The 115,343-nt window shown below is 36.3% G+C and carries 101 protein-coding genes, 15 tRNA genes, 3 rRNA genes and 4 pseudogenes (1 of these 123 only partly in view); 96 read left to right on the forward strand and 27 right to left on the reverse strand.

Features of this window, described 5'->3' with window-relative positions:
* Positions 1–276: 276 nt before the first annotated feature.
* Complete coding sequence (locus tag NX902_RS04465) at positions 277–2,025, forward strand: ABC transporter ATP-binding protein (protein ID WP_341160571.1); 1,749 nt, start codon at positions 277–279, stop codon at positions 2,023–2,025.
* A 53-nt stretch (positions 2,026–2,078) separates the two neighbouring features.
* Here the strand turns inward: NX902_RS04465 and NX902_RS04470 are convergent, their stop codons facing one another.
* Positions 2,079–3,164 carry an FUSC family protein gene (locus tag NX902_RS04470; protein WP_095330994.1) on the reverse strand — a complete coding sequence of 362 codons (1,086 nt, stop codon included), beginning with the start codon at positions 3,162–3,164 and terminating at the stop codon, positions 2,079–2,081.
* A gap of 289 nt (positions 3,165–3,453) precedes the next feature.
* Positions 3,454–4,758 (reverse strand): glutamate-1-semialdehyde 2,1-aminomutase, encoded by a 1,305-nt coding sequence (locus tag NX902_RS04475; RefSeq protein ID WP_061800640.1) that lies wholly within the window; start codon positions 4,756–4,758, stop codon positions 3,454–3,456.
* Positions 4,759–4,973: 215 nt separating this feature from the next.
* Between NX902_RS04475 and NX902_RS04480 the strand changes: the two genes are divergently transcribed.
* From NX902_RS04480 to NX902_RS04585, 22 genes are all read left to right on the forward strand, one after another.
* Complete coding sequence (locus tag NX902_RS04480) at positions 4,974–5,378, forward strand: ion channel (RefSeq protein ID WP_095330996.1); 405 nt, start codon at positions 4,974–4,976, stop codon at positions 5,376–5,378.
* A gap of 68 nt (positions 5,379–5,446) precedes the next feature.
* Positions 5,447–5,917: a thioredoxin-dependent thiol peroxidase gene (bcp, locus tag NX902_RS04485; RefSeq protein WP_123258957.1), complete on the forward strand. Its 471-nt coding sequence runs from the start codon at positions 5,447–5,449 to the stop codon at positions 5,915–5,917.
* Positions 5,918–6,299: 382 nt separating this feature from the next.
* Positions 6,300–6,743, forward strand: a complete 444-nt coding sequence (gene perR / locus NX902_RS04490; protein WP_016202777.1) for a peroxide-responsive transcriptional repressor PerR — start codon at positions 6,300–6,302, stop codon at positions 6,741–6,743.
* A 269-nt stretch (positions 6,744–7,012) separates the two neighbouring features.
* The gene (locus tag NX902_RS04495; protein WP_123258958.1) at positions 7,013–7,885 is read left to right on the forward strand and encodes a nucleotidyltransferase-like protein; all 873 of its coding nucleotides are present in this window, start codon (positions 7,013–7,015) and stop codon (positions 7,883–7,885) included.
* Positions 7,886–8,176: 291 nt separating this feature from the next.
* A 16S ribosomal RNA gene (locus NX902_RS04500) occupies positions 8,177–9,724 on the forward strand.
* A 362-nt stretch (positions 9,725–10,086) separates the two neighbouring features.
* Positions 10,087–13,022, forward strand: a 23S ribosomal RNA gene (locus NX902_RS04505).
* A gap of 159 nt (positions 13,023–13,181) precedes the next feature.
* Positions 13,182–13,298: ribosomal RNA gene (gene rrf / locus NX902_RS04510) — 5S ribosomal RNA — on the forward strand.
* Together the 16S, 23S and 5S rRNA genes with 15 tRNA genes alongside form the textbook arrangement of a ribosomal RNA operon.
* Before the next feature lie 10 nt (positions 13,299–13,308).
* Positions 13,309–13,383: transfer RNA gene (locus NX902_RS04515), tRNA-Asn, on the forward strand.
* A 4-nt stretch (positions 13,384–13,387) separates the two neighbouring features.
* Positions 13,388–13,479 (forward strand) — tRNA-Ser (locus NX902_RS04520).
* 18 nt (positions 13,480–13,497) lie between these two features.
* Positions 13,498–13,572, forward strand: a tRNA-Glu gene (locus NX902_RS04525).
* 21 nt (positions 13,573–13,593) lie between these two features.
* Positions 13,594–13,669 (forward strand) — tRNA-Val (locus NX902_RS04530).
* Between the two features lie 10 nt (positions 13,670–13,679).
* A tRNA-Met gene (locus tag NX902_RS04535) sits at positions 13,680–13,753 on the forward strand.
* A gap of 3 nt (positions 13,754–13,756) precedes the next feature.
* Positions 13,757–13,833: transfer RNA gene (locus NX902_RS04540), tRNA-Asp, on the forward strand.
* A gap of 31 nt (positions 13,834–13,864) precedes the next feature.
* A tRNA-Phe gene (locus NX902_RS04545) sits at positions 13,865–13,937 on the forward strand.
* Between the two features lie 11 nt (positions 13,938–13,948).
* Positions 13,949–14,032 (forward strand) — tRNA-Tyr (locus NX902_RS04550).
* 7 nt (positions 14,033–14,039) lie between these two features.
* Positions 14,040–14,113 (forward strand) — tRNA-Trp (locus NX902_RS04555).
* A gap of 19 nt (positions 14,114–14,132) precedes the next feature.
* A tRNA-His gene (locus NX902_RS04560) sits at positions 14,133–14,208 on the forward strand.
* A 43-nt stretch (positions 14,209–14,251) separates the two neighbouring features.
* Positions 14,252–14,326: transfer RNA gene (locus NX902_RS04565), tRNA-Gln, on the forward strand.
* A 3-nt stretch (positions 14,327–14,329) separates the two neighbouring features.
* Positions 14,330–14,404, forward strand: a tRNA-Gly gene (locus NX902_RS04570).
* Between the two features lie 10 nt (positions 14,405–14,414).
* A tRNA-Cys gene (locus tag NX902_RS04575) sits at positions 14,415–14,488 on the forward strand.
* Between the two features lie 34 nt (positions 14,489–14,522).
* Positions 14,523–14,608 (forward strand) — tRNA-Leu (locus tag NX902_RS04580).
* A 23-nt stretch (positions 14,609–14,631) separates the two neighbouring features.
* Positions 14,632–14,713 (forward strand) — tRNA-Leu (locus NX902_RS04585).
* A 136-nt stretch (positions 14,714–14,849) separates the two neighbouring features.
* Here the strand turns inward: NX902_RS04585 and NX902_RS04590 are convergent.
* The 4 genes from NX902_RS04590 to NX902_RS04605 form a co-directional block, all read right to left on the reverse strand.
* On the reverse strand, positions 14,850–15,962 hold the full coding sequence (locus NX902_RS04590) for a tyrosine-type recombinase/integrase (RefSeq protein WP_341122639.1): 1,113 nt from the start codon (positions 15,960–15,962) through the stop codon (positions 14,850–14,852).
* Positions 15,963–16,027: 65 nt separating this feature from the next.
* A complete protein-coding gene (locus tag NX902_RS04595; RefSeq protein WP_341122640.1) occupies positions 16,028–16,366 on the reverse strand; it encodes a DUF771 domain-containing protein in 339 nt (112 codons plus the stop codon).
* Between the two features lie 55 nt (positions 16,367–16,421).
* Positions 16,422–18,152 carry a DNA primase family protein gene (locus tag NX902_RS04600; protein ID WP_341160572.1) on the reverse strand — a complete coding sequence of 577 codons (1,731 nt, stop codon included), beginning with the start codon at positions 18,150–18,152 and terminating at the stop codon, positions 16,422–16,424.
* A complete protein-coding gene (locus NX902_RS04605; protein WP_341122642.1) occupies positions 18,127–18,774 on the reverse strand; it encodes a hypothetical protein in 648 nt (215 codons plus the stop codon). Before NX902_RS04605 ends, NX902_RS04600 begins: the two co-directional genes overlap by 26 nt.
* Before the next feature lie 362 nt (positions 18,775–19,136).
* On the opposite strand from NX902_RS04605, the gene NX902_RS04610 reads away from it, so the two are divergent.
* Positions 19,137–20,417 (forward strand): hypothetical protein, encoded by a 1,281-nt coding sequence (locus NX902_RS04610; protein WP_341122643.1) that lies wholly within the window; start codon positions 19,137–19,139, stop codon positions 20,415–20,417.
* Between the two features lie 400 nt (positions 20,418–20,817).
* Here NX902_RS04610 and NX902_RS04615 read toward each other — a convergent pair whose 3' ends face one another.
* Complete coding sequence (locus NX902_RS04615) at positions 20,818–21,345, reverse strand: JAB domain-containing protein (RefSeq protein WP_341122644.1); 528 nt, start codon at positions 21,343–21,345, stop codon at positions 20,818–20,820.
* A gap of 206 nt (positions 21,346–21,551) precedes the next feature.
* On the opposite strand from NX902_RS04615, the gene NX902_RS04620 reads away from it, so the two are divergent.
* Together NX902_RS04620 and NX902_RS04625 are read left to right on the forward strand one after the other, a co-directional pair.
* On the forward strand, positions 21,552–23,255 hold the full coding sequence (locus NX902_RS04620; protein ID WP_341122645.1) for a hypothetical protein: 1,704 nt from the start codon (positions 21,552–21,554) through the stop codon (positions 23,253–23,255).
* Complete coding sequence (locus tag NX902_RS04625; protein ID WP_341122646.1) at positions 23,242–23,892, forward strand: hypothetical protein; 651 nt, start codon at positions 23,242–23,244, stop codon at positions 23,890–23,892. Before NX902_RS04620 ends, NX902_RS04625 begins: the two co-directional genes overlap by 14 nt.
* Positions 23,893–23,946: 54 nt before the next feature.
* On the opposite strand, the gene NX902_RS04630 is transcribed toward NX902_RS04625, so the two are convergent.
* The 3 genes from NX902_RS04630 to NX902_RS04640 form a co-directional block, all read right to left on the reverse strand.
* Positions 23,947–24,777: a DNA-methyltransferase gene (locus NX902_RS04630; RefSeq protein WP_341122647.1), complete on the reverse strand. Its 831-nt coding sequence runs from the start codon at positions 24,775–24,777 to the stop codon at positions 23,947–23,949.
* The gene (locus NX902_RS04635) at positions 24,777–25,841 is read right to left on the reverse strand and encodes a DNA methyltransferase (RefSeq protein ID WP_341122648.1); all 1,065 of its coding nucleotides are present in this window, start codon (positions 25,839–25,841) and stop codon (positions 24,777–24,779) included. The genes NX902_RS04630 and NX902_RS04635 overlap by 1 nt, the downstream gene beginning before the upstream one ends.
* A 982-nt stretch (positions 25,842–26,823) precedes the next feature.
* Positions 26,824–27,591: a TVP38/TMEM64 family protein gene (locus tag NX902_RS04640; RefSeq protein ID WP_341160573.1), complete on the reverse strand. Its 768-nt coding sequence runs from the start codon at positions 27,589–27,591 to the stop codon at positions 26,824–26,826.
* Positions 27,592–27,750: 159 nt separating this feature from the next.
* Between NX902_RS04640 and NX902_RS04645 the strand changes: the two genes are divergently transcribed.
* The 6 genes and pseudogenes from NX902_RS04645 to NX902_RS04665 form a co-directional block, all read left to right on the forward strand.
* Positions 27,751–28,443, forward strand: coding sequence for a response regulator transcription factor (locus tag NX902_RS04645; protein ID WP_123259204.1), 693 nt, complete (start codon positions 27,751–27,753; stop codon positions 28,441–28,443).
* A 7-nt stretch (positions 28,444–28,450) separates the two neighbouring features.
* The gene (locus NX902_RS04650) at positions 28,451–29,776 is read left to right on the forward strand and encodes a HAMP domain-containing sensor histidine kinase (RefSeq protein ID WP_341160574.1); all 1,326 of its coding nucleotides are present in this window, start codon (positions 28,451–28,453) and stop codon (positions 29,774–29,776) included.
* A 357-nt stretch (positions 29,777–30,133) separates the two neighbouring features.
* A pseudogene (locus tag NX902_RS25795) lies at positions 30,134–30,248 on the forward strand (protein rep); the annotation flags it as partial.
* A 301-nt stretch (positions 30,249–30,549) separates the two neighbouring features.
* Positions 30,550–31,071 carry a CDP-diacylglycerol--serine O-phosphatidyltransferase gene (gene pssA / locus NX902_RS04655; protein ID WP_341160575.1) on the forward strand — a complete coding sequence of 174 codons (522 nt, stop codon included), beginning with the start codon at positions 30,550–30,552 and terminating at the stop codon, positions 31,069–31,071.
* A 12-nt stretch (positions 31,072–31,083) separates the two neighbouring features.
* Positions 31,084–32,868 carry an ABC transporter ATP-binding protein gene (locus tag NX902_RS04660; RefSeq protein WP_341160576.1) on the forward strand — a complete coding sequence of 595 codons (1,785 nt, stop codon included), beginning with the start codon at positions 31,084–31,086 and terminating at the stop codon, positions 32,866–32,868.
* Positions 32,869–33,114: 246 nt separating this feature from the next.
* A pseudogene (locus NX902_RS04665) lies at positions 33,115–33,696 on the forward strand (DNA/RNA helicase domain-containing protein); the annotation flags it as partial.
* Positions 33,697–33,852: 156 nt separating this feature from the next.
* Here NX902_RS04665 and NX902_RS04670 read toward each other — a convergent pair.
* Positions 33,853–34,692 carry a nuclease-related domain-containing protein gene (locus NX902_RS04670; RefSeq protein ID WP_095333483.1) on the reverse strand — a complete coding sequence of 280 codons (840 nt, stop codon included), beginning with the start codon at positions 34,690–34,692 and terminating at the stop codon, positions 33,853–33,855.
* Between the two features lie 162 nt (positions 34,693–34,854).
* Here NX902_RS04670 and NX902_RS04675 point away from each other — a divergent pair, with 162 nt between their 5' ends.
* The 22 genes from NX902_RS04675 to fni all read left to right on the forward strand — a co-directional run bounded on the left by NX902_RS04675 (position 34,855) and on the right by fni (position 59,163).
* Positions 34,855–35,934 carry a GntR family transcriptional regulator gene (locus NX902_RS04675; RefSeq protein ID WP_123259933.1) on the forward strand — a complete coding sequence of 360 codons (1,080 nt, stop codon included), beginning with the start codon at positions 34,855–34,857 and terminating at the stop codon, positions 35,932–35,934.
* Positions 35,935–36,386: 452 nt separating this feature from the next.
* Entirely contained in the window at positions 36,387–40,457 is a 4,071-nt protein-coding gene (locus tag NX902_RS04680; protein ID WP_341160577.1) for a carbohydrate-binding protein, read from the forward strand.
* Positions 40,458–40,538: 81 nt separating this feature from the next.
* A complete protein-coding gene (locus NX902_RS04685; RefSeq protein WP_172859253.1) occupies positions 40,539–41,006 on the forward strand; it encodes a YxiG family protein in 468 nt (155 codons plus the stop codon).
* Positions 41,007–41,411: 405 nt separating this feature from the next.
* The gene (locus NX902_RS04690; RefSeq protein ID WP_095333492.1) at positions 41,412–42,062 is read left to right on the forward strand and encodes an SMI1/KNR4 family protein; all 651 of its coding nucleotides are present in this window, start codon (positions 41,412–41,414) and stop codon (positions 42,060–42,062) included.
* Between the two features lie 293 nt (positions 42,063–42,355).
* A complete protein-coding gene (locus NX902_RS04695) occupies positions 42,356–43,144 on the forward strand; it encodes a hypothetical protein (RefSeq protein WP_095333494.1) in 789 nt (262 codons plus the stop codon).
* A gap of 317 nt (positions 43,145–43,461) precedes the next feature.
* Complete coding sequence (locus tag NX902_RS04700) at positions 43,462–43,770, forward strand: PTS lactose/cellobiose transporter subunit IIA (RefSeq protein WP_047943303.1); 309 nt, start codon at positions 43,462–43,464, stop codon at positions 43,768–43,770.
* A gap of 58 nt (positions 43,771–43,828) precedes the next feature.
* On the forward strand, positions 43,829–44,149 hold the full coding sequence (locus NX902_RS04705) for a PTS cellobiose transporter subunit IIB (RefSeq protein ID WP_095333496.1): 321 nt from the start codon (positions 43,829–43,831) through the stop codon (positions 44,147–44,149).
* A gap of 163 nt (positions 44,150–44,312) precedes the next feature.
* Positions 44,313–44,816: a hypothetical protein gene (locus tag NX902_RS04710; RefSeq protein WP_095333499.1), complete on the forward strand. Its 504-nt coding sequence runs from the start codon at positions 44,313–44,315 to the stop codon at positions 44,814–44,816.
* 21 nt (positions 44,817–44,837) lie between these two features.
* Positions 44,838–46,193, forward strand: a complete 1,356-nt coding sequence (gene celB / locus NX902_RS04715) for a PTS cellobiose transporter subunit IIC (protein WP_095333501.1) — start codon at positions 44,838–44,840, stop codon at positions 46,191–46,193.
* Between the two features lie 169 nt (positions 46,194–46,362).
* Positions 46,363–47,799, forward strand: coding sequence for a 6-phospho-beta-glucosidase (locus NX902_RS04720; RefSeq protein ID WP_341122659.1), 1,437 nt, complete (start codon positions 46,363–46,365; stop codon positions 47,797–47,799).
* A gap of 186 nt (positions 47,800–47,985) precedes the next feature.
* Complete coding sequence (locus tag NX902_RS04725; RefSeq protein WP_095333505.1) at positions 47,986–49,905, forward strand: BglG family transcription antiterminator; 1,920 nt, start codon at positions 47,986–47,988, stop codon at positions 49,903–49,905.
* 169 nt (positions 49,906–50,074) lie between these two features.
* Positions 50,075–50,269 carry a YxiG family protein gene (locus NX902_RS04730; RefSeq protein WP_445668886.1) on the forward strand — a complete coding sequence of 65 codons (195 nt, stop codon included), beginning with the start codon at positions 50,075–50,077 and terminating at the stop codon, positions 50,267–50,269.
* A gap of 212 nt (positions 50,270–50,481) precedes the next feature.
* Complete coding sequence (locus tag NX902_RS04735; RefSeq protein ID WP_095333508.1) at positions 50,482–50,811, forward strand: PadR family transcriptional regulator; 330 nt, start codon at positions 50,482–50,484, stop codon at positions 50,809–50,811.
* 1 nt (position 50,812) lies between these two features.
* Complete coding sequence (locus NX902_RS04740) at positions 50,813–51,154, forward strand: DUF1048 domain-containing protein (RefSeq protein ID WP_341122661.1); 342 nt, start codon at positions 50,813–50,815, stop codon at positions 51,152–51,154.
* 278 nt (positions 51,155–51,432) lie between these two features.
* Positions 51,433–52,194, forward strand: coding sequence for an ABC transporter ATP-binding protein (locus NX902_RS04745; RefSeq protein WP_341160579.1), 762 nt, complete (start codon positions 51,433–51,435; stop codon positions 52,192–52,194).
* Positions 52,195–52,944, forward strand: coding sequence for an ABC transporter permease (locus NX902_RS04750; protein WP_123259921.1), 750 nt, complete (start codon positions 52,195–52,197; stop codon positions 52,942–52,944).
* A 344-nt stretch (positions 52,945–53,288) separates the two neighbouring features.
* Positions 53,289–53,534, forward strand: a complete 246-nt coding sequence (locus NX902_RS04755) for a hypothetical protein (RefSeq protein ID WP_095333519.1) — start codon at positions 53,289–53,291, stop codon at positions 53,532–53,534.
* Positions 53,534–54,883, forward strand: coding sequence for a tripartite tricarboxylate transporter permease (locus tag NX902_RS04760; RefSeq protein WP_171509367.1), 1,350 nt, complete (start codon positions 53,534–53,536; stop codon positions 54,881–54,883). Before NX902_RS04755 ends, NX902_RS04760 begins: the two co-directional genes overlap by 1 nt.
* Before the next feature lie 42 nt (positions 54,884–54,925).
* Positions 54,926–55,876 (forward strand): mevalonate kinase, encoded by a 951-nt coding sequence (gene mvk, locus NX902_RS04765; RefSeq protein ID WP_095333523.1) that lies wholly within the window; start codon positions 54,926–54,928, stop codon positions 55,874–55,876.
* Positions 55,877–55,898: 22 nt separating this feature from the next.
* Positions 55,899–56,888, forward strand: a complete 990-nt coding sequence (gene mvaD, locus NX902_RS04770) for a diphosphomevalonate decarboxylase (protein WP_095333525.1) — start codon at positions 55,899–55,901, stop codon at positions 56,886–56,888.
* Positions 56,889–57,051: 163 nt separating this feature from the next.
* Positions 57,052–58,140, forward strand: a complete 1,089-nt coding sequence (locus NX902_RS04775) for a phosphomevalonate kinase (RefSeq protein WP_341160580.1) — start codon at positions 57,052–57,054, stop codon at positions 58,138–58,140.
* A 3-nt stretch (positions 58,141–58,143) separates the two neighbouring features.
* Positions 58,144–59,163, forward strand: coding sequence for a type 2 isopentenyl-diphosphate Delta-isomerase (gene fni, locus NX902_RS04780; protein WP_341160581.1), 1,020 nt, complete (start codon positions 58,144–58,146; stop codon positions 59,161–59,163).
* Between the two features lie 141 nt (positions 59,164–59,304).
* Here fni and NX902_RS04785 read toward each other — a convergent pair whose 3' ends face one another.
* The gene (locus tag NX902_RS04785) at positions 59,305–59,457 is read right to left on the reverse strand and encodes a hypothetical protein (protein WP_164463770.1); all 153 of its coding nucleotides are present in this window, start codon (positions 59,455–59,457) and stop codon (positions 59,305–59,307) included.
* A 225-nt stretch (positions 59,458–59,682) separates the two neighbouring features.
* Here NX902_RS04785 and NX902_RS04790 point away from each other — a divergent pair, with 225 nt between their 5' ends.
* A complete protein-coding gene (locus NX902_RS04790; RefSeq protein WP_095333535.1) occupies positions 59,683–60,150 on the forward strand; it encodes a MarR family transcriptional regulator in 468 nt (155 codons plus the stop codon).
* A gap of 151 nt (positions 60,151–60,301) precedes the next feature.
* Here NX902_RS04790 and NX902_RS04795 read toward each other — a convergent pair whose 3' ends face one another.
* Entirely contained in the window at positions 60,302–60,676 is a 375-nt protein-coding gene (locus tag NX902_RS04795) for a DoxX family protein (RefSeq protein ID WP_095333538.1), read from the reverse strand.
* A 312-nt stretch (positions 60,677–60,988) separates the two neighbouring features.
* Between NX902_RS04795 and NX902_RS04800 the strand changes: the two genes are divergently transcribed.
* The 8 genes and pseudogenes from NX902_RS04800 (at position 60,989) to NX902_RS04835 (ending at position 69,282) form a co-directional block, all read left to right on the forward strand.
* A complete protein-coding gene (locus NX902_RS04800; protein WP_163185257.1) occupies positions 60,989–61,681 on the forward strand; it encodes a TetR/AcrR family transcriptional regulator in 693 nt (230 codons plus the stop codon).
* 241 nt (positions 61,682–61,922) lie between these two features.
* Positions 61,923–63,335 carry an MDR family MFS transporter gene (locus NX902_RS04805; RefSeq protein ID WP_341160582.1) on the forward strand — a complete coding sequence of 471 codons (1,413 nt, stop codon included), beginning with the start codon at positions 61,923–61,925 and terminating at the stop codon, positions 63,333–63,335.
* 124 nt (positions 63,336–63,459) lie between these two features.
* Entirely contained in the window at positions 63,460–64,428 is a 969-nt protein-coding gene (locus tag NX902_RS04810) for a ZinT family metal-binding protein (protein WP_095333545.1), read from the forward strand.
* A 108-nt stretch (positions 64,429–64,536) separates the two neighbouring features.
* A complete protein-coding gene (locus NX902_RS04815) occupies positions 64,537–66,159 on the forward strand; it encodes a metal ABC transporter solute-binding protein, Zn/Mn family (RefSeq protein WP_341160583.1) in 1,623 nt (540 codons plus the stop codon).
* Between the two features lie 300 nt (positions 66,160–66,459).
* A pseudogene (locus NX902_RS04820) lies at positions 66,460–66,618 on the forward strand (class I SAM-dependent methyltransferase); the annotation flags it as partial.
* A 361-nt stretch (positions 66,619–66,979) separates the two neighbouring features.
* Positions 66,980–67,327 carry a YkgJ family cysteine cluster protein gene (locus NX902_RS04825; protein ID WP_047943283.1) on the forward strand — a complete coding sequence of 116 codons (348 nt, stop codon included), beginning with the start codon at positions 66,980–66,982 and terminating at the stop codon, positions 67,325–67,327.
* A gap of 47 nt (positions 67,328–67,374) precedes the next feature.
* Entirely contained in the window at positions 67,375–67,842 is a 468-nt protein-coding gene (locus NX902_RS04830; protein ID WP_047943282.1) for a DUF6323 family protein, read from the forward strand.
* A gap of 3 nt (positions 67,843–67,845) precedes the next feature.
* A complete protein-coding gene (locus NX902_RS04835; RefSeq protein WP_095333550.1) occupies positions 67,846–69,282 on the forward strand; it encodes a DUF6179 domain-containing protein in 1,437 nt (478 codons plus the stop codon).
* 247 nt (positions 69,283–69,529) lie between these two features.
* Here the strand turns inward: NX902_RS04835 and NX902_RS04840 are convergent, their stop codons facing one another.
* Positions 69,530–70,051, reverse strand: coding sequence for a GrpB family protein (locus NX902_RS04840; protein ID WP_095333553.1), 522 nt, complete (start codon positions 70,049–70,051; stop codon positions 69,530–69,532).
* Positions 70,052–70,498: 447 nt separating this feature from the next.
* Here NX902_RS04840 and NX902_RS04845 point away from each other — a divergent pair, with 447 nt between their 5' ends.
* Both NX902_RS04845 and NX902_RS04850 read left to right on the forward strand, forming a co-directional pair.
* Positions 70,499–70,915 (forward strand): MerR family transcriptional regulator, encoded by a 417-nt coding sequence (locus NX902_RS04845; RefSeq protein ID WP_053215735.1) that lies wholly within the window; start codon positions 70,499–70,501, stop codon positions 70,913–70,915.
* Positions 70,912–71,829 carry a DMT family transporter gene (locus NX902_RS04850; protein WP_123259914.1) on the forward strand — a complete coding sequence of 306 codons (918 nt, stop codon included), beginning with the start codon at positions 70,912–70,914 and terminating at the stop codon, positions 71,827–71,829. Before NX902_RS04845 ends, NX902_RS04850 begins: the two co-directional genes overlap by 4 nt.
* Before the next feature lie 240 nt (positions 71,830–72,069).
* On the opposite strand, the gene NX902_RS04855 is transcribed toward NX902_RS04850, so the two are convergent.
* Positions 72,070–72,573 carry a MepB family protein gene (locus NX902_RS04855; RefSeq protein WP_341160585.1) on the reverse strand — a complete coding sequence of 168 codons (504 nt, stop codon included), beginning with the start codon at positions 72,571–72,573 and terminating at the stop codon, positions 72,070–72,072.
* A 479-nt stretch (positions 72,574–73,052) separates the two neighbouring features.
* The gene (locus tag NX902_RS04860; RefSeq protein WP_095333560.1) at positions 73,053–74,072 is read right to left on the reverse strand and encodes an ABC transporter substrate-binding protein; all 1,020 of its coding nucleotides are present in this window, start codon (positions 74,070–74,072) and stop codon (positions 73,053–73,055) included.
* A 166-nt stretch (positions 74,073–74,238) separates the two neighbouring features.
* On the opposite strand from NX902_RS04860, the gene NX902_RS04865 reads away from it, so the two are divergent.
* The 3 genes from NX902_RS04865 to NX902_RS04875 are packed head-to-tail and all read left to right on the forward strand — an operon-like array spanning position 74,239 to position 77,138.
* Positions 74,239–75,243 (forward strand): FecCD family ABC transporter permease, encoded by a 1,005-nt coding sequence (locus NX902_RS04865; RefSeq protein ID WP_341160586.1) that lies wholly within the window; start codon positions 74,239–74,241, stop codon positions 75,241–75,243.
* The gene (locus NX902_RS04870) at positions 75,240–76,295 is read left to right on the forward strand and encodes a FecCD family ABC transporter permease (RefSeq protein ID WP_095333565.1); all 1,056 of its coding nucleotides are present in this window, start codon (positions 75,240–75,242) and stop codon (positions 76,293–76,295) included. Before NX902_RS04865 ends, NX902_RS04870 begins: the two co-directional genes overlap by 4 nt.
* Before the next feature lie 18 nt (positions 76,296–76,313).
* Positions 76,314–77,138, forward strand: coding sequence for an ABC transporter ATP-binding protein (locus tag NX902_RS04875; RefSeq protein ID WP_123258978.1), 825 nt, complete (start codon positions 76,314–76,316; stop codon positions 77,136–77,138).
* Positions 77,139–77,429: 291 nt separating this feature from the next.
* Here the strand turns inward: NX902_RS04875 and NX902_RS04880 are convergent, their stop codons facing one another.
* The gene (locus NX902_RS04880) at positions 77,430–78,545 is read right to left on the reverse strand and encodes a glycoside hydrolase family 88/105 protein (protein WP_095333569.1); all 1,116 of its coding nucleotides are present in this window, start codon (positions 78,543–78,545) and stop codon (positions 77,430–77,432) included.
* A gap of 186 nt (positions 78,546–78,731) precedes the next feature.
* Here NX902_RS04880 and NX902_RS04885 point away from each other — a divergent pair, with 186 nt between their 5' ends.
* The 5 genes from NX902_RS04885 to NX902_RS04905 all read left to right on the forward strand — a co-directional run bounded on the left by NX902_RS04885 (position 78,732) and on the right by NX902_RS04905 (position 84,389).
* Positions 78,732–79,529 (forward strand): helix-turn-helix transcriptional regulator, encoded by a 798-nt coding sequence (locus tag NX902_RS04885; RefSeq protein ID WP_328588023.1) that lies wholly within the window; start codon positions 78,732–78,734, stop codon positions 79,527–79,529.
* 437 nt (positions 79,530–79,966) lie between these two features.
* Complete coding sequence (locus tag NX902_RS04890; protein WP_341160587.1) at positions 79,967–80,671, forward strand: response regulator transcription factor; 705 nt, start codon at positions 79,967–79,969, stop codon at positions 80,669–80,671.
* On the forward strand, positions 80,668–81,669 hold the full coding sequence (locus NX902_RS04895; protein ID WP_123258982.1) for a sensor histidine kinase: 1,002 nt from the start codon (positions 80,668–80,670) through the stop codon (positions 81,667–81,669). Before NX902_RS04890 ends, NX902_RS04895 begins: the two co-directional genes overlap by 4 nt.
* 82 nt (positions 81,670–81,751) lie before the next feature.
* Positions 81,752–82,516, forward strand: a complete 765-nt coding sequence (locus NX902_RS04900) for an ABC transporter ATP-binding protein (protein ID WP_095320993.1) — start codon at positions 81,752–81,754, stop codon at positions 82,514–82,516.
* Positions 82,491–84,389 (forward strand): FtsX-like permease family protein, encoded by a 1,899-nt coding sequence (locus NX902_RS04905; protein WP_095333589.1) that lies wholly within the window; start codon positions 82,491–82,493, stop codon positions 84,387–84,389. Before NX902_RS04900 ends, NX902_RS04905 begins: the two co-directional genes overlap by 26 nt.
* Positions 84,390–85,419: 1,030 nt before the next feature.
* Here NX902_RS04905 and NX902_RS04910 read toward each other — a convergent pair.
* Positions 85,420–86,535: an NADH-dependent flavin oxidoreductase gene (locus tag NX902_RS04910; RefSeq protein ID WP_163188464.1), complete on the reverse strand. Its 1,116-nt coding sequence runs from the start codon at positions 86,533–86,535 to the stop codon at positions 85,420–85,422.
* Between the two features lie 260 nt (positions 86,536–86,795).
* Between NX902_RS04910 and licT the strand changes: the two genes are divergently transcribed.
* From licT to NX902_RS04960, 10 genes are all read left to right on the forward strand, one after another.
* Positions 86,796–87,632: a BglG family transcription antiterminator LicT gene (gene licT, locus NX902_RS04915; RefSeq protein WP_095334160.1), complete on the forward strand. Its 837-nt coding sequence runs from the start codon at positions 86,796–86,798 to the stop codon at positions 87,630–87,632.
* Positions 87,633–87,772: 140 nt separating this feature from the next.
* Positions 87,773–89,650 carry a beta-glucoside-specific PTS transporter subunit IIABC gene (locus NX902_RS04920; RefSeq protein WP_163188462.1) on the forward strand — a complete coding sequence of 626 codons (1,878 nt, stop codon included), beginning with the start codon at positions 87,773–87,775 and terminating at the stop codon, positions 89,648–89,650.
* A 12-nt stretch (positions 89,651–89,662) separates the two neighbouring features.
* Complete coding sequence (locus NX902_RS04925) at positions 89,663–91,096, forward strand: 6-phospho-beta-glucosidase (protein WP_123258985.1); 1,434 nt, start codon at positions 89,663–89,665, stop codon at positions 91,094–91,096.
* Between the two features lie 356 nt (positions 91,097–91,452).
* A complete protein-coding gene (pxpB, locus tag NX902_RS04930) occupies positions 91,453–92,193 on the forward strand; it encodes a 5-oxoprolinase subunit PxpB (protein WP_235973172.1) in 741 nt (246 codons plus the stop codon).
* On the forward strand, positions 92,181–93,155 hold the full coding sequence (locus NX902_RS04935) for a 5-oxoprolinase subunit C family protein (RefSeq protein WP_123258986.1): 975 nt from the start codon (positions 92,181–92,183) through the stop codon (positions 93,153–93,155). Before pxpB ends, NX902_RS04935 begins: the two co-directional genes overlap by 13 nt.
* Positions 93,156–93,388: 233 nt before the next feature.
* A complete protein-coding gene (locus NX902_RS04940; RefSeq protein WP_095334152.1) occupies positions 93,389–94,612 on the forward strand; it encodes a Bcr/CflA family multidrug efflux MFS transporter in 1,224 nt (407 codons plus the stop codon).
* Between the two features lie 361 nt (positions 94,613–94,973).
* Complete coding sequence (locus NX902_RS04945; RefSeq protein WP_061799987.1) at positions 94,974–95,438, forward strand: PTS sugar transporter subunit IIA; 465 nt, start codon at positions 94,974–94,976, stop codon at positions 95,436–95,438.
* Positions 95,435–96,856: a PTS fructose transporter subunit IIC gene (locus NX902_RS04950; protein ID WP_163188460.1), complete on the forward strand. Its 1,422-nt coding sequence runs from the start codon at positions 95,435–95,437 to the stop codon at positions 96,854–96,856. Before NX902_RS04945 ends, NX902_RS04950 begins: the two co-directional genes overlap by 4 nt.
* 1 nt (position 96,857) lies before the next feature.
* A complete protein-coding gene (locus NX902_RS04955; protein WP_095334148.1) occupies positions 96,858–97,718 on the forward strand; it encodes a ketose-bisphosphate aldolase in 861 nt (286 codons plus the stop codon).
* A 96-nt stretch (positions 97,719–97,814) separates the two neighbouring features.
* Complete coding sequence (locus tag NX902_RS04960; protein ID WP_095334146.1) at positions 97,815–98,588, forward strand: DeoR/GlpR family DNA-binding transcription regulator; 774 nt, start codon at positions 97,815–97,817, stop codon at positions 98,586–98,588.
* 162 nt (positions 98,589–98,750) lie between these two features.
* On the opposite strand, the gene NX902_RS04965 is transcribed toward NX902_RS04960, so the two are convergent.
* The 4 genes from NX902_RS04965 to NX902_RS04980 form a co-directional block, all read right to left on the reverse strand.
* Positions 98,751–99,512 (reverse strand): SDR family oxidoreductase, encoded by a 762-nt coding sequence (locus NX902_RS04965; protein WP_095334144.1) that lies wholly within the window; start codon positions 99,510–99,512, stop codon positions 98,751–98,753.
* 91 nt (positions 99,513–99,603) lie between these two features.
* Positions 99,604–99,888: a MerR family transcriptional regulator gene (locus NX902_RS04970; protein ID WP_163188474.1), complete on the reverse strand. Its 285-nt coding sequence runs from the start codon at positions 99,886–99,888 to the stop codon at positions 99,604–99,606.
* A gap of 203 nt (positions 99,889–100,091) precedes the next feature.
* Positions 100,092–101,750, reverse strand: coding sequence for an ABC transporter ATP-binding protein (locus NX902_RS04975; RefSeq protein WP_163188456.1), 1,659 nt, complete (start codon positions 101,748–101,750; stop codon positions 100,092–100,094).
* A gap of 57 nt (positions 101,751–101,807) precedes the next feature.
* Entirely contained in the window at positions 101,808–102,605 is a 798-nt protein-coding gene (locus tag NX902_RS04980; RefSeq protein ID WP_341160588.1) for an SPASM domain-containing protein, read from the reverse strand.
* Positions 102,606–103,011: 406 nt separating this feature from the next.
* On the opposite strand from NX902_RS04980, the gene NX902_RS04985 reads away from it, so the two are divergent.
* The 3 genes from NX902_RS04985 to NX902_RS04995 all read left to right on the forward strand — a co-directional run bounded on the left by NX902_RS04985 (position 103,012) and on the right by NX902_RS04995 (position 106,043).
* Positions 103,012–103,767 carry a MurR/RpiR family transcriptional regulator gene (locus tag NX902_RS04985; protein WP_164463934.1) on the forward strand — a complete coding sequence of 252 codons (756 nt, stop codon included), beginning with the start codon at positions 103,012–103,014 and terminating at the stop codon, positions 103,765–103,767.
* An 80-nt stretch (positions 103,768–103,847) separates the two neighbouring features.
* Positions 103,848–105,302: a glycoside hydrolase family 1 protein gene (locus tag NX902_RS04990; protein WP_095334130.1), complete on the forward strand. Its 1,455-nt coding sequence runs from the start codon at positions 103,848–103,850 to the stop codon at positions 105,300–105,302.
* A gap of 351 nt (positions 105,303–105,653) precedes the next feature.
* Positions 105,654–106,043, forward strand: coding sequence for a hypothetical protein (locus NX902_RS04995; protein WP_341122668.1), 390 nt, complete (start codon positions 105,654–105,656; stop codon positions 106,041–106,043).
* Between the two features lie 182 nt (positions 106,044–106,225).
* Here NX902_RS04995 and NX902_RS05000 read toward each other — a convergent pair whose 3' ends face one another.
* The 4 genes from NX902_RS05000 to NX902_RS05015 all read right to left on the reverse strand — a co-directional run bounded on the left by NX902_RS05000 (position 106,226) and on the right by NX902_RS05015 (position 108,178).
* Positions 106,226–106,471, reverse strand: a complete 246-nt coding sequence (locus tag NX902_RS05000) for an indolepyruvate ferredoxin oxidoreductase subunit alpha (RefSeq protein ID WP_047943252.1) — start codon at positions 106,469–106,471, stop codon at positions 106,226–106,228.
* A gap of 31 nt (positions 106,472–106,502) precedes the next feature.
* On the reverse strand, positions 106,503–106,919 hold the full coding sequence (locus NX902_RS05005) for a hypothetical protein (protein WP_123258999.1): 417 nt from the start codon (positions 106,917–106,919) through the stop codon (positions 106,503–106,505).
* Positions 106,920–107,070: 151 nt separating this feature from the next.
* Positions 107,071–107,235, reverse strand: a complete 165-nt coding sequence (locus NX902_RS05010) for a helix-turn-helix transcriptional regulator (RefSeq protein ID WP_163188450.1) — start codon at positions 107,233–107,235, stop codon at positions 107,071–107,073.
* Between the two features lie 307 nt (positions 107,236–107,542).
* Positions 107,543–108,178, reverse strand: a complete 636-nt coding sequence (locus NX902_RS05015; protein WP_095334122.1) for a pentapeptide repeat-containing protein — start codon at positions 108,176–108,178, stop codon at positions 107,543–107,545.
* Positions 108,179–108,379: 201 nt separating this feature from the next.
* Here NX902_RS05015 and NX902_RS05020 point away from each other — a divergent pair.
* Together NX902_RS05020 and NX902_RS05025 are read left to right on the forward strand one after the other, a co-directional pair.
* A pseudogene (locus NX902_RS05020) lies at positions 108,380–108,640 on the forward strand (ATP-binding cassette domain-containing protein); the annotation flags it as partial.
* Between the two features lie 62 nt (positions 108,641–108,702).
* The gene (locus NX902_RS05025; protein WP_172859182.1) at positions 108,703–109,245 is read left to right on the forward strand and encodes a sensor histidine kinase; all 543 of its coding nucleotides are present in this window, start codon (positions 108,703–108,705) and stop codon (positions 109,243–109,245) included.
* A 139-nt stretch (positions 109,246–109,384) separates the two neighbouring features.
* Here NX902_RS05025 and NX902_RS05030 read toward each other — a convergent pair whose 3' ends face one another.
* Entirely contained in the window at positions 109,385–109,645 is a 261-nt protein-coding gene (locus tag NX902_RS05030; protein ID WP_095334118.1) for a DUF4190 domain-containing protein, read from the reverse strand.
* A 292-nt stretch (positions 109,646–109,937) separates the two neighbouring features.
* On the opposite strand from NX902_RS05030, the gene NX902_RS05035 reads away from it, so the two are divergent.
* From NX902_RS05035 to wrbA, 8 genes are all read left to right on the forward strand, one after another.
* Complete coding sequence (locus NX902_RS05035) at positions 109,938–110,069, forward strand: YuzL family protein (RefSeq protein WP_341122670.1); 132 nt, start codon at positions 109,938–109,940, stop codon at positions 110,067–110,069.
* A 152-nt stretch (positions 110,070–110,221) separates the two neighbouring features.
* Positions 110,222–110,599, forward strand: coding sequence for a DUF5412 domain-containing protein (locus tag NX902_RS05040; protein ID WP_123259006.1), 378 nt, complete (start codon positions 110,222–110,224; stop codon positions 110,597–110,599).
* Between the two features lie 265 nt (positions 110,600–110,864).
* Positions 110,865–111,320, forward strand: a complete 456-nt coding sequence (locus NX902_RS05045) for a MarR family winged helix-turn-helix transcriptional regulator (protein ID WP_047945040.1) — start codon at positions 110,865–110,867, stop codon at positions 111,318–111,320.
* Between the two features lie 147 nt (positions 111,321–111,467).
* Complete coding sequence (locus NX902_RS05050) at positions 111,468–112,406, forward strand: ring-cleaving dioxygenase (RefSeq protein WP_163188443.1); 939 nt, start codon at positions 111,468–111,470, stop codon at positions 112,404–112,406.
* An 18-nt stretch (positions 112,407–112,424) separates the two neighbouring features.
* The gene (locus NX902_RS05055) at positions 112,425–113,036 is read left to right on the forward strand and encodes a flavin reductase family protein (protein WP_341122671.1); all 612 of its coding nucleotides are present in this window, start codon (positions 112,425–112,427) and stop codon (positions 113,034–113,036) included.
* A gap of 59 nt (positions 113,037–113,095) precedes the next feature.
* Positions 113,096–114,007: a ring-cleaving dioxygenase gene (locus tag NX902_RS05060; RefSeq protein WP_341160589.1), complete on the forward strand. Its 912-nt coding sequence runs from the start codon at positions 113,096–113,098 to the stop codon at positions 114,005–114,007.
* Positions 114,004–114,615: an alpha/beta hydrolase gene (locus NX902_RS05065; RefSeq protein WP_095334107.1), complete on the forward strand. Its 612-nt coding sequence runs from the start codon at positions 114,004–114,006 to the stop codon at positions 114,613–114,615. Before NX902_RS05060 ends, NX902_RS05065 begins: the two co-directional genes overlap by 4 nt.
* A gap of 178 nt (positions 114,616–114,793) precedes the next feature.
* Positions 114,794–115,343, forward strand: partial view of an NAD(P)H:quinone oxidoreductase gene (gene wrbA / locus NX902_RS05070; protein WP_095334135.1) — the 5' portion only. It continues 62 nt past the right edge of the window; only the first 550 of its 612 coding nucleotides appear in the window; its start codon is at positions 114,794–114,796; the stop codon falls past the right edge of the window.

Consider the following 115,343-nt stretch of genomic DNA (forward strand, 5'->3'; position numbering starts at 1 on the left):
TGCTCTGTGCCCGAAATGAAAAGGAAATGTGTAAAAAGGGAAAAGAGAAGCGATCTCCATGCCCGAACCAAAAGAAAAAGTGAAAAAAGGTAACAGAGAGCTTTTCTCTGTGCCCGTTTAGCATCAGCAAAAATCAAAAGCGCACAGATCAGATCAGCCACACTCAACCGTTTACGCGCTATCTTTCACAGTATTTTTAACAGAATGGCGAAAATTAAGTTTTCCAAACACAAAAAAAGGAAAAAGAACAAATGCAACATAGAGAGGGGAGTATATGTGGACAGTATTAAGAGGTATATGACCTTTGTAAAGCCATACCGATGGCAAATCATTGGGACGATCGTTATCGGCATTGTGAAATTTGCCATTCCGCTATTAATTCCATTGTTATTAAAATATGTAATTGATGATATTATTAACAATTCAGCCTTAGATCAGGCCACTAAAATGAGCAATCTGTGGACAATCATGATCATTATGACAATTGTTTTTATCGTGGTGAGACCACCGATTGAATACTATCGTCAATATTTCGCTCAATGGACTTCTAATAAAATTCTTTATGATATTAGAGATCAGCTTTTTATGCATCTGCAAAAATTGAGCCTAAAATATTATTCCAATACCCGTGCAGGGGAAGTTATTTCCCGTGTCATAAATGACGTAGAACAAACAAAAAACTTTATTTTAACCGGCTTAATGAATTTATGGCTAGATGCCGTAACGATTTTGATTACAATCGGAATCATGTTCACGATGGATGTAAAGTTAACATTTGTCTCTATTATTTTACTGCCGTTTTACGCGCTTTCCGTTAGCTACTTTTTTGGAAATTTACGTAAATTAACAAGAGAAAGATCCCAAGCTTTAGCAGGCGTACAAAGCTTTCTCCATGAAAGAGTCCAAGGAATTTCGGTTATTAAAAGCTTTGCAACAGAAGATCATGAACAAAAGCATTTCCAAAAGTATAATAATACCTTCTTGGAAAAAGCGGTCAATCATACGAAATGGAATGCGAAAGCGTTCGCTGTCGTCAATACGATTACCGATATTTCTCCATTGATTGTAATTGCCTATTCAGGCTATCAAGTATTGAATGGCGATTTATCGCTAGGAGCGATGATGGCATTTTTTGCTTATATTGAAAGATTATATAATCCATTGAGAAGATTAGTGAATTCTTCTACGACATTAACACAGTCTATCGCATCAATGGACAGGGTGTTTGATTTAATTGATGAAAAATATGATATCCAAGATAAACCAAATGCGGTTCCTTGTACAAATGTAAAAGGAGATATTACCTTTGAAGAAGTGGACTTTGCTTATGAGACAAACGATCCGAAAGTATTAGACAATATTTCCTTACATATTAAACAAGGAGAGACAGTAGCATTTGTTGGGATGAGCGGTGGCGGTAAGTCTTCCTTGATAAGTCTTATTCCAAGATTCTTTGATGTAACAGGAGGAAGAATTCTCTTAGATGGAATAGATATCAGAGATGTGCAAGCACGTTCCTTACGAGATCAAATTGGGATGGTTCTGCAAGAAAATATTCTCTTCAGTGAATCGATTAGGGAAAATATTATGATAGGAAAGCCTAATGCAACTGAAGAGGAAGTAATTGCCGCTGCTAAAGCTGCCAATGCGCATGACTTTATCACCCAGCTTCCAGAAGGGTATGAAACAAAAGTGGGCGAAAGAGGCGTGAAATTAAGCGGCGGCCAGAAGCAAAGAGTAGCAATTGCACGTGTATTCTTGAAAAACCCGCCAATCTTAATTTTGGACGAGGCTACTTCTGCTTTAGACTTGGAAAGTGAACAGTCCATTCAAGAATCATTGGAAGAACTGGCTAAAGACAGAACGACCTTGATTGTGGCCCATCGTCTATCTACGATTACTCATGCCGATCGCATCATTTTAATAGAACATGGAAAAATTATGGAAGATGGTACACATGAGGAACTAATGAAATTGCAAGGTCATTATCACGATCTATTTCAAATTCAGCAATTGGGAAATTAGAGATGAAAAAAAGGATCCAGAAGCAAGTTTCTGGATCCTTTTATATAAAGATTTTACTCTTCAATCGTTACATCGGCTTCATGCTGATGATGAACTTGAATGGAAGTGATTAATGTATCAAGATGCTCTACATTCTCATCATATTCAATGATGGCAGAAACAATTTGCATCATATGATATTGCTTTAATTCTTCTTCATTTTCAAGTACGGATGGTTCTGTCTCTTTATAATAAAGCATTAACTCTTGGAAAAGTATGTTTCGATCAAGAGAAATGCTGCCTTCTTCAAAAACAACATTAGGCTTTACTTTTCCAATAAATTTAAGCATGACATGTTCATGATGGTGAATAAGGCAATCAAGCTGCTGTTGAATAATATTTTGAAAATCCTCCGGCAAACTTAATAACTCATTTTCATATCGATGAATCTTTTTCAAGGTTTGAAAAGATTTCTTTAATGTGGCAATCATTTGCCGGTAAATGACTAATTTTCTCGTTTTTAATAAAGTTGTTTTTTTAAAATAATTCCGCTCTTCTTTGTACAGGATATATAACTGATCAATGCGCATTAAACGTTCCGACATTTTATCGATATCGTTCTTTAACAGACTATGTTCTGATGCATGTCTAATGTTTAGGCGGATCCATTTTGTTATTTCCTCACTTAAATCGGAAATTTGATTGTACAATTTATTTTCATACTTAGGTGGTATAAAAATCAGATTGACAGTCGAAGCAGAAAGAATTCCGAGCATTACTGTCGAGAAGCGAATAATTGCAAAGGTAATGAAGTCATCTGTAGGTGATTCCATAATGGCAATCAAGGTAACCACAGATAAAGTAATTGTCTTTTCTAAGTTTAATTTTAAGTTAATTGTAATAACAATGATGGCGGCAAGTCCAATAATAAAAACGTTGTTACCAAAGCTTAATACAAAGATGACTGCGATAATAGCACCAATGATATTGCCTCGTACTTGGTCAATGATCGATAAATAAGAACGATAGACAGTTGGCTGTATAGCAAAAATGGCAGAAATTCCTGCGAAAACAGGAGTTGGTGCATTTAAAAGTTGCGCTAGAAATAAAGCTAACACGATGGCGATTCCTGTTTTCAGAACGCGCGCTCCTAATGTCATAAATAAGTGTTCCTTTCATTTAATCTTTCTAACTATTTTCTTATACCCCTTACTTTTTGCGAAAAACACGAAAAGTAAACACAATAATGTACTATACATTGATTAGATGTGAACTTCAATAGACTGATGACTAATTTTTTCTTTTTTCGAAGGATTTTAAAAAAATGGACATATTGTTGTTAAAATTGAAATGATTTTACATAGTAGGAGAGGTAAAAAACGTAGTAATAGGGTGGTAGTTTTCATTAGTAAAAAAAGGTTCAGCATTTCTCTGAACCTTTTTCTAAACTTAAAACTTATATTCTTCTTTTAATGCAGCGAATGCTTGGTCAACTGCGTGCAGGGTTGCTTCGATGTCTTCTTCTGTATGCGCGATAGTGATGAACCATGCTTCGTATTTGGATGGTGCCAGCATGATTCCTTGTTCTACTAATAGCTTGAAGAAGCGGCCAAACATTTCACTGTCAGTACTTTCTGCTTGTTTGTAGTTGTAGACTTTCTCGGTCGTAAAGAAGACAGTAAGTGCTCCTTTTAGGCGGTTAATAGTAATTGGAACATTATATTTGGCAGCTGCTTCTAAAATGCCATTTTCTAATAATGCGCCTAATTTATCGAGATGATCGTATACGCCTTCTTGCTTTAATACTTCTAGACAAGCGATTCCAGCTTGGATGGAGGCTGGATTTCCAGCATGAGTTCCTGCTTGGTATGCTGGTCCAACTGGTGCCACTTGATCCATGATTTCTTTTCTTCCGCCATAAGCGCCGATTGGAAGACCACCGCCGATTACTTTTCCTAAGGCAGTCAAGTCAGGGTAAACACCTAATAAATCCTGTGCTCCACCGTAAGTAAAGCGGAAAGCAGTAATTACCTCATCATAAATAACAAGTGCGCCTGCTGCATGTGTTAAATCATTAATTCCTTGTAAAAATCCTTCTACTGGTTCAACAATTCCGAAGTTCCCAACGATTGGCTCGACCAGAACAGCGGCTACTTGATCGCCCCATTTATCCAATGCATCTTTATACGCATCTAAATCATTGAAAGGAACCGTGATAACGTCTGCAGCAATTACTGCAGGAACACCAGCAGAATCTGGTGTGCCAAGCGTAGAAGGACCTGAGCCAGCTGCAACAAGCATTGGATCAGAGTGACCATGATAGCATCCAGCGAATTTGATGACTTTATTTCTGCCTGTATACGCGCGAGCAACACGAATGGTTGTCATTACTGCTTCTGTTCCAGAGTTCATAAACCGGATTTTTTCCATGGATGGAATGGCTTCTTGCAGCATTTTCGCGAATTTCACTTCATGCGGAGTTGGTGTTCCGAATAGAAGACCAGTTTCGGCAGCGCGTGTTACTGCCTTTGTAATATGTGGGTGAGCATGTCCTGTAACAATCGGACCGTATGCAGCTAAATAATCGATATATTGATTTCCGTCTACATCAAAGAAGTAAGCACCTTGTCCTCTTTCCATTACGATCGGTGACCCGCCGCCAACCGCCTTATAAGAGCGCGAAGGACTGTTGACACCTCCGACAATAATCTCTAAAGCTTCTTCATGCAATCGTTCTGAATTTGTATGTAACATATAAACCTCCTATAAATCGTATCATTCTATAAAAAATACCTTCCCCCATTTTAGCACTTTTTAAAAGAAGATAAAGGGAAACAGCTTTTTAACCTAAGAGTACCTTTCGTACGTTTTCAATAGGAGAAAGAGATAAACGAATAAATAAGCAAGACAAGCATAGATATTAATGATAGAGGAATTACATTTATGCAAGGAAGTAAGGAGGTAAGGAAATGTTTTATGTCTTATTAGCACTCATTCTATTTTTTATTGCAATGAGCTTAAAAACACTATTTGTTCCTTACCAGAGAAAAGAAAAATGGGTCTCATTCGAGAATTTTATGTACTTAATCTTTGTCTATATCACCATTATGATTGGCTTTGGTCTAATCTATACATTATTCCAGATGAATGGCATCCCGGTTTATAATGATGGACAGGCACCTTCTTTAAACTATGATTTCTTTCATACACTCCATACAAGTATTTATTTTAGCGGGGTGACTTTATTTTCCGTAGGGTTTGGCGACTTAATGCCAATTGGGATGGGGAGGATGGTTGTCCTTATTGAGGCGTTGATCGGATACACAATTCCCGCTGCTTTTGTAGCACGGGCAGTATTTGATCTGAACAACTAGCAAAATGCTTTTCTTGATTCATAAAAGCATTTTAGGTAGGCTTAAATAAAAAGCAAAGGCGGGATACAATGTCTGTTCATATTGGAGAAACAGTGCCAGATTTTGAGTTAGAAGCAAATAATGGAGAGAAAATAAAATTATCCGATTATCGAGGAAAGAATGTTGTCTTATATTTTTATCCGAAAGATATGACACCAGGATGTACAACAGAAGCATGTGATTTTCGCGATAATCATGAAGATTTCCAAGGATACAACGCAGTAGTACTAGGAGTCAGCCCTGATCCGATTTCAAGACATCAGAAATTTATCGAAAAGCACGAGCTGCCATTCCTGTTATTAGCGGATGAAAATCATGAAGTAGCGGAAAGCTTTGATGTTTGGAAACTAAAAAAGAATTTTGGAAAAGAGTATATGGGAATTGAAAGATCAACCTTCCTGATCGACAAAGAAGGGAAGCTTGCGATGGAATGGCGCAAAGTAAAAGTCGCTGGCCATGTAGCAGAAATCAAACAAGCTTTAGAAAAAATCGAAGCCTAATTTTTATGGTAGGGACTTTTGTCCACTCATTAAAAGCCGAAGAGCATATTGTATAGTGAGCATATACCTCCTCATATATATGTCGGTGGCCAACGAAAACGTTCGTTGGTCTTTTTTTATGGAGAGAAGGGGGAAATGGATAAAACTTCTGGTGAAAAAAATACGGTTTCATGCATATAATGTAAGTGTATTATCAATAACATCTTAGCATCGACTATTATATAATAGTATTTATTGTTAAATAATCATTATTGTGTTTTCAGATTGTTCATACATCTAGAAAACCGCGCTCTTACAGTAACTGTGTTGACAAAACCCTGCTATTATTAGTACACTATTTATAAACATTATAAAATAAGAATATCTTTTAGAAATGGGGTGCATGTCCGTGGAACATAATGAGTTGCAAGAAGCTCTTGATAAGCTGAAAGAAACAGGAGTGCGCATTACCCCGCAGCGTCATGCGATACTTGAATATTTAATAAGCTCAATGTCACATCCGACTGCCGATGAAATTTATAAAGCACTTGAAGGCAAATTTCCAAATATGAGTGTAGCCACTGTTTATAATAATTTAAGAGTTTTTCGTGAAGTGAATTTAGTAAAGGAACTGACATACGGAGATTCCTCCAGCCGGTTTGATTTTATAACTTCTCATCATTATCATATTATCTGTAAAGAGTGTGGCAAAATAGTTGATTTCCATTATCCAGGACTTGATGAGGTAGAGCAATTTGCCAGCCATGTTTCAGGATTCAAAATCAGCCACCACCGTCTGGAAATTTACGGTACTTGTCCTGATTGTGCTCAAAAAGAAGCGCACTAATGTAGAGAATAGAAGAGGCTGTCTTTTTAAGAGTTGCTTTCGTATAAACGTAGCGAGGGGAAATCTTAAAAAGATATCCTCTTTTTTCTGTTTAATCGTTGAAACGAGACTGAAATATTATATGGCAGAAATGATAGCAAAAAGTAATTCTATTTTTAAACAAGTTATAGTAAGATTTCATGTATGCCTAGATGAGGGCAGGATTTTAAGAGAAAATGTCGAAATAATACGAAACGAATAAAATTATTCATGGAGATGGAGGAATAACGATGGAAGATATTCTTCGTCCTATATATCAAGAAAGAGCTAGCCAGACAAATACATTGGGCGTATTAATCATTGATAAGAAACAAAATGAGATGACCGTGACAGATACTTTTGATACAGTCATGCTAATTATTGTGAAAGAAGCAGAACAGCCTGTTTTTATCAAGCACTATACATATGCAGATAAGAAAGCGGCTCTACATATTGTTACAGAAAAACAATTAAGAAGCTGGATTTTATTAGGGAATAACAAAAGAATTTTTGAATGGATATATAATGGGAGAGTTGTTTTTGATCGCAATGAATTTATTTATCGACTCAAAAATGAGTTAAAAGAATTTCCCGTTAACGAAAGAAAACAAAAAATGGCGCTAGAATTCGCCAAGCTTATTAAACGATATATGGATGGGAAAGCGTTCTTTGAAAATAAACATTATCTGGACGCCTATAATGATATTGTTCATTCCTTACATCATTTAGCTCGATTAGCTGTGATCGAAAATGGATTCCACCCAGAAGTAACGGTATGGAGCCAAGTAAAACAAATGGAGCCAGAAATCTATAAACTATATGTAGAATTAGTAAATAGTGATGAGCCTATTGAAAAGAGACTCGAGCTATTATTCTTAGCAAGTGAATTTTTAATTCATTCAAGAATGAGAACAAGCACAAGCTATATACTCGATATATTAAAAGAAAAAGACGCTTGGACATTTAGCGAACTGTTAGAAAAAGAAGAACTGCTTATTTACGCAGTTGATTTAGGAATGTTGATCGAATACTTAATCGATAAGCATTTAATAGAAGTAGTCAACATTTCTACGAAAAGTCCAGGTGTTTATCATCGATGTTATCGTGTTTTAGAAAAAAAATAAAAAAGTTTTAGAAAAAGTGTTGACCATTATCGTAGAATAATGTTATATTAATATCCGTCGCTGAAACAACATGAACTGTTGAAGTAAACGACGGAATAGAATTTCTAAAAAACACTATTGACAATGAATGTTGATAGATGTTATATTAGGAAAGTCGCTTCCTAAGTGACTAACTAAATTGCTCTTTGAAAACTGAACAAACAAACGTCAACAATAATCGTTTTATAACTAACATTATAGAACAAAAAAAGTAACAAAAAGCTAGAGTTTAGCAATGAGCTAATCAACTCTTTATTGGAGAGTTTGATCCTGGCTCAGGACGAACGCTGGCGGCGTGCCTAATACATGCAAGTCGAGCGGACTTTAAAAGCTTGCTTTTAAAGTTAGCGGCGGACGGGTGAGTAACACGTGGGCAACCTGCCTGTAAGACTGGGATAACTTCGGGAAACCGGAGCTAATACCGGATAATCCTTTTCCTCTCATGAGGAAAAGCTGAAAGACGGTTTACGCTGTCACTTACAGATGGGCCCGCGGCGCATTAGCTAGTTGGTGAGGTAACGGCTCACCAAGGCGACGATGCGTAGCCGACCTGAGAGGGTGATCGGCCACACTGGGACTGAGACACGGCCCAGACTCCTACGGGAGGCAGCAGTAGGGAATCTTCCGCAATGGACGAAAGTCTGACGGAGCAACGCCGCGTGAGTGATGAAGGTTTTCGGATCGTAAAACTCTGTTGTTAGGGAAGAACAAGTACAAGAGTAACTGCTTGTACCTTGACGGTACCTAACCAGAAAGCCACGGCTAACTACGTGCCAGCAGCCGCGGTAATACGTAGGTGGCAAGCGTTGTCCGGAATTATTGGGCGTAAAGCGCGCGCAGGCGGTCCTTTAAGTCTGATGTGAAAGCCCACGGCTCAACCGTGGAGGGTCATTGGAAACTGGGGGACTTGAGTGCAGAAGAGAAGAGTGGAATTCCACGTGTAGCGGTGAAATGCGTAGAGATGTGGAGGAACACCAGTGGCGAAGGCGACTCTTTGGTCTGTAACTGACGCTGAGGCGCGAAAGCGTGGGGAGCAAACAGGATTAGATACCCTGGTAGTCCACGCCGTAAACGATGAGTGCTAAGTGTTAGAGGGTTTCCGCCCTTTAGTGCTGCAGCAAACGCATTAAGCACTCCGCCTGGGGAGTACGGCCGCAAGGCTGAAACTCAAAGGAATTGACGGGGGCCCGCACAAGCGGTGGAGCATGTGGTTTAATTCGAAGCAACGCGAAGAACCTTACCAGGTCTTGACATCCTCTGACACTCCTAGAGATAGGACGTTCCCCTTCGGGGGACAGAGTGACAGGTGGTGCATGGTTGTCGTCAGCTCGTGTCGTGAGATGTTGGGTTAAGTCCCGCAACGAGCGCAACCCTTGATCTTAGTTGCCAGCATTCAGTTGGGCACTCTAAGGTGACTGCCGGTGACAAACCGGAGGAAGGTGGGGATGACGTCAAATCATCATGCCCCTTATGACCTGGGCTACACACGTGCTACAATGGATGGTACAAAGGGCAGCAAAACCGCGAGGTCGAGCAAATCCCATAAAACCATTCTCAGTTCGGATTGTAGGCTGCAACTCGCCTACATGAAGCTGGAATCGCTAGTAATCGCGGATCAGCATGCCGCGGTGAATACGTTCCCGGGCCTTGTACACACCGCCCGTCACACCACGAGAGTTTGTAACACCCGAAGTCGGTGGGGTAACCTTTTGGAGCCAGCCGCCTAAGGTGGGATAGATGATTGGGGTGAAGTCGTAACAAGGTAGCCGTATCGGAAGGTGCGGCTGGATCACCTCCTTTCTAAGGAAAATGGAATTTACATTCCATCAAAGATTGTTGATGATTTGGTTGTTCAGTTTTGAGGGAGCAATTCCTCAAAATGAAAGGCTTAATAAGCCTGATTGTTCCTTGAAAACTAGATTATGAATAGTAAGAACCAAGAAAGAAACCGAGTAATCGCCATCTTAGATTCTCTATTTTAGAGAATTACTTCTTTGAAAAGTAGTCGTATTAAACGAATACTCCTTCAAAGATTGGAGAGCAAAGAGAAGCAAGTAGATCAAGGAAGCGACCGAACGAGCACCGGAGCGTACGACAGTACGTGAGGAGCAGAGTGAAGAAGCTTGACGAAGAGATACGCCGCTTATCTTTGGTCGAAACTAAGTTAAGTTAGAAAGGGCGCACGGTGGATGCCTTGGCACTAGGAGCCGATGAAGGACGGGATTAACACCGATATGCTTTGGGGAGCTGTAAGTAAGCTTTGATCCAGAGATTTCCGAATGGGGAAACCCTCTATCCGTAATGGGATAGAATCTTTACCTGAATACATAGGGTACTGAAGGCAGACCCGGGGAACTGAAACATCTAAGTACCCGGAGGAAGAGAAAGCAAACGCGATTCCCTGAGTAGCGGCGAGCGAAACGGGATTAGCCCAAACCAAGAGGCTTGCCTCTTGGGGTTGTAGGACACTCTATATGGAGTTACAAAGGAACGGGGTAGACGAATCGATCTGGAAAGGTCAGTCGTAGAAGGTAAAAACCCTGTAGTCGAAACTTCGTTCCCTCTTGAGTGTATCCTGAGTACGGCGGGACACGAGAAATCCCGTCGGAAGCAGGGAGGACCATCTCCCAAGGCTAAATACTCCCTAGTGACCGATAGTGAACCAGTACCGTGAGGGAAAGGTGAAAAGCACCCCGGAAGGGGAGTGAAATAGATCCTGAAACCGTGTGCCTACAAGTAGTTAGAGCCCTTTTATGGGTGATAGCGTGCCTTTTGTAGAATGAACCGGCGAGTTACGATTACATGCGAGGTTAAGTTGAAGAGACGGAGCCGCAGCGAAAGCGAGTCTGAATAGGGCGAAATAGTATGTGGTTGTAGACCCGAAACCAGGTGATCTACCCATGTCCAGGGTGAAGTCCAGGTAACACTGGATGGAGGCCCGAACCCACGCACGTTGAAAAGTGCGGGGATGAGGTGTGGGTAGCGGAGAAATTCCAATCGAACTTGGAGATAGCTGGTTCTCTCCGAAATAGCTTTAGGGCTAGCCTCAAGATTTAGAGTATTGGAGGTAGAGCACTGTTTGGACTAGGGGCCCCCATCGGGTTACCGAATTCAGACAAACTCCGAATGCCAAATACTTATTCTTGGGAGTCAGACTACGAGTGATAAGATCCGTGGTCAAGAGGGAAACAGCCCAGACCACCAGCTAAGGTCCCAAAGTATACGTTAAGTGGAAAAGGATGTGGAGTTGCTTAGACAACCAGGATGTTGGCTTAGAAGCAGCCACCATTTAAAGAGTGCGTAATAGCTCACTGGTCGAGTGACTCTGCGCCGAAAATGTACCGGGGCTAAACGTATCACCGAAGCTGTGGATTGACATCTTTGATGTCAGTGGTAGGAGAGCGTTCTAAGGGCGTTGAAGCTAGACCGTAAGGACTGGTGGAGCGCTTAGAAGTGAGAATGCCGGTATGAGTAGCGAAAGATGAGTGAGAATCTCATCCACCGAATGCCTAAGGTTTCCTGAGGAAGGCTCGTCCGCTCAGGGTTAGTCGGGACCTAAGCCGAGGCTGAAAAGCGTAGGCGATGGACAACAGGTTGATATTCCTGTACCACCTTTAAATCGTTTGAGCAATGGGGGGACGCAGGAGGATAGGGTAAGCGTGCTGTTGGATTAGCACGTCCAAGCAGTTAGGCTGGTAATGAGGCAAATCCCATTACCACATAAGCGGAGCTGTGACGGCGAGGGAAATATAGTACCGAAGTTCCTGATTCCACACTGCCAAGAAAAGCCTCTAGCGAGATTTAGGGTGCCCGTACCGCAAACCGACACAGGTAGGCGAGGAGAGAATCCTAAGGTGAGCGAGAGAACTCTCGTTAAGGAACTCGGCAAAATGACCCCGTAACTTCGGGAGAAGGGGTGCTCTTGCGGGTGCAAGCCTGCGAGAGCCGCAGTGAATAGGCCCAGGCGACTGTTTAGCAAAAACACAGGTCTCTGCGAAGCCGCAAGGCGAAGTATAGGGGCTGACACCTGCCCGGTGCTGGAAGGTTAAGAGGAGGGGTTAGCACGTTAGTGCGAAGCTCTGAATTGAAGCCCCAGTAAACGGCGGCCGTAACTATAACGGTCCTAAGGTAGCGAAATTCCTTGTCGGGTAAGTTCCGACCCGCACGAAAGGTGTAACGATCTGGGCACTGTCTCAACGAGAGACTCGGTGAAATTATAGTACCTGTGAAGATGCAGGTTACCCGCGACAGGACGGAAAGACCCCGTGGAGCTTTACTGCAGCCTGATATTGAATTTTGGTACAGCTTGTACAGGATAGGTAGGAGCCTTGGAAGCCGGAGCGCTAGCTTCGGTGGAGGCATTGGTGGGATACTACCCTGGCTGTATTGACATTCTAACCCGCACCCCTGATCGGGGTGGGAGACAGTGTCAGGTGGGCAGTTTGACTGGGGCGGTCGCCTCCTAAAAAGTAACGGAGGCGCCCAAAGGTTCCCTCAGAATGGTTGGAAATCATTCGTAGAGTGTAAAGGCACAAGGGAGCTTGACTGCGAGACCTACAAGTCGAGCAGGGACGAAAGTCGGGCTTAGTGATCCGGTGGTTCCGCATGGAAGGGCCATCGCTCAACGGATAAAAGCTACCCCGGGGATAACAGGCTTATCTCCCCCAAGAGTCCACATCGACGGGGAGGTTTGGCACCTCGATGTCGGCTCATCGCATCCTGGGGCTGTAGTCGGTCCCAAGGGTTGGGCTGTTCGCCCATTAAAGCGGTACGCGAGCTGGGTTCAGAACGTCGTGAGACAGTTCGGTCCCTATCCGTCGTGGGCGTAGGAAATTTGAGAGGAGCTGTCCTTAGTACGAGAGGACCGGGATGGACGCACCGCTGGTGTACCAGTTGTCTTGCCAAAGGCATCGCTGGGTAGCTATGTGCGGAAGGGATAAGTGCTGAAAGCATCTAAGCATGAAGCCCCCCTCAAGATGAGATTTCCCATAGCGCAAGCTAGTAAGATCCCTGAAAGATGATCAGGTTGATAGGTCAGAGGTGGAAGCGTGGCGACATGTGGAGCTGACTGATACTAATAGATCGAGGACTTAACTAAAATGAAAAGCGGAAACGCCTGTTAATCGGCGATAAGCTGGACAAAATGATTACTTGTTTCTTTCTTCTTACCATAATCTAGTTTTCAGGGAATAATTTTCTAAAATTATACTTGAAAAAATCTCAAAAACATGTATAATAAAATATGTCTTGAGAAAAGTCTGGTGGCGATAGCGAGAAGGTCACACCCGTTCCCATACCGAACACGGAAGTTAAGCTTCTCAGCGCCGATGGTAGTTGGGGGTTCTCCCCCTGTGAGAGTAGGACGTCGCCAGGCATACCATTATTCCGCAGTAGCTCAGTGGTAGAGCATTCGGCTGTTAACCGAACGGTCGTAGGTTCGAGTCCTACCTGCGGAGCCATATTGGAGAGCTGTCCGAGTGGCCGAAGGAGCACGATTGGAAATCGTGTAGGCGGGTAACCCTGTCTCAAGGGTTCAAATCCCTTGCTCTCCGCCATTATAACTTTTCAAATATGGCCCATTGGTCAAGCGGTTAAGACACCGCCCTTTCACGGCGGTAACACGGGTTCGAATCCCGTATGGGTCACCAATACATACCATTATACTTTATGGAGGATTAGCTCAGCTGGGAGAGCATCTGCCTTACAAGCAGAGGGTCGGCGGTTCGATCCCGTCATCCTCCACCATTAATATTATCGCGGGGTGGAGCAGTCTGGTAGCTCGTCGGGCTCATAACCCGAAGGTCGCAGGTTCAAATCCTGTCCCCGCAATCTGGTCCGGTAGTTCAGTTGGTTAGAATGCCTGCCTGTCACGCAGGAGGTCGCGGGTTCGAGTCCCGTCCGGACCGCCATTTTTTCGAAAAATAAATAGCATTAAGTTATGGCTCAGTAGCTCAGTCGGTAGAGCAAAGGACTGAAAATCCTTGTGTCGGCGGTTCGATTCCGTCCTGAGCCACCTTTTATGTCGGAGGGGTAGCGAAGTGGCTAAACGCGGCGGACTGTAAATCCGCTCCTTCGGGTTCGGCGGTTCGAATCCGTCCCCCTCCACCATTCATCTAGGGGTATAGTTTAAAGGTAGAACGAAGGTCTCCAAAACCTTTGGTGTGGGTTCGATTCCTACTACCCCTGCCAATTTCAATTAAATATTATGGCGGATATGGCGAAGTGGTTAACGCATCGGATTGTGGCTCCGACACTCGTGGGTTCGATTCCCATTATTCGCCCCATTTATTTTGACACTTTTTTTATTTTATTGCATATATATAGTATTGGGCTATAGCCAAGCGGTAAGGCAACGGACTTTGACTCCGTCACTCGTTGGTTCGAATCCAGCTAGCCCAGCCATTCGCGGAAGTAGTTCAGTGGTAGAACACCACCTTGCCAAGGTGGGGGTCGCGGGTTCGAATCCCGTCTTCCGCTCCAATATTTTTATGGCGGCATAGCCAAGTGGTAAGGCAGAGGTCTGCAAAACCTTTACCACCGGTTCGAATCCGGTTGCCGCCTCCATAATCGTTTATAATTTAAATTTGTTACATATCATGCCGGGGTGGCGGAACTGGCAGACGCACAGGACTTAAAATCCTGCGGTAGGTGACTACCGTACCGGTTCGATTCCGGTCCTCGGCATTACCCAAACAAATTATAAACGCGCCGGTGTGGCGGAATTGGCAGACGCGCACGACTCAAAATCGTGTTCCTTCTGGAGTGTCGGTTCGACCCCGACCACCGGTATCAGTACTTTAATATGAGTTGCGTTAGAACAATTCATTGTTCTCATAAATCCTTATTTATAAGGATTTATGAGCTTTTTACTTTTCTTCATGTTCAGTAAGGATAAGGTGAGTTTTTAAAGTGTTTTACACATTTTTTACACAATCATATTTTCAAAAGTTCTTACAGTTACTTGTTCGTCTTGCATACGTAATTCTTTTAAAACATGTGTATACTCCTTCAATGTAGTTTCTATGTCGCTATGACCTAAGCGTTCACTAACAAAATGGATTGAAGTCTTTTTATATAACAATACACTCGCATGAGTGTGCCTCAAACCATGAAAGGTTATTGGCTCAATGTTTAGGTCAATTAATAACTTTTTTAATAATTTGTTTGCGTTTGTATTGCTTATAACTTTATACTTTGATTCAGGACTGTAAAATACCAATTGATGTATGTTAATTGGAGTGTTGGTAAATAACTTATAAAAATGATTCATTGTTAGACGATCCATTTTTATAACTCGATTGGATTGTTCATTCTTGGTTTTTCCAAAACCTAATGGGGAATCTTTCTTATATCCCCAGGTTTTATTTACATTAATAGTGTTGTTATCAAAGTTAAAGTCATTTCTTGTTAGCCCCACAAGTTCACCAAAGCGCATTCCTGAAGTTAAACCGAGCAGTATTAAGGAATACCCTAACCCATCATTAATCTTACTCCACAAGCTCTGTAAAAGCCGTTTGCTTTCGTAATAGTTTAAATGTTTTTCTATAGATCTTTTTGCCTCTACAGACCAAGTTGGTTGGGTCTTGCGTGTGAAGTCTATGAGAATCAACTGTTCCTCCATCGCATCTTTTACACATGATTTAATATGTCCATGAACTTTAACAACAGTTTCTTTTGCTTTACTATTACCAAAACAATTTAAAAACTTTTGGTAATCATGTCTCTTAATATCTTGAATCGGTGTATTTGAAAAATAGTTCTTTATTGCACTAAGTGAATACTCATAATGTTTCAAAGTAGTTGTACTAATTATAGGTGCTTTATATAATTCAATCCAGTTTTCAAAGTATTCATAAAAAGGTACCTTTGTATTTATTTGCTTCATGCCCTTTGCTAATTGTGCTTCTACCTCGGCTGCAGCAATTTGAGCTTCTTTTTTAGTACGGTATCCACCTTTTCTAATAGGAGATTGCTTTCCATTTACTTTGTTGCTAACTGTATATTGGTAAGTTTTTCCTCTTTTTTGTATACTTGCCATTTTTACACCTCATGTGATTAAAAATCAAGGGTATATTAATTCACCCTTGATTTTTAAATAAATTATTAAGCTACAATCTTTTTGGTAGAGAATATGCCGTTGAAATTTTCATCTAGAAACTCTGCCATCTTCAATGCATGAAATGACCATGTTTGACCTTTTGATTTGGGGTAATATACGAATCCACCTAATTCAACATCTAGAATTTTTTTGAATTTAGATTTGTATAGTATATTTTCTTTAATCCATTCGTTTTTACGATGAATTCGTAATTCAAGGTCCTTCATAGACCAATAAACACCTAACAATTGCATAGTTCTTAATTCCTCTAATTCAACCTTTGAAATCAATATTGACTCGGAAGGTATAGGTATTGTTAAATTTACAGATAATTGTTGTAGCATTATTTTACCTCCTAGTACCAACTAAAATATAATTTACATAAATAATTGCAGTTTCTTATTTACTTATTGGATTAATGCCAATATATCCAAATTTATTTTCACCATTTAATCTAAAACGGCTGTATTTCAATTTACTTATTGATTTCATATATCTATGAAAAGCTTTGTTACTTTCCTCAGTTATCCCTAAACTTCTACAATATTTCTTGTAAGCTAACTCTAATATATCATTGTGTGTCTTTACTTCAGGATCAAAGGTACAACAAGACTCAATGAAGCTAGAGATTGAATTTGTCTGTTTTGAATATTCCTCTGCAATTTCTTCAATTTCAGGACATGTAGTAAATTGGTAATTATTTTCACTCCAACGTTTTAAGCCAATTAAGGCCCAGCGAGCAATATACTGTGTTTCTTTTAAAAGTTTATCAAAAAGATGTATATCTTGTTTTTCTTTAGGAACTGCATACTTAAATGGAAAAACTACTAACCTTTGACTAAAGGCATTGGATTTATCAATACCCTTAATTGATGGTAGATGGTTCCCAGCAAATAAAAGAACTGATCTATTTATGAATTTAAAAGCTTGTCCATATAAGAAACGGGCCATAACATAATCACCTCCAGATAATTTTTTGAAATTATCTAATCTGTTAAGTGCAATTTCCGAAGTTTCCCCGCATGCATTTAACTTCTTTCCAAAAAGTTGGCATAGGAAATTGGGTTGGTTAAGTTCCTCAAAGCTTAAGTTTGTAAAGAAATCTTGTCCAACTAAATGTTCTAATAGTTTTAGTACAATAGATTTTCCTGAATCTTTTGGACCAAGTAGATATGGAATAGCTTTTACATCTCTTATTTCTGAAATGACATATCCGAAAAGTTCTTGAAGTCTTTTATAAACGTTTTTATCACCACCAGTGATTTGCTTCAAAAAGGCTTCAAAATGTTTTCCATCTGGTAAAGAATCTAAGGGATAATCAGCATTAATTACTGACGTAAAATAGTAATTTGGACTGTGACGATATATTTTAAAGTTATTTAGATTAATAATACAGTTGGAGAATGCTACTAATGATTTTCTACTTTTTAGAAACTCATCATCTACTTTAATTTCATCTCGAGATTTAATCCATTGAATTATTTCTTGGCAACTTTTAAAGGATATCAATCTCTTATATTCCTCAGGTATATTCTTTCTAATAAAAAAGTCTGCATTGTCTCCAGTAAGTCCAATGAAATACCCCAAAGAACTATTCCAATAATATAAATTGCTTTCAATTACTGCAAACTTATGACTATTAATTAAAATCTCTGCTAATTTATAGTTAGGAACAACCTTACTGGAGTCTTTATTATGCTTTACAGATGGCCTATTTAGACTAATCTCTTTATTATGCTTTACAGGTAATCTATTTGGATCAATCTCTTTATTTGTATATGATTCTTTCTGAATATCTGGAATATCATCTGGGAAAGTATTCCCCAGATGATTGAGTATATTAATTTCGTTGTTATTTATATAAAAATCTTTTTGTATTCCCTGCTCTTTACTTTCAATTGGAGAGACATAGTTAAACAATTCTTCATTGGATACTTGATTTATTGCATATAAATCTCGCTTTTGTTCCTTTTCAGTGAAATCATCTCTATAACAGCTAGTTTTATTGGTTAATAGATATTCATCTAGATTAATATAATTATTACTGAGTGGTTGGCCGAATATATTAAGAGGTTTATTTTCACTTTTCATTTCAGGAGCATTATCACCAGATATTTTGATTATCATCATATTCTACCTCCTCGTAGTATTCACTCTGTTCCTCTTCATTATTGTACTGATTCTCTAAATACTCGTTAATGTAGGATGACATGGTATCTGATTCAAATAGTTCCTCATTATTCGGTAGTACCTTTCTAACTACAGATTTTAAAAACCTTTTTAGTGGTTCATTATCTGCATATACAGTTTCTCTAACAATTTCCTCTTGAATAGGATCATATGTACATATTGTTAAACATGAATAGAAACCATATTCCCAGTAAATATACAATGTATCATCAAGCTCGAAGGAAGAATTTGAAGTTATACGTTCACAAAAATCATTAGATTGAAAGTAAACAATAGTATCCTCTTTATCTCTATTATCTACTCCTATAATAATTGGAGAAGTTTTATTTAAATACTCAATGACAGAAGAGTTATAACTTACACCATCAAAAGTTCCTTTGAGATAAGTTTTTTTATCTTTTTGTAAATATATAATTGCTGCATGCGGTTCTATATTTTCTTTTGTAACACCTACTAATGTAGTTTTTTGATCCTTTAATAATAAGCAAAAAGTTTTTCCTTTGTTTTTTACACTATGTTCAATTAAAGTATTAAGTTGCTTTTTTACTTTTGATTGTTTCATTTGAAACATCCTCCTAAAATTTTTTAAATACTATAGTTGAATTTTAATTAATTATTTAGCAATATAAAATACACCTAGACTTCAGAATATAAAATTAATTTGTAGTCTAGGTGTATATAAAATAAAGTTTATATATGATATAATATTCTGTTTATATTTAAGTTTATAAGGTTCATAGAAGGATGAATGATATTTGCGCTATTGTTTATAGATTTATAATCTGTTCAAGATGTTCACTTAATACTAGAAAGTAACCTTAAAGAAATAACAAACTTCTAATTTATATTTGTTATAAATTGAAGGTAAGTTGTTAGTTATTAGATGAACATGTTGAACATCTATACTTTTAGGAGGCTAGCAGTGTGAATTTAACAGATCTAATTGAGGAAATAATATCCAACACTGACGTTACATTAACGAGATTTGAGAAAGAGAATAAAAAGTTTCCTCTTATTGAGTGGGAGTATGATCAAACGAAAGTAAGTTCGTTAAAAGTGGTAAATGAAGATGTTTATACATTTTTTTCAATGCTTATATCACTAAATAAATTTGATAGTGTTTTTAATAGTAACAATAACCCTGAGACTTATGAGTATGAGGATTTATTAGAGTATCTATTCTCGGATATAATAATGTCAATACTAAATGATTCTCTTATAAAATTAATGGAGTTTACTAGATTAAAGAGAGAACGTAATAAATACCCTGAAATTATTAACGAATTATATTATAGTTTTGATGAATTTGAAACAAATATAAGGAAATTTATTCGTGATTATGATTTCACTGAAAAAGAAAAATTATTGGATATAATAGGTTCCTATAGGGATGTGATTCATTATAAAGTGCCTAAAATCATTTTTCCTTGGTATGCCTATGCATTAACTTATACATATAAATACCTTGGACCAAATCTAAAAATAATTAAAGAAAAACATTTACCATTATTTTGGTCAAAAAGTGAATATCCAAATGAAGAGGAACTGTTTATAAGATCACAGAGGGATCTTCAATCATTTATGAATATATTAAGAGAAAAGAATAATAATCATAATAAATCTCTAAACTTATTTTTATTTAATCAAACTACTAACTTGTATGATGTCTATAACTCTGTAGATATATTTAAGGATACTTCTTATTATATGTGGTCTGAAAAATTCAGTACCAGCATGATTGATAATATGGATAAGTCAGTAAGATATAAAGATAAACAAGAGCTTTTTGATAATATTAGTAAGGTTGTAAAACTAGATAATCTGGGTGTAAGAACATTAATGATTGATAATTACTATAATAAAACGTTGTTCGAAAGTGATAAAGTTTGGTTTTTATTCAATAGGATATTTGATTATTGCAAAGATTCCTTAGTTAAACTAATTGAAGAAAAGTTCTTAATATTATATCAAAATGATTTAAGAAATGTGCCAAGTGATATATGTATTGACTATACTATATTCAAGTTATTCTCAAAATTTGAACCTTTTGACCAATTTATTGAAGTTGCTTTTAAAGAAGGGAATCCACCAGTATATACTTTAAGTATTGATAATGATAACAGTGCTACACATTTATATGAGGCCTATGGCTATGCATATAAAAGTTTCTATAAATCTAAAAGAAATTCTAATAAAAAAGATTAGAAAAGACTAAGTTTAAGAGATTTGTAGGAAATTTTAAAACATCAGAAATAATATTAGAATGTATTCAGGATAGCGAATATTATCCTGAATACAAAACAATTACCTCAATAAAGAAAACATTGGGATTCTCTTATAAAACTTTTTAGTACTAGTATAATAAAGCGCTATCTCCAAAATAGGTTAATTAGCTCTCTTATTATACAGACTGAACAATTACTACAACAATTGTGACATGTTTTTGAATTCATTTTAATTCTCCTATCCTATATTATTTCTTAGCTGTTAGAGTTATTATCATTTCTAGACGATGCCAAAAGTACCTCAGTAGCAACTGTAATCAAGATTGGAATAACAATTTTTTTTAACATAATAATTTCACCTCCTTTCAAAGAATCTATATTTACAAATGACCAGCTTCTTTAAGAGAATAGAAAGAGTTTGAACAAATAATAAGGTGATCCAGTAATTCTATTCCAATTATTTTACTAGCTTGATTTATACGTTTTGTGACTGCAATATCTTCTGAGCTAGGATCAGATACATCACTAGGGTGGTTATGTGCAACAATTATTGAAGCTGCATTACTTAATAGAGCTGGCTTTAGAACTTCTCTAGGATGAACAATGCTAGAGTTAAGACAACCAATATGCACCACCTGTAAACATGTAGGCTGATTTTTAGTGTCAAGGCATAGAACTATAAAATGTTCTCGATCAACATCCCCTAAAAAGTCACGAATGAGTTCGTATCCGTCTCTTGGCGAACGTATTTGTCTATTTTTATAAAGCATAGTTTTTTCTCTAACAAGTTTTATTTTTACAATATTTATACGCTTTGCTGGTACTATTACCATTTCTTTCTCTTCATTATTCCTAGTTTCTAAGAGTTCTAATTGTTTAGTTTGAACTAATAATGAATCTTGCTGCATATAATTCTCTCCTTTTTCATTTATTTGTTTATAAAAGAAGGCCCTAAGATTATTTATCCTAGGACCCTTACAAACTAATAATATATATTTATACTTTTTTAAAATACGAAATGGTGTACATTTTTTTCCTTAATAAAATAAATTTGGTATAATGATAGTACAAAAGAGCTAAAAGATTATTAATAATATTAGAGAGAAGGGTCAACATGATTAGGTTCGCAAATCCAGGATCTGATATAGAGCATATAGTAGAAATATTTAAAAAAATATATGCACAACTTTCAGATTTTTCTTCATTTAATTTAGACAATATGGCAGATGTGATGACTTCGGCAAAAATGGCATCTTCCAAAGGGTATGTTGGGGAAGAAGCATTAAAAAGATCATACGCAATCAAAGATACTAGTCGTAATCCTTTGTATAATCAAGCGAAGATGTATGCAGAAGTATATAGAATGTTCGGTTGGATGAATTCCGGGGAAAGTGCCTTAGAATTCAATTTTACATTACTAGGTGCACATGTTGCACTTTCAGGTAAATCAACTAAATCAATAGTAGAGCTATGTTTATTAGGAATATATTTTCCAAATCAACTCATAAGTACTCGTTTTACTAATAAGGGAAAGCCTTATATAAGTATAATGAAATACTTTAATGCTCTAGATGATATACTCAATAGGGATGAAATGATTATTGGTGCATTAAATTTAGAAAATAGTGAGGATGAAGAAGAATTAAAAGAAAGTGTATCTCTCATTAGGAAGCTAAGAATAGACAAGAATAGTAAAGCAGCAATGTTACTAAAAATGGAAGAACTAAGTAAGGATTTAGACATAAGTTGTACCACAATGAGAAATTATACTAGAATTCTAATTGCTGCCTTGAAATATACGGGATGGGCAGAAGAAATCAAGTATAATACTTATGGTAGAAATACTAAGTTTCTTAGAATAACAGATTACGGAAAATCAGTTCAGGCTAGGGCTTCAAAATTCAAATATGTTACTTTATCTGACCTCGAAGATTTGAATGAGCTTCAGATCAATGCTATTTGTAAAATAGGATTTTTAAGTTTCTTAAAAATGGCGGATTTTGCTGTCGAGGAGGATTTGGAATCTCTAACAGAAGAGGTTGGAATAATAAAAGAGATCTTTGGCACATCTAAAATCTTTTTTAACCCATTTCAAACATTTTCAAAAGAAAATATATTAATGTATTTTCCTGAAGGAAACTTAGAATCGGATGTAGTACTTAGAAAAGAATTTACAGTTACAGAATTGCAAGAAATAGAAGAAGTTATGAAAAGGGAAGTTGGAATACGTAGTCATGATGCAAGTGGTTATAAGCATAATAAAACTGCGAAATTAATAATAGAAATGCTTAATGAGCATAATGAAAATGAAAAGCTTGTAATTGAAAAGCTACTAGATCAGATATTAATAATGAAGCAGACTAATTTCTATCCCTTAGTTGCGGAATTATTTGGTATAATCTTTCGCTTGGATGCTAGAACTCCACAAGCAGGTGTCAACAATGAGAGATTTGATGTAATAATACCAGATGAAAATAACTCAATTCCTGTTGAAGTTAAATCACCAACTGAAGAGATGCTTTTGTCTGTTAAGGCAGTAAGGCAAGCCTTAGAAAATAAAATCATATTGCTCTCAAGAAGGAATTATAATACTAGTAAAGAAATTTCATCAATAGCGGTAGGTTTTAGTATCCCAAATAAAAGATCAGATGTATATCTACTGATTGAAGATATAAAGAAAACCTATAATATAAATATTGCTATTACTAGTATTGATCAATTATTGAGTGCTGCAATAAACTGCCTGAAAAATGAAAAGAAATATAATGTAGCAGATTTTAAGGATGTTTATGGGGTGATTAAATTTGAAGATTTATAAACCAAGTGATGTACAAGAATCTACTAACTTGTATGATTTTATAGATTTATTAATAGATAATGAATTAGATTTGGAAAAGAAAATGCTAAATTTAAGCAGTGCGTATGAAAAGTTAATATTAACGCCTTTTGCAGTAAATAAGTTAATTGAAAAGTTATTTACTAAGCTAAATTTCCCTATTAATTTCTCAAGAAAAGGGGACAATAATGCACGCTATGATGCAACAATTTCCATTGGAAATGAAGGATATGAGGGGATCATAGAGGTTGAAGTGCCATCTACAGCAATGTTAGATGCTCCAAGAAATCTTTTAGACGATATAGCAGTTGTTACAAATCGGAGCAATATGAAAATGGAACAAGTTATTCCAATTGTTATATGTTGGACATTTCCGAATAACAGAACTGATTATTGGAATGTGGTTAATGATATAAACAAAGTACTTAGTATTAAGATTAAAACTATTTCTATTATGGCATTAGCAGTTTGTTATTGGACTAACAATCAACTTAAGTTAGTTGATGATTCGTTCTATGTCGATGTAGATAATAACTCTTTAAGAGAAATGATTGAATTATTATCAAATCAAAACATAGATTTATCTCACTTTGACGGCTTTTTTACTCCATATAAATAAAAAAAAAGAGAGATTCTTTTTTATAGAATCTCTCTAACTTTTATTGGAGTTTAATTATATTAATAAATTTTTTAATTTATCTAATCTCTCATTACAAACTTCAACCCATTTATCTTCAAGTTCAATTCCTATCCATTTTATATTATGTCCTTGTTTATTTAGTTTCTCGCAACATACACCTAAGGTACCCGAACCATGAAAAGGATCTAATATACTTCCTTCATATTTTCCCTCAGCATTTTTGGGACAAAACGCTTTAATGAGCTCAGTAATTAAACTTTCAGGCTTTTGTGTAGGGTGTTCAGTACGTTCATGTTCAAAGTTTTTACCAGCTAAAGTAGGAAACTTCCAGATGTCACCTCTTAATGCACCATTTGGATTAGGCCTCCACTCTTTTCTATTACCTTTAGAATCTTTGTAATATACAGGATTTTTTAATCTATCTTCACTTTTATATGGTACTCTGACATCATCTGCGTTATATGTCCACTTCTTATTATTATTTGAAAACCAAAGGAAAGGTTCATATTGGGTTGCTGGAATTTTTTTTGATCTGGAAAATCCATTTTCATAGTTCCAGATATTCATGCCCCTATAGAATAGATTATCTTCATACATCATAACTTGAAGAAAACCAATAAACTTGTGTATGCCAAACCAAATCAGGCTACCATTTTTATCTAGTAATTTATGACATAAATGTATTCTACTTTTATTTATTGATAAAAACTGTTCTAATGATAGACTGTCTGATTTATTACCAAAGTCTTTATTTAAATTGTAAGGAGGATCAGTCAATATAAGGTCAAACTTATAATTTCTATCAATTAATTCTTGTAGCATAATATCGCTATCAGCTTTATAAACTTTATTGTAATCTAACATTATTCTTTTTTACCTTTCCTTTTTGTTTTACGGAAGATTAAAATATATTGATGGTGAATATTTTCAACGTAAGCAAACGGATAACCGTATGGTAAAAGGGATTTATGGTTTTGGAGAAGTACTTTAACCCCTTGTAATGTTAATTCATAATTGTCTGCAAGCCCAATTTTATTTAGTCGTTGTATTAAATCACTATGGAAACTAATGAACTCACTCTTATGTCTAAAATCTGAAACAACAATATTCATGTATTTTTCGGGCTTAAGTACTTCAGCAGCTTCTTTAAAAATATCCTCAGTCAATATATCTAAAAAGTCATCATAGGATTCAATATTACCCAAATCTTGGTGATCATCAGAATAGTTGGTTGCTAGCTCGTTTTCTATACGTTCCTTTTTAACTTTATGATCAGCCTTTTTATTCAATATTGCCCAATATGGGGGACTTGTCACCATAAAATCAACAGAATTTCTTTCGAGAAGTTTTAGTTCGACACAACTATCTCCATTAATAATTGTGTACTTATTAGATGTACCTTCTCCTACTTCGATATCTAATCTTTTACGAGCTAATTCTGACCATTTTGGTGATAATTCAATTCCTATTCCATTTCTATCACATAATGCTGCTGCTTTAAGTGTAGAACCTACACCCAGAAATGGATCCAAGACGATATCGCCTTTCTTTGTGAAAAATTCTATTAATCGTTGAATATCTTGGAAACTAAATGGAGCAGGATGCTGTTTCTCTATTTGAGCATGAGGGTGACTGGCTCCTAATCCTTTCTGAAATAAATAAGATTTAGTTTCTGGCATCCATTGAGTTCCAGTTAAATCATTTAATTTATTTCTTGGATCATAAACACCTTTACTATCCTTTAATTCATTTAAAGTTTCTTCATCTAATGTATTAAGAAAGTTAACTAAATCAACCTTATTGTAAAACTTACTTCGTCCTTGTTTTATAGGGATTAAATCACCAGTCTTTTCAAGTTTCGTTATTGCTCTTTTAGTTAAACCAAATTCTTCTATAATTGTGGCGGTTTTAATTAAATCTAGGTCCATTATTACTTTCTCCTTTTATATAGCAACCATAACTAGAATAATATCTAATAATAATAAAAAACAGGACATAGGTTCTGTTTTTAAAGTGCTTTGATTATGTTTTAAATATAATTATAATATTTTTTTGACTTAAAGCAAAGGCTAATAGTGGAAGTTAATCATAATGTTGGATATACAAGTATTTAAAAGACTTTCTATAATGCGATCTATACTATTATAAAGATTTAGCTTTTAGAAATTTAACTAGAAGATTGTAATGGAAAGTGAGAGAATTGAATTCAATTTTTTACTCTTCGGATTCTCTTTTACACAAATTTTACACATCCCCCATACAAAACCTTATAAACTCAATAACTATTAACCTATTTCGACCCCGACCACCGGTATCATCAGATTAATTTATGTCTAGATTAATCACTAAAGAAAGCTTGCAAATGTTGTTAAATCAACATTTGTGAGCTTTCTTTGTTTTTAGAGTATACGATAGAAAACGATAAGATACGATATCTTTTCACAAGCTGTTATTCAAAATCGAGTGATCTGGCGCTTTGTAGGCTTTTTGCTTGACGCTAAATATAAAATCTATATATTTATCATTGCGCAATATACATTTCTGTACCTTCATGGACCAATAGACCCTACTAATTGTGATGGCTATAATTCCTCTAATTCAACTTTTGAAAGTAGTATGAATGGGTACAGTCATTTTACTAAAAATTGTTGCATTATATTTTTCCCTTATTTAAAGGGTTTTCTGTACTTGCAACTATTGGGATATTATTTTTTATATCAATGTACAATAAAGCCCCAAACAAGTTGGCCTAGAAATCACTTGAATAAGCATAATTAGGTATCTACATTGATTAGGGCTATCCCTTGCGTGCGTTTGTGATTCCATCGTTCTTACGCTCCACCAATAATGGCAAAATAAAAATCGGTAGGTATTCTTTCTTTGCAAAATAATTGTTTCTTTGTATTCGATTTATTCTCCTTTTTTTGTACACAAACTTTCCTTTTTGTTAATGCTCAGGTTTACCTTGGTTTTAGCAGAATGACTTGTCTCTTTTGTTTTCTTCATATTGGAGAATCGTTCCATCATTTTATCTTTATAGATATATCCGAGAATAAAACCAATAACAGCGATAACGGATATGATAATGGTTATGCTATATTGCTGCATATGAATGGTGGACCCCAAAGCAGCAGATGCAATAATCCACGGCAGACGACCAACTATAAGTATGGTGAAGAATCTTAATGAACTCATGGATGTAAGAGCGGCCACAAATACAAGCAGGTCTTTCGGCAAACCTGGAATTACGAAAAAGATAAATAAAAAGATAGAAAACTTTTTCTCATCCTGTATTAACGACATCCACTTATATTTTTTCTTCTGCAGTAGCTTTGAAATATAATCGCGCCCGATAAACCGAGTGAAATAAAAAGCAATCGCTGAGCCTATTATTAAGCCGATTGTAGTATATAAGGATCCTAATGTAACCCCGTAAATATAACCGCCTGCAACCTGTACGACTTCTCCTGGAATAGGCGCAACCACGATCTGAAGAATCTGAAATAAAATAAACATGACCGGTCCCCAATGACCTGTTGAATGAATAAACGCCCTAAAATTGTTCATGGACGACATAATCTTAATAATGGTAGGAGAATAATAGATCAAACCAATAGACAATATGAGAGTAAGACCTAATAGTATTGTTATGATTGTTTTTTTCGAAAGTTGTGACATAGATTAAAACTCCTTTATGTAATTACTTCTATCTGTTTGTAGTATAGAATGGATAAATTAAGAGTTACATACATAATTTCTGAAGAATTCTTAAGTCGACTCTATTTACTGGTAGTTGCACAAAACGCCTATTATACTGATATTAGATGGGGTGATCAGATGAACAAGCAAATCTTAATTGCTGATGATAACAGTGAAATTCGAGAAATTGTAAGGATCTTGTTAGAAAGTGAGAATTATGAAGTGGTTGAAGCGATAGATGGTCAAGATGCGATTAATAAAGTAAATGAAGAGACAGATCTCATAATTTTAGATATGATGATGCCCAATAAATCAGGGCTGAAGGCGTGTTTGGAGATTCGTGAAAAAACAAGCGCACCGATCTTGTTCCTTACTGCGAAAACGCAGGATTCGGACAAACAATTGGCCTTCTCTTCAGGCAGTGATGACTTTTTGTCCAAACCTTTTTCTTATACAGAACTCGTTTCGAGAGTGAAGGCTTTACTGCGGAGATATTATGTCTATCGTGGCAAGGAGAAGACGGAGGAAACGGAGCATATTATCATTAAGGATCTTACTATTCACCAGGATGCAAAGACTGTATTTGTTGGAGAGAAAGAAATCACTTTGACTGAAATTGAATACCAGATTTTGCTGCTGTTAGCTAAGAAACGACGTAAGGTGTTTTCGGCTGAAAACATATATGAAAGTGTTTGGGGGCAACCCTACTTTTATACCTGTAACAACACAGTTATGGTCCATATTCGTAATTTGAGAAGTAAACTTGAAGATGATCCGCAGAACCCTAAATATGTAAAGACTGTTTGGGGAAAGGGGTACAAAATTGAATAGATTACTAATGGGGAAAAAACTTAAGATCAAGCTCGTTCTGGCAGTATTAATTTCCTTAGCTATTTCTTTAAGTGTTTTCGGAATTTTACAAGTCGTTGGCGAGAAAGTGTTAAATAGTTATTTAAGCAAATCTGCGTTTATGGAAAATAGGCAGCAAGACGCGCTTGAACGATTCGAAGAGTTTGTGAATAGCCAAAACGTGTCCACCCGTGATCGAGAGAAATTGACTGAATGGATAAATAATGAGCGATATTTGAATCTGTATATTTTTGCAAAAGAGAAATTAATTTTTTCATCAAATAAAGAGGTTGATCCTGCTATTAACGAAGAGCTACTAACTCGGTTCACGCCTTCGGAAACACCTACTACCATCCATTTTGCGGATCAAGATGCCCAGATCTACTTGGTAGGCCTTTATGAGTATCAATACTATAATCTCATTTTGTTTATTGGTATTTTCATAGCAGCCATTATATTCATTATTTCCTTCTTACTGATAATTAATAAGAAAACATCCTATATCGGAGTACTTGAACAAGAGATCAAAATACTTGAAGGGGGAAATTTAGATTATTCAATTACTATATCTGGAAAGGATGAATTATCTTCTTTGGCCCAAAGTATTGATGAGATGAGGAAATCATTTGCCGAGCGACTCGGTAGTGAGGAGAGGATCAGGATAGCTAATCGCGAATTGATCACGGCAATTTCCCACGATTTACGTACTCCCCTTACAATTTTGCTGGGATATATGGATATCATCGAGCTTAACAAGTATAAGAATCATGAGGATTTGCTGCAGTACATTCATAATAGCCGGGAAAAGGCCTATCAAATCAAAGCGCTATCGGACAAACTATTTGAATATTTTACGGTATCCTCTGCCGCTGAAGAAGAGGAAGTGGAATTTGAATTATATGAGGGCAGAGCGCTTATAGATCAACTCATTGATGAGCAACTGGTGGTTATGGATAATTTAGATGTTCAAGTGCGAGCAGTTCCATATGATGAGAAATTTTTGCTGGAAATCAATTTGGTCGCTATACGCCGTGTATTCGATAATATATTTTCAAATATTCGAAAGTATGCCGATCCGATGCATCCCATTCATATTCAGATTTCTTTGAAACAACAATGGGTCGATCTTAGGTTCGAGAATAAAATTTTACATGAGACCGAAAAGGAAGATAGCAACAAAATTGGGCTCGTTAGTTGCCAGAAAATAATACAGAAGCACAACGGGACGTTGAACGTATCAGTACGAAAAGATACTTTTTTGCTACAGATAACGTTACCTGTCATTTTAAATAAAACAGTACAAACTTTTGAATGATTTTTGGGCATCCAACTTGTCACTGGAACCAAAATCAGTTGTTTCCGAGTCAAGGAGGGAATGGGGCTTCACTCTCCGCTGTTTGAAATTTGTATCTAAATAAATTAATCTCTAACAACATAAGGAGTTAAACTATTTTTTTATTGAAGCTGTGTTTATGCTCTGTGTATTTTATCTCTATGTATTGATATATTCAATGAATTCTCAGGGGATTGTTATAAAGAATAATGGTGTGTTCTTGGTGGCCTTATTCTTATTTGTTCTATACTTGTTGATAAATGTAGTGTATATAGCTTCAAAGTGGGTATATGGATCCATGATGAAAAATATACAGAAGAAAAACAATTGAGAAAATAAATCCATAAGGGACAGAACCGTGGTGAAGCAACAGGACGGCGATCTGGTTAAGATTGCAAATGGAGCGTTCGGGGTGATGGCTTATCGGCATCCTGGCATTAAGAATTATATAATCAATAAAAGCAGACCGGTTGTGATGGTCTGCTTTTATTATTTTTTTCATATCAATGCTCCTTTTCCATTTATCATTCAGTTGTACTAACAAGTTGTTAAATTAGCTACCCATAAAATGTAAATACCAAGCGACTTAAGAATTCTTAAGAATTATGAACCCCTCATCTTAAGAAATCTCCCATAATCTTATATATCATAAGCAAATAGGAGAGGGTAGATTACAGGCGAAAACAATTTAACCAGATTACCAAATATCAATAATAGGGAGTCATAATAAAATTCATTATTAGTTAGGAGAATCTATGTTTATAAAAAATATTCCCAATCTGCTTACCTTTGTAAATTTGTCATTGGGGGTGCTTTCAATTGTTGAGGTTATTAATCAAAATTACTTCGTAAGTGCCATATATATTATTATTGCAGCATTTATAGATCGATATGATGGAAGAATCGCTAGACGATTAGATGTTTGCAGTGAATTCGGTAAAGAATTAGATTCCTTGTCCGATTTGGTTTCCTTTGGGATTGCTCCAGCTTTACTTGTTTATTTTAAATTTAACTTTGATGATCTTGGCATGCTGAGACTTGTAGGTATAGTTGCTCTATTGTTATACGTCGTCAGCGGTTCATATAGATTAGCACGATTTAATGTCAAAGAGTTTGAGGGTATCTTTAGTGGAATTCCAATAACCGTGGCAGGTTTTATTCTGTCCATTTACTCGGTGCTTGCACCAAGCACGATTAATTTAACACTTATATCGGTGATTTCATTATTTGCTTTTTCCTATTTAATGGTATCAAGTATAAAATTTAAAAAAATATAGTAAGGAGTAATTATGAGCAATCAAGAGAAATTTACAAATGTTCGCGATCGTGACAACTCTTTAAATAAAACCGGTCTACGCTATTTAGCGAAGCTTTTATTTTCTACAGAAGTTCCCAAGTTGGTTCTAAGCATAGCCCTTATTTTAAGTATTATCAGTTCATTTGTGGGGTTGATTGTTCCGATAGCTACTGGAAAAATAATTGACCAATTTCGTTTGGAATTAATAAATGCCACTACGATTATACAGCTTGTCTTTATCTTTATTTTGCAAGCCGTATCAAGTGGATTCTCATACTATCTGTTAGCTTATGTCGGAAATAGAATGGTCAATCAATTGCGTAAACAGCTTTGGGAAAAGATGCTTCATTTACAGATGAGTTTTTTTGATCGCTACCGCTCTGCGGATCTTATGAGTCGCATCGCAAACGATACAAATGAGATTAAATCACTCATTACCGATCACTTCATCAACTTTATTTCCAACTTGATTACAGTTATTGGTGCAGTGGCCATGTTATTTTATTTGGATTGGCAAATGACGTTAATCATTATGTTGGTATTACCTATTAGTTTAGGTGTAATGATGCCGATGGGGAATAAGATGTATGAAAATTCCGTGCGTTTACAGGAACATTTGGCAGCACTATCCTCGACGCTGTCCCAAATCATTGGGGAAATGAGACTGGTTAAGGCTTCTAACTCGGAGAGAAAAGAATTAAAAAACGGTGAAGCTAACATGGATGATTTATTTCAATCGGAAATGAAAGAAGCTCGGGTTAATGCAGTACTGATGCCATTGATGACATTAATTATGATTGTGCTACTAGTTGTAATTATCGGTTATGGCGGAGTGCGTGTTTCTTCGGGAGCTCTTACTGCAGGGAAACTTGTAGCATATATCTTACTTTTGTTTCAAATTATGATGCCTGTTGAACAGTTTGGAGCATTTTTTTCGAATTTAAAAAAAGTAATGGGATCAACAGAGAGGCTAAGGCTTATCTTGGAACAGCCCCTCGAAGCTGACAACAAAAAGGATGTGATGCCGGACAAGCATAACATCTTAGAGTTTCGCGAGGTTTGTTTTGGGTATGAAAGAGATAAGCAAATCCTGCTAAATGCTTCTTTTACGATACCAGATCGTAAAGTAACTGCTTTTGTTGGTCCTAGCGGAAGTGGAAAAACAACCATTTTTTCGCTTATTGAGAAATTTTATGATCCGGAAACTGGAAACATATATTGGGGTGATACGCCAATCGATTCTTTTTCTCTCCATGATTGGCGCAAAAAAATTGGTTATGTGTCTCAAGAAAGCTCTCTTATATCAGGTACAATCCGAGAAAATATTATCTATGGGCGAGAAGACGAAGTGAGTGAGTTGGAGATGATGAATGTAGCCCGACTTGCATATGCCCATGATTTCATTGACGCTTTACCAAGAAAGTATGAAACAGAGGTAGGAGAAAGAGGAATTCAGCTATCAGGCGGACAACGCCAGCGTATAGCTATTGCTCGTGCTTTGTTGCGACAACCGGATATTTTGCTGTTAGATGAAGCAACCGCAAGCTTGGACAGTGATTCAGAACATGAGGTCCAAAAGGCACTGCATTATTTGATGCAAGATCGTACAACCATTGTAATCGCACATAGATTATCGACAGTTGTACATGCGGATCAAATTATTGTATTTGAGTATGGACATGTTACAGGAGTTGGAAAACATGAAGAATTACTTCAGACACACCCTTCTTATGTTGCATGGGCAAATAAGCAATTTCAAGGTATACAGAGACTATAAATTATAAGCATGTTCGCTGAAATTTTCAAAAACCTATATTTTTACTTGTTGAAATTGCTATGGAAGTCATCATTTCGTTGTTTATGGCTGAATTAATTAGATATTTCTTCACGCCTTGCTTCATCTAAACGAAAGAAAGTATTTTTTGGCATAAAATCCACCTTAATTTGACGTGTGAATCCATTCACATCAAGTAATAATGGAGTTTAGGAATTGTGTTATAGACAAATTAATTCATCCTGTTTTTTCTCTAATCTAAATGAAATGAAAGCAGAAATGGAGAAGAAAAATAAAATCAATAACAAATCTAGAATTGTTTCCGGATATTGTTGGGAATGGCCTAAGGATAATCGGATGAATTCCAACTTCCATGATATTAAAATTGAAGAGCATAATTTCGGAATCAGCTGGAACTTGGATAGCTCTACAACATGGGCTATTGATGAAAATTCTGTGCATGAAGCAGGATGTATACATACGTGTCAAGGATTAGAATTTGATTATGTTGGAGTTATAATTGGTGATGATTTACGATATGAAAATGGAGAAGTTATAACGGATTATACAAAAAGAGCAAAAACAGATCAATCACTGAAGGGGATTAAGAAAATGCTTAAAGAATCTCCTGAAGAGGCTCGAGAAATAGCAGATAAAATTATTCGTAACACGTATCGCACATTAATGACCAGAGGACAAAAAGGTTGTTATATCTTTTGTACTGACAAGAAATTAGAAGAGTATTTTAGAACTCGTTTGACGAGAGAAAGCGTATATAGTGAAAAGACATATGGAAATATCAAAATTGCTGAGGAGAAGGAAAGTTATTAAAGAATGGGTAGGAGGCATATTCAAAAATTTGTAACATCTTTGATATCTTCATTGTTGGGAAGTTGAAGTTAAGTAAAATAAAATTATTTTTGTACTTAATTATCCATTTAGATGAGAATTATGATTCTATTATCTAAATGGATATTAACTTCTGTTTTACAAACTTTTTTGATGCTCATAACAATAAATTTTTCCTTGGAACTTCTTATTAGATAAACAGAATGATTTTACTTTATCTGATACGGGTTTCTGACAGATTATACACGTGTTTTCCTTTTCTTTTTTGTCAGTGATGTTCTTCTTTTCTTCGATAATATCTATATGCTGCTTTCTAATTGCAGCGTCTGTAATATTAGCATTCACAAGGGAATTGTAGATCATCTCCATTTCACTTTTTAGAAAAAGGGGGGTTGGGTATTGTAATTTAAGAACAGCAACCTTTCTATTAATAAACTGAGTTAATTCAACATCGTAAATGACCAATTCAGTAGAACTAATCTTACGCAATTCTTCCTCTATTTTAAATGTGCATCTCTTTGTAAAGGAAACTACTGAAATAAAGTATGGATGATATTTCGCTTCTATAAAACTTTTGAGGGCTTGAATATGACCATAATTCTGCATTATAGGATTCATCATTTTGAACTTACCATTAATTAACCAAGTTTTTCTATCTTTTCCTCCATAAATGGTTCCTTGATAATTCTTTGTTTCGATGACGAATAAACCATAAGGAGCTATGATGACATGGTCAATCTGGGAATATCCCGTTGATGATTTAGGATTTTTAATGAATATATCACTTAAATACATATAATCTTTAGGTAGCTGGGATAGTTGAATATCAATTTTGTATTCGCCGAGTTCCCCTTTTCTAACAGCAGATTGATTGTTTTCTATTTTGGTTGTGGAGTTGTTTCTATTTTTTACGTTGATTGGACCTTCTTTCTTGTTTTTTTTAATATTTTTCTTTTTAAATAAAAAATCTAAAAACATAATCTGCCTCTTTCTGTTGGAAATATTTTTCTATACCTTAATATCGACTTATAGGGAGAATTTTTTAGAGACCCAAAAGAATCATCCCCCTTCATCTTTCACGCCAAACTTAGTATAGTAGATATATATTTTCCATTAGTTACACACAAAAACGGCTGGAGGATGAGTACAATTAAAAACGAACCATTATATCAGCAGATTCAAAATAAGATTATAGAGCGAATAAAGGACGGGAAATGGAGAGTCGGAGATAGAGTTCCTTCTGAGAAGGATTTAATGGATGAATTTCATGTAAGCCAGATTACTACCAAGAATGCGTTGGCTGGCTTAGCGGATCAAGGAATTGTGGAGCGGATTAAGGGGAAAGGGACGTTTGTTATTGAAAGTAGTTTTACAGGTTCAATGGCACGAAACCAAACTTCAAGTGGGTTGATTGGGTTAATTATTCCAACGATGAAGACAAAGGTGGAGCAGGATTTTGTCAATTTTCTTGAACAATATGTGACGGAGCAAGGGTATAACTTAGTCATTAAGATTTCTAGAGAATCACAACTAAAAGAAGCGGAAGCTATTGAGACTTTTCGTGTGATTGGTGTGGAAGGAATTATTATTTTTCCGGCAGAAAAGGAAATGTATAATGAGGCAGTTCTTCGACTGTCGCTAGATAAGTTTCCTCTCGTATTGATTGACCGATATATGAAAAATATTTCTACCTATAGTGTCAGTTCCGAAAATACTCAAGGAACGTTTGCGGCTATTTCTTATTTGTTGGATAAAGGATATGAACAGATTGGACTTATCTCTCCCTTAATAACAAACACGGTTACGGAAGAAAGAGCAAAAGGATTTGAACAAGCTTTTTTTAGAAAAGAAATTACAATTGATAAAAACCTTTGGCTAACACTGCCATTTGATAAAATCTCCGTTCAGGAAACGCCTGCAATAATTAAACAATTTTTATTAGAAAACCCGAAGCTAACAAGCTTATTTACGATGAATGCGGAATTGGCACAGTATGCGCATCGTGCTATTTTAGAAGTTCAAAAAGAGTCTTACCGTCAAATAGAGTTGGTTACTTTTGATTTTCCTGGAATAGAAGGTTTCACCTTTGTACAACAAGATATCCAGCAGTGCAGCAAGGAGACGGTGAAGTTATTATTGCAGCAAATGGCTGGAGAATACGATCCAAAACGAATGTTTATCCCAGTAAATGTGGTGTTTGCTGCCGGAAATGAAATATAGGTAAAGAATATGCTACCTGACTATGGTAGTTTTTTTTGTTGGAAAATTATTCTCCTAACATTTTTCTCCCATGCAGTTCTTTCCTTTTTCTGCTAATAAATAGGATTTTTTTTATCAAAAAAGTATAAAAGGTATATTATATACTAAATTTAGTATATTTTTACGAATGAGGATAATATAAGATATTTGTAAGCGTTTTTATTTAAAAAGAACAAGATTAAGTAGATAATTTTTAGATGAATCGTTTTTCTCTCTTCTATATGATTTCTAAACAATGAGAAGGTATTATCCAACAAAATTTAAGAGAGCAGTATTTTACTAGAATACAGGTATCCAGGGTGTACAAAATCAACTTATAACTGATCAGGTATACCCTTTTTATATAGATGGTAGTTTTCAACAAATATGGGGAGGGGATTATCCTGAAGAAGTTAGTAAAAGTATTACTGTGTATGAGTTTATGGCTCTCTTTACCGTATGCAGCATTTGCCTACAGTAACCCGATGGATTTACCAGAATCTTGGACATGGGATAGCGGAGAGTATTATGGAGAAGGGGACCCATATATTCTAAAGCATAATGGTATTTATTATCTCTATGTTAGTACCGTAGATGATAAAAGCGGTGTGAAGGCGTGGACATCCGAAGATTTAATGAATTGGACATATGCTGGTCTTGTTACAGAAGAACCTACTACGAAGGCTGCTTATGCCCCGGAAGTTGTTTACTGGAATGGCGATTTCTATATGTATACATCTCCAGGTGGAAATGGGCATTATGTCTATAAAAGTTCAAGCCCTCTTGGTCCTTTTAAAAAACAAACCGATAATCTTGGGATGGGGATTGATGGACATGTTTTTATTGATGATGACGGCAAATGGTATTTTTATAGTACGGGATCAAATAGAATAGATGCACGCTCCATGCCAACGCCATCTGAATTTGGCAAGGCAACGGATACAGGTGCAAAAATGAATGGCTGGACAGAAGGGGCAACCGTACTGAAAAGACATGGCAAATACTATATGACTTATACAGGAAACCATATTTGGAATAAAGCATACCGTATTGATTATGGAGTAAGTGATTCTCCTAATGTTGGTTTTACAACGAATAAAGAACAGAATCCACTTTTACTAAACACAGAAGGGGAAAATGTAGGTTTAGGTCATAACACAGTTGTGCGAGGACCAGACCTTGATTCCGACTATATCGTCTATCATAGTCATGCGAACCCAGGGCGTAACATAAACTTCGACCGCATTGCGTGGAATGGCGAGAAAATGCTCGTGTTAGGGCCGACAACTTCTAAACAGTCTGATCCTGCTTTACCGGATTTTAGTGATCGATTTAATCGAACCGAACTTGGAGCAGATTGGAAAAATGTAAATGGAGGGAAATGGAGTATCACGAAAAATACTTCTAATTGGCTGGAACAAAAGAAGTTGGGTGATGCAAAATGGTCACGACAAGTGAGTAAGGTATCTACAGATAAGGAATATACAGCAGAATTCAATCTGAAAATGGTAGAAAAAGGGGAGAGTGAAAATCCGCGACTTGGTGTAGTTTTCTCCTATAAAGATGAAAAGAACTACGGAACGGCTGTCCTAAGCTCGAAGCATAATCGATTGGAAACTAATTTTGTTGTGGATGGTGGGGAACAAGGCTGGGAGTATGCAGATCTGCCAGAAGGCTATGATTACACAAAGCTACACCAATTGAGAGTAGAAAGGTCGGGAGATACATTTAGAATCTATGTTGATGGCATGCAAAAGCAAACAAGAGAAGTTCTAAACATTGGAGCTGGCAGCATCGGCTATACTACATCAGATGTACATGGAGCTTTTAGCTATACAGCTTTTAGCAATAAAGTTGACGGCAGCAATGTCTTTGATGCGTATAAGCCTTTACCGGGGACGATTGAGGCTGTTCATTATAATGCTGGTGGTGAAGGTGTCGCCTATCATGATAAAACAAGGAAAGAAGCAGTTAATGCCTACCGCCAAGATTATGTAGATATTGCTGACGATTCTGACGGCAGTTATTACATTGAATCAAATAAAAAAGGCGAATGGCTGAAATATAATGTAAATATTGCCGAAGAAGGCTTATATAATCTGGATTTACGAGTTGGCGAATCCTCCAAAGATGCCAAGATAAGGATCTTGTTAGATGGAAAGTCGGATATAACGGGGGATGTAAGTATTCCGCCATCAACGGATTGGAGAACGTTCTCAATCGAAAAGTTGAAACTACCAAAAGGAAAGCATACGCTAACGATTGAAGTGGTAAAGGGTTCGTTTGATTTTTCAAGCTTTAAAGTACAAGGCTATAAAGCAGTTGATGTATTATATGACGACTTTAATGATGGGGATGCTGAAGGATGGGATGAAGTCGAGGGGACATGGAAAGTTGGTCCTTTTGAAGAGCAAAATATTGATTTCGATGAGTATAAACAGGTTCCTGGGGTAATAAATGCAGCCTATTACAATACTGGTGGGGAAGGAGTTGCCTATCATGATACGACACCAGAAAATATTGGTGGAGTATTTAGAAGAGATTCAGTAGATATCCGAACCAATCCAGAAGGCGGCGGCTATGCTGTTGGGTGGAATCAGACTGGTGAATGGCTGAAATACAATGTAAATGTTCAAGAAGCTGGCGCATACAATCTTAAGCTTTATGCTGCAACAACTTTTACAAGTGCAAAGGCTCGTCTATGGTTAGATGATAAAATAGATTTAACCGGCGTATTTGATGTTCCTGCTACTGGCGGCTGGAACAATTGGCAGGCTGTCATTAAAAATGGAATTAAGTTGCCGAAGGGAAATCATACTTTGAAACTAGAATTCGTAGAAGGGGAATTTGACTTTACGAAAATGGAATTGTCTTCATTTGATGTTCATCGACCACTACCTGGGCTCATTGAAGCGGAAGACTATAACAACGGTGGGCAAAATGTAGCTTATTATGATAAGTCGGAAGGAAATAGTGGGGGACAATACCGTAATGACGATGTGGACATTCGAAAAACAGCTGCAGCGGATTATGCAGTTACCTCAATTGAGACGGATGAATGGTTAACATATGATGTGAATATTTTAGAAGAAGGAAGCTATGGACTTGATTTCCTTGTTTCCTCTGTAAAGGATGGATCGAAAATAAAGCTTCTGTTAGATGACAAGCTAGATCTAACGGGAGAAATTGATCTGCCGAAAACGGGCAGCATGGACAGTTGGAAGACTGTATCACTAGAGGATATAACATTGCCAGCTGGGCAGCATACATTAAAAATAGTTGCTGTAGAAGGTGGCTTTGAGCTTTCGAAATTTATGTTCCACCAATTTGATCAGTATAAAAAGCTGCCAGGCAGAATAATGGCGGCAGATTATATTACTGGTGGTGAAGGGGTTGCCTATCACGATAATACTATCGAAAATATTGGCGGGGAGTATCGCCAGGATGCAGTCGATATCCGTGTGAATCCGGAAGGTGGCTACAATGTTGGCTGGAATCAAACAGGAGAATGGCTGAAGTATAATGTCGATATTGCAGAAGAAGGTAGCTATGATTTAGCCATAAATGTAGCTACGACGTATAAAGATAGTCAAATCCGATTATGGCTTGATGATTCGATTGATTTGACAGGTGTTATTGATGTCCCTAGCACTGGCGATTGGAATAATTGGCAAAGCGTTATTCAGAAAAAAGTTTCCTTACCAACAGGACAGCATACGATTAAAGTAGAAATAGTAAAAGGTGAATTTGACTTCTATTATTTTGAATTCCTAGAGGAAATCGAAGTACAAGAGCCACAAATAATAGGCGAGTACAATGCAAGTAGCGAAACCTTTGCAAAATCAGTTATCGGTGAAAAAGAGTGGAAGGATTACATTATCGAAGCAGATGTTAAAGTGGCTGAAGGATCCGGAGACGGAGGAGTCATCTTTCGAGTAAATAATCCCGCAAATGGAATTGAGTATAGCCAAAATAATGCTGATTTCATGCAAGGATATGTGGCCTATATAAATGAGGACGGCGTCCATCTTGGAAAGCAAAATTATAATTGGGAGTATCTTGGTGGTGCCTCGATCACAGAACCACAAGCTGCTTGGCATCATATGAAAATTGAAGTGATTGGGACAACAATTAAAGTATATGTGGATGATATGGCGACACCAAAGATTAATTTTACGGACAATAGCCGTACTGCCTTTACGCAAGGGAAAGTAGGGGTAAGATCCAATTATAATAATACCAAGTTTGATCATTTCTTAGTTAGACCGTATCAAGCAGATCATACGTCCATTCAAACATTACTGGATATGTACAAGGAATCAGGTGAATTAAAGGATAGTCTTTATAAGAGTTTAAGCAATAAATTAAAGCAATCCAAAAAACACCTAGAGAAAGGCAAAAACGATCAAGCGATTAAATTTCTCCAAGATATAATCAAGCTGCTTCATAACGATAAAAAGGAAGTATTAAAGGCGGAAATAGAAAGATTGATAGAACGATTGTAAAGTGGGTGTCAGGCACCGTAAAAAGACAATTGTCTTTTTGTGGTGCCTGACACCATTTTATAAAGAAGAGAGGGAACATAGGTGCAAGATAAAGTGAAAACTGAAAGAAAATTACAACATTTTTTTTCGGAAATAGAGTCTCTGGCTATTATTGACTTGAATATTAATTACCTGAAAGAAACTATTACCCTTAAATTAAAGGGTGATAGAAAAAACAATTTGATTAATATTACGTTTAAACAAGTGTTGTCTTATTATGTATTTCAGGAACCAGCTTATGATACTTTTAGACTAAATGAGTTTGATGAAGAGTCCCATTTATTATTAACAGAATCAAGCTATTTTCCTCAAGGCTTTGGTAAAATAATGATTGAAAGCCTTCATAGTGAATTAAAAGCAATAGAAACACTATCTTCCACTACAAATTTTTACTTTCAAGTTAATGATAAAGACTATTTCTTTATTGAAGCTAACGCATTAATTATTAATGATGAAGAGTATAAAAATTTGATTATTGATGATTCAGAATTAAATATACCAATTGATTGAAATCCTTATTCATCGAAGCTAAGAATACTAATGTATTTTGGTCACGTACGGTGTATGAAAGGTTGGTGGGAAATTGGATTGACTTTGTTGTCAATGTTGCTTTAAGTCATTAAGTCATGATTTCCGAAGACATAGGTCAAATTAAGAGAAGGTAGATATTTTGATGGAGATAAATTTATACATAAATATTATCTTTACGCACGAGCGCATTGTTACATTGGGACTTTTTGTTAGCCATCTTTGTTGAATTTTCGTCATTCCCCAATTATTTTTACGTTTTCTCCTTTTGAAGAGAAATATGATAAGACCCGGATGGGCAGAACCAAATTAGCGTGAGTATTAGAAAATAACGGAAAATTCAAAATGATTGATATGTTATATTTAAGATAAGGGTGAGATGATTAAATGGATTACGAATTAATTAGATATAGAATTGAGGCTATTACATCTAAGATTAAAGAAATTGGTGGAGAGGTTCAAGAAGTTATTATTGATGAGCCAGCTTCGCTTGAACAAATAATCAAAACAGAGGAACAACTTGGGAGAAAGTTACCTGCAAGTTTCAAGAAGGTTCTTAATGAGTTCTCAAGTAATTTCAGTTTGCGGTGGCTTTTACCTGACAATATGGAGCAACCAAAAGAATTCAGAGAAATATTCTCTGGTACTCCTCACTGGAGCTTAGAACTTCTTTCTCAGTGTGAAGAAGATCGTATGGGGTGGATTGAAAATGTTTTTTCTGATCCCGAAGATGAATATGATGTAGTTTGGCATAATAAATTAGCCTTTAGTGAAGTAGGGAATGGGGATTATTTAGCATTTGATATGAGTAACAAGGAAGATGCCCCAATCGTATATCTTAGTCACGATAATGGTGAAGGGCACGGTTATATATTGGCAAATAACTTTATTGAATTCCTCAATAATTGGTCAAGAATAGGGTTTGTAGGGTGTGAGGACTGGCAATGGCTACCTTTTACAACAAGTCCTGGCAGTGGAATAGTTGCGGATGGAGAGGAAGCAGGGCTTTTTAGAACTTGGCTAGGATTAGATATATAAATAGTAATAAGAGCATTAAAGTCTAACTCAATGCTCTTTCCTATATTAATTTAATGTTATAATATACTAAATTAATGATGAATTTAAATATTTAACTTTCCACCGTAAAAAAGTTCCCCGTAAGATTATTCAAAGGCCAAAATAACTTCTTCAATCACAAATAAATCCAGAGAAGCATATATACCAACTAAAAGGGGTTTTTTAAAGTAAAGCTTGGATAAGACGTTCATCCTATATTGTACAATAAACGTCACAAGGAATCATATAATTTAATTAAAGAAGGTTATGTATATATGAAAATACTTTTGAGGCTTCATTTAGTATTTTATATAAGTCTATTCGCATTTATGTTGGCAATTCCATATAATTCCATGGATGCTAATATATTTAAAATGATCTTATTTTTAGTAACTCTTTGTGTATTTATACTAATCCTGACTTGCTATATTGTACTTTCTTTTAATAAAGAGATTAAAGCTATTAAAAAGTATATATATGCAAATATAGTAATGATGATCATTGGAATTATTGGTTTCCTTACACTGGGACATGTGTATTACTCAGAAAATCAGGAGCAAATTTTTATGATAATTATTATTGGCGTTCTTTTTATTATATCGCACGTACTGAATCTTCAAATGAAGAGGATAGTTGAGCATTATAATATTGATGTTATTTCAGAAGTAAAATTATTCTACAAAATGGGGAAAATAATAGAAAATACACCAATTTCAAATGCGGCTACTAAGTTAGACCGGATCTCTTACGGTTTCTGTATAGTCGTTTTTATAGCAGAGAATATGGTTATCTATATTTGTGCAATAGGAATCATCTTATTGTGTTCAATAAAGTATCTTAATCAATTAAGAAGGGAGTTTCTAAAAAGTAATTTAGTATCAAAGGCAGAGACTTATTTCTCCATAGTTGCCTATGTTCTTTGCTATCTGATATCCATCTTGTGGCACTATTATTTTCAAAACATTTCTACTATTATTGTTGGACCATTAGGACTGCTTTTCTTAAAAATTTATATACAAAGAATTGCTGTCAAAATATATAGAAGTGGGTGTCAGGCACCGTAAAAAGACAATTGTCTTTTTGTGGTGCCTGACACCCGTTTTTGACACCCGTTTTTGACACCCGTTTTTATGGTAATGGTTTCCGTTGCGCAAAGGAAAGAGTTTGAATTAACTTTAAATTTAATTAAGTATAGTATGTAGATAAGCAGTTGATAACAAAAGATGAAATCGCTAACAATGGTTTTTGGTATTCTCAATTGGCCTTTCATTCTTTTAAGCTAGCAATCGAAAGAGAATTAAGTCGAACATACTGTTAGCTTTATCTTTACTGCAAATAGGAGAAATGGTGCACATACTTTTTTATGTAAGGGTGGATTAGCATGAACTTGGAGGAAATTAGTTTTCAAATTATTTTAAATGGAGGAAATGCTCGAGGTTTAGCAATGGAAGCAATAAATGATGCTAAAAGTGGCGACTTTTCTTTAGCAGAGCAAAAACTGGATGAAGCAAATGAAGCAATGCGCGTAGCTCATCGCTTTCAAACAGATTTGATTCAAGGGGAAGCTCGTGGAGAAAAATTTGAAATTCGGTTATTGCTTATCCATGCGCAAGATCATTTAATGAATGCCATGACTGTTGTTGATATGGCAAAGGAATTCATAGAACTTCATAAGAAACTACCTAACTAAGCTGGGAATTTGTTTGACCTTAATCAAAAAATCTTATTAATTATTGGAGGAATATAAAATGAAAAAAGCCCTAATTATTTGTGCAGCTGGTATGTCATCATCACTAATGGCAAAAAAGACAACGGAGTTTTTTAAATCAAAAGGTCAAGATATTGTATTAGATGCTATATCTGCAAATGAAGGCGGTAAGATGATTGAGAAGGGTGAATTTGATCTATATTTAGTAAGCCCGCAAACAAAGATGTATTTCAATAAGCTGAAAGAAACAGGGGATCGTGTAGGGAAGCCGGTTGTTAACATACCACCACAAGCGTATATTCCAATTCCGATGGGAATTGAAAAATTAGCAAACGTAATTTTACAGGAACTGCCGAACTAAGGTGCTAATGAATAGAAGAGAAGGAAGCTACTAGTTTTTCCCTTTCAACGACGGAGTCCGTTCGATCTAATTTCCACTATGAAAAATGAAAGCGGTATCTAATATTAGTTGAAATCTCAAATGAAGAAGCAAGTAGCGAAGAACAAGAGAAGGAGGGATTAATATGAATTATGAACAAAGAGCCTTGCTAGAAAAGCAAAGAAAGAAACAAAGTATAAAAACGATGTATTTTAATCGGTATTTACTTGTTCGTTATGTAACTGCACTATTCTTTTTTACCAATTTATATTGGTTTATTTCGTTGGTGCTAAGTGATTCAAAGCTGTTTTTTATTCCTTTCGTATTATTGCTCTTTATGATAGCTAGTGTTGTGGAGCAAGTGAAGATTTACAGCAGTCCTAGCCATCATCCTAAATTTACAAAATACAGTTTTACGGCATTGCTCGCTGCAAATGTAATTTGTATAGTGCCTGCTTGTTTTTCTTCTACTTTTGCTTTGCTTTATCCGTTCTTAATTAATCAAGATGAATCAAGAATGTTCATTCTAACTATTTTAATTTCGGGAATATTATTAGCTGCTTTCATGCTAAAACGATTGCACAAAATTAGTTTAAATGAAGATAAACACTATAGCCGCATTAAACTATATGAAAAAGTTATTAATTAACCATGGAAAAGAGGAGTTTATATGTCAGGAGAAAATAAAGTATTTGCTCTTTTTGAAAAATATCTCATGGGTCCAATGGGGAAAGTTGCCTCCTTCCGCTTTGTGCGGGCAGTAATGGCAGCAGGGATGGCTTCCATTCCCTTTACTATCGTTGGTTCTATGTTCCTAGTATTGAATGTATTGCCGCAGACACTTACTTTTTTAGAAGGATTTTTCAATAGTACTTTCTTTAAGATTAGTGACTTGTATATGTTAGCAAATAAATCAACAATGGGAATCCTAGCACTCTATTTTAACCTTGTCATCGGTTATGAGTATACGAAAATTATTGCTGAAGAAGACAACTTAAATTTAAATCCATTGAATGGGGCTTTACTATCTATGTTTGCCTTCTTTATGACCATTCCTATGCTCGTAATAGATGGCGGAAAAATCTCGCTTATTCATCAAATTGATGATGGAACAACCATTGTAAATGGCTGGGAGATGGTTGGTGATGGTGTGAGTCGGTTAGGTACTACAGGTATTTTTGCAGCAATTATTCTCGGGATTATCGCCGTGCAGTTATATAGATTATGTGTTAAACAAAATTGGGTAATTAAAATGCCTGAAGCAGTACCGGAGGGGGTATCTAGATCTTTTACAGCGCTAATTCCGGCCTTTTTAGTGGCTATTGTGATCTTAGTTATTAACGGTATTCTAGTAGCATTAGGTACAGATATTTTTAAAGTAGTAGCTGTTCCATTTAGCTTCGTTGTGAATTTAACAAACAGCTGGTTAGGAATCATGGTAATTTATTTCTTAATCCATGCCCTTTGGATTGTAGGAATTCATGGTGCAAATATTATCGGCGCATTCTTAACGCCTATTGTTCTATCTAATATGCAGTCAAACTTAGAGGGAAGTAATATTCCGTTTGCTGGAGAATTCTCAAACTCATTTGTCATTATGGGAGGATCTGGAGCAACTATTGGATTAGTGTTCTTCGTTGCCTTTTTAGCTAAGTCACAACAACTAAAGATATTAGGGAAAGCATCGCTTGCTCCTGGTATTTTCAATATTAATGAACCATTATTGTTCGGTCTGCCAATTGTTTATAATCCATATTTGGCAATCCCATTCTTCTTAGCACCAATGGCTTCGGCTTCGATTGGATATTGGGCCATTAAGTTAAAATTTGTTGATGCGATTATTGCACAAGTACCTTGGCCTTCGCCAATTGGTATAGGAGCATTTATTGGTACAGCGGGAGATTACATGGCTGTTATTGTAGCGATAATTTGCGGTGCTGTAGCATTTCTGGTTTGGTTCCCGTTTATTAAAATGTATGATAACAAGTTAGTAATACAAGAAAAAGGTGGAGAATCAGTATTATAGTCTAATAATTAAATTTGGAGAAACGAATACTTACACGAAGTATTTTCATTGTAGCTCTATTTATTTTAACAGGAAGAAGGCGGTTCTCCACGAAACGATAGACCGCTTTCTTTTTTTATTAACAAATTTATAACTTACAAGAAATAACATTCAATGGAGGAAGCTTATCATGACAAAAACAGCATTGTCAGAGAATTTCTTATGGGGAGGAGCAGTTGCGGCTCATCAGCTTGAAGGTGGCTGGAATAAAGGCGGAAAAGGTGTAAGTGTTGCGGATGTAATGACAGCAGCAAGACATGGTGTCGCTCGTCAGATTACAGATGGTGTGCTAGAAGGATACAATTATCCAAACCATGAAGCAATTGACTTTTATTCGCGCTACAAGGAAGATATTAAACTATTTGCAGAAATGGGATTTAAATGTTTCCGTACATCTATTGCTTGGACAAGAATTTTTCCAAATGGAGACGAGGCAGAACCAAATGAAGAAGGACTGCAATTCTATGATGATTTATTTGATGAGTTGTTAAAACATAATATTGAACCAGTTATTACACTTTCACACTTTGAATTACCTTATCATCTTGTAAAAAAATATGGTGGATTTAGAAATAGAAAGTGTATCGATTTCTTCGTTAAATATGCGGAAACGGTATTAAAACGCTACAAGGATAAAGTAAAGTATTGGATGACATTTAATGAAATCAATAACCAAGCAGATACAAGCATGGATTTCGCGAGCTTCACTAATTCAGGAATTAAATATGAGGAAGGGGAAAATCGGGAGCAAACGATGTATCAAGCCTCTCTTTATGAACTAATTGCTAGTGCAAAGGTAGTGAAGATTGGCCGGGAAATTAATCCTGATTTTAAAATTGGCTGTATGCTTGCCATTGTACCTGTTTATCCATATTCTTGTCATCCCGATGATGTTATGTATGCCGCAGAAGCAATGCATAATCGCTGGTTCTTTGGCGATGTACATGTTAGAGGAGAGATTCCTAATTATACGAAGAAATATTGGGAACGCAATGGATTTGAAATAGATATCACGAAAGAGGATGAAAAGATTCTCAAAGAAGGTACCGTAGATTATATTGGTTTTAGTTATTATATGTCTAAAGTAGTGAGTAGCCGTGAAGTAGAAGGCAGTGAATCTGATGGCGAATTTGGCCACGTTATTCGCAATCCTTATGTAGAAGCGAGCGATTGGGGCTGGCAAATAGATCCCGTAGGTCTTCGTTATTCATTAAATGCTCTATATGAAAGATATAATATTCCCTTATTTATTGTGGAAAATGGTCTAGGAGCAAGGGATACGTTGGAAGAAGATGGATCAATTAATGATGAGTATCGAATTCAATATTTCCGTGATCATATTGCCGAAATGAAAAAAGCAGTCGAATTAGATGGTGTTGACTTAATCGGCTATACACCATGGGGCTGTATTGATTTAGTTAGCGCGGGAACAGGTGAAATGGAAAAACGTTACGGCTTTATTTATGTAGATAAAGATAATGAAGGAAAAGGTTCCTTAGCGAGAAGCAAGAAGAAATCATTTGATTGGTACAAACACGTTATTGAAACAAATGGGGAAGAACTTTGATCTTTTTCTAAGGCATGCCTTCTGTTGTACCTATTAATCTAGCTGGTAGGTCAGGATTTGCTTTCATAGTCTAAATGGAGTTTGCTTTAAACTCCATTTTTTCCTATGTGCTGGACTTAAATGTATAATTTAGTAAGTTGAGTAAAAATGGTCCAATGAATGGACGATGAAGGGAGCTGATTAAAATTGGCTTTACTATCAAGCCGGCAGAAAGACATCCTAGTTCTTTTATCAGAATCAAAGGAGCCTGTTACTTCAGACTGGATGGCTAAAGAATTGGGTGTCAGTGATCGGACTATTCGTAAAGAAATAAAATTGATGCAGGACACGACAGAGTCATGTGGGACCATAATCGATTCCATTAGAGGAAAAGGCTATATACTGAATATCGTTAATCCTGCCTTATTTTCCAATACTATTCATGAACATTTTAACGATAAAAAAAAGCCAGTGGATGATTTTGCCGATAAAAATACGAGAGTCCTCTATATTTTAAAGCGTTTATTTCTAGAAAAGGATTTTATTAAACTAGAAAACTTTACAGATGAGCTGTTTATATCGATGTCTACCTTGAATAATGATTTAAAAATAGTGAAAGAGATTCTAGATAAATATAACTTGAAATTAATAAACAGACCACACTATGGCTCGAAAGTGCAGGGTGATGAATATATGAAACGGTTATGTTTATCCAATTTCTTATTAAGTCGCAATCAAGAGACATTTGTTAAAGAAGACTCTCTGCAGCTTATTGATCAAAATCTTTTAAAAAAGATTAAAGAGGTTATCATACAAAAGGTAGTTAAATATAAAATTGATATATCTGATATTTCTTTGGAAAACCTAGCCACACATATAGCGATTGCATGCAGGAGAATTCAGGAAGGCTTTGTAATAGAAGAGTTAACAGATGTTCTAGTGGAAGAGTATCCATTTGAAAAGATAGTAGCAGACGAGATTACTAGTAAAGTAGAAGAGTTTACGGGTCTAACGTTTCCTAACACAGAAATAAATTATATTATTGTTCATTTACTCGGAACAAAGCTCTTGCATAAAAGAGAGCTAGTCGAATTCAGTAAATTTGATGAGGCGGGGACAATCATAAATGAGATGATAGAAAGACTTCGCACTGAATTGAATTGGGACTTTCGCCAAGATCGAGAGTTTATCCAAGCTTTAACCTTGCATATCCGTCCTGCCATGAATCGATTGCGTAATAAAATGAGTATACGTAATCCTTTACTAAACGATATTAAGAAAAAATATCCTGCTGCCTTTGAAGGAGCTATTATAGCTAGCAAATGTATAGAGGAATACTTAGGGATGGAAGTGGTAGAAGATGAAATTGCTTATATCTCTCTTCATATAGGTGTTGCGCTCGAACGATTAGAATTAGAGAAGAAGAAAAGAAAAAAAGCAATCATTGTTTGTGCATCAGGTGTGGGGAGTGCTAAGTTACTGTATTATCGCTTGCAAAATAGATTTGAACAAGAACTGGAAATAATAGATACCATTAATTATTATAATTTATCCTCATATGACCTGACGGATATTGAGTTAATTATTAGCACCATTCCGATAAGGGAAGATTTTGGTATACCAGTCCAAGTGGTGAATACTTTCTTAGAGGACAAGGATATACGATCTATTCATGACCATCTAAAAGCTGCTTCTTATAAGGTAGGGAATTACTTAGATGCATCTAGAATTTATCTTCAATTAGACTTGCCAGATAAAGAAAGCATTATAGAATTTCTAAGTAAGGAGTTATATCAATTAAATCTTGTACCAGCAGACTATATGAATCTTGTTTTAGAAAGAGAGGCAATAGCCCCGACTAGCTATGGGAATCTCGTGGCTGTTCCCCATCCCTTGGTTCCCGTAACGCAAGAGACCTTTTGGACAGTGTGCACATTGAAAAATCCAATCCAATGGAATGAGCAGCAAATGGTTCAATTTGTTTGCCTATTGAATATTAAAGAGGGAACACATAGTGAATTGGATGGCATGTTTAAAAAGTTAATTTCTATTATCGAAAATAAGTCGATTGTGCAAAAAATCATCAAAAGTAAAGATGCAGATGAGTTAATAGAGTTACTAAATTGACGAATAAGATCATACTTTGTATTGGTTAATTAAAATTAATATGACGTTTAAACAAGTCATGTCTTATTATGTTTATCAAGAACCAGAATCATGATACGTATAGACTGAATAACTAACTTTGATGAGTCTCATTTATTATTAACAGAATTAAGCTATTTTCCTCAAGGATTTGGAAAAAATTATGATTGAAAGCCTAAATAGTGCATTAAAAGAAATGGATACACTTTCATCTACAACAAATTTCTATTTCCAAGTCAATAATAAGGACAACTTCTTTATTGAAGCAAGCTGTTTAAGTATAAATGGGAAAGAGTATAGAAACTTGATTACAGATGATAAAGAATTAAAGAAACTATTATATTGAATTTTTATCCTTCAGAGCTGAGATTTTCAAAATAATCTTAGCCTTTTCTTTTCATATGACATACCATCATAAAGAAATCTCTTTGCGTCTTGACAAACAAATCTAATATGTATTACTATATACCAGTAATAAGTAATACTTGATATCTATAACACAATGTACTGATGATGCATAGTATTGAAATATAAAATAACTGTAAGTGAGGTGGAAATGTGGAAAATATTACAGAGATGTTGAAAGGAGTGCTTGAGGGGTGTGTGCTTGAGATTATAAGCCGGGGGGAAACTTACGGGTATGAAATCACGCAGCAACTGCGAGAGCTTGGTTTCACGGATGTAGTGGAAGGGACTGTTTATACGATTACCATGCGGCTGGAGAAAAACAATTTAGTTGATATCGAGAAGAAGCCATCCAATATGGGGCCGCCAAGAAAATTTTACAAGCTGAATGCAGCTGGCCAAGAGCAGCTTAAAATGTTTTGGGAAAAATGGGAGTTTGTATCAAGCAAAATTAATGAACTTAAATCAAAGGAGATGTTGTAATATGAGTATTTTTGAAAAGATAGTTGGCAGTCTGGAAGAAAAACGGGAATGGAAGGCGATGGAGGCACGTGCAAAAGCACTTCCAGGTGAATATAGCAATGCTTATAAAGCAATTCAAAAATATATATGGAATGCTGGTGGTGGTCCCACTGATTGGGAGGGCAGCAGCCGCATTTTTAACGGTATTCTTGATCTCTTCGAGGCAGGAGCAGCTGAAGGAAAGAAAGTTACTGACCTTACAGGTGCGGATGTAGCAGCTTTTTGTGACGAGCTAGTGAAGGATGAGGAAACTTGGAATGATAAGTATCGGAAAAAATTAAATGATACTATTGGTCGTGGATAACCGCAATTGTCTATTGAGGTTTAAGCTAATGATGTAAATCTTAAATTTTAGTCGGATTGGCTTCATCCGCAGTATCATGAATAAATCAACATGAAACGATTTTAGCAAAAGTAAACAAAAAGGCTATTATGGACTGGATGGTTGTTGCCAAGGTGAATTGTTAACTATTCAGTTATTTTTTTATATCGGTAGTAAGTGATACAGAATATCAGTCAGGCTAAATAGCTGAATGCTGCCAATATAGTTTTAGGTAAGCACTTCTATAAGGAGGGAAAAGCATGAGTGAAACAGCAATTTCTGTAAAGGGATTAAAGAAATCCTTTAAAGCCAAACAAGTATTAAAGGGGATAGATTTTGAGGTGAGGCGTGGCGAAATTTTTGCATTGCTAGGTTCAAATGGAGCGGGCAAAACGACGATAGTTAACATTCTCTCCACGTTGATGAAACCTGATGATGGAAAAGGAAGTATAGATGGTTTTGACATCCATCGTCAACCAGATAATGTCCGTCAAAGCATCAGTCTGACAGGGCAGTTTGCAGCATTAGATGGCATGCTTACTGGTCGTGAAAATCTAATCATGGTTGCAAAGCTGCGGGGAGTTTCTAATCCAGTCCAGGCTGCTGACCATTTGCTTGCTAGATTCAGCCTGACTGACACAGCCAACCAGAGAGCAGATCAATATTCGGGAGGGATGAAGCGTAGACTTGACATTGCCATGAGTTTAATCGGAAAGCCGTCTGTAATTTTTCTTGATGAATCAACGACAGGACTTGATCCTGAGGCGCGGATGGAAGTTTGGGATACAGTCAAGGTGCTTGCGGGCGGTGGCACAACCATCTTGCTAACGACTCAGTATTTGGAGGAAGCGGAACAGCTAGCAGACCGTATTGCCATCTTACACGGCGGAAAAATTATCACTACTGGTACTCTGACTGAACTTCAAGAGATGTTTCCACCAAGAAAAGTGGAGTATATCGAGAAGCAGCCGACATTGGAGGAAACTTTCCTCGCAATAATTGGCAAAAAGGAGAGAATGTAAATGAAAAGTAAAACATGGGTTCTACTAGGACGTTTAATGCGCAATATTATGCGCAGCCCAGACACGATAATTACAGTGGCGATTACGCCGATTATGATGATGCTGCTGTTTGTCTATGTATTTGGTGGTGCGATAGAAACTGGTACGGATAACTACGTCAATTATTTACTGCCAGGCATTCTGCTGATGGCAATCGCATCCGGTGTTGCTTACACTTCGCTGCGGCTGTTTACGGATGTGAAAAGCGGGCTGATGGCACGCTTTGTTACAATGCCTATTAAACGTTCGTCGATATTATGGGCGCATGTGTTGACTTCAATTATTTCCAATATGCTTACTGTGGTGGTCGTTATCCTTGCTGCGCTTTTGATGGGCTTTCGTTCCAATGCGGCTATTATAGATTGGTTTGCGATAGCTGGGATACTAGGACTATTTACACTTGCACTAACATGGCTAGCCGTCATTCCTGGCTTAAGAGCAGGAACTATGGAAGGAGCTACAGCTTATTCATACCCGCTGATTTTTCTGCCGTTTATCAGTTCAGCCTTTGTTCCTACCGAAACCATGCCTAAGCTTATCCGTGTGTTCGCAGAGAATCAGCCTGTGACCTCCATTGTAAATGCCATTCGTGCTCTTTTGTATGAAGGCACCGTTAGAAATGATATCTGGATAGCTCTTGGCTGGTGTGTCGGTATCATGGCTATCGCTTATTTCTTCGCTAATAAAGCATTTAAACGCCAGTTAGGGTAACTAACCTGTAGGGTATCTAATCTGGGGAAGGGATAATGGCTGCTTGCGATTAATTAACCTTTTAAGAACGATGAATTCACATTAATGATTAAATGTGGTTCATCGTTTTTTCATATGAAAAAGAGGTTTCTTTCATATGAAAATTTAGAGGAATTGAATATCTGAATAAATAATGGTTATAGCATTTACTATTTGTGGTATAACAACCATGAATACATATTTAATTTCCGGAATTCAATTGAGAATCATTTTCAACGGTTGGAATTTAGTGTATAATCTTCGTGGGGAAGCGGAACCTAACAGTATGCTCATTAACGCTCATTAAATACAAGGAGTTTGATTGTATGGAAAATAAACATAATCAAGAGGAAAACGATAATATTGAGGTCTGGGAGGATCTCATCAATATAAAAGATTTAGTGATCGCACTAATAATTTGTAGTATAACGACTATGGGTGCCTATTTTATTGCACCAAATGAGGCACCAAAGCCTTTGTTTTTTGGACTTGGTGGTGCCATTATCGGTTTTATTATTTGTAGTTTTATCATTAAGCCAAAAAGAAACTTTGAAAGAACGGGAGAAAAATAATGGATATCGTATTAATTATTGAGATGATTGCTGCTGCCGTTTTAGCAGCTGTATTGTATACCATAATTGGTGTAGCACCGGGGACAGACGAAACGGCTGTTTTAGCACCGGTAACGCTGGCGATTGTATTTGCGGGGGTAGAGCCTATTGTGGTTTTAACCTTTTTTATGTCTGCAATTGTAGCAAATAAAGTCACCGATTCTATTCCAGTCGCACTTGCTGGAATTCCAGGGGGAGTGATGGCGACCCCGATGGTAGAGCATGCCCTCGTGTTAAAAAAACATGGCATGCCAGATATCAGTATTCGCAAAATGGCATCTGGATCTGTAATCGGGACGCTTGTATCGGTTCCTGTGAGCTTATTGATGGCGCAAGTCTTAATTCCATTCTCTGATGTCATTAAAGAATATGCAAACCCTCTCTTTTTCATTGGTGCCGTTTTACTGGCATTAATGACGAAAAATAAGCTGTTATCACTTCTAGTGATCCTGCCGTTTGCTCTCTTAATAGAAGGGTTACGCCATCTTTATTGGGGAATTGGGGTTGTGCCTGAAGGAACGAATGTCTTCATATCCTTTTTCTTAGGAATTACCATTGGCCCTGTCATTTTGACATTGTTTGAACTATTACATAAAGAAAAACGAGCTAGTATGCCAAGATATCCAAAGAAAACGATTCGTTTTGCGGAAACGAATACCTCTAAAGGTTTTCCAAATCCTTTTAAAATATTGACCAAACAGGAAACGGGAACAAGTATGCTTGCCAGCTTTATTGGCTCTATTACCTTTATTATGAGTCCTGTCGGTATGACTATTTTCCTTGGAGAAGTATTTTCAAGTCGCATCAAGGATCCTGTGAAAAAAGCGTCAGTAGCAATCGCTTCAATGGAAGGATTGACAAATGCTACGTATATTTCTGGAACATTAATTCCCTTGATTGCTCTCGGTATCCCGTTGTCTCCAATGGCAATTGGACCTGCAAATGCTCTCTTTAACGCACCGCCAGTGTTCACGCCAGAGCATAATTTGCATCATCTCTTATCAAATGCAGATTTTGTGTGGGCAACATTAATCGGGGCAACGATAGCTCTTGTAATTACTTATTTTGTCGCTGTAAAGTATGCTAATCAAATTTGTGCCTTTGTGTTTCGCTGGGTTCCCCATGAAGCAATTCTAGGACTATTTTTTGGACTTGTGTTATTATTAGCTTTTATGGACGCTGGTTGGATAAATATCATCGGTGTACTTGTTATCGGTTTATTTGCTGGTATGCTGCACCGCTGGGGCGTCAATTATGGCGTTCAGTTTATGATCCTTTATTCAGCACCGTGGATCATTAGTTGGTTTTAAAAATCCTAACAGATATATATTTATATGAAAGTGGGGATATCGATGCTTGAAACTCCACAAAAAATTGCGGTAGGCCGAGCACATAGTAAGTTAATTTTAATTGGGGAGCACTCGGTTGTTTATGGACAGCCGGCCATTGCTTTTCCGTTTAAACAAATAGAAGTAAAAGTAACCGTTAAGAATATCGGGGGAAGTTCGATACAAATCGAAAGTCCCTTTTATCAAGGACCAATAGAGCAAATTCCTGAAAAGATGGAGGGAATTGGTGATTGTATTATCCAGACATTAAAGGTTTTGGAGCAGCAGTCTTCCGGTTTAGAAATTAAGATTTCCTCCACGATTCCGATTGGACGAGGACTAGGTTCAAGTGCGGCAATTGCGATCGCGCTTGTTCGCGGTCTTTTTGCCTTTTTCAATCAAAAGCTAAGCAACAGTCAATTAATGATCTTGGTGGAGCGGGCGGAAAAATTTGCGCATGGAACACCAAGTGGGATCGATATGATGACAGCTGCTAGCGCCACTCCGATTTGGTTTCAAAAGCAGCAAGAGGTTGAACATGTGCAAATTGGCGCGCCATTTCATCTGGTTATAGCAGATAGTGGCAGGGTTGGCGATACTTTTGCAGCGGTTAAATCAATCCGAGATAAGTATGAAATTAAGCCTGAGCAAATAGAGGAATCTATCACACTACTTGGCATATTAACACAAGAGACGCGAGTAGCACTTGCTGCAGGTGATTTTCAACTGGTTGGCGACAAATTAAATCAAGCACACCAGCATTTAGGTTTGTTAGGTGTCAGTGATTCTGGATTAGATGATTTAGTAGACACTGCTCGATCTGCTGGAGCAGTTGGTGCAAAATTAACAGGCGGTGGCCGCGGTGGCTGTATTTTAGCATTAGTGGAAAATGAGCAGCTTGGAAAAAAAGTTGCCGATGCTTTGCTGGAAGCTGGTGCTGCCCAAACATGGCAATACACAATAGCTGAATGCTAGTAACAATGGAGGAGTGTGATTAATGGAAGCGATCGCTCGAGCTCATACGAATATTGCGTTAATCAAATATTGGGGAAAACGGAATACCCAATTGTTTTTACCGACAAATAGTAGTTTGTCGATAACATTAGATCATTTTTACACAGAAACCAAGGTGCAGTTTTCTGACCGGTTTGAGAAGGACAGCTTGATATTAGATGGAAGCCAAGTCTCTGATCGAGAAATTGGGAAAATAACAGCCTTTCTTGATCATGTCCGGAACATTGCTGGCACAAAAGCTTTTGCAAAGGTGACATCGGTGAACCATGTGCCGACAGCTGCTGGTTTTGCTTCCTCTGCTTCGGGATATGCAGCATTAGCTGCGGCAGCAAGTAAAGCATTACAGCTAGGTTTAACAGGGACAGAACTTTCCGCTTTAGCCCGTCAAGGATCTGGCTCTGCTTCCCGCTCTATTTTTGGAGGATTTGTAGAATGGCAAAAAGGCGAGAAGACAGACGGAACGGATTCGTTTGCAACGCAAATTTTAGACGAAAAAGCATGGGATCTGAGCGTCCTTTCTGTTGTAGTGGAAGCTGGTCCTAAATCGGTATCGAGCCGAGACGGCATGCAGCGGACAGTGGAAACTTCTCCTTTCTATGCGGGCTGGTTAGCGACAGTAGATGAGGATTTACAGCAGATGAAAGAAGCGATAAATGCACGTGATTTTACAAAGCTAGGTGAAATTGCCGAGGCAAATGCGATGAAAATGCATGCTACAACGTTAGGGGCAAAGCCGCCGTTTTTATATTGGCAAAGTGCAACGCTTGATGTTATGCAACAGGTGATGGAATTGCGTCAACAAGGGCTAGAGGCTTATTTCACCATTGATGCCGGACCGAATGTAAAAGTCCTCTGCAAACCAGAGCAAGAACATATAATCAAAGAAAAGCTGGCAGCAGTAGCTTCTGTTCGTGATGTAGTTGTATGTCATCCAGGCCCTGGAATTCAATATTTATCTGAATGGGTGGGATAATGGTAAAATAAATAGGAAGAGGGATCGTTAAAGAAAACTTATCCCTCACGGAGGAAAGTGGCATTTATCGAGTCTTTACGGACAATTTATCCACACCTGTTCTTGGAGCTTACTTCCAGTTAAGCGTGGCATAAATGAGGACTTTTAAAAGGAGTGAGTCCAGATGCATGAAATAAAAGTTCCAGGTAAACTGTTTATTGCTGGGGAATATGCAGTGCTAGAACCAGGCTATCCAGCAATCGTTGTAGCAGTTGACCGGTTTATTACAGCGAAAGTGACATTTAGTGAAAAACAGATGCTGTCCTTGCCGCAAATAGGACTTCCCAATGTTGCTTGCCGATTCGAGCATGGACAAGTCGTTTTGGAAGATACTGATGCAAGATTGGAATTTATCGAAAACACATTAGCTGTAGTTCATCAGTATTTACGAGAAAAGTCTGTTCATACGAAGCCTTTTTCACTTAGTATTACTAGCGAATTAGATGATGTTTCCACTGGTCGGAAATATGGCCTAGGATCTAGTGCAGCAGTAGTTGTTGCGGTCGTATCCTCCATTTTAATGTTGTATCAAGATCAACTAACTGTTACGAAAAAACATATTTATAAGCTCGCTGCAATCGCTCATTATCAGACACAAGGCAGTGGCTCCTGTGCAGATGTAGCAGCATCGACATATGGCGGCTGGCTCCACTATGCAGCATTTAAAGCAAGGTGGTTAAAAGGAAAGCTTGCAGACAAAGGTTCTATTTCTGAATTGGTGGAAGAGAATTGGCCCTATCTCCAGATAGAACAGCTAGAAGCGCCTGAAGAATTAGTGCTTGCTGTCGGCTGGACAGGCAGTGCTGCAAAAACGGCTTCTTTAATAAAAAAGATTGAACCATTAAAGCAGCAAGATTCCCATATCTATCAAGGATTCCTTCAGAAAAGTCGCGATGCTGTTTCCGCGATGGTGGAAGGCTTTAAACAAAACGATATAACGATGGTGATGGCGAGTTTATCCGCTAACCGTTCTGCTTTATTAGAGCTAAGTCGAGAAACTGGCGGGGCAATTGAAACGACGGAATTAGAAAAGCTAATTCAGATTGCTGATCGTTTTGGAGCTGGAAAATCATCTGGTGCTGGCGGCGGCGATTGTGGAATTGCTTTTACAAGCATGAACAAGCTGGAACGATTACATAAAGAATGGCAGGAGGCTGGTGTCGTACCTTTAGATATCCTCCCTGCAGCCAAATATAATGAGACTGGAGTTTAGAGAATGACTGATTCAATTGACAAAAGAAAAGCCCAGCATATTGAGTTGGTTTTAAATGAAAAAGTCACAGGAGATAATATTACGACTGGCCTTGAAACGTATCGTTTTTTACATAATGCCTTGCCGGAAATTAACTTTGATGACATTACATTAAACACAGAGTTTCTAGGTAAAAAGCTGAAGACTCCTTTTTTAGTCAGTTCAATGACTGGCGGGGCTGCGATGGCGGAGACGATTAACCGAAACCTCGCAATTGCGGCAGAAGAACGTGGGTGGGCCTTTGCATTAGGATCCACAAGAGCACTCATTGAAAATGAAAAATATCGGGAATCCTTTCAAATTCGAAAATATGCACCATCGATTCCAATCATCGCTAATTTAGGAGCCGTTCAGTTTAATTATGGCTTTGGAATCGACCAGTGCAAACAAATTATCGAGATGACAGATGCGGATATGCTTGTGCTCCATTTGAATAGTATCCAAGAAATTGTGCAGCATGAAGGTGATCGCAATTTTAAAGATCTGCTTGGAAAAATCGAGCAAGTTTGTACACAGCTAGAGATTCCTGTTGGCGCAAAAGAAGTAGGCTTTGGAATCGATGGCACCACTGCGAAAAAACTGACTGATGTTGGCATCTCCTTTATTGATGTCGCAGGTGCAGGCGGTACATCATGGAGCCAAGTAGAAAAACTACGCTCCAAAGAGAAAATCAAGAAAATAGCAGCCGAAGCCTTCAGCAGCTGGGGAATCCCAACGGCTGAATGTATTGTTTCCGTTAAGGAAGCAATTAATCAACCAATTATCGCCAGCGGGGGAATCAAAAATGGAATGGATGCCGCTAAAGCAATCGCACTAGGATCAGACATGGTTGGTTTTGCTCGTTCCATTTTAAAAGAAGCTACTGAATCACCAGAAGATCTAATCGAACTGTTTGAGACACGAGAACTAGAATTACAGATGACAATGTTCGGAATTGGTGCAGCAACTGTTGAGGAATTGAAGGGAACAGATCGGATTAAGTAGGGACAAGGGGACAGGCCCCTTTGTCCCTTCAGGATTGAAATTTTGGTAGTAAGGGTATATTATAATATATAAGAATCAAACTAAAAAAACCAAGGAGCTAGAACTCCTTGGACAACTACTTTCGAGTGGTATGCTAAATTGTTATTTAGAAGACCCACCCTTATGCTTCCGACGGCGCGGGGTGGGTTTTCGTTTGTTCTTCTTTTTGCTTGCAAAGCGATTTGCATAGCCCGCAGCAAGAGTAGTAAAAAAGATTTTTGCTACATCTTTGAGTAAGTCCAAAACGAAATCCATTTGTATGTCACCTCCTTTCCTTCTTAGATAGGAAAAGAGTGCATACCACCCGCACCTATGTAGTTGTACCATTATTATATCATATTGTTTTTCCATTTTGAGACAATTTAGGTAGGGAAGTAGGGACAAGGGGCCTGTCTCCCTTGTCCCTTGATGGTATTGTTGAAAGAGAAACAAAATAACAGTATAATATCATTGATGTACCAACAAGTGGGAGGGCAAACCGTGACCAAGGAAGAAGAACTCATAATGAATGTCAGGGACTTATTTAATAAAATGGTTTGGCTTAATAAAAGTAAAATGATGAAAAGTCTTGAGGGACACTCACCTTCTGAAGTGCATTGTATTGAATCCATTGAAAAATCTACAAATCCCAATGTGACAAATCTTGCGGAGTCCCTTTATATGACTAGAGGTGCTATCAGTAAATTAACGAAAAAACTTATTAAAAAAGGTCTTATCGAAAGTTATCAGAAACCGGAGAATAAAAAGGAAATCTACTTTAAGCTCACAGAACAAGGAGAAAAGATATTTAAAATACATGAAGAGCTGCATAATGAGTTTTATGAACGAGATAAAGTTATTTTTGAACAAATAACGGAGGAACAATTTGACAATATGCTTAGCCTTGTGGAAAAATACAGTAAGCATTTGAATACGGAAATAAAGAAACAAAATCTAACAATTAATTAGTTCAGATAAAAAGAATGATATCAAAGGCAGACCGACTCTAGTGAGAAAGGTCTGCCTTTTTTCATCGCTAAATAATTCCGATACAAAAATAGCGGTAGTCTAATAGACCACCACTATTTACCTCTGGTTTCTTGTGAGAATGAACTCTTTATTAGTTAAATTCAGGGAAATTTGCAAGATTCGAGGCATTGCTTAAAAATAAGATAAGGGCAAAAATAGCTATCACTATAATCATTGTCATGTTTTTAAATGGTTCTTTAACACGTATCATTGCAAAAGTGCCGACTATAGCAAAAATGACAGTCAGAAGTGAACCTGCTGCGATCCAGCTTGCATTCCAATAACCGATAATTAAAGCTGCTGCCGTTACTAATTCATAGCCACCTGTGAACACACGGAACCATTGTGGCATTCTCAATGTTTTAAATTCTTCGATAGCTGTCTTATCGCCTGTCAATTTTCTAGAACTTGCCATTAAAAACATAAATATTAAAAATGATTGCATAACAATCGTGACAATATGCATATTTAATATCTCCTTTTGATTATTAATAGATGTAAGAACGGTGTGATTTACGTATGGTTATAGCCATATCATTTAAGGTGGAATCTGTAGGTACGATACTTGCTTCAATTTGTAGCCAGTCCTTATATAAATAATAGGAATTAACGGGCAACAAAGGAAAGGATCAATTTGAAGAGACTAAACCAGAATTAAATCTAACACCGTTAGATAATATAACATTGATTTTATATGGTGTAAACATTTATTTAACAGTGTTAGACAATTACATTATATTTTTGTATGATTGATTTATTAGAAATGGAGTTGCTATTAATGAAAGGGAAAAAAACAAAAATCACAAAAGAAAATATTATCGCTGCTTCTTGGAGATTGTTGGATAAAGTAGGTATCGAGGAATTTAGTATGAGAAAGTTAGCGGTTGAATTAAATATTCAAGCCCCATCTATTTACTGGTATTTTAAAAACAAACAGAGTATTTTTCAATCACTTGCCAATGAAATTGCGAAGGAGTCTATACTTTCCACAAAATTGGACGGAGATTGGAAGGGAAAATTGACTCAGTTTGCTGTCGGGATCAAAGATACATTGAGTAAGTATCCTTGCTCAGCTCAATTAATAATGAGAACCATTCCAACTGAGCCTGATTACATGATATTAATTAATGAATTACTTCAAGTGGTCGATGACTTGCCAATGGAAGACAAAGATAAATTTTCTTCTATTATGTGTCTATTAAATTACGTCATCTTTTTTGAATTAGACAAGTATGAACAAAAGAAAACACAACTATTAATATTGGAAGAATTCGGTCCAAATGATGTTCAAACATTGTTTAAACGACCCTTTGAGCAATTTCCTGATGATGGTGTAAAAGTATTAAAGAGGCTATATAATAATGATTTGTTCGAAGAAATAGGCTCTGACCGTATGTTTGAGAATGGACTTTACATTATTATATCTGGAATTGAACAGTTGATTATTAAAAATAGCACCAATGAAGAGTAATAAAGAGAAATTATTATTTAGCCCTGTTAATGTCTAACTTGTCGAAATGTATTGCAGACATTCGATGCGGAATAAAGAAACAAAAGAAAACAACTAATTAGTCAAAAATTGCAATAATAAGTGAACAGACAGCCCAATTATATAAAAAGGGCTGTTTTTTTTTACATATTGTTGACAAAGAAACAAAAGTGATGTTATATTTTGTTGACAAGGAAACTAAAATATTTGAAAGGATAATAATATGTCAAAAGATAAAGTTAGGCAATCAGGATTACCAAAAGAAATGCTGGCGGCTGCCTGGGCTCTTGCCATAGGAGGAATTGCTCCAATGCTTGATTCCACCATGGTGAATATCGCCGTCGATACACTACTTAAAGATTTCCATACTACATTAAATATTGTTCAATGGTCCATTACAGGTTATGTTTTAGCCCTTGCAATGGCAGTTCCAGTATCTGGATGGTTGATGAACAAATATAACGGAAAGAAAATTCTCATTGGTGCAGTTATCGCCTTTGGTGTCATTTCTGTTCTTGCTGGAATTAGTTGGAGTATTTCAGTTTTTATTTTCTTCCGTTTGCTTCAAGGATTTAGCGCTAGTATTATTACCACGCTTATGTCAACACTTTTGGTTAAAACGGCAGGTCCAGAAAACTTGGGGAGAGTGATGGCAATAGTAAGTACGCCGATGATTTTAGGTCCCATTTTAGGACCCGTCATCGGAGGTTTCATTGTTCATGGTAAATCATGGCATTGGATATTCTTCATCAATGTGTTCATTGTCTTGATTGCGGTACCGCTTATGATGAAATATGTTCCAGACTATAATCCATTCAACAAAGATAGTAAACTCGATATTTTTGGGATAATTGATTTGTCTTTAATGAGTGCAGCACTAATCTACGGAATTACGCAAGCTGCGAACCATGCATCATTCAACAATAGCGAAACAATTGTGTGGATGGGAATCGGTATTGTTTTAGCAATTATTTATGTTGTATATAATCGAATCCAGAAAAATCAATGCGTGCTTCCATTAAATCTGTTTTCACGCAAAAATTTCTTAGTTTCCAGTGTTGGTTTATTTTTAGCCAACATTGCCATCATGGGACCTATGTTAATACTTCCATTGTATTTTCAAAACATCCGGCAGTTTTCGGCATTCGAAGCAGCACTTGCATTAATTCCGCAAGGAGTTGGAATGCTTGTTACAAGACCAATAATCGGAATAATGATTGATAAGATTGGTGCGAAATACGTAGTTATTGTCAGTCTTGCTCTTTCAGTTATCAGTTCTATTCCACTTATCTTTATTACAGACCAAACAAGCATGATTTGGATTTCAGCCATATTATTCATTCGTGGCACCAGCTTTGGGGGAATCATGCTTCCGTTGACGAGTGACGCTTATACAGATCTCAACAGTAATCAACTTCCAGAAGCGAGTGTCGGTATTAATATTATTGAAAATCTTGGCTCAAGCTTTGGGACAGCTATTATCGCAACCGTTGTCGCCACTGTAGCACTAGGAGTGCAGCCAACAATTATTAGTGGTTACCATGCTGGATTTTTAGTATCAGCTATTGTCCTTGCATTAATCTTTATTCCAAGTTTGTTTTTAACAGATAAAAGAATGGATACGCTTAAACATTGAGCGTAGGGACAAGGGGTCTGTCCCCTTGTCCCTAAAAAAACCCTTGACACAAAAGTGGTGTAAATGGTAGGTTATAAAACGTAATGGTTACGATTTATTAAAATACATAGAGAAGAGGGGAAGAATGAAAAAACTGCTATTTAGCATTTCATGCTTATTATTATTAAGTGTGTTCTTAGCCGCGTGTCAAGGAACTAAAGAAGAGAAAGCGAATAAAGAGGAAAAAGATGCAGCGCAGCTTGTGCATGAAGCTCCGGAAAGTATAAAAGTGGAAGGAATTGCTGATCACTATCATACTGGAGATAAGATTGAGCTAACAGCTGTATTAGATAAAGAAACAGATGCTGATCATTGGCATTGGCATTGGTATAGTCGAGAAAGTGCCAATGATGAATGGAAAGTTGTTTCTGGCCAAGAGACAGCAACATTTACAGGGGAAGCAACAGTTAATGGATTAGAAATTAAAGCAGGCTTATTCAATAGTGATGATAAGGCAGTTGCTCAATCGGTGCCAGTTCAAATCGTCATTGATGATCATCATGGACATGATGAGGCAAGTAAAAAAATATATCAAGGGTATTTTGATGATAATCAAGTAAAGGATCGAGAACTATCTGATTGGGAAGGCGATTGGCAGTCTGTTTATCCGTATCTTCTTTCTGGAGATTTAGATGAAGTGTTTGCACATAAAGCGGAAAATGGCGATATGACAAAAGAAGAGTATAAGGAGTACTATACAGTAGGCTATAAAACAGATGTAAATCGTATTACCATTAAGGATAATGTGGTGACCTTTTTCGAGAAAGATAAAGAATATTCAGGAGAGTATAAATCAGATGGATATGAAATCCTCACCTATGAAAAAGGAAATAGAGGTGTACGCTTTATTTTCAAATTAGTAGATGGATCCAAGGAAATGCCTCAATATATCCAATTTAGCGACCATAATATTTTTCCAGTTGATTCTGCCCATTACCACCTATATTGGGGAGATGACCGAGAGAAACTGTTAGAAGAAGTCACGAATTGGCCAACGTATTATCCATCTGAATTAGATGCTGATGGTTTAGTCCGGGACATGTTAGCACATTAATATTATTTAAAAATAACGACGTTTTTTTGATTTAAATAGAATGAGAAAATACTAGTTTTTAAATCGTAATCATTACGCTTTGTTTAGGAAAATGAAAGGAAGAATAAGATGAAAAAGAATTGGTTACTAGCTATTTTTCTAAGTGTACTAATGAGTGTAGTTCTTTTAGGGTGCCAAAAGGGAGAAAGTAGTTCGGATGATAAAATTTCAGTTATGACCTCCTTTTACCCAATGTATGAATTTACTCAGCAAGTGGCAGGAGATCGGGCAAATGTGTCGTTAATGGTCTCAGATGGGCAAGATGCCCATCACTATGAACCAAGTGCGAAAGATGTAGCAAAGGTTAATAAAGCAGATGTTTTCGTCTATAGTAGCGAAGAAATGGAGTACTGGGTAAACAGCTTATTAAAATCGATAGATAACGATAATCTTGTAATAGCACGCACTGCGGATGGAATAGATGTAGAGGGGACGAATGAATCAGGTCATAGTCATGAACACGGCCATGGAGATACCGATGAAGAAGCAAAACATGAAAGTGATGAAAAAATAACGATTCAAGGGAAAGCGGACCATTATCACACTGGTGACATGATTGAATTAACGGCAAAGTTAGATGAAAAAGTAGATTATGACCACTGGCATTGGTATACAAGAGAAAGTGCGGACAAGGAATGGGTAACTGTTCCGAATCAAGGCGGGCCTAAGTTTAAATATGAAGCAGCAGACGAAAGTTTCGAGGTTCGAGCAGTATTATATGATGATAATCATAATGAATTTGCCGTGTCAGCTCCGGTAGAAATAGTTGTTAATAATCATGGCCACGATCATGGGGAGGAAGCTAGTCATGATCATGCTGATGGAGAAGAAGGCCATGACCATGGTCATGAAGCTGATAAAGATCACGATCATGAAGGTGATGCAAATGCTCAAAAGATTGAAATCGTTGGATTAGCGGATCATTATCATACAGGGGATGTTGTATCACTTGTTGCCGAGCTTAAAGAAAAGACAGATTACGATCATTGGCATTGGTATACACGAAGCAGCGAAGAGGAAGATTGGGAAGTTGTATCTGGCCAAGGAAGTGACCATTTTGAATACAAAACGACTGGGAAAAGCTTTGAAGTGAAAGCCGCACTATTTGACGAGGAGCATCATACATTTGCCGAATCAGAGCCTGTGACTGTTTTTATTAATGATCATAACAATCACGATCCACATATTTGGTTAGATCCAGTGTTAGCGCAAGAGCAAGTGAAGATTATTCGTGATGCATTGATTAAGGCTGATCCAGATGGAAAAGACATCTATGATAAAAATTCAGCAGCTTTCATTAAAGAACTTCAAGCATTGGATAAAGAATATGAAACTACTTTAAAAGATGCCAAGAACCGTGCTTTTGTCGTCCAGCACCAGGCATTCGGATACCTTGCAAAGCGCTATAATTTAGAACAAATTGCCATTGGCGGCTTATCTACAGAAGTAGAACCAAGTCCATCACGTATGGCAGAGATCGGAACGCTTGTTAAGGAGCATAATGTTCCAGTTATTTATTACCAACATGGAGCAAACTCCGCAATTGCAAAAACAGTTGCTAATGAAACAGGGACAAAGACAGCTATTCTATATGATTTAGAGATTTTATCTAAGGAACTGCAAGAAAAGGACTTAGGCTATCTAGATGCAATGCGCGAAAATCTGAAAGCATTACAGTTAAGTGTTAAGTAATAGAAGTTGAGTCAAGTTAAATAGACTGCTTGTTAATCTGGAGAAAAATATAAATAGTTAAAACGTCTCAAGGAAGAGGCGTTTTTTTTATTTTTTGTTACGATAGAATATAGTTCTTGGATATCAAAAATATTGACAAAAAAATTTATTTATGCTATAATTTACTTTTATTGAATATGATTATATAATAGGATTCTCCTGGCCAGGGGAATCCTTTTTTTTGTTCTAATATGAAGTATCAGAAAGGTGAGTCAAGTTTAATCTTGTTAATATTAGCTTTTGGAAATCCTATATAGTCAATTTGAAGAAAAAGGAATCCTTAATAGAGTTGAAAATATGGTAAAAATGGCTTCAGTAAGTGACGAACCAATGAAGTTATGTTTTTCTTATGATCAAATGGAGAGAATGTTAGAAAAATCCTGTTTACTCATTTGTGAACATTTATCACCTGAAAAATTAGTTAGATGTCATTTGACGATTGAAAAAATTCCTAGCTCTTGAAACTTCATTACATTCATACGATAAAGAAACATAACACAACTTTAAATGGATGTGACTGAAAAATGACCGAATAATCTCTTGTTAGTGCTTATCCTGGTAATTGTTTTTTTAATTCCTATTGAAATTTTTATCTAATTCTTCGCAAAGCATAAATACAGTTTTTTATATATAGTGACTAAAGAAACAACTTTATTATTGCTATTGAATAATAAAACAGCATATGAATGCCGTTTTATACTCCAATTTTGTTATTAACTAAAAAATCCATATCATTGAATGGATCTAAACACCTTACCTTTTTTAGGAGATGATTAGATTAGTGGAAAGTCTACCTTGTAATGGCTGCAAAGGAATGTGTTGCGGTCCTGTTCCTATTACAAAAGATGAGTTGAAGAAAATAAAAAAGAAGATAAAATCTATGCCTAAAAAAACACGTCTAGATTTAAAACACCAACGGCGTTATTTTGGGACCTGTATTTTCTATGACGAAACAAACGATCGGTGTGGTATTCATTCAGTACGTCCATCAATTTGTCGAGCGTTTGGTTATTATAATAATCTCATTTGTTTTCGTAATCCAAAATTAGCTTCTAGAAGAAACTATACGACCAATTCGCACCCTATCGGTATCTTAAGTGTTGATTTTACATGGAGTGACTTTATTTAGGAGAAAAGTCAAAACTTTTTAGGGGGCTAGAGGAAGGGAGAGAGCTTATGAATTTAACCGAAATTTTGAATTCCATCCAATTATCACACATGTCCAAGACAGTGATGGAGCTACTTAGTTTAAATGAAAAAACGAAAGAGCGAGGTTTGGTTCTAACGCCAAATGATGTAAAAACGTTGGTGGTGTTCAGAAATAAAGTGCTGCGTGATCATGCGAGAGTTGAGCTGGACATTGGAGTGTTAAAGGAATTAATTGAGGTGTTTTCTACTTCACCCTATATGGAGCGGGAGCATTATGTTGAAACGATAAATGAACTTCAGGAGATTTTTTATTATCTTAGAAATGAAACGGAAGATAAGATTGGGGACGTAAAACTTATTCAACGGATGAATGATTTTTATAACGGACCCTGTGCAGGATCTTTAGAACTATTAAAAAGTAAAATGGAAGAACTTGCAGAGAATTTCAGAAGGGATATGATGTGTCGTGATTCTTTATTTGAAGGTGATGATTAATGCGTGGAAATAGATAAAACACAAGATCGCTCTCGCTCGATTTCTAATATTATTATCGATCGATCGCGGTTAAAACGAAGTCAATATATCCTGTCTCTTTTGCAGGAAGGTCAGAGAGTGGGGATTATTACCAGTCAGAAGTCTTACCAGATACAAGTAGAGATTATGCAAGTTCTACAGCAATTGATACGGCGGTATACCCAAGGAAAAAGTACGTCAGTGACAGCGGAAACAGCGGAAGGTATCATGGCATCCCTAATGTATGCTATGGATGCCTATGCACTTCATTTTAAGGATCCTGAAGAAGCTATTGCGCATATAAATTTTGAGAATATAAAGAATATACATGCTAAAGGTGTTGAATTACTTCGCCATTACTTTGAGGACGCCAAACAGCTGTATCAAGAAGTAAAAAAGATGAAATTAGATGTGCCTGTTGAAGCCTATAATATGACCATTGATGAATCAATACCTGTATTTATGAACCATTATAATATTATTTTTGAGGCCCAAAATACAATGGCGAGTATTGACTATCCTTTAGCCATTGATGATATGCGACTTCAAGGTGTTTTTTATATGAAACAATATTTAGAACGACTGCGAATGGAGACGAGATTCTGTCACTTTTTTAGTCATCAAGATTTAATGTATGTTTTGACAAATTTCGGGAAAATATGTCGCTTTAATTATCGAATTGAGCTATTCAACATATTTGAGCTTTTAGTAAACAATGCTGTTTTTTCACTACTATCCGGAGGAAAAGCTACTAATGTTAAAATTTCGGAAGTTCAATTTGGTCAGTTGAGCAGAATGTTAATAGGTTGTCATACTAAACAAAGAACTAAGTTGATTCATGAAGCGGTCGATCAATTGCAGGAAACCTTACAAACGGATCAAACACTTACCCGTTATATCAATTTGTATCGAGATGAATTGATTCAAAGGGTAAATAATGCAGCAGAAATCGGTAGCTTCGAAACGTTGATCATCAGAGAAGTCGAAGAGCCCGAAAAAACAATGGTCTTAATGTTAAGTGAGAATGATCGAATGAGTGATATTCAAATGCGGGATTTAGTAGATCGTATTATGGAAAGTGACAACACAGAAAAAAAAGTTCAACTAATTCGGAAGCATTTTGTATCATTACATGATTATCTAGATTTACTGAATTCGGGATGTCTTTATGGTGGCGAATATGATGCACTTTTTGATACTTTCGATGATATCGAATTAGCTATTTTAGCCAAAATTGTATTTTATGAGAAATTACGAGGGGGAATGCGAGATTTCTCAGACATTGTTGCTGACGGTGTTGAAACAGAGAATGAGTGGGAAACACATTATATAGGGTTTATGCAGCAGCTAGAAGACAAGTGTATCGGAGCTGTTGGACGCCTTATCTATGATATTGATTATGATGATATATCGTTTTATTGAGTAAAAATATATAAAATGACGATTATTGGTTGGATATATAAATTAAACCTGGTTAAGGTAAATAACTTGTGTAAGTTTAACTGTACCTTTAGTTGCCCAAGAATAAGCGATGCTTCTTTATTGAAGCATCGCGCTCTATTATGTTGATCCATTAATTATAGGAACGGAAATTTGAGCAATGCAGCCCTTTTTATTAAATAATAAAAGCTAACTATTAGTTAATAACTTGGCTTAGTTATTAGCTATTTCATTTTTGGCTTGCCTCATACCATTTCAATGATTTTCGTTCAATTTCCTTAACAAGATAATTCTTACCCTTTATGTATGACTCAATATCATAGGGGAATTGCTGAGCCAGTTTTTCTTTTAGATAAGCATATTTCTTCATATAGTCTGTATGTAAAATCAAATAATCGCGAAAAGCTAAGTGCCTTTTTATCTCATAACTTCCAGTTTGATAAATATGAACATGATGAGTGCGATTTTCCCCGCCTTTTTGAAAATATCTCCGTTTAGGTATACCGTTTTCTCCTTTCGGCTCATAGCCGATTTCTTGCATATAAATATTATAATTATCAACTGTGTTAATATCTCTAACAACAGGCATTATGTCTATTATTGGTTTTGCTTTTAACCCTGGAACAGAAGTACTGCCAATGTGATGAATATCTACAATTTCATTTCCAAAGATGGTTTGTAGCTTCGCTGCTTCTTCTTTAAACATTTGCTTCCATTTTTCATCGTATGAAAATATTTCTACCTTACGCAAGATAATTCCTCCAATCCATCCATGGTTTTCATCGTTATCAAGCTTTTTATTATCTAAATTCTTGATAACAGTTTGTGATATAAAAAAGAAATGTCCTAGACAATAAGAAGTATACGGAATAATAACACATATTGTTTCAAATACCTCTAATATTTCTTGTTATATGCTCTTTGCATATATATCTACTAAAATCTTCCTGCCGATTTTAGATTTTAGCGACACAATGGACCTCTTTAAAGAATCTCCCATTTTTTCTAACAATCTCGTATATGCTCACAAACATTAAAGCTATCCTTTTTATCCCACTTACAAACTTAGCCAATAAATTTGCATTTGCTAGTATAAGAAAAATATCTCAATTATTCCTCCTCTTTGTTTATACATTTATTTTCTTGACTTAGAGTAAACTCTAAGTTATAAACTAACTTTAAATAATAGAAAGGGATGATATTGTTGTATTCCATTAGTAAAGCTGCTGAGGAGTCTGGTATTAGCGCATATACATTAAGGTATTACGAAAACATAGGGTTACTGCCCTCACCAAAACGAAACAACGGTGGAAGACGTCTTTATACGGAAACTGATATTCAGTTCATGAAATTTCTGAAAAGTTTAAAGGATACAGGTATGTCTCTAGAAGATATTAATGAATTTGTCAAAGACGGATGTATTTTAGAAAAAATCAGTTCGAATGCGGAGCCGACACAACTTACTCCGTCTATAAATAAACGTATTGAGATTTTAACCAAGCACTTAGAAAAAATGGAAATTAAAAAGAAGGAACTCGAAGAAGTGACTTCCATAACAAAGCTAAAACTGGATACATATTATTCAATTTTGAAACAGAATGAGGGAAATAAATGAAACATTTAAATATATACCTGATGTTGCTTGGATTCTCCGTTTTTACAGGAGCTACTTTTAATCTTGCAAAGTATACTGTTGTTTATTTTTCTCCATCATCTGCTGCGGCTTGGCGTTTCGGAGTGGCTGCTGCAGTTATGCTCATTATTTTGATTTTTACTGAAGGGATAAAGAAAAGTCAATTACAACAAAATATAGTTATATATATTGTTCTTGGGCTTATAGGTATCTTTGGATTTAATGCTTTGTTTTTTATAGGTTTAAAATATACTTCACCTGTTAATGGGGCATTAATTATGGGTCTAAATCCTTTATTAACAACTATTTTTGCTCGAATTATTTTAAAGGATCATATTACAAAAAAACAAGTATTTGGCATATGCTTTGCTTTCCTCGGTGTTTTATTAGTCATTACACAGGGTTCTATAGAAACCATAACAACCCTTTCTATTTCAATTGGAGATGTAATTATCTTTGCAGGTAATGTTTGCTGGGCACTTTATGGTGTGATTGGACGTAAATTTATAAAGAATGGCACTCCTCTATCTACAACCACTTACACAATGGTTATCGGTGCCGTCAGTCTAATAGTAGTATCCCTATTCACCTCTAATCCTGTGTCTATACCGAATATTCCCATTGAAGCTTGGGGAGCAATTGCTTTCATGGCTTTATTTACAAGTGTTTTGGGATATCTATGGTGGAATCAGGGAATGAAGGAGATTGGTGCGAGTAAAACTTCCTTATTTTTTAATCTTGTTCCAGTAGTAACAATGACTATTTCATTTGCCTTTGGAACACCGATAAAGGTATTTCAGATTTTGGGAGCATTGTTAGTCATATTAGGCGTTTTAACTTCTTCAGGAGTCATAAGTTTACCTAAGTACAAAGCAGAAAAACAATCGGCAGCATAAATATAGCAAAAAAACAATTATTCATTGAAATAGTAAAGCCGTATTTTCAAAATGCGGCTTTTCTTTTGTTCCAGCTTAAGTTCATCCTCACATCATAATTTTTTTCCTAGATTCCTATTTTGTGCTCCCTTTTAGTGACATAAAAAAGGCGCTCCCGTCTAGTTATGGATAATCCCTAGAGATTAAGCGGAATTACTCATATAACATAATTTTTGTCCTTTTATTTTAAAATTCTGTCCTTTAGGAATATAATTGCAGGACATCCGGATGAGGATTATTGGGATTATTAATTTCAAAGAAATACTCTAATTGCCATTTTTGCGTATTAATAGCTTGTTTATTAGTAGGTTTATCCCATAGAGGGTAAACTCTCATGGCCATTTGTCCTTTGGAAGTAGCCGTTTTAAGAATATTATGTTTCAAGAGTACTTCCTTTGGAAAAACAAATTGTCCCAATCTATTTCCACTAGCAAATGTATTAATTACCAATAAATCAGTCGCTTTGTCACATGAAAAGGCTTGGTTTTTATTAGCATCATCTTTTTCCCAGAAGGCAACAAACTGACCTACCTTATTGGGGGTAGTTTTTGCCACTCTAAATCTAACAGATTTTGAATTCAGCTGAAATATTCCGGCCCCATAATCAGAATTTTGAGCTTCTTCTTGGATAGATTTTATAATAAAATGATTTGGTTCATAAAAATTTTCTTTTACAAAGGATAAGGCTTTATAAAATTCATTCACTATGTATTTCCCCCATATATTTATTGTTACAATCCTTTTTATTCACTTTTATTTTGAATTTGTTATCAGTAATTTTCTAATATTAGCAATTGGATTATATCATGTTGAACAACTTGATGGAACATATATTCTCTTTTGTGGAAATTAACTTACATATATTTGCAAACTGTCCCTATTATTTAAGGAAAGTTTCTGTTGCTTCAATCCCTACTGCAAATTCTAAATGGAGAAATTTAATATAAGATCAAGGTAGATTCTAATAGAGCTATTTGAGGAGTCAGGATAAATTGATTTTCTCGTAAATAGTCGAATAGAAGGAAGAAGAGAGGCTTTTTTTGATTTTTCATCTGTTTAGCAAGGCTGAGGGGGGATTATTTAAAACTAATAAAGCCCAATCAATTATACGAAATCACGTTAGTATCTCCGTATAATTGCCGGGCTTTATTGGGGGTGGCTTATCGCGTCTTTCTTTAGGGTAGTTATTTATTTAGCATGATCTCTTCCAGTTCATCTAGCATTTGATTAGCTGCGATAACCCCGCCTGCTGTATTCCATACTGCATCGCTTACTTCATAAGCATTTCCTTTTTTGACCACATCTAGGTTCTTCCACAGGGAGTCGCTTGTCCATTCTTTTGCTGTATCTAAGGCTTTTTGGTCATCTTGTGGAGCATAGGTAAAGTAGAAAAGGATATCTGCATCCATTTTCGGAATAGCCTCTTTTCCTACTTCAATAGCAAGATTACCAAGCTGATTATCAGCAGTGAAAAGTGATTTTTGCTGTTTGGCACGTTTGAATCCTAATTCATCCAAAATTACACCTGAAAAGGAGTCCGTATAATATATCCGGGAAGTTCCAGCCATAAATCGAACCACAGAAACTTCTTGATTCACTTTATCCCCTAATTTTTCTTTTACTTCTGCAACATGGTCTGCAAATGCACTAAGCACTTTTTTCCCTTCTTCTTCTTTGTTCAGTGCTTTTGCATATAATTCAAAGTTATCCTTCCAATCACCTCTTAAAGTTTCGGAAAAAACAGTTGGAGCGATAGCGCGTAGTTTGTCATAGATAGCTTCTTGGCGTATTTTTGTCCCGATAATTAGGTCTGGTTTTAATGAAGCGATTTTTTCTACATTTACTTCATGTTCTACTCCAACTACTTCCACACCATCCATATCTTTTTTGATGTGATCGTACCATGGATTTCCCAGCCATGATTGGACGGCCCCAACTGGCTTAATCCCTAAAGCAAGAAGTGCTTCTGTTCCTTCATTCGTCAATACGACAACACGCTTTGGTGTCCCTTTAATTTCCGTTTTTCCCATTGCATGTTCAATCGTATAAGGTTTATTATCCGATGTGTTTGTATCGCTGGAGGTTTCTTTATTTCCTGATACTTCTTTTTCGTTATTTCCGCATCCCGCCAGCACAACAAATATAATGACCAACAGTGATACCAGCATTGGAGTAAATCGTTTTTGTTGAAAATATGTAAGCATATTTTCCTCCCCTTTTTTATTTGATAATGATTTTCAATAACAATTAGATAATATTTTATAATGAAAAATATGTCAATCATTAATTGAAAATGATTCTCATAGTCATTGACAGTCCCTATGACTTCTCCTAAACTAAAAATAGAAACTATTAGAGAGGGAAAACTACATGTTACTATTGAATAACAGAAGGAGAATCATTGGGCTTATTATTGGTTTACTATTATTATGTACTATTTTCATTTTTAGTATTGTACTAGGTTACGCCGATACGAGCTTTAAGACAGCCGTACAAGCTTTTCAGCAGTTCAATGGTTCGAATGAGCATATTATTATTAAAGAAGTTCGCCTTCCTAGAGCATTAATTGGAACTATCGTTGGCAGCAGTTTAGCGATTACAGGGGCTTTATTACAGGCACTGACTAAAAATCCATTGGCTTCTCCGGATATACTGGGCATTAATTCAGGAGCCAGTTTTTTTGTCATTATAGGACTTTTCTTTTTTTCTATTAATTCATTACAAGCATTTGCTTGGCTTGCCTTTTTAGGTGCAGCCGCCGCTGGATTTATTGTTTATTTTCTAGGATCTTTAGGTAATGAAGGACTGACACCAATAAAATTAACACTAGCCGGCGCAGCCATGGCAGCCATGTTTTCTTCGTTTGCTCATGGATTTTTAGTCATGAATGAATCAGTCTTAGAAGAAGTTTTATTTTGGATGGCTGGTTCCGTCCAAGGAAGAAGCTTGGAGATTTTATTTTCTGTTCTACCTTATATGATTATCGGAACTTTGCTAGCATTTTTAATTTCTAATAAAATGAATGTTTATAGCATGGGAGAGGATGTAGCAAGAGGACTTGGCCAGCGTACAGGTGCTGTCAAATTGCTGATTGGCATCTCGGTTATCCTGCTTTCGGGCTCGTCGGTTGCAGTAGCTGGTCCCATTGGCTTTATTGGTATCGTTGTTCCCCATATAGTAAAATGGCTGGTCGGTAATGACTACCGCTGGATACTACCTTTTTGCGGAATTACAGGAGGAATCTTGTTATTGTTAGCCGATATTGGTGCTCGATTTATCATTATGCCCCAAGAAGTACCTGTTGGCATAATGACTGCTATCATTGGCACCCCTTTCTTTATATACATAGCACGAAATGGAGGAAAGTCCTCATGAAGAAATATTTATCGCTTAGAACAGCCAATGACAAGGTTTCCTTTTTAGTGGATCGTAGAGCATTATTCCTTACATCTATATTCTTTATCATTCTGCTAGTAGCTTTTTTCATAAGTGCAGGTATTGGAGAAGATTACATTTCTCCTTGGCAGATCATAAGCATTTTATCTGGGCAAGGTTCGGATTTTGACACTTTAATTGTCCAGTCTTTCCGAATGCCGCGAATTCTCTTAGCTATATTGGTGGGGATGAGTTTAGCAGTTGCTGGAGCTATAATACAAGCTGTTGTACGAAACCCTTTGGCTTCTCCTGATATTATTGGAATTACAGGTGGTGCCTCAGTAGCTATTGTCCTATTTTTGGCTTTATTTAGTGACATGAATCATTCATTAACGATAAGCATTAATTGGATGCCTTTAGCAGCTTTTATCGGGGCAGCTTTCGTAGCATTTCTACTATATGTACTTGCATGGAAAAAAGGTGTTTCACCTGTACGTCTCGTCCTAGTTGGAATTGGTTTATGGTCGTTAACAAAGGCATTGACCAACTTGTTCATGATCTTAGGGCCAATTTATCAGGCTAGTCAAGCGAATATTTGGCTTACTGGTTCTGTTAGTACTGCCGATTGGAAAAAGATTCAGATTGCTGCACCTATTATTCTTTTATTATTGATACTATCCTTTATTATGGTAAGAACGTTAAATATTCAAGATTTCGGGGAAGAGATAGTGATTGGCTTAGGTTCTAAAGTACAGCAACAGCGTCTTTTTTTATTACTCATTAGTACAGCTTTAATTGGAACGGCTGTAGCGTTTGCAGGTGGAATTGGCTTTGTTGGACTGATGGCACCTCATATAGCTAGAAAATTAGTTGGTTCTTCTTTTGGTGCGTTATTGCCTTTATCTGCTTTAATTGGTGCAATTCTGGTCCTAATAGCAGATACAATCGGTCGAACTTTATTCCTTCCAATTGAAGTTCCTGCGGGAATATTTACGGCTGCTATTGGAGCGCCCTATTTCATTTTTCTTTTATATAAGCAGCGAAAAGTATAGGAAGGAGAAGTTAAACAAATGGTTCTTTTAGAGACAAATTCCTTGACCTTATCTTATGGAGATACAGTCATTATAGATGATTTATATATGAAGATTCCTAAAGGAGAAATCACTGTGTTTATTGGCAGTAATGGCTGTGGAAAGTCAACACTGTTACGTTCATTAGCTCGTTTATTAAAACCGCAATCTGGATCGATTTTAATTGAAGCACAAAAAATTTCTGAGCTCTCCACCAAAGAAATCGCCAAACAATTAGCAATTCTTCCGCAAGGCCCTGTTGCTCCAGAAGGGTTAACGGTTTTGCAATTAGTAAAACAAGGACGTTATCCATATCAAAAATGGTACAGACAATGGTCGGAGGAAGATGAACAAATCGTTCATAACGCTCTTGAGGCGACTGGTATGTCTGCACTGAGCGACCGTCTAGTGGATTCGTTATCTGGAGGACAAAGACAACGTGCCTGGGTTGCAATGACCCTTGCACAAAATACCAATATTATCTTGCTGGATGAACCGACAACCTATCTAGATATGACCCACCAAATCGAGGTACTAGACTTATTATTCGAATTAAATGAAAAAGAAAATCGTACGATTGTAATGGTTCTTCATGACTTAAATCTAGCCTGCCGCTATGCCAATAATCTAATTGCAATTAAGGATAGATCTGTTTATGTGCAGGGAAAACCGGAAGAAGTAATTACAGCGAAAATGGTTAAAGACGTTTTTAACTTAGAATGTGAAGTGACTGTAGATCCTCTCTTTGGGACGCCATTATGTATCCCTCATGGCAAAGGTCGCAATATTAAAAAAATGCATAGGGAGGCGCTTATTAATAGCTGATTTGTCCGAAATTGCTAAAACGCGTTTAGGGTAGCTATGAAAGTTAATCGCAATTTAGTCGAGATTATCCTCGGATGTTTGGTCTTCCACCAAGGGAGGATTTTAATTGATTCAGAGAAAAATCAGACAAAAGATAATCAGTGCTACTCTATGCTTTTGCTTTTTTCATACAAAGTATCTGAAAGAAATAGGAGAGGAGATTTATCACTAAGGAGAAGGGGCAATGGAGAAGTATTGCCTTTTTACGCGAAAAAAAAATCGCCCCTTCATTTTATCTTGTCGCTTACTGACCTAAAGCTGGTTCATTTCGACACACATCAGAATAAAGGCGCCAGCGCCATGTAAATCGTTTTCGCTAGTAGGACGGGCAATATAGTGGTGGTAATCCCCAATACCTGTACCAATGCAGATATTACCAATGATTAGATTTCCATTTGTATCATATTTTAATGTATCAATCACACCTTGATAGCCTTTCTGAGCAAATGGCAAATACTTGTCTTCTAGATAGCCTAAACGGACTGCTTTAGCGATGGCATGAACAAACAAAGAGGAGCAAGAGTTTTCCAGCCAGTTGTCGGATAAATGTCCTTTATCAATTACTTGATACCATAAACCACTTTTCGAATCTTGGTATTTCGTTAAAGCAATTAACAGGTCTTGAAGCATACTTGTCAATGCCTTTTTATCTTTGTGGTCTTCAGGAAGGTAATCTAATATTTCCAAGAGAGCTACAGGAACCCAGCCAATTGCTCTGCCCCAAAATTCTGGAGCGGCTCCAGTAATGGGATCTGCCCATTCGGCAGCTTTGGTTTCATCCCAGCCATGATATAACAAGCCAGTTTCTGGATCCTTCGTATGTTTCTCCAGTAATAGTGCTTGGTGTGTGATCATGTCAGCGTATTCTGTTTCTCCGAAGGTTTTTGCAAACTGGACGGCAATAGGGCCTCCCATATACAATCCGTCCAGCCACATTTGATTTGGATAATGTTCCTTATGCCAGAAACCGCCAGAGGGATTGCACTTTAAGGTCTTTAATAAGGGAACAATATGATAAAGTGCTTTTTTGTATCGTTCATCGCCTGTTTGTTCATAAAGATTGAAAAGAAGCACACCTGGCTGCATATCATCCAGTTCATCTGTTTTTAATTTGGTGACGCTTCCATCTTCGAGAACATGGCTGTCGACCCATTTCTTAATATAAGAAAAATACTTATCTTTTTTCGTCTCTTTCCAGCATTTCTCCATCCCAGATAAAAAGACTCCTTGATGATAATGAAATCGTTCTGGCGGAAGTTGTTCAGGTTCAAATTTAGTCATTATTGTTTCGCAAGCCTTCTCCGCCCATTGAATAGGAGTTAAAGTTTCATTTGCCTTCACATAAGTACTAGATTCAGAGAATGTCATCCAGATATTCCTCCTTCTTAAATATAAGACTAGGGTAGCACAGAAATATGTACTTTTTTTGCGAAAAGTCTAAAAACTTCTTATATCTTGCAATTTTAAGTGCGTATAATAAAGAGGGGCAATGGGGAAAGGGAGGGGAATAAACTGAGAGATATTTTATTTCATAATGCGGAGGAAACATTCATAGTGTCTCAGCGAAAAGCATTGAGCCATCATATGCCAACTAATCATTTCCATAGTACATTTGAAATCTACTATTTAATCTCTGGCAAACGGGAATTTTTTATTAAGGATCGAACCTTAGTAATTCATCAAGGAGATATTGTCATTATTTCTCCTAACATCCTCCATCGGACAACAAATACTGAAAAGCCAAAACATGAGCGATTTATAGTTAATATTCATGAAAAACATCTCGCGCAAATAAGTCCTTCTTATCTAGATATTTATCAACCATTGTTTGAGAATGATTACCTTATTATTAGTTGTCCGCTGAATGAGTTACTTACTATAGATAGTCTTACGCAAAAGGTTATTGAGGAGATTGAAGAGCAAAGACCAGGCTGTGAAATTTATGCTCAAACATTGATCCTGCAGATGCTCATTATTTGCTGCCGGCATATTAAGCAACACAACATGCAGCCAATAGAATCGCCGAGCCTGATGCACGAAAGAATCTCGGAGGTTGTACGCTATCTCAACAGCCATTATATGAACAAGCTGTCGCTCCAATCAGTGGCAGAGAAATTCTATATTAGTCCATACTACTTAAGTCGTTTTTTTAAAGAGGCAACTGGGTTTACCTTTGTAGAGTACTTGAACAGTGTGCGGATTAAAGAGGCAAAGAAGCTATTGGAGAATTCCTCTATGAAAGTAAATTTGATTTCCAAGAAAGTTGGCTTTGGAAGTGTTACCCATTTTGGCAGAGTATTTAAGGAAGTGACCGGATATGTTCCATTACACTATAGAAAAATGAAGAGATAGGAAAGGTGATGATACCATCGAAGGAAGGGAGCCGTTTTTATGAGGTCAAATCAGATTAGAATTTTGCTTGCGACGGATTCCACTGTCCAGAAATATGAAGATGGTAAAGGTCAAGAAGGCTAGGAGAGATTCTTCAAAATTATTTCCCAAAGGATGTTCAAATAATGAATCATGCAATCGAAGGAAAATGCTCGAAAACCTTTGTCGAGGAAGGCAGATTAAAAAGAATAACGGAGGACATAGGTGCAGAAACAATATGAAGCAGCGATTGTTGATGGTGCCGGCAGATTTTAGCGTATCAGCTTTGAGGCAGAAGTCATTTTTGCTTCTTTTTTTGTGAAGGGAGAATTTTTCCCTTCTACCAAACCTAATCTTGAACAGAATCTCCTCTTAAATTAAACTTAAACTAAATCATCAAGACCTAGGAGAAACTAACGATGCAAAAAATCATGATTATCGAAGACGATGTAAAAATCGCAGAACATCTCAGCGCCTACATAAAGAAATATCAATATGAAGTAATTACAGCCATCGATTTTGAAACCATAATGGCGACATTTAGAAGGGAGAAACCAGATCTTATACTATTAGACATTAACCTTCCAAGCTTCGATGGTTACTATTGGTGCCGACAAATTCGCAAAGAATCCCTTTGCCCGGTCATTTTTATTTCAGCAAGAACGGGCGAAATGGATCAAGTAATGGCAATTGAAAATGGTGGGGATGATTTTATTACAAAGCCATTTCATCCTGATATTGTGATAGCGAAAATTAGAAGCCAGCTCCGCCGTGCATATGGGGAATATGCCTTAAAACAGGAGGAAAGGGTTCTTCGTGAAGGGGATTTGTGCTTATATCCAGAACGGTTTGAATTACGATTTAAAGACAAAGTAACGCAATTAACGAAAAAGGAAACAGACATTATCGAAAGCTTACTTGATCGCTACCCTCGTGTTGCTGGCCGGCAAGATTTATTGGCAAAGCTTTGGGATGATGAAGCATATGTCGACGAGAATACATTGAATGTGAATATTACGCGTGTGCGGAAAAAATTTCAAGAGCTAGGGATTGAGGAGGCAGTGGAAACAGTTAGAGGAGCAGGATACCGTTTGCGGCCGACTTGGAAAGAGGGACAAGCATGAAGCTATTTATTCGCGAGCATGTTTTATTTATTATCATACAACTCATCCAATGTCTGTTGATTCCGTTTATATTTTGGCTGGATGGTTACCGAGGAAAAGGAGTATGTCTATATGCTATTTTCTTATCAGTCGTATTTTTAACAGTATTTTTACTATATCAATATGTGAGTAGAAGAAAATTTTATCAAAGGCTTGAACATTCAATCGGAACATTAGATGGTTCTTTGGAGACGACGGAAGCAAAACCAATTTCGGAAGCTCTCGATCAGTTGCTAATGGTACAGTATCGTTTATACCAAGAAGAAATTCAAAAAGCAGAGGACAGGCAAGATGAGCATCTTCTATTTATGGATCGCTGGGTCCATCAAATGAAGACACCTCTCTCGATTATTGAGCTGACAGCCCAAACGCTTGACGAGCCAGAATCATCGAGTATCCGGGAAGAGACAGACCGAATGCGAAACGGGCTGAATACGGTTCTTTATATGGCGAGACTTCGCACCATTGCAGAAGATTTTCAGATTAAGCCTGTTGCTCTTTCTAAGTTAATCCATGAGGTGAATCAAGAAAATAAGCGTTTTTATATTCGCAATGAAGTGTATCCGCAATTTAAAGAAGAAAAGCAAGGCATTACAGTAGAAACAGATGAAAAGTGGCTATTCTTTCTCCTGACACAGCTTGTTCATAATGCTGTGAAATATTCGGCAGGAAAAGCAAATCATCTCATTATTTCTTTGTATGAACAATCAGGAGAAGCCGTTCTGGAGGTGCAGGATTTTGGTGTTGGTATACCGATTGTAGATCAGAAGCGTATTTTTAATAAATTCTATACAGGAGAAAATGGCCGCAAATATCGAGAATCTACCGGTATGGGGCTTTATTTAGTAAAAGAAGTGGCAGAGAGATTAGAGCATCGCCTGGAATTGGAATCAAAGGTCGGCCTAGGTACAACGATTAGGATTATTTTTTCTGATACACAAAACCTTACATCAATGTAAGCTTGCTGAAAGCATAATCGATAGTATGCCATATCCTCTACAGGTTATACTTTTACTAGAATTGTTAGAGAGGAGAAGGATTATGCTTAAACTTACAAACGTAAGTAAGGTTTACGAAGGAAAGGTAGCTTACCGTGCCCTTACTGATATTAATTTTGAAATTGACAAAGGTGAATTTGTGGTGATTATGGGGCCATCTGGAAGTGGAAAAACAACGCTGCTTAATATTATTTCTACGAATGATGGTCCAACTACAGGTGCTGTGGAAATAGAGGGGAAAATGCCTCATAAGCTAAAGAAAAACGCTCTAGCTAAGTTTCGCAGAAATGAATTAGGCTTTATCTTTCAGGACTTTAATTTATTGCATACTTTAACAGTGGAAGAAAATATCGTTTTACCATTAACATTGGATGGCTCTCCTGTTAAGGAAATGAAGAGGAAAGCAGAAGAAATTGCTAAGGAATTGGGGATTACAGCGATTCTGAATAAACGTACTTATGAAATCTCAGGTGGGCAGGCGCAGCGGGTCGCGATTGCCAGGGCAATGATTCATGAACCAAAGCTATTATTGGCAGATGAACCCACAGGAAATCTAGATTCAAAAGCAGCAAAAGATGTGATGAATATGCTTGTCTCGATTAATGAAAGGAAACAGACAAGTTTATTAATGGTAACACATGATCCCCAAGCGGCTAGTTATTCTGATAGAGTAGTCTTTATTCGTGATGGAAAGCTACATTCTGAAATACATCGAGGAGATAGTAGACAAGCATTCTTCCAAAAAATAATCGATATGCTTTCGTTGATGGGAGGCGACGGCAATGACTTTTCGTCAGTTCGCGTTTAATAACGTACTCCGCAATAAACGGCTGTATATTGCTTATTTTCTCAGCAGCATGTTTACAGTGATGGTGTTTTTTACCTTTGCTATCTTTGCATTTCATCCAGCCTTTTCTGGTCCCGACGTGAATAGTCATGCACTATTTGGAATGGGTGTTGCTGGCGGAATTATTTATATCTTTTCTTTCTTTTTTGTTTTATATTCTATGAGCTCGTTCTTACAATCAAGAAAGAAGGAATTTGGCTTATTAATGATGCTTGGAGCATCTAACCGGCAGATTCGCCTTCTAGTATTTTTAGAAAATATTCTGATCGGCTTTTTTGCCACAGTGAGTGGGATTCTAGCAGGATTAGTATTTGCGAAGGTAATTCTTTTGATTGCCGAGAATGTATTAATTATCACAGAGTCACTTAATTTTTATTTCCCTACATTGGCAATTGTGGTGACGTTTATTAGTTTTCTGATTCTCTTTTTCTTTATTTCTATCTTTGTTTCCTTTATTCTTCGTACCAATAAGTTGATTGACTTAATCAAAGGGGATAAAAAGTCAAAAGGAGAACCGAAAGCTTCGTTATTTCTATCAATTTTAGCAGGGCTGCTTTTACTTGGAGGATATGTTACTGCAATATCTGTAGAGGGAATATTGGTTGCTTACGCGCTGGTTCCAGTTGTTCTCTTAGTAACACTCGGAACCTATCTCTTATTTACTCAACTGAGTGTGTATTTTATCCGCAAGATAAAAGGGAATAAGTCCATTTTTTGGAAAAAAACAAATATGCTCTTGTTTTCCGATTTGTCTTTTCGCATGAAAGATAATGCAAGAACCTTTTTCTTAGTGGCGATTATATCAACAGTGGCTTTTAGCGCCATTGGAACACTATATGGGTTCCAATCCTATATAACAAAAGGGGTAAAAGAAATAAATCGCTATACTTTTACTTATTCTCCGTTGGACAAGGACAGTGAAGAAGTAATTGCCAAAGATAAGAGTAAAATGAATACGTTAATAGAAAATGAAAAGCTTGATGTGAGTAGTGAAGAGACTCAATTGAATTATTACAAACTAGCTGGGGAAAAGAAGAACGTTTTAATTGCGCGAGCATCTGATTACAATCGTTTTGCCGAGCTAATTGGTGAGAAGAAAATTCATCCAAAGGAAGACGAAGCCATTGTTGTAGAACAGAGTGATGCTGTCTTAAAGGAAGGCGGACAGAAACCTAGCAAAAAGCTATTGGAAACGGCCATTCCTTTAAAAAGTGGTCGAGAAGTAACACCTTCTCGAGTAATAGATGCGGCTGTTTTAACAGAAATATCGGCTTATTATGTAGTAAATGATAAGATTTATGAACAGCTGGATGAACCAATAAAAAGCAAACCAAGTATTGTATGGCAAGCAAAAGAAGGACAAGAAGATAAAGTCCTTGCAGTTGGGGAACAGTTAGATGAAGAATTATCTTACAAAGCTTTTTCTGTTGACTATGCTATATATCAAATCAATAAAGCGTTTGGCCCTGTTCTGTTCATTGGCTTATTTATTGGAATTGTATTCTTCGTTTCGGCAGGAAGCTTCCTTTACTTCCGATTATTTACTGATTTAGAGGAAGAAAAGCGCAAATTCCAATCGATTGCTAAAATTGGATTAATGGAGACGGAGTTGAAAAGAGTCGTCAACAGACAAATAGCTCTTTTATTTTTCTCACCAATTATAGTCGCTTTAATCCATGGTTCTGTCGCACTTATTGCCCTATCCAATATGTTTGATTTTAATATTACAAGAGAGGCAGCATTGGTATTAGGAAGCTTTGCTTTCATACAGATTCTTTATTTCTTAATCGTTCGCTACTTTTATGTAAAACAAGTGAAGAGAATTATTCTTTAATGGATATATTAGTCGGGGCTGAGACAAAACTAAAAAGGATATGCTTAAAGCTGAATAATCATTTGTTGAATTAGACGAATGATAAATAAAATCTATTTTTGTTTCTCGCCCCATTTTATAAGGTTAGTGAAATGGAGTGGAAGACACTCGACTCCTGCGGGAAATAGAGGAAAGGCTGAGACCCCGCAGCGCAGTGAGGAGGCTCAGCTTCCTCCCCGCGGAAAGCGAGTGACTGGAGCGCAATGGAACGAACTTGTTTTTTAGCTATAAAAAAGATAAATCAGCGAAAAGAAAAAACCGAACTATTACGATGTTTTATTGTATTATAGTTTGGCTTTTTCTTATGTAAAATTCTTTTGTCCCACCCTCGTTTTATATAAGGAAAAGGACTGCAGGTTTTCGAAAATTCATCTAATTATTATCCTTTATGATGTGGTAGTATATTCCATATAGGGATAATAAGAAGTTGTTTATCTTTGATCTAACTAGCTGAAAAGAGAGGATGGTGGTTGGCTTCAGGCCTTAGGAGTGACTATAATCGAAATTTATTTCCTTGTTGGTAGCTTTTTCTGTTTTTATTACAGGCTTAAGTGGAAGGATCGCTCGGAATGGAAATTTAACTTCCCCATCACAATTGGGATTCTTCTCTTCTTATTCGCAGCTTTTAGTTATTTTGATTTTATGCTGGGCAGAATAATAGTAGGTATACCTGGTATTATTTTAATAGCGGGTAATAAGTATTTTGCGTAACTTTATAATTTTTCAGAACAAGGTTAGTAAAATCCAAGATTTATCTATGGAATAATTAGAGACGGAATTTTGAGGCTGCGGAGGAAAACCATTTTGAAAATCTATCAGTTTGAAAATAATATTCCCACTTTAACTGAATAAACATTCCTGTCATTTTAGGGGAGAAGTCCCTAAAATTATATTTCTCATAGAACGGTTGCAAATGCATCCTTTGATTTCCAAAAAATAGACATCAAAAGCACCTACTTAGCAGGTGCTTTTGATATAGCTGCATTCTTTTTTATACACCAGGGAACCAGCCAGGTGCATTGATAATTGCATTCCAGAGTGGATCTGGAATGACAAGTTCTTTTTGTTTTTCTTTATTTAGGGTTGTAACAATGGTATCTTCTTTTCCTTCCGCTAGCTTTTGTACCCAATGAGGTTCGATAATAAGGCCTCTACCTAATGCCAGCAAAGATACTCCTGTTTGAAATGCTTTTTGAGCATCCTCTGCAGTATAAATAGAGCCAACGCCAATTAACGGTACACGATTATTGATAGTTTCCAGTAAATAGTCAATGCGTGTTTTGGATAAATCCTCTACTCCTCTTCTTGGTGTTGAATGGAATTCCTGAAGAGAAACATGTAAGTAATCCAGGCCCTTATCAGCAAGTTTATCCACTAGTGCAAGAGTATCACCCATGGTAATTCCAGGTGTTTCAGGCTCCTCAGGAGAAAAACGATAACCAACAATAAAAGGAGAGGTAGCATGTTTTGCGACTACACTTTTAACCTTATCAATAATGGCTAAAGGAAAAGTCATTCGTTTTTCAAGATTTCCACCAAAGCGATCTTCGCGGCGGTTAGAATGAGGAGAGAAAAATTGCTGAATAAGATATCCGTTTGCTCCATGAATCTCTACTCCATCATAACCAGCTTCAATAGCACGGCGAGTTGTTTCTCCGAAAGCATCGATAATAGCTTCGACTTCAGCTTCTGATAATTCTCTTGGAGTAGCATTTCCTTCTCCTTCAGCAGGAATATTACTAGCACTCACGACATCTCCATTTACTAAGTCAGGAGGGCACATTCGTCCACCGTGGAAAATTTGCAGAACTGCTTTTGCGCCTTGTTCTTTAATACGAGAAGCTAATTTTGTCAAGCTAGGAATAAATTCATCGCTATAGGCAGCAAATTCCCCAGGAAATCCTTGACCATTACGCGTAACATTTGTACAAGCAGTAATAACCATGCTAACTCCAGTAGATCGATGGGCATAATAATCGACTTCTTCTGCTGTGACTGTTCCATCTTGATTAGAAGAGAAATTAGTCATGGGAGCCATAACGACTCGATTTTTAAGGGTTACACCATTAGGTAGGGTAAAAGAAGATAAAAGCTCTTTGTTATTCATCTATGATTTTCTCCTTTTTTAAAAGTATTAGTGTCATTATATAGCAACAAATACTTTGGATAAATTTTAATGCTTACATAGTTTTTCCGTTTTATTTTAGGAATAAACAAAGACAGCTTGTCTCGAAATTTTAAAAAATATCAAATTGACAGTATAAATTACCTATGATAGACTGATTTTAAAGGATTGTTACCGCTTTATTGTGGGCTATACCTATTTTTTGTTGTAGTGAAAGAAAATAAAAGAATAGGGACTATCTTATGAACGTATGGAAAGTAATTAATAATAATATTGTATTGTCTAGGAATGATGATGATCAAGAAGTTGTCATTATGGGTAAAGGACTTGGCTTTAAGAAAAAAGCTGGTGATGCTATTGATGAATCGAAGATTGAGAATATGTATCTCAGTTCAAAGGAATGGAGCGTCAATAAATTAACCCAAATGCTTTCTTCTATCCCGTTGGAACATATTCAAGTGGCAAATGAAATCATCAGCTTTGCAAAAGTATCGCTTGGAAAAAAATTAAGCGAAAACATCTTCTTAACGTTAACCGATCATATCAGTTATGCAATTGAGCGCTATGAGAATGGTATGGAAATTAAGAATGCTCTTCTTTGGGAGATTAAAAGATTTTATAATCATGAATTCTTAATTGGGAAAGAAGCGTTATCGATTGTAAAAAATCGACTCGGTGTTGACTTACCGGAAGATGAGGCTGGATTTATTGCTTTGCATATCGTGAATGCAGAGCTTGATATGGGGCAAGTAAGCAAAGTATCGGAAATGGCAAAGGTTATCCAGAATATCCTTAATATTGTAAAGTATCACTTCAAAATTGATTTGGACGAGTATTCCCTTAATTATGAACGATTTATCACCCACTTGAAATTTTTCTTTCAACGAATGTTTAGTGGTGTTAAATTGGATGATGCCGGAACGTCTAGTTTTATTTTCATGCTGAAGGAAAAGTATACAGATGAGTATGCTTGTGCGCTGAAAATTAGAGAGTATATTAAGAAAGAATTTGGAAGAGAATTAGAAGAAGATGAGTTAATCTACCTGACGATTCATATAAAAAGAATAACCAGTGATTAGGATTGTTACTGATAATGCAGGCTATACCTAAATGAACCTCTACTGTTTATGAGGTTTCATTTAGGTATTTTTTTATTCCTTTTAGACTACAACTACAACAAATATTTTTTAGCTTATAAAAATAATGGAGGGCAAACCAGATGAATTATCAAGATTTGGCTAAAGTAATTATCGATAAAGTTGGTGGTGAGGAAAATGTTAAAAGTTTAACTCACTGTGCTACACGGTTACGATTTAATTTAAAGGACGATCAGAAACCAGACGAAAAAACATTGAAAAGTACGCCAGGAATAATGGGAGTAGTTAATAAAGGTGGACAATACCAAGTCATTATTGGTAGTGATGTTGGAAATGTGTATAAAGAAATTATTACACAAACCAATATTGCTAATGATGAAGCGAAAAGCCAGGAAGAAGATAAGCGTTCTGTTTTTGCAAAGGTAATCGATACGATTACAGGAATCTTTACTCCGATTCTGCCAGCAATTACAGCGGCAGGGATGCTAAAAGCAGTGCTTTCTATATTAGTAGTGTTTAAAGTTTTAACAACAGAAAGCCAAAGTTATCAGATTATTAATTTCATGGCAGATGCAGCTTTCTACTTTTTACCTATTTTACTAGCTGTTTCATCTGCTCAAAAGTTCAAAGCCAATCCATTTTTGGCGATGATGGTAGGGGGAATCTTGCTGCATCCTAACTTTGTGGCAATGGTTAATATTGCGAAAGAAGGCGGAGAAGCCATTAAACTAATGGGACTTCCAATTTCAGCCGTTTCGTATTCTTCTTCTGTTATCCCGATTATTCTTTCCGTTTGGTTTATGTCTTATATTGAACCACTTGCAGATAAGGTTTCACCGAAAGCGATTAAGTTTTTTAGTAAACCAATGATTACTATTTTTATAGTGGGAACAGCAAGTTTAGTAGTATTAGGACCAATCGGTTATTTAATCAGTGATGCGATCTCAAACGGAATCACTGCATTAGAATCTGTAAGTCCATGGATCGTGCCATTATTGGTTGGTACATTTAGTCCATTACTTGTGGCAACTGGTACGCACTACGGTCTGGTGCCAATTGGAATTAACAATCGTATGACAACTGGTTATGATACCGTGATTTATCCAGGTATGCTTGCATCGAACGTGAGTCAAGGGGCTGCAGCTATTGGAGTTGGTGTTAAGTCAAAAGATAGTTCAATTAAACAATTAGCTTATTCTGCTGGTCTAACTGGTTTGTTTGGTATTACAGAACCAGCTTTATATGGAGTAAACTTACGCTTTAAGACACCTTTATATGCCGCTATGATTGGTGGAGCAGCAGGCGGGCTATTCATGGGTATTTGTAGAGTCCGTAACTTTTCTGGCGGTTCACCTGGTCTATTAACATTACCTAGTTATATTGGAGATAATACACTAAGTTTCTTCTATTATGCATGTATTGGCGCGGCTATTAGTATTGTTGTCACATTTATTGCGACATTAATCTTATACAAAGACCCTGTGGCAGAAGAAAAAGAGGAAGCTAATGAATCAACAACAAAGGAAACTCCTAATTTGAGTATCGGTGGTGCAACAATCGTATCTCCGCTGCAAGGAAATTTACACAGCTTAAAACATGTAGATGATGGAATGTTTTCTGAGGAAATATTAGGACAAGGTGTAGCCATTGAGCCAGCTGAAGGGACTGTGCTTTCCCCTGTGAATGGAATAGTTAGTGCGATATTTGAATCAAAACACGCCATTGGTATTACTAGTGAAGACGGAGTGGAGCTATTGATTCATGTAGGGATTGATACCGTTCAATTGAATGGAGAAGGATATGAATATTTTGTTGAGAAAGGACAAGAAATTCAAATAGGAGACAAATTGATTCAATTTGATTTAGAGGGAATCAAAGCAAAAGGATATAAGGTAATTACACCTGTTGTTATTACAAATTCAGCAGAAGTAGGAGATATTCTAATTGCAAATGAAGGTCCTATTCACTTTGGTGAAGAAGTAATAAAAGTAATGAAATAGGAGGGATAAACAATGGGATTTAGAAAAGATTTTTTATGGGGCGGTGCGACCGCAGCGAATCAATGTGAAGGCGGATTTAATGAAGGTGGCAGAGGTCTAGCAAATGTGGACGTTATTCCAACTGGTCCTGATCGCAGAAGTATTATTACGGGTAAAAAGAAGATGTATTCTTTTGAGGAAGGTTATTTTTATCCTGCAAAAGAAGCAATCGATATGTATCATCGTTATAAAGAAGATATTGCTTTGTTCGGAGAAATGGGCTTTAAAACTTACCGATTATCGATTGCATGGAGCCGCATTTTTCCAAAAGGGGATGAAACGGAGCCAAATGAAGAGGGACTACAGTTTTATGAAGATCTATTTAAAGAATGTCATAAATATGGAATCGAACCGTTAGTGACGATTACTCACTTTGATTGCCCGATGCATTTAATTGAGCAGTATGGCGGATGGCGAAATCGAAAGCTGATTGATTTTTATAAACGTTTATGTACCGTATTATTTACTCGCTATAAAGGGCTTGTTAAATACTGGCTTACTTTCAATGAAATTAATATGATCCTGCATGCTCCGTTTCTTGGCGCAGGCCTTTGTTTTGAAGAAGGAGAAAATGAGGAGCAAGTAAAATACCAAGCTGCCCATCATGAATTGGTTGCAAGTGCGGAAGCAACAAGAATCGCCCATGAAATTGATCCAGAGAATAAGATAGGATGCATGCTGGCAGCTGCAAGTTACTATCCTTATAGCTGCCGACCAGAAGATGTTTGGGAAGGAAAGCAAAAGGATAGAGGAAATTACTTTTTCATTGATGTTCAATCAAAAGGTGCCTACCCTGCTTATGCACTCAAAGAATTAGAGAGAAAAGGCATTGAGGTAGAAATGACCGCAGAAGATTTAGAAGTCTTGAAAAATCACACAGTTGATTTTATCTCTTTCTCTTATTATGCTTCTCGTGTGGCGGCAGCTGAAGACTCTGATGTGGAAAAAACGGCGGGCAATTTGTTCCCTACTGTTAAAAATCCATATCTTCAATCTAGTGAATGGGGATGGCAGATTGACCCATTAGGTTTACGTATCACGATGAATGATTTATATGATCGTTATCAAAAACCTTTATTCATCGTGGAAAATGGTCTGGGTGCAGTCGATACACCAGATGAATCTGGATATGTAGAAGACGATTATCGCATTGAGTATCTTGCTGCACATATTCAAGCGATGAAAGAAGCAGTCGACGAAGACGGTGTCGATCTGCTTGGCTACACAAGCTGGGGATGCATTGATTTGGTATCAGCAGGAACTGGCGAAATGAAAAAACGCTATGGTTTTATCTACGTAGACCGCGATAATGAAGGAAACGGCACTTTAAATAGAGCAAAGAAAAAATCGTTTCATTGGTATAAAAAAGTAATAGCTTCCAACGGGGAAGACTTAACTAACGAATAATAAAGATAGTTTACAATGCGTGCAAGAATTTCTTGTACGCATTCTTTTTTTAGAAGGGATGGGGAGTCGCAAGTAAGAGAGGTAGAAGCGCAAGTAAAAGTAAAAAGGCACAAACAAAAAAGCAAGCAGCACAAGTGAAATAGATGATTTTCCATTTAACATACTCAAATGTCGAGTAAACGGAGAAAAGAGACTTAAATAAGCAATCTAGCTATTACTTTATTTGAATATTTTGAAAATTAACACAGTTGTATTTACAAACAATAAATAGAAGTTTATCATATCCCATATAAAGTTAAGAGAAAATGAGGAGAGACCCATTTAGAATATAAGCTTAGTGATAAGAGGTGAGTTCATTGGAACTAATACCCCCGAAAACCAATAGAAAGATAGAATTTCTGCCAATGGGAGAACAGATTTTAATCGTCCAGTTTGAGGAAATATTATCAATCGAACAGAATCAAATAGTGCAGCGTTTTGCTGAGGTGATCAAGTCTTTAAAAATTCGAGGTGTTAAAGATATTGTTAAAGGTATGTGCAATTTCTCGATTTTATATGATCCGCTACTAATAAATTTTGAGCAATTAAAAGATAAGCTTATCCATATTGATTTTACAGAAGTTAGCGGGCGAGAGAAAGAATCACGGATGGTTCATATTCCAGTCGTTTTTGATGAACAGTATGGTCTTGATTTATCTGAGTTAGCAAAGAAATTGGGCTTTAGTGAAGAGGAAATCGTCGAAATAATAACTTCAAATGCTTATTATGTCTATATGATTGGATTTATTGCAGGCTTGCCATATATGGGGAATCTAGATGAACGAATTGCTGTTCCCAGAAAATCTAATCCAAGAGTTAAAGTCCCCAAAGGTGCGGTTGCTATCGCTAACCAAATGACTTCTATTTATACAGTCGAATCTCCAGGAGGATGGCATATAGTTGGATGGACACCAATGGATATTTTTGATGAAACAAAGAATCCTCCTAACTTTATAACGGCAGGAGATTATGTTAAGTATGAGCCTATTTCAGCTGAAGTCGCCCATAAATGGAACAGCCAAGTACAAAAAGAGTGGGATCAATTATGGAATATATAAAGTGTTTAAAACCAGGCTTATTAACAACCATCCAAGATTTGGGGAGACCGTCTTATCAGTCATTTGGTGTTTCAGTCTCTGGTGCAATGGACCCTCTTTCCTTGAAGCTAGCTAATATTATCGTCGGCAATCCACCTGACTATGCTGCTTTAGAAATAACATTATTAGGACCAGAAATACTTTTCGAAGGAGAAGGGATTATTGCGATTACTGGGGCAGATTTATCACCAACATTAAATGGAAAAGCGATCCCTATGTGGAAAGCGATCCATATCGAGGGTGGAGCTGTTTTGAAGTTTGGAAAAGGGAAAAATGGCTGTCGCAGCTATCTTGCTATCCTTGGCGGGATTGATGTTCCAGAAGTAATGGGAAGTAAATCAACTTTTATTCGCGGAAGATATGGAGGGATGGAAGGAAGAGCCCTTCAAAGCAATGATTACATTCCAATAGGACCGTTTAATCCTAAGTGGATGAACCTAGTAAAAAATCGGAGAATCCCTGACTGTTATATTCCGAATTTTTCAAATGATGTGGTTAGATTTGTATGGGGACCGCATAATAGGGAATTTGAAGGAGAGTCAAAGGAGCTATTTGTAAAAAGGTTATATCAAGTGACCAGTCAATCAGATCGAATGGGATACCGTCTTGATGGAGATCCGCTAGTACATAAGAAGTCTGCAGATATACTTAGTGAATTTGCAGCACCAGGAACAATTCAAGTCCCTGCAAATGGTAAGCCCATTATCTTGATGGCAGATTGCCAAATGTCTGGTGGTTATACAAAAATCGGCATGGTCATAGGCACAGATATTCCCCTAGTAGCTCAGAAAAAGCCTGGTGATACAATTAAATTCCATCCTATATCGATATTACAAGCTCAAGAAGAATGGAAAAGGCAAATGAAATGGCTATCTATTTTAGCTGCAAATAATCTACGTTTAAACCGGAAAACAGCAATTTGAAAAATTGGGCAAGAAGATAATTTTTAGATATAAAATACACCATCCTTCATATGAATAAATGACAGTACTTTATTATAAAAAATACTTATTTTAAAAAAGTGAGCTTAATTAGTGAAATATTCCATGTTTCATAATACAATATTTAAGTATGCTTCCTTCTTTGAAAGAAGCATTTTTTTCAGGTCATTATTCAAATAAATAATAAATATTTCATATTGAAAGGCGATGAAAAGTTGAATTCATTAACCAAAACGAAACGATTACAAATTGCTTTTCTATTGGGATCTCTTTCCCTATTAGGTCCATTTACAATAGACACATATCTGCCGGCATTTCCAACTATTGTAGAGCAGTTTCATACGAATGCATCCTTAGTTCAAGTTAGTTTGACAACATGCTTGTTAGGGCTTGCTTTCGGGCAGTTAATTATTGGACCAATGAGTGATGTCCAAGGACGTCGCAAACCGTTGCTTACATTTCTTGGCTTATATTTACTATCTTCGTTAATATGTGCAATCGCACCAAATATTTATATGCTGATAGGTGCTCGCTTTATCCAAGGCTTTGCAGCAGCAGGAGGTCTTGTTATTTCAAGAGCAGTCGTTCGTGATCTTTACAGTGGAAGAGAGCTGACGAAGTTTTTCGCAACATTAATGTTAATCGGAAACCTCGGTCCAATTGTGGCACCAATTATAGGCGGAGCTATTCTTTCTTTCGCGAGTTGGAAAGTAGTTTTTCTTGTATTAACCTGTGTTGGAATTATTTTGACTTTAGTCGTTGCTTTTAAATTGGAAGAAACATTACCAGTGGAAAAACGTGTACCAAGCAATATTAAAAAAGTAGTCTCGAATTTCGGTTCTTTACTGAAAGACCGTGAATTTGCCGGCTATGCCTTTACACAAGGTTTCACAACGGCAGGAATCTTTGCCTATGTTTCTGGTATTTCTTTTGTCTACCAAAATATTTATGGCGTTTCCCCACAAGTATTTAGTTTATTGTTTGGAGTAAACGGGGTTGGCTTAATTATCGGAACGCAAATTGTTGGACGATTATCGAGATTTTCAGAGAAAACATTCTTGAAGAGTGGTTTAGCTCTATCCATGTCCGCATCGATTTTATTAGTAATTGCTATTTTAGTGCATGCACCATTAGTGGCGGTAGCGATCCCTATTTTTCTTTTCGTTACCTCTATTAGTATTATTGGAACCTCGTCTTTTTCATTGGCAATGGAAACAAAAGGGCATATGGCGGGAAGTGCATCTGCATTACTAGGACTATTACCTTTCTTATTAGGCTCTTTAACAGCACCACTAGTAGGAATCGGCGGAGAACATACCGCTGTGCCGATGGGAGTTATTATTTTCGCATCAAGCTTACTAGCATTTTTGTCTTACTATATATTGGTTCGTAAATCAGCGGTAAAGATGAATACACCTAAGCATATTACGCATAATTAATATGTTTTCATAAAAAAGGCACCTTCAAATAGAAGGTGCCTTTTTTATGTGCAGTGAATGAGATGAAGCAGTGACAATTGTATCGGAATTTCTTGATTGCTGTTTTCCGTTTTAAATAAGTTTCATCACACCATTAGCAAGGCACGATTTTATTGTTTATTTAGATTCGTTAATAAAAAAATGTAGTGAGTACATGATCATCGTGAAGAAAAAATGAACGAAAAAAATCATTTAAATGACTATTTTCTATATAAAAAAGCCATAATGTCAACTTTCGTTCATTTCATTGAACTAATTGGTGCATGGTGATAGAATCATCTCTGAAAGGTAAGCGCTTACCTATAGCGAAGGAGGAGGGACAATGGATATCTCATCCATGATAGATACGAATTGTATTTTGTTTGATTCGACGATTCAATTGAAAAAGGATTTGTTTTCCCGTCTAGCTACTATTCTTGAAAAAAGTGGTTATATATCAAGTAAGAAACGTTTTATAAAAGATTTAGAAAAAAGAGAGAAGGAGTCTCCAACTGGAATGGAAGATGGATTTGGCATACCGCATGCAAAAAGTAAAACAGTAAAAAGTCCTGTGATCGTTTTCGCTCATACAGGAAAAATAGTAGATTATATTGCGCTAGATGGTTCACAAGTTGATTGTGTTTTTATGTTAGCGGTGCCTGAAAAAGCAAGTGATATTCATTTAGATATACTTAGCTATTTAGCAAGGCAACTAATGAATGATGACTTTAAATTAGAATTAAAACAAGCAAGCAATGCAAGTGATATACAAAGCTTATTAATGAATAAAGGAGGGAGCTCATTATGAAAATTGTTGGCATCACATCTTGTCCAACTGGAATTGCCCATACCTATATGGCTGCAGAAAAACTGCAAAGAACCGCATTAGAAAAAGGTTATGCAACGAAATTCGAGACACAAGGTGTAAAGACAGAGAATGTGCTTTCGGCCGCTGAAATAGAAGAGGCAGATGTAGTAATACTTGCTATTGATAAGATAGTAGAATTGGATCGATTTGTTGGAAAAAAAGTAAAAAAAGTTTCTACAGCAAGAGCTATTAAGGAACCTCATCTTGTTATTGAAGAAGCTATTAATGGAAAGGGAACTTATATTCATCAACAAGAAAGTAACCAGAATGCCTCACAGAATTTCCAGAATAAGAAGAGTGTGTATAACCATTTCATGAATGGTGTTAACTATATGCTTCCCTTTGTAATTGCTGGAGGAATTCTAATAGCAATAAGCTTTGCTTTTGGTATTGAAGCATCGGATCCTAACAGTGACCAATACAATGTAATGGCTGGTGCTTTGTCCAAAATAGGTGGCGATACTGCTTTTGCACTCATGGTCCCAGCCTTAGCTGCAGGAATCGCAGTTTCATTTGCAGGAAGAGCAGGATTTGCACCAGGATTAGTAGCGGGTACATTAGCATCAGCTGGAGGTTCGGGTTTTTTAGGTGGAATGATTGGCGGAATATTAGCGGGATATATTACGGATAAAATAGCAAATAAAATCCATGTAAAAAAATCGTTTCAGGCTATCTATCAGCTCATTGTTGTACCACTAGTAGCAATTACTGTTGTCGGTCTATCTATGGTGTTTTTAATTGATACGCCTATTTCTTGGTTATTAAATACATTAACTAACTTTTTAAATGGATTAGGAGAAACTTCAGGACTTGTGTTTGGATTATTAATAGGATTAATGATGGCTGCAGATATGGGAGGCCCAATTAATAAATCAATTTCCACTTTTTCTATTGGATTAATGTCTGCAGGTGTAAATGCTCCAATTGCTGCATGTATGATAGCAGGAATGACACCACCACTTGGATTAGCACTTGCTACTATATTATTTAAACAAAAGTTTAATGAGGAAGAAAGAACTTCTGGTAAGTCCTGTTGGATTTTAGGTTCTTCTTATATTACAGAAGGAGCAATTCCCTTTGCAGTCGCTGATCCCATCAGGGTGATTCCTAGTCTAATGGCTGGATCTGCTGTGGCTGCCTCTATTTCAATGGCTTCAGGAGTGACGTCAATGGCACCACATGGTGGAGTATGGGTTATGTTTATTCCAAACGTCATTAACAATCTACCAATGTATCTTCTTGCATTAGTAGCAGGTACAGTTGTTACAGCTGTCACGGTAGGATTACTAAAAAAAACACCAATTAAAAAGGAACAAGAACTATCTAGTGAGTTGGAAAACAAAGAAGGGATTGCATAATATGTTATATACAATGAGAGATTTACTAAAAGTGGCGAAAGAAAATCAGTTTGCGGTACCAGCGTTTAATATTTGTAGTTTCGATATGTTGAAATCTATTATGGAAGAAGTAGAAGACCAGAATGCCCCAGTAATTATTGAAATTCATCCAGATGAGATCGCTTATTTAGGAGACCGGTTTATTGCTGCTGTTCGAGAATATGCATTATATAGTAAAGTTCCTGTTGTAATCCATATGGATCATGGAGGAAGTATAGATGATGTGATGCGAGCTATCAGAAATGGATATACGTCTGTAATGATTGATGCTTCATTATCTGATTACGAAGAAAATGTGAAGATAACAAGAGCTGTGGTAGAATTGGCGCATAAGGTGAATGTTTCAGTTGAAGCAGAGTTAGGAACGATTGGAAATAATGGGTCCTATGAAGGTGGATCAAATAAAATTATCTATACTGAACCAGATCAAGCGGTTGATTTTGTTAAACGAACAGGTATTGATACTTTAGCTGTTGCAATTGGAACCGCCCATGGACTTTATCCAAAAGACGTTATTCCAAAACTCAACATTCCATTATTAAAAGAATTAAATGAACGAATAGATATTCCGTTTGTGTTACACGGTGGTTCAGGCAACCCTGATTCTGAAGTCATTGAATCGATTAAATATGGAGTAGGGAAGGTAAATTTATCTTCTGATTTAAAGAGCGTGTTTTTTCATGAGGTTCATCAAGTTTTAGCAGATAATCCAGGCATGTATGAACCAAATCAAGTGTATATTCGTCCGAATGAAAAGGTAAAGGAAGTTGTACGTCATAAATTAAATATCTTGAACACTGTAAATAAGGCTGATTTGTATTAAATGTCATTAATTGGTGTGGACGATTATGTCCATGCCTTTCATGCATTTTAACTAGATTCATAGTAAAACATAGGGGTATTGAAAGGAGGGATATGAATGACAACATCCATACAAAAGGAAAGACAAGATAAAATTGTTAATCATTTAAAAGTAGAAAATTTTATGAAAACTACTGATTTGGTTGAGTTATTAAATTATAGTGAGGCAACGATAAAGCGTGATTTAATAGAATTGGAAAATCAAGGATTAATTCGTAGAACTCGTGGCGGCGCCGTGATTATTGACCGCCGAAAGATAGATATTCCTTATTTAATGAAAGTTGATAAGTTTAATGATGATAAAGAGAAAGAAAGAATGGCAAAATTGGCAAAGGAATTGATTCAAAATGATATGAATCTATTTATTGATTCAAGCAGTACAGCATTACATTTGGTTCATCAATTAAACAAGTTTGAAGGCTTACAAGTGATTACAAATGGAGTTATTACAGCTAGTTTATTATCAGAGTACACATCAGCAAAAGTGAATATTCTAGGAGGTTCGATTGTTCCTAAGCGGTTTACAGTTAATGGGTCTAAGGCATATCATGATGCCCTAACTTATAATGTTGATCTGGCATTTGTTTCTTGTCGTGGCTTTGATTTTTCTGTAGGTGCAACAGAAACAACAGAGGGAGAAGCATTAATTAAGCAGTCATTCAGAAAAGGTGCAAAAGAAGTTGTTCTGATGGTAACACATGATAAATTGAATCAGAAATACTTACATCAAAGCTTAAATTGCTCCGATATTAATTATATGATTGTAGACAAACCCTTATCAAAAATAGAACTAGAGGGTTTACAAAAACATAAAATATCCGTTTTATATTAAATAAGAAAAGTCTCTTGTTGTAGAAAAACTATAAAAGATGAAACACAATAGGAAGAGAAAATAAAGTTACTCAAGTAAACATTGGTTGATCGGAATAGAGGATTTAACTAGATAGACAAAAAACTCACCAAGATTATGGTGAGCTTTTTGTCCAACTCATTCTTACTCAATCATCTTCTTCATCGCCTCATACATATTCTCCACATGCTTATCCACTTCATCACGAGACATCCGCAAACGATCTACGGAGCTGCCATAGCCAATTTCTAGCTTTCCTTCTTTTAACCCTTGAAATATTCCATCGGCAAACTCGTTTAATGGCTCTCCTGCTGTATGTAACCCGGCACCGCCTAAATCTGTATTTACAGCTGGAGGGGCAACTTCAATTACTTCTATAGAAGTGTCGGAAAGCTGATGTCTTAAGCTGACAGTGAATGAATGCATGGCTGCTTTGGTTGCTGAATAAATGGGTGCAATAACCATCGGCGTAAAGGCTAAGCCTGATGTTACGTTAATGATGGCCGCATTTTCTTTTTCTGAAAAATAAGGTGCAAATAGCATAGACATTTGAATAGCAGCTTCCATATTGATTGTAATTTCTTTGTTGAAATAGCTCCAATCATTCTTCGCGTCCGCTTTTAGCACATTAAACCGTTGTTGAATACCTGCGTTGTTTACTAATACATTCACTTCTGGATAGTGCGCTGTTACCCACTCAAATAATTTAACACGTTCAGCTTCTACAGAGAGATCGCTCACATATGTAATCAAGCTAGGATATTTTTCTTTTGCCTGTTGAAGTGCTTCTTCCCTGCGGCCACAAACAACCACCGTATTTCCTGCGTCGATGAATCGTTCTGCAAAAGCTAAGCCAATTCCGGCATTTCCGCCTGTAATAAGAATGGTGTTATTAGAGAGCTTCATTGGGATTCCTCTTTTCCAATTATTTTATATTCTATTTAATTACTTCCTATATTCTTTCCGCGATCTTTTCAAGTATCGTGAAATTTTCTCATCACTTCCTTTTAGGGACTTCCTTCATTAACGAGATTTCAGCGATTACATCTTGTTTGTGATTTTCCATCATGGCAAGGCGCAGCTGGATGGTGCTGTCTCCTTCGATAATCCAATCAATATATTGTTTAATTCTTGTTATAGATATATGCGTATTTTTTAAACAAATAATGGTTCGGAATGGTGCCATCTGTTTTTCGGAAAATAATCGCCTTTCAGCTTCATCGCGTTCTAGCAATGGAAGTAATCCATGTGTTTTATAATATCTTATCGTTGATTCAGGAATATTAAATTTAGCTGATGCATCACTGTTATTTCATTCGGAGATCTCCAATCATTGTCGACAAGATTAGTATACGGCTTAAACTATGGTTTAAGTCAAGCAGGATGATGAAAGGGCTCTCAAATCAATAAAAAAAAGAGCAAATTATTATTGCCCTTTCTCTTTTCCTTAATTAAATAAATATTTATTTCTGATTTTCTTCCTAATCATGCTAAGAAATGCACATAGGAATGTGGTCTGTGCATAAGTTGTTCGAATGAGCCGAATTCTACTATATTCCCATCTATCAAAACAATAAGTTCGTCATAAACAGATAAATTTTCTTTTTCAAAATGATGAGAAACAGAAACAACAGTTAGTTCTTTATCTAGTAAGACTATTTGTTCAATTTCCTTAGCAGTTTCCCTATCTAAAGAGGATGTTGCTTCATCCATAAGGAGAATTTCACGATTTCTTAGAAATGCTCGTGCTATTTCGATACGCTGTCTCTGTCCCCCAGACAAATTCTTTCCGTCTTCTCCAACTTTATAATCTAGCCCTTTATCAAAAATTACTTCAGTTAGTCCAGCCCGAGAACAGGCATTTATAATATCTGCTTCACTGTAATTTTCTCCGAGTATTATATTATTTCGAAGCGTATCATCAAATAAGAACGGTTTTTGATTAATCATGGATATTGTTTTATAAAAAGAAATTGCATCAACATCTAGAAAGTTTACGCCATCAAGTTTTATAGTACCTTGATAATTTTGAATTCTCTTTTGAAGTATTTTCAATAAGGTACTTTTTCCTGAACCTGAAGGACCGGTAATAAGAATTTTTTTTCCTTTTTTTATTTCAAGGTTTAAATCTGAAAGAATCATTTTATCTCCTATTTTGTATGTGAGATTCTCACATGTTAATGCATCTTTAAAAGAGATTGCTTGATGATTAGCAGGTATATCGGGTGTGCTTTTAATAAAGTTTTGAATTCTATCACGAATTTTTTTGGTAGTTAATATCTTATTATACTCTTCCAATGAATCAAGCGCTGGAGCAATAATAGTATTAGAAAGCTGAATAATTGCTAGAACTGTTCCAATAGTAATAACCCCTCGAGTGGCAAGGATTATTCCATATAGATTAACAAAGAAAAAACCACAAAGCCCAAAAAAACCTACAATATTATCTGAAAGTACACGCCAATTATTTAATGTCGCAAAACTTCTTTCAACAGTAGAATTATATGTAATATGATCATCAATCATTCGCTTTTCCATACCATATCCTCGAATAGTGTCTATACCTGTAAAAGCATCCTTTACCTTTCCAGTATAAATTTCATTTTTATTTGTCCAGTCTTCTGTTTGATTAACAATCCTTTTTTTAAATAATTGTGGGATAAGACTAGGAATAATAAACACTACTATTAATAGAATAGCCATCGTACTATTAAGAAAGAAAATAGCACTAATAGATATGAAAAAAATTATTAGGTTTAGAATAATTTTTAATAAGGAGTCATAATAGTTGGTTTGAATTAATTTTAAATCATTTAATAAGAATGAAACATAAGATGCAGTATTCTTCTCTTGAAGTAAATTATCTGAATAAATAAAAATTTTAAAAATTTTTTGTTTTAAGGCTGAAATCTTCATAAAAATTATCTGATGTACAGTAAAGTTATATAATGTTTGACTAATCATAATTAAGAAATAACCGCCAATAGTAAAGATAATTAAATTTACAAGAGGAAGTTTATTTGCGGCTTCAAAATAATCGAAAACTTCTTTAAAAACAAATGCTTTAAAGGTATTTTCAAATGCTGCAAATGGTAGCAAAAAGATAAAAATAATTAACCATTTTTTATTTATATTTTTAGACAAGTAGTCACCTTCTTTTAAGTTGATTCTTTACAAAAGAATTTTGGTGTTAAAGGAAAATTAAATAATATTATGAATTCTATCTAATTTAGAAACGATATCCTCTATTCTATCATGGTGTTTTGCGATTAAATCGAAAACAATTTTTGTTTCTTTCCTTTTACTCTTACAACTAATCTCTTGATATGGATTTTCATTAGTTCTTTTACATAAGACACATCTGAAGCGAGCAATACATAACTCACACTCTTTTCGTACTTTCGTTTTGGAATGAAATATTTCAGGATAACTCATAATTTTTTTCCAGACATAATTTATATCTTCGTTAACTATATTGGTGATTTTTTCAGAGGTATTAACAAATAAATGGCATGGCCAAATGTTTCCATTTGGATCGATAGATAGTAACTCCAAACCAGCTTCACAAAAGTGAAACCAATCTATTTCTTTCGAAAAGAAATAAGATAATATATCAGAAGTGTTAGTTCTCATAAAATAAGATTGTTCATTTAGAAACTCTTCAAAGTCTTCTTCAATTTCTTCTCTAACTATATTATAAACATAATTAGACGTTCCTACTTCCCATACATCATTAACTGCTATATTTGGTATACCAAAGTCACGATAGATTTGTTTAGCAATTTCTTTTTTTGAATAAAGCTTATTAGTAGAAGGAGAATAAGTTGCTTGAATGGAAAGAATTTTATCAGGATTTGTCATTTGGATTTTTTTTACATTATCTAGTATTCTTTCATACGTTGGATTATTTTTAATATCTCTTCTATACTTATCATGAATTTCTTTTGGTCCATCTATACTTACAGTAACTTTAAAATTATACTTTAAGATTAAATTCATAATAGTTGGATTTAATAAATTTGTGCCATTAGTCTGCATCATAAAAGTTAGATGAGGATATTTCTCACAGAAATATTTAATCATCTTAGGCTAAAACATTGTGAGGGAATCTTCAAAAAGGCCAATAAATTTAACCGCAATTAATTCCATTACAGTTTTTAGAACGAGTAGGTATCTCAAAGTTTTTTTTCTTCATTTGAATTTCCTCCTTTCTAGTATATTAATGCAAATATAGAATAATTAGAAAAAAAAGTAAATAATAGAAAAAGAATATTCATAAAATATACAGAAAATAAATTATTTTGAATTTTTATTGAAAGGTGGGAATCTAACATTTACTCATCATTCTTTCAAATTCCTAACCATTCCTACAATAATATGATACGATCATCATGAGGTGGAAATTTTGGAACAATTAATTTATACCCTTTTAGCGTACATAAATAATTCTTTAGAAAAAGATATTAACTATTCCATCGCCAATAGTTTCCTGGAAAATATTCATCATATAGAAGGCTATTCTTTAGAAATGGCTGCGGAAGTATGTAATGTTGCCCCATCTACAATTAATCGTTTCTGTAAGCGAATTGGCTTCCGTAACTTTTCGAATCTCCGCAGTAGTGTTGCTTATCATGGGGGAATGTATGAGGAAAGGGAAAAGAGCTTAACTACAGAAACATTTGAATTAAAACTAAAGGAAAATATCGAGATAATGGAAAGAATTTCCAGAGTACAACTAGACCGTATCATAAAAAAGATTCATGAGTCTAAAAGAATTGTCATATTAGGATTTGAAAAACATCAAATTCAAGCGATGGAGCTTCAAAAGCAATTATTTCTGCTCGGAAAGCTATGTGAATGCAATACGAATTTTTTTAAACAATTGGAAACAGTCTCTCATTTGACAGAAGAAGATATGATTATTACCATTTCCATTGAAGGAAACATCCTGACAGAAGCGTTAGCAATCAAAGAAAAAATTAAGGCAGCAAGCGGGAAGAAATTGCTAATTACTTTTTCAGATTCCGAGAAGCACGAACATATATTTGATGAGATTTTACAATGTGGAAAAATTGATAATAGTGCTGTGAGTAGTTATACCTTATTACGTTTGTTTGATATTCTCATCTATCACTATCAAAAACGATATCCTTCTTTTTAACTGGTCTGAAAGAGACCAGTTTTTTCTTTTTTGTAAGCGTATCATTATAGGTAGAGATTAGAAAAGGGAGGAAACATATAATGAAGAAAAACGGATTTCCTGAAGGCTTTTTATGGGGGGGAGCTACAGCTGCCAATCAATTAGAAGGTGCGTATAATGAAGGCGGGAAAGGATTATCGATCTTTGATATGGTCACATTCGTTCCAAAGGAAGAACGTGGCGATGATATCGAGATGGATGTGAAGAGCAAAGCGGAATTAGAAGCACTATTAGCTGGCAAAGGCGGAGACAATTTTCCGAAACGTCGCGGGATTGATTTTTATCATCGCTATAAAGAAGACATTGCTCTTTTTGCAGAGATGGGCTTCAAAACATTCCGTCTGTCTATTTCTTGGCCGCGTATTTTCCCGAATGGGGATGACTTGGTGCCAAATGAAGAGGGCTTAGCTTTTTATGATCGAGTATTTGATGAGTTGGCTAAATATGGAATTGAGCCGTTGGTGACGCTATCCCATTATGAAATTCCACTGAACCTTGTCCAAAAATATAATGGCTGGGTAGATAGACGATTAGTAGATTTCTTTGTTCATTATGCTGAAACTGTCTTTAACCGCTATAAGGACAAGGTGAAGTATTGGTTAACGTTTAATGAAATTAATATCTCAACCCTATCCCCTTACATTGGTAGTGGAATTTTAATTGATGAGGTAGAGAATAAAGAACAAGCTATTTATCAAGCTTTACATCATCAATTTGTGGCAAGCTCTAGAGCAGTGAAGGCATGTCATGAGATTATTCCTGATGCACAGATTGGCTGTATGCTGGCACGTATGGAAGTATATCCGGAAACATGTAATCCAGATGATGTATTAGCAGCATTAGAAGAGGATCAGAAGAATTTATTTTTCACAGATGTTCAAGTGCGCGGTTATTATCCAAGCTTTATGCTGAACTACTTTGAGGAAAATAATATTCAGATTGAAATGCTTCCAGGGGATGAAGAGCTGCTTTTACAGCATACTGTTGATTTCCTATCTTTTAGCTATTATATGTCTATGGTTGCAAGTGGAGCACCAGATAAGAAAAAAGAAAAAGGAAACTTCTTCTCTGGAGTGAAAAATCCATACTTAGAATCATCCGATTGGGGCTGGCAAATCGACCCGAAAGGATTGCGTATTACGCTAAAGAAAATGTATGATCGATATCAAGTACCTTTATTTATCGTTGAAAATGGATTAGGTGCACATGATAAAGTAGAAGAAGATGGCTCTATTAATGATGATTATCGTATTGAATATATGCGGGCACATATCGAGCAGATGAAAGAAGCAATTAAAGAAGGTGTAGACTTAATTGGCTACACAAGCTGGGGGTGTATTGATCTTATTTCTGCCAGCACCTCTGAAATGTCTAAACGATATGGCTTTATCTATGTAGACCAAGATGATTATGGAAATGGAACATTGAAAAGAACGAAGAAAAAATCATTTGATTGGTACAAAAATGTCATTGCGACAAATGGCGAAGAATTATAATCTTTGCTTAGATAAAAAGTGCTGTCCCTTTTGGGCTTCAGCACTTTTTTTATAGACTATTTTAGAAAAAGTAGAGCAATCCGATTTTTGAAAATGATAGATTTTTTAGAATTAATAAACAAATCATAATATATTGATATAATGAAAACTATATGTTAAAATGTTCCAGTCAAGCATCTTCATTAGTGGAGTTTAGAATTTATTATGGTTAAATACTGAATAATATTCTAATTTTTCTAATAATACATAACAGTAGGGTAACATATGTTGACCAAGTGTTTAGATAGGCTACATAATACTTACGGTTTATAAAATAGTAATTATATTATATGCATATAAGGAGAGATTCAGATGAAATATCTTTCTCTATTTATGGTCGCGTTCCTATTCTTGCTTGCAGGATGCGGGAATTCAGCCGAAGAGAAAAAAGAGGAACCAGTGAAAAAAGAAACGAATGTAGACCAAGAAACAAAAGCAAAAGAATTAACAGATGAAGATAAGAAATTTATTGCTCTGTTGGAAAAAGGCGAATATCAACAGATAGTTGATGAAACAATCCATCTTGCTAGTGATGCCCAAGTCAATTTTTACTTTTTAGCCAATGCTTTTAAAGCAGTTCCTGATTATTCATTAAGTAAAACATATTTGAAAAAAGCGAAGTATATTCCAGCGGAAATTGAAGATAAAGTAAATAAATTAAAAAAAGATATAGATGCTAACGTGGAGAAAGAGGGAGCTTAAGCTCTTTAATATCGTTAGATAGGTGCTTGACCACTAATTAAGATGTAAGGAAGAACCTTGTCAGAAGATTTCTGGCAAGGTTTTTCATACTTTGAAAAGGATAGCATAAGGCAACCAATCAATACTATCCCTAAACGAAAAAAAGAAAAACAAATCAACTAAAAAAGTTGATTTGTTTTTCCTTATCCTTCATATGATTTGTAAAAATCGATAGCCTTCTGGATATAAGGCTGTTCTTCTGGTGGTACCTCTTCTTCATGATAAATGGCGGAAACTGGACATACTGCTTCACATGCACCACAGTCAATACAAATATCGGGATCAATATAGAATTGATCTTCTCCCTTTGCGATACAATCAACAGGACAAACATCTACACAATCTCCTGCTTGTTCATGCATACATGGTGAAGTTATAACGAAAGGCATGGAATCTCCCCTCCCCTTTACTTAAATAATATTAAGATCTAATGTTTAGTAGTACTTCATTCATTCGATTTATATTTTCGCGGATTTTTACAGCACTTAAGTAATCAATTTTATCATGATAACTTTCAGGCTGTTCTCTTTGCTCATCAATGGACATATGCTGATATTCATCAATGCCCCCTGTTGATGCTTGATAGTCCTCCATTAAGCTAGCTTCCAATTGTTGAACCATATTGTTTATTCTATCAAGACTTTGTGTCATTGAGCTGGCTGTGTTGATGATTTCTTCGTTTGATTTTGGAAAGTTATCCATTTTGTTCTTCTGTTCTTGTAAATCATTCTTCACTTGCTGAAGCAAAGGATCTTTGTCAGCATCTACTTTCATATGATCAAGTATTTGTAACGTGTCGCCTATCAATATTTGCAATCTCTTGGAGGCGTTTTCCATGGAAATCCCACCTTTAAGCATTGTATCTATAAAATGGACATAATATCGGCTTTCTATACATCTTACGAGAGTTCTCGCTATTTTCTAGGCGAAATGTGAGTAATCTTTTTTTATGGCGATGAAAGAATCGCAAATTATTGTAACCCACAGTTTATGGCATTTTGCCAATCGGCAGCTGCCGATTTTTTAACTGACAACACGCCTGTGATATTTGATACTGCGTCAAGTATTCGGTAAAGGTCATATTTGTTATATGAACAAACAGCTTGGAAAGATAAGCATAATCATATTGGAGATGCTTTGCTACGACTTTCAATGTGCAATCCTGACTGTAGTGGCTGTCTACATATGAAAAACTTTCATTTATATTGAGTATGCAACAGGCATTAAATTTGTGTTCTCTACTAAATTACCACATATATCATAAAGAAAACTTTTATGGCGATAAATAGACAAATTGGGTGTCACCTTTAAATAAATCCCTTAGAACCTTTTGAAAGAGGAGAAGATATCTTTCAACATTAGTATGTTAAAAAAGGAAAGATTATATGAAGTTTTGGGGATAAACAGTAAAAGCTCTAGCAAACCGAAATAGGACGGTTTGCTAGAACTTTTTTATGCAATCAATCAACAATCTCCAAGCCTAATAAAGCAGAAAATTGGATGGCTTGATAGGTAGAAACCTTACACCCTTTTAAATCTGGTGGAGATACAAGCAATGATTGGAAGGTAGAGGTACTAATATCAACACCGTTAAGGGAAGTTCTTTCAAAATTTGCTCCGTCCATTGTACATTTCTTAAATTCGATCTTTTTAAAGAGACAATCATAAAAATCAGCAGATTCAACAGGCGAGTCTTGGAATCTAACTTTCTCTAATTTGGAGCTTCCAAAAGCGGCTAGTCTCAATAAGGAATCAGTAAACTGCACATTTCTTAAACGGGAGTCTGTAAAATCTACCCCTAATAATTTGCAGTTAGTAAATTGGCATTTGTGAATGGAAGAACTAGTGAGCTTCGCATTAGAGAAATCACAGCTTTCAAAAATAACGTCTGTTAATTCCATGCCGGAAAAATCAGTATGCATAAACTTACAATTCTTCAGCACCATTTTCGATAACCGTACTTTATTTAATACTTCTTCTTCAAACATGGAGTGATGAACTTCGCATCCTTCTAACTCTAATTCTTCCTCGTACAATATATCGTGAAAATTCTTTGATGGTAGGTTCGCAGGTATCTTTGGTTCTTCTATTTTCATCTATACTACTCCTTTTCTGTTGCCTTCCTGTGTGATAACTACTATATGAAAAAATAACTTTAATTTAAAGACTGTATTTTTTGTTCTATTTATGTGCAGGTAGAAAATTATAGATTTTTAAGGTTCAGTTAAGGTATGGAAAACGAACAGTTAAGATAGAGCGGCTAGAATAATGGAAGAAAAGAAATGGAGGAGAAAGTCATGTCAGATTATATTATTGAAACAAGCAATTTAACGAAGAAATTTGGAAAGTTTTTAGCGGTTGATCAGGTGAATCTATTAGTACCAAAGGGAGGGATTTATGGATTTCTCGGTCCAAACGGTGCTGGAAAGTCGACGACGATTCGAATGCTGCTCGGACTTATTAAAGAAACAGAAGGAGAGGTGAAGGTATTTAATAAGTCGATAAAGGATGACCGCATCGCTATTCTAAGCCGCATTGGCTCCATGGTAGAAACTCCATTAAAGGTTATTCGGAACTGCTGCAAGACTACGAGCTAGATGCTAATGAAAAGAATCGATATGTGGATATTATCCTGAATAAATCAGTCTATATTGAGCATTTAATCGATGATTTGAATCTAACCTATAAATTAAAAAGCAATGTCTTTCTTTTGAAAAAGGCAGAAGCAAATTTGGTGGATATCATAAGGGAGTCCGTTATCCAAATTTTGAATCACCCTTTATACGAGGAAACCAATCTTGATTTTTCAACAGAAACCGAGCAAATTTTATTTAACTGCGATAAAACCTTGATACAACGTGCATTAATGAATTTAATCTATAATGCCATCGTTCATAATCCACCCGATACCTTTATTCAAGTATTTATTGGTCAAGAAAAAGAAACGATTAAAGTATGGATAGAGGATAATGGCAATGGCATTGAAGAAGGAGAACTAGAGGATTTATTTTCTCGCTACTATCGCGGAACAAATACAGGAGAAGCACATAAAGGAAGTGGCTTAGGATTAGCTATTGCTAAGCAGATTGTCGAAGCACATGGCGGAAAGATATTTGTAGATAGCAAGTTAGGGGAAGGAACAAGAATTACGCTTATTTTCTAGAAATATATTTTTAAATAATATAAATGGCAGAATGCTTTTAAAAGTTGTCAGTAATATTGTAGGTACTATCCGAAGCAACAACAATATGATTTTCTAAAAAGGCTCTCCATAAAGGGGGAGCCTCACAAAAACATATAGTTTATCCAAAAGTAGCTAGTGATAAAAACGCAATAATCCCTAACAGTACTAATAGTTGGAGGATTATTCCAACTATGCCCCATATTAAACCTGCTGTCGCAAAGCCTCTCCCATTTTCGTCCGTTTTATTGATTTCATTTACTGCTTTTCTTGAAAAAATAATGCTGATAATTCCTAAAATAAGACCAATGAAGGGAATTAATACCGATAAAATACCCAATGTTACCGATATGATTGAATTAGTGTTTGTCTGATTGTTCATGACAGTCGTTTCTCCTTTCTTTTTTTTGCATACCTTCCAGCTCAAACTGCAGAAAATCTGTCAGCTAAGGATGGGATGTACACTTGAAGGTCGATAAATATAACTAACCATTAGTGGTTATAAGGGCATCACTAATAGAAGTTTTTTCTATACTGCGGTTGTTTGCTTTATCCTTATATAAAGTAATACGAATAACAGCATCTAAAGTTACAATGTATGTTTTTCATTCTTTATACAACGATTCACATAACTTCATTTATTCATGGAACACTAATCTGTGGAGGTGAAGAGAATGACAAACAGAAAAGCTGATCCATCGACAATTGGTTTAGGCTCTAGCCAGCAAGAAGGTCAAGGAACAACTTCAAAGGAAACAGGAAAAACAAAGGAAGATTCTTCTAGAAAGAAACAAAAACGTTCTTAATACTTAATACAACGACTAAAGCAGGTGGAGGAAATGCCACCTGTATTTTATTGGATCTTGATGGAAGAAGGGTTTTATAAATCTCTATATAATTAATAATATATAATAAGGAAAGAATATTTAGATTATTTTAAATGTGGGGGGGAAATCATTTGAATACTTATCTAAGCAAAAGAAATAAAGGCTTTCTGTTTATTATCAGTGTTATTCTTTTTATTGGGATTATTGGCTATGGAGTATACTGGGCTTTTTATGATATGAATCGATTGCCAAAAGGAGAATATATTACAGAAGAAACTTCACCAGACGGGGCCTATACCTTAAAAGCTTATCGGACAAATGGTGGTGCAACTACTTCATATGCAATCCGCGGGGAACTTGTCTTTAATAAAAAGGGTAAGAAAAAGAACGTTTATTGGAATGAAGGGGAAGAAACAGCAAAAATTGTATGGAGCGATAAACATACAGTAGTAGTGAATGGGCATTCTCTTCATGTTCCAACAGATAAATTTGATTATCGAAATCAGTAAGGAGAACTTTAAGGAAGTGCCTCCTACTACTGCAAATTTGTTTTTGAAAACTGACCAAGTTAATTTTTACGACTCACTTCCTTATGATAGATCTAAAGATGGGTTTACTAATAAAGGCGGAAATTACTCGCTATGGGGAAATTCTGTTCTTTTACATACGGACAATATAACGTGAATGTGATTGTTTAAATAATACTAGTTGACATGTACAAATAAAGTATTATATAATTATCTCGAATTCAAGATAATTGAAAGGAAGATTATCATGGATAATAAGGAAGTAAGTAAATATGAAGAAGATTTATCATTAAAGGTATTCGTTGTGTTGTCGAGAGCATTGCAATCGATAAAGAAACGTGTAGAAGAAGATATAAAATGTCTCGGTTTAAACCCTACAGAATTTTCTGTGCTGGAATTGATTTATAGCAAAGGGGATCAGCCAATTCAAAAGATTGGTGAAAAAGTTTTGATTGCAAGCAGCAGCATTACCTATGTAGTAGATAAATTAGAGAATAAAAAATTAATCAGAAGAAAACCTTGTCCAAAAGACCGCCGCATAACCTATGTGGTGATAACAGAAGAGGGAACCGAGCTTATGGACAAAGTCTTTCCAAAGCATAGAGCAGCCATGAACGAGATATGTGGCGGGTTAGACAATAAAGAAAAAGAAATACTGATTGAACAGCTCAAAAAATTAGGGCTTCATGCACAAGAGATGTGATTATTTTTGAGGTTATATCTCGAATTAATAATATTTTAATTCGTAGTAATGAGCGAAAATAGAGAATTTCTATAAATGATTTTTCTACTTATATCAAATAGTAACTAAATAAAGCTTGCTAGAAAATTGGAATAGGAGTGAACGGCAATGACGAAGAGCACAAGTGGAATTCACCATATTACGGCAATCGTAGGCCACCCGCAAGAGAATGTTGACTTTTATGCAGGTGTATTGGGATTGCGTTTAGTGAAACAGACGGTCAATTTTGATGATCCAGGGACATATCATTTATATTTTGGAGATGAAGGCGGCAATCCAGGCACGATTATTACTTTCTTTCCATGGGCAGGAGCGCGTCAAGGAGTGATTGGAGACGGGCAAGTCGGTGTAACGTCTTATGTTGTGCCTATAGGAGCTCTTTCATTTTGGGAAAAAAGGTTAGCAAAATTTAATATTTCTTTCACAAAAACAGAGCGTTTTGGAGAGGAATACTTAGCTTTTTCTGATCCCCATGGCTTACTGCTAGAAATAGTAGAAAGAGCAGAAGGGAAAAATAATAGCTGGCAGTTTGGTGAAGTGACACCTGAAAATGCTATTAAAGGATTTGGCGGTGCAACGCTTTTATCGAAACAACCTGCACAAACAGCAGAACTTTTAGAAAAAGTGATGGGATTTAAAAAAGTTGGCGAAGAAGGAGAATATGTACGTTTCCGTTCCTTTAGCGATATTGGAAATGTCATCGATTTAAAATTAACTACAGGCAGAAGTGGGGAAATGGGTGTTGGAACTGTTCATCATATTGCTTTTAGAGCAGTGGATGATCTTGACCAATTAGACTGGCAGAAACACGTCTCGCAAAATGGATACCATGTAACAGCTGTTAAGGATCGAAATTATTTTAATGCCATTTATTTTAGAGAGCATGGTGAAATACTCTTTGAAATTGCGACAGATCCGCCAGGATTTGCAATTGATGAATCTAAAGAAACACTAGGAGAGACATTAATGCTGCCAAGTCAATATGAACAATATAGAGAACAGCTTAATAGCAGATTAATACCAATTGATGTTAGAAATCTCGACTAATTTGTAAAGGATGATTTGATGCATTCCATTGATCCGAAAACCATTTCAGAAAGAGAGAATTATAAATTTCTAATTGGAAGCATAATTCCTAGACCTATTGCCTTTGTTACTAGCTTGTCGGAAGAGGGTGTCTTAAATGGGGCTCCTTTCAGCTACTTTAATATTGTATCATCTAATCCGCCAATGATATCGTTATCCATTCAGCGTTCCAATGGGAAACCAAAAGATACGGCAAGGAACATTTTAAACAAAAAGGAATTTGTCATTCATATTGTAGATGAACAAAATGTTGATAAAATTAATCAAACGGCAGCAAGTCTTGCATCAAGTGAAAGTGAGATTGAATTAGCAGGATTAACACCGATAGATAGCAGCGCCATCTCTGTACCGGGTATAAAGGAAGCTAAGATTCGTATGGAATGTGTATTGGAACATTCATTAGAGTTGGGAGGTACCGAGGCACTTCCTGGATGTGATTTTCTAATTGGAAGAGTGGTTCATTATCACATTGAGCCTACCCTGTATGAAAATGGCAGAATTGATCCAAGAGGGTTAGCAGCTGTCAGCAGATTAGCAGGAAATGACTATGCAAAAATTGGTGACATGTTTACAAAAGTAAGACCACAATAGTTCCATGAAATGGAGAGGATAAGATGTAAAAAACAGCAGGAATTCATCATATTTCAGCAATGGTAAATGATGCACAAAGAAATATTGATTTTTATGCAGGTGTCCTTGGTCTACGATTGGTAAAAAAGACAATTAATTTTGATCGCCCAGAAGTGTATCATCTCTATTTTGGGAATGAAACAGGGGAACCAGGAACAATTATTACTTTCTTTCCATGGGAAAAACAGCTGAAAGGTAGAATTGGCCAAGGGCAAGTTGGTGTAACGAGCTATGTTATTCCACATGGTAGCAGTGCATTTTGGAAAAATCGTCTTCTTTCCTATGGTGTAGAAGTGGAAAATGCTTCGAGATTTAACGAAAAATATTTGCAATTTGTCGATCCAGATGGTCTGCAAATCGAATTAGTGGAACGAAACGAAGGACCATTAAGTAATTGGCAGCTAGGTTCAATCCATCCTGATGTTGCTATTAAAGGTTTTGGCGGAGCAACATTACTTTCGGCACAACCGAACAAAACAGCAGAGGTATTAGAACATATATTGGGTCTTAAATGTGTAGGAGAAGATGCAGGGTATTTGCGTTTCATCGCCGATGCACAGATAGGAAATGTGATAGATATCAAATTGACCCCGTCTGTTCGTGGGCTCATGGGAGCAGGAACTGTCCACCATATTGCTTGGCGGGCAAAAGATGAGACAGAGCTTCAGCAATGGAGAACGCTGCTACAAGAAAAAGGGTATTATCCAACGGAAGTGAAAGATCGAAACTATTTTAAAGCCTTATATTTTCATGAAGAAGGCGGCATTCTTTTTGAGCTAGCTACTGATGGACCTGGATTTACGGTGGATCAGCCAGTAGAACAATTGGGAGAGAAGCTAATGCTCCCTGATTGGTTAGAAGAAAAGCGTGATGAGTTAACAGCTGCTTTACCTAAAGTAGAGATTAGAATCTTAGAGGAGGAGAAGGGATGAAACATATTTTCAATAAGGGAAAAGATCCGAAGAAGCCCACGTTATTGATGTTACACGGAACAGGCGGAACAGAGTTAGATTTATTGCCACTAGCAGGGATGATCGATGATGAAGCTTCTGTGCTAAGTGTCCGCGGGAATATTTTAGAAAACGGCATGCCGCGTTTCTTTAAGCGTTTAGCAGAAGGTGTATTTGATGAAGAAGATTTAATTTTTCGTACAAAGGAATTAAATGAATTTCTGGATGAAGCAGCCCAAAAATATGAATTTGATAGAGACAATATCGTAGCAATTGGCTATTCTAATGGTGCCAATATTGCTGCAAGCTTATTATTCCACTATCAGGATGCATTAAAAGCAGCTATTCTACATCATCCAATGGTACCGAGAAGAGGAATTACGCTCCCTGATTTAACCGGAAAAGGAGTATTTATTACTGCAGGAACCAATGATCCGATTTGTTCAAAAGAAGAATCAAATGAACTACAATCAATGCTTGTTAATGCTAATGCGAATGTCGAAATGCATTGGGAAAACAGAGGCCATCAGCTAACAGCTGAGGAAGTAGAAGCAGCTGCTAAATGGTATTCAGCTTTAACAAATAGTTAATTATTTATAAGAGAAAAAGTAATCATAAATTTCCACAATTGGGGAATAAGAAGAACAGCTAACATTGAAAAGACTATTTCAGTGGAGGTGATTCTTATAAGATCAATAAAAAATTAAAGCAGGTGTACTTATGGGATTTTTAAACAAATTATTTGGAAAATCAAAGGAGATGGAAAACATGGCAAATGTTAAAGTAGCAGTAATTTTTTATAGTATGGGTGGAACAAACTATCAATTAGCACAATGGGCAGCAGAAGGAGCAAAAGAAGCTGGCGCAGAAGTGAAAGTAGTAAAAGTACAAGAATTAGCGCCACAATCTGTTATTGACAGCAATGAAGCTTGGAAAGCAACAGTGGATGCAACAAAAGATGTACCAGTTGCATCATCGGAAGATATTGAATGGGCAGATGCGATTATTTTCAGTGTTCCAACACGTTTTGGTACAATGCCTTCTCAAATGAAGCAATTCATTGATTTACAAGGCGGTCTATGGGCAAACGGAAAAACAGTTAACAAAGTAGTAAGTGCTATGACTTCAGCACAAAATCCACATGGTGGACAAGAAGCAACATTATTATCTTTATACACTTCTATGATGCATTGGGGCGCTATTATTGCTACACCAGGATACACAGATCCAGTTCTATTCGGAGCAGGTGGAAACCCTTATGGTACAAGTGTAACAGTTGGACAAGATGGAAAAATGATCGAAGACGTTCAAGGTGCAG

This window comes from Niallia sp. FSL W8-0954 (assembly GCF_038005605.1).
GTDB classification, from domain to species: Bacteria; Bacillota; Bacilli; order Bacillales; family Cytobacillaceae; genus Niallia; species Niallia circulans_A.

Bases quoted from the DNA above. Each gene is read 5' to 3' on its own strand.
- NX902_RS04470 (WP_095330994.1), bottom strand. From the start codon at position 3,164: ATGACATTAGGAGCGCGCGTTCTGAAAACAGGAATCGCCATCGTGTTA.
- NX902_RS04475 (WP_061800640.1), bottom strand. From the start codon at position 4,758: ATGTTACATACAAATTCAGAACGATTGCATGAAGAAGCTTTAGAGATT.
- NX902_RS04480 (WP_095330996.1), top strand. From the start codon at position 4,974: ATGTTTTATGTCTTATTAGCACTCATTCTATTTTTTATTGCAATGAGC.
- bcp (WP_123258957.1), top strand. From the start codon at position 5,447: ATGTCTGTTCATATTGGAGAAACAGTGCCAGATTTTGAGTTAGAAGCA.
- perR (WP_016202777.1), top strand. From the start codon at position 6,300: ATGTCCGTGGAACATAATGAGTTGCAAGAAGCTCTTGATAAGCTGAAA.
- NX902_RS04495 (WP_123258958.1), top strand. From the start codon at position 7,013: ATGGAAGATATTCTTCGTCCTATATATCAAGAAAGAGCTAGCCAGACA.
- NX902_RS04590 (WP_341122639.1), bottom strand. From the start codon at position 15,962: ATGGCAAGTATACAAAAAAGAGGAAAAACTTACCAATATACAGTTAGC.
- NX902_RS04595 (WP_341122640.1), bottom strand. From the start codon at position 16,366: ATGCTACAACAATTATCTGTAAATTTAACAATACCTATACCTTCCGAG.
- NX902_RS04600 (WP_341160572.1), bottom strand. From the start codon at position 18,152: ATGATGATAATCAAAATATCTGGTGATAATGCTCCTGAAATGAAAAGT.
- NX902_RS04605 (WP_341122642.1), bottom strand. From the start codon at position 18,774: ATGAAACAATCAAAAGTAAAAAAGCAACTTAATACTTTAATTGAACAT.
- NX902_RS04615 (WP_341122644.1), bottom strand. From the start codon at position 21,345: ATGCAGCAAGATTCATTATTAGTTCAAACTAAACAATTAGAACTCTTA.
- NX902_RS04620 (WP_341122645.1), top strand. From the start codon at position 21,552: ATGATTAGGTTCGCAAATCCAGGATCTGATATAGAGCATATAGTAGAA.
- NX902_RS04630 (WP_341122647.1), bottom strand. From the start codon at position 24,777: ATGTTAGATTACAATAAAGTTTATAAAGCTGATAGCGATATTATGCTA.
- NX902_RS04635 (WP_341122648.1), bottom strand. From the start codon at position 25,841: ATGGACCTAGATTTAATTAAAACCGCCACAATTATAGAAGAATTTGGT.
- NX902_RS04640 (WP_341160573.1), bottom strand. From the start codon at position 27,591: ATGTCACAACTTTCGAAAAAAACAATCATAACAATACTATTAGGTCTT.
- NX902_RS04645 (WP_123259204.1), top strand. From the start codon at position 27,751: ATGAACAAGCAAATCTTAATTGCTGATGATAACAGTGAAATTCGAGAA.
- NX902_RS04650 (WP_341160574.1), top strand. From the start codon at position 28,451: ATGGGGAAAAAACTTAAGATCAAGCTCGTTCTGGCAGTATTAATTTCC.
- pssA (WP_341160575.1), top strand. From the start codon at position 30,550: ATGTTTATAAAAAATATTCCCAATCTGCTTACCTTTGTAAATTTGTCA.
- NX902_RS04660 (WP_341160576.1), top strand. From the start codon at position 31,084: ATGAGCAATCAAGAGAAATTTACAAATGTTCGCGATCGTGACAACTCT.
- NX902_RS04670 (WP_095333483.1), bottom strand. From the start codon at position 34,692: ATGTTTTTAGATTTTTTATTTAAAAAGAAAAATATTAAAAAAAACAAG.
- NX902_RS04675 (WP_123259933.1), top strand. From the start codon at position 34,855: ATGAGTACAATTAAAAACGAACCATTATATCAGCAGATTCAAAATAAG.
- NX902_RS04680 (WP_341160577.1), top strand. From the start codon at position 36,387: ATGAGTTTATGGCTCTCTTTACCGTATGCAGCATTTGCCTACAGTAAC.
- NX902_RS04690 (WP_095333492.1), top strand. From the start codon at position 41,412: ATGGATTACGAATTAATTAGATATAGAATTGAGGCTATTACATCTAAG.
- NX902_RS04695 (WP_095333494.1), top strand. From the start codon at position 42,356: ATGAAAATACTTTTGAGGCTTCATTTAGTATTTTATATAAGTCTATTC.
- NX902_RS04700 (WP_047943303.1), top strand. From the start codon at position 43,462: ATGAACTTGGAGGAAATTAGTTTTCAAATTATTTTAAATGGAGGAAAT.
- NX902_RS04705 (WP_095333496.1), top strand. From the start codon at position 43,829: ATGAAAAAAGCCCTAATTATTTGTGCAGCTGGTATGTCATCATCACTA.
- NX902_RS04710 (WP_095333499.1), top strand. From the start codon at position 44,313: ATGAATTATGAACAAAGAGCCTTGCTAGAAAAGCAAAGAAAGAAACAA.
- celB (WP_095333501.1), top strand. From the start codon at position 44,838: ATGTCAGGAGAAAATAAAGTATTTGCTCTTTTTGAAAAATATCTCATG.
- NX902_RS04720 (WP_341122659.1), top strand. From the start codon at position 46,363: ATGACAAAAACAGCATTGTCAGAGAATTTCTTATGGGGAGGAGCAGTT.
- NX902_RS04740 (WP_341122661.1), top strand. From the start codon at position 50,813: ATGAGTATTTTTGAAAAGATAGTTGGCAGTCTGGAAGAAAAACGGGAA.
- NX902_RS04745 (WP_341160579.1), top strand. From the start codon at position 51,433: ATGAGTGAAACAGCAATTTCTGTAAAGGGATTAAAGAAATCCTTTAAA.
- NX902_RS04750 (WP_123259921.1), top strand. From the start codon at position 52,195: ATGAAAAGTAAAACATGGGTTCTACTAGGACGTTTAATGCGCAATATT.
- NX902_RS04755 (WP_095333519.1), top strand. From the start codon at position 53,289: ATGGAAAATAAACATAATCAAGAGGAAAACGATAATATTGAGGTCTGG.
- NX902_RS04760 (WP_171509367.1), top strand. From the start codon at position 53,534: ATGGATATCGTATTAATTATTGAGATGATTGCTGCTGCCGTTTTAGCA.
- mvk (WP_095333523.1), top strand. From the start codon at position 54,926: ATGCTTGAAACTCCACAAAAAATTGCGGTAGGCCGAGCACATAGTAAG.
- mvaD (WP_095333525.1), top strand. From the start codon at position 55,899: ATGGAAGCGATCGCTCGAGCTCATACGAATATTGCGTTAATCAAATAT.
- NX902_RS04775 (WP_341160580.1), top strand. From the start codon at position 57,052: ATGCATGAAATAAAAGTTCCAGGTAAACTGTTTATTGCTGGGGAATAT.
- fni (WP_341160581.1), top strand. From the start codon at position 58,144: ATGACTGATTCAATTGACAAAAGAAAAGCCCAGCATATTGAGTTGGTT.
- NX902_RS04785 (WP_164463770.1), bottom strand. From the start codon at position 59,457: ATGGATTTCGTTTTGGACTTACTCAAAGATGTAGCAAAAATCTTTTTT.
- NX902_RS04795 (WP_095333538.1), bottom strand. From the start codon at position 60,676: ATGCATATTGTCACGATTGTTATGCAATCATTTTTAATATTTATGTTT.
- NX902_RS04800 (WP_163185257.1), top strand. From the start codon at position 60,989: ATGAAAGGGAAAAAAACAAAAATCACAAAAGAAAATATTATCGCTGCT.
- NX902_RS04805 (WP_341160582.1), top strand. From the start codon at position 61,923: ATGTCAAAAGATAAAGTTAGGCAATCAGGATTACCAAAAGAAATGCTG.
- NX902_RS04810 (WP_095333545.1), top strand. From the start codon at position 63,460: ATGAAAAAACTGCTATTTAGCATTTCATGCTTATTATTATTAAGTGTG.
- NX902_RS04815 (WP_341160583.1), top strand. From the start codon at position 64,537: ATGAAAAAGAATTGGTTACTAGCTATTTTTCTAAGTGTACTAATGAGT.
- NX902_RS04830 (WP_047943282.1), top strand. From the start codon at position 67,375: ATGAATTTAACCGAAATTTTGAATTCCATCCAATTATCACACATGTCC.
- NX902_RS04850 (WP_123259914.1), top strand. From the start codon at position 70,912: ATGAAACATTTAAATATATACCTGATGTTGCTTGGATTCTCCGTTTTT.
- NX902_RS04860 (WP_095333560.1), bottom strand. From the start codon at position 74,072: ATGCTTACATATTTTCAACAAAAACGATTTACTCCAATGCTGGTATCA.
- NX902_RS04865 (WP_341160586.1), top strand. From the start codon at position 74,239: ATGTTACTATTGAATAACAGAAGGAGAATCATTGGGCTTATTATTGGT.
- NX902_RS04870 (WP_095333565.1), top strand. From the start codon at position 75,240: ATGAAGAAATATTTATCGCTTAGAACAGCCAATGACAAGGTTTCCTTT.
- NX902_RS04875 (WP_123258978.1), top strand. From the start codon at position 76,314: ATGGTTCTTTTAGAGACAAATTCCTTGACCTTATCTTATGGAGATACA.
- NX902_RS04880 (WP_095333569.1), bottom strand. From the start codon at position 78,545: ATGACATTCTCTGAATCTAGTACTTATGTGAAGGCAAATGAAACTTTA.
- NX902_RS04890 (WP_341160587.1), top strand. From the start codon at position 79,967: ATGCAAAAAATCATGATTATCGAAGACGATGTAAAAATCGCAGAACAT.
- NX902_RS04895 (WP_123258982.1), top strand. From the start codon at position 80,668: ATGAAGCTATTTATTCGCGAGCATGTTTTATTTATTATCATACAACTC.
- NX902_RS04900 (WP_095320993.1), top strand. From the start codon at position 81,752: ATGCTTAAACTTACAAACGTAAGTAAGGTTTACGAAGGAAAGGTAGCT.
- NX902_RS04905 (WP_095333589.1), top strand. From the start codon at position 82,491: ATGACTTTTCGTCAGTTCGCGTTTAATAACGTACTCCGCAATAAACGG.
- NX902_RS04910 (WP_163188464.1), bottom strand. From the start codon at position 86,535: ATGAATAACAAAGAGCTTTTATCTTCTTTTACCCTACCTAATGGTGTA.
- licT (WP_095334160.1), top strand. From the start codon at position 86,796: ATGAACGTATGGAAAGTAATTAATAATAATATTGTATTGTCTAGGAAT.
- NX902_RS04920 (WP_163188462.1), top strand. From the start codon at position 87,773: ATGAATTATCAAGATTTGGCTAAAGTAATTATCGATAAAGTTGGTGGT.
- NX902_RS04925 (WP_123258985.1), top strand. From the start codon at position 89,663: ATGGGATTTAGAAAAGATTTTTTATGGGGCGGTGCGACCGCAGCGAAT.
- NX902_RS04935 (WP_123258986.1), top strand. From the start codon at position 92,181: ATGGAATATATAAAGTGTTTAAAACCAGGCTTATTAACAACCATCCAA.
- NX902_RS04945 (WP_061799987.1), top strand. From the start codon at position 94,974: ATGGATATCTCATCCATGATAGATACGAATTGTATTTTGTTTGATTCG.
- NX902_RS04950 (WP_163188460.1), top strand. From the start codon at position 95,435: ATGAAAATTGTTGGCATCACATCTTGTCCAACTGGAATTGCCCATACC.
- NX902_RS04955 (WP_095334148.1), top strand. From the start codon at position 96,858: ATGTTATATACAATGAGAGATTTACTAAAAGTGGCGAAAGAAAATCAG.
- NX902_RS04960 (WP_095334146.1), top strand. From the start codon at position 97,815: ATGACAACATCCATACAAAAGGAAAGACAAGATAAAATTGTTAATCAT.
- NX902_RS04965 (WP_095334144.1), bottom strand. From the start codon at position 99,512: ATGAAGCTCTCTAATAACACCATTCTTATTACAGGCGGAAATGCCGGA.
- NX902_RS04980 (WP_341160588.1), bottom strand. From the start codon at position 102,605: ATGAATTTAATCTTAAAGTATAATTTTAAAGTTACTGTAAGTATAGAT.
- NX902_RS04990 (WP_095334130.1), top strand. From the start codon at position 103,848: ATGAAGAAAAACGGATTTCCTGAAGGCTTTTTATGGGGGGGAGCTACA.
- NX902_RS04995 (WP_341122668.1), top strand. From the start codon at position 105,654: ATGAAATATCTTTCTCTATTTATGGTCGCGTTCCTATTCTTGCTTGCA.
- NX902_RS05000 (WP_047943252.1), bottom strand. From the start codon at position 106,471: ATGCCTTTCGTTATAACTTCACCATGTATGCATGAACAAGCAGGAGAT.
- NX902_RS05005 (WP_123258999.1), bottom strand. From the start codon at position 106,919: ATGGAAAACGCCTCCAAGAGATTGCAAATATTGATAGGCGACACGTTA.
- NX902_RS05015 (WP_095334122.1), bottom strand. From the start codon at position 108,178: ATGAAAATAGAAGAACCAAAGATACCTGCGAACCTACCATCAAAGAAT.
- NX902_RS05030 (WP_095334118.1), bottom strand. From the start codon at position 109,645: ATGAACAATCAGACAAACACTAATTCAATCATATCGGTAACATTGGGT.
- NX902_RS05035 (WP_341122670.1), top strand. From the start codon at position 109,938: ATGACAAACAGAAAAGCTGATCCATCGACAATTGGTTTAGGCTCTAGC.
- NX902_RS05045 (WP_047945040.1), top strand. From the start codon at position 110,865: ATGGATAATAAGGAAGTAAGTAAATATGAAGAAGATTTATCATTAAAG.
- NX902_RS05050 (WP_163188443.1), top strand. From the start codon at position 111,468: ATGACGAAGAGCACAAGTGGAATTCACCATATTACGGCAATCGTAGGC.
- NX902_RS05055 (WP_341122671.1), top strand. From the start codon at position 112,425: ATGCATTCCATTGATCCGAAAACCATTTCAGAAAGAGAGAATTATAAA.
- NX902_RS05060 (WP_341160589.1), top strand. From the start codon at position 113,096: ATGGTAAATGATGCACAAAGAAATATTGATTTTTATGCAGGTGTCCTT.
- NX902_RS05065 (WP_095334107.1), top strand. From the start codon at position 114,004: ATGAAACATATTTTCAATAAGGGAAAAGATCCGAAGAAGCCCACGTTA.